This window comes from Polyangium spumosum (assembly GCF_009649845.1).
In the GTDB taxonomy this organism is placed as follows: Bacteria; Myxococcota_A; Polyangia; order Polyangiales; family Polyangiaceae; genus Polyangium; species Polyangium spumosum.
Genome location: NZ_WJIE01000001.1, coordinates 629047 through 743637, shown reverse-complemented (window position 1 = coordinate 743637; position 114591 = coordinate 629047). Strand labels below are relative to the sequence as shown.

The window sequence follows — 114591 nt, the reverse complement described above, 5'->3', positions numbered from 1 at the left end:
CGACGAGGAGGTGGCGTCGTGACACACGTCATCGTCGAGCCGAGCCCTGCGTTGCCGCTCGTCAGCGTCGTCGTCGCCTTCCGCTCGGGATCGGCGCACGACCCCGTGGGCCGCGAAGGGCTCGGGCGAGTCACGGCCCGCATGCTTCGCCGCGGGGCCGAAGGGTGGACCTCCGCGAAGATCGAGCAGACGATCGACCTGCTCGGCGGCGAGCTCGGCGTGGACGTCTCGCCGAGCTCGAGCACGGTGCACTTCGAGGTGATCCGGCGTTCGCTCGATCCCTTCGTGGATCTCGCGTCGACGCTGCTCGCGAGGCCCACGTTCGACGAGGCCGAGCTCGCTCGCCTGAAGCGCGAGGCCGAGGCCGAGCTCGTCGAGTCACGTGACAGCGACGGCTCCTTGTGCGCGCGTGGCTTCCGCCGGACGCTCTTCGCCGGTCACCCCTACGGTCGCCGCGTCGCCGGTTGCATCCCCGCGCTCCGCGGCATCGAGCGCGCCGACGTGGCGTCGTTCTACGAGGCGCACTACACGCGGGAGAACGCGATCGTCACGATCTCGGGGGACGTCGACGTGGAGGAGGGGCACGCGATCGCGGAGCGCCTGCTCGCCGGGCTCCCGGCGGGCGCGCGTGTCCCGGATCCGGTGCAGCCGCCGCCGCGGAGGCCTGGCCGGCGGCTCGTCTTCGTCGACAAGCCGGAGCGGACCCAGACGCAGATGATCGTGGGGGGCCTCGGGACACACCCGCACGACCCCGATCACGTCGCGCTGCTCGTCGCGAACACGGCGTTCGGAGGGACGTTCACGTCGCGGCTCATGCAAGAGGTGCGGGCGAAGCGCGGCTGGTCGTACGGCGCGTCCTCGCGTGTCGGCTTCGATCGGCAGAGGGACGCGTTCACGATGTGGACGGCGCCCAAGGCCTCGGACGCCGCGGCCTGCCTCGCCTTGAAGCTCGAGCTACTGCACACGCTTCGCAAGGACGGGATCACGAAGGACGAGCTCTCCTTCGTGAAGAAGTACCTCGTCCGCTCGCACGCCTTCGAGGTGGATACGGCGAGGAAACGCGCGTACCAGAAGCTCGAAGCCGCGCTGTACGACCTGCCGGAGGGGTACCACGACCAGCAGCTCGAGCAGATCGAGGCCGTCACGCTGGACGAGGCGAACACCGCGATCCGCGAGCGTCTTTCGGAGGACGACCTCGTGATCTCGGTCGTGGGGACGTTCTCGCAGATCGGCGAGGCCGTCGCGAAGTCCATCCCGCGGCTCCTGGAGACCCAGGTCGATCCGTTCGACCTCGAATGAACGCAGGCGCGCGGGCTCTCGCTCCGCGCGCCTCTCGCCTCACGGCGGGAAGATGAACATGGGGGAGGGCCACGCCTTCGCGGCCTTGGAGCGCGGCGCCATGAAGCGGCGCTTGTCGAGGCGCGGGCGTCGCGGCGCGACGGCCGGGCGACGAGTGAACGCGTAGAGCACGTCGCGCACGCGGAGCAGGTCCTTCGTGAGCAGGGGGCGCGGCGTCGATACGGCGAGGCTCGACGCCGCGAGCGCGCGCCCTCGCCGGAGCGCCTCCGCGCGCGCGAGCTTCAGCCGAGCGTAAGCCGTCTTGAGCGGGATCCCCAGCTTGTCCGCGATCTCCGCCATCGGCTGCTCGTCCAGGTCGTGCATGACGAGGACCTCGCGGAGCTTCGGGCGCATGCGGCCGATGAGCTCACGAGCGAGCGCCTGCTCCTCGCCATCCAGGAGCGCGGCCTCGGCCTCGAGGGTGTCGCTGAAGGGCTCCGGCGTCGACGCGCTGGCGAGCGGCTCCATGCGGTGCCGCGCGAGCTTCCGATAGTTCGTGGCGAGCTGCATCGCGATGACGAACAGCCACGGGCGTGCCGAGCTCGCTGCGTCGTGATCCGCGATGCGCCGCAACGCGACCGCGAAGACCTCCTGCGCGATGTCATCGGCGTCGCGCGCGGGCACTCCATAACGCTCGACGGTGCGCAGCACGAACTGCCACTCGCGTGCGTAGAGCTGCTGGAACACCTCGGAGGGGGGCGGCAAGACCACGGCATTGAGCTCCTCCGCGGTGGGATAACGAACGGGAGGGCGCGAAGGATCGGCGGGGACGACCTCGTCAGACAGCGGAAGGATCGGGTCGGGACACCGCGTGGACGTCACCATCGGCGCCGCCTCGGTTTCATCCGACGAACCTACGCGTGGAGCTCGTTTTCCGCTTTCGCCGCGTGAACGCTCGTCGCCCGTTTTCATGGTTCACAGCCCCGGAGGCGCTGCCCGCGAGCGTGACGTCGCGCGCGCCGCTCGGAGGTTTGTCCTGCAGCCGGCGGGGAGCGTCAATGGTCGATCGGGCTCACGCGCCCGCGACGGGCTCTCCTTCGGCCTCGGTCGCCACCATCCACAGGACCGCCATGCGTACGGCGACGCCCGCTTCCACCTGATCGAGGATCACGCTGCGTGAGCCATCTGCCACGGCAGGATCAATTTCCACGCCCCGGTTCATCGGCCCCGGGTGCATGACGATCGCGTCGGGCGCCGCGAGCGAGAGCCGCGCTTCGTTGAGCCCGAATTTCCGGCTGTACTCGCGGGTGCTTGGCAAGAACGTGCCCGCGAGGCGCTCGCGCTGGACGCGGAGCATCATGACCACATCGGCCCCTTCGAGCGCGGGCTCGAGGCGGTCGTGGACCTCTGCGCCGAGCGCCTCGGCCGCGGGCGGCAGGAGCGTGCGAGGGCCCGCGAAGCGCACGGTGGCGCCCATCTTCCGCAACAAGAGCGCGTTCGAACGCGCGACGCGGCTGTGCAGGACGTCGCCGCAGATGGCCACGACGAGGCCTTCGAGCCGGCCCTTGCGACGTCGGATCGTGAACGCGTCGAGCAGCGCTTGCGTGGGGTGCTCGTGCGTCCCGTCTCCGGCGTTGACCACCGCGACCTTCGTGCGTGAAGCGACGTAGTGCGGAGCGCCCGACGCCTGGTGCCGGATCACGAGGACGTCCGGGCACATCGCCTCGAGGTTCTTCACCGTGTCGAGCAGCGTCTCGCCCTTCACCGCGCTCGACGTCGAGACGCTGATGTTGATCACGTCCGCCGAGAGCCTCTTGCCCGCGAGTTCGAACGAGGTCCGCGTGCGCGTGGAGGGCTCGTAGAAGAGGTTGATCACCGTCTTGCCTCGGAGCGTCGGCACCTTCCGGACGCTGCGCCGAGACACGTCGAAGAAGCTCTCGGCGGCGTCGAGGATCGAGAGGATCTCGGGCTCCTCGAGGCCCTCGATCCCGAGCAGGTGGCGGTGTGGATATCGCGCGCGGGCTGTCGTCGTCACGTTCCCCCCAGGGTGGATGCGTCCTCGATGGTGGCCCACGCGCCGTCGTCCTTCTGCGTGACCTCGATCCGCTGGCCCGGGCCGAGCTCCACGCGGCGTACGGTGTAGTCCGGGTGGATGGGGAGCTCGCGGCCGCCGCGGTCGACGAGCACGCAGAGCTCGATGCGGCGCGGGCGGCCGTAGTCGAGCACCGCGTCGAGCGCCGCGCGGATCGTGCGGCCCGTGTAGATGACGTCGTCGACGAGCACGACGCGCTTGCCGCGCACCTCGAAGGGGATGCGGCTCGGGCCGATCTTGGGGTTCGGCAAGGCCGTCGCGGCGTCGTCGCGGTAGAGGGTGATGTCGATCGAGCCCGTGGGCGGCGCTTCGCCTTCGAGCTCGCGGAGCAGCGCGGCGAGCCTCTCCGCGAGGGGCTCGCCGCCGCGCCGTATGCCGACCAGCGCGAGGTCACGGACGCCGCCGTGTTCGGCGATCTCACCAGCGACGCGGCGGAGGCCTCGGGTCACCGCGACCGGATCGAGGAGGACTTCGGACATGGCGGGGACGAGCTACCACAAGGCAGCCGCGGTGTCCCCGCGCCGCGCGCGGTGCGTCACGTCAATCGGGCTGGTGGAGAATTTTCTGTGTCGGATCGATGAAGTAGAAGCGGCCGTATCCGGCGCGCTGGAACGTGATCGCGCCGAACGCGTTGACGAGGACGGAGACGACGGCGAGGGCCCAGAACCAGCCGCCGAGCCGCCTCCTGCCGAGCGCGATCAGGGCGAACAGGAACACGGCGAAGTCGTTGGAGAAGCGGTAGCCGAACTGGATCCAGCCGCTGTTTTGATAAAGCAAGCTCGGCAGCGCGACGAGCGCGGCCGTGAGCGCCACGGCAGAGAACGCCGGCTGCGTGCGTCTCGGCCAGAGCACCCAGGCGTAGATGGGCGTCGTGATCCAGAGCGCGAGGCCATGCCCGTTGATCTGGAACGGAGCGCCACTCACGCCCGTGTAGGGCAGGGACGTCAGGATCACGCCGAGGTTTCGGCCGAGGTAGTGGAACGAGAAGAGCCCCCACTTCTCGATGCGCGCGCGCCAGGTGATCGCGAGCAGCCGATGGCCGAACTCGAAGGGATCGCCGAAGCGCGCGGCGTTGTACCAGAGCAGGACGCCGAGCAGCGCGGCTGCAGGCGCGGCGAAGAGCGCGAGCTTCCGCGCGAGCACGCGCGTGTCCACGTCGGCGAGGCGCAAGCGCGCGCCCGCGCCTGCGCGCGAGCTCGCCCGCAGCGCCTCGTACACGAAGAGGGGAAAGGCGAACCCGAGCGGCGTACGCGTGGCGAAAGCGAGGCCGATCGCGAAGCCCGCGAGCAGCGGGTGCGCGGCTCCAATCGACGCGAAGAGGTAGAGCGCCGCGAGCGCCGCGCCGACGACGTGCGCGGCGAACCAGACCGTGCCTTGCACGGCGGAGAACCAGTACACGGTGCCGAACGCGAAGAGCAGCGCGAGCAGCACGTTCTCCCGCTCGGATCGACCCGTCCTGCCAGCCCGCGAGAGCGCGTCGAGGCCGAGGTACAAGAGCGCCGGCGCGAGGCCCGCGAGGCTCGCGAAGATCTGGCCGTCCCGGACGCGCTCGGCGCTCCCCGCGATCGCGACCGCGGGGAGCAAGAGGACCGCGGGGAACGGCGGAAAGCTCACGTAGTGCTTGCCTCCCCACACGGCGAAGTCGTTGTTGCCCGTGTACGCGGGGGGTGGGCCGCCGAGGTCGAGGCGGCCGTGCAGCCATGCCTCGGCGAGCAAGGCGAAGTGGTTGTACGGGGTGTGCGTCGCGAGGCGCTCGCGTGGTGTCGTGGCGAGAAACACGACCGTGACCAGCGTGCAGATCGCAGCGGCGACGAGCCACCTTCGCGAGCGATCGTCGGGCCGTTCGTGCGGGCGCTCCATGCGTGCGGGGCGCACCCTATCATGGCCTTTGGCACGCGAAGACGCGCTGGGCGGCTTGCGAGCACCCCGACCGTGCGCTAGTTGCTCCCGCCTCGCGCGGCCTCGGTGAAACTCGACGGCTGCTCTTCCTCGCCCCAGGAGTCGACCATGCCGCTCTTCGCCATTCCTGCCGGAGACATCGACGCCGCTGGTCGCTCGATCGCGGCGGATCTGCCCGTCGCCTGGCTCGACGAGCAGCTCGGTGAATGTGACATGCGGGGCGTCGAGCCCGGGCACGTCTCGGGCCGGATCTCCCGCTCGGGCGCCGACGTTGTGGTGCGCGGCCGCGTCCACGCCGTCCTGCAGGCGCCATGCGCTCGTTGCCTCGAGCCCACGAAGATCGACATCGACACCGACATGTCCCTCCTCCTCAAGCCTGCGGCTCCTTCGGTGCTCGCGCAGAAGGCGGACGAGAAGCGGGCAGCGGCGCAAGCGAAGAAGGTCTCCGGGGGGGCCACGAAGGGCGAGACGAGCAAGCGGGCGCCGAGGGAGAAGGAGCCGCCGGAGTACGAGTTTTCCTCGGACGAGGCGGACGTCGACGTCTACGACGGCGAGACGGTCGTGCTCGACGGGTTCATCCGCGAGGCGATTCTGCTCGAGATCCCCATCTTCCCCTTGTGCTCCGAGGCGTGTCCGGGTATCCACCCCGCCTCCCCCGAGGCCGTCGAGGGTGGCGCTGCGCCGCCCGTCGACCCCAGGCTCGCGCCCCTCGGCGCTTTGCGCGCCGCGCTCTCGAAGGCGAGTGGCTCGCGCGGACCGACTGACGATCAAGGAGCCGCGTCCGGCAGCGCCGACGCGTCCCAGCAGAAGAAGACGAAGAAGGAGTAGCCCGTGGCCGTCCCGAAGAGGAAAACCACCCCGAGCAAGCGCGACATGCGGCGCGCGAACCACGACAAGGTCACCCCGGTGCAGGTCGTTGCTTGCCCGAACTGCGGCGAGGCGGCGCTCCCGCACCGCGCTTGCGGCGCGTGTGGTCACTACAAGGGCCGCAAGGCGAAGGCCGTCAAGGCCACGACCACCTGAGTCCTCCGCTGTCTCTGGCTTGCCCGCCTCGGAGCGTCGTGTGAACGCACTCCGAGGCGGGTTCGCGCCTTTGCCAGCGCATTTGTGCGTGGATCTCGGCGCTCCGTGATGAAGCTCGCGGAGGCATGCGGATAGGTCCATCGCTCGACCACGCGCCGCGTCGGCGCCCTGCTACCTTGTCATCATGAGCGCGCTCCCTACACCGAAGAGTCGCATCCTCGGGACTGGCCACTACGTCCCTGAGAAGGTCCTCGCCAACGTCGACCTCGAGAAGATCGTCGACACGTCCGACGCCTGGATCGCGGAGCGCACCGGCATCCGGCGTCGGCATATCGCGGCCGACAAAGAGAACACGAGCGACATGGCGGCGGCGGCGGCGCGCCGCGCCCTCGAGTCCGCGGGCCTCAACGCCGCCGACATCGACATGATCATCGTCGGGACGATCAGCGGCGACAGCCCGATGCCCGCGTGCGCCGTGCACGTTCAGCAAAAGCTCGGCGCCGACAACATCCCGGCTTTCGACGTGTCGGCCGCGTGCGCCGGCTTCATCTACGGCATGACGATCGCCGATCAGTTCATCGCGACGGGCGCTGCGCGGTGCGTCCTCGTGATCGGCGTCGAGCTGCTCTCCAGGCTGCTCGACTGGCAGGATCGGACGACGTGCGTGCTCTTCGGCGACGGCGCGGGCGCGGTGGTGCTCGGGCCTGCGGAGGGAGACGGCCGCGGCCTGCTCGCCACGCGGATCTTCACCGACGGCTCGCTCGCCCATGCGCTCACGATCCCGGGCGGCGGCACCGCCGAGCCGCTCACGGACGAGGGCCTCGCGAAGAAGCGCAACAAGGTCCACATGATGGGGCAGGAGATCTTCCGGACCGCCATCAAGAACCTGACGAGCGCGTCGACCGCGGTCCTCAAGGCCTCGGGGCTGACGAGCGCCGACCTCGACTGGGTCGTCGCTCATCAGGCGAACCTCCGCATCATCACGCAGGTCTCCGATCGGCTGAACTTCCCCATGGAGAAGTTCATCATCAACATCCAGGAGTACGGCAACACGTCGAGCGCCTCGATCCCCATCGCGCTCGACGAGGCCGTGCGCGACGGGCGCATCCAGAACGGGCACAACGTCCTCATGTGCGCCCTCGGCGCGGGGATCTCCTGGGGCGCCGCGCTCGTGCGGATGTGACGCTCCTCGGAGCGTCTCCGTCGATCGTTTGACCTCAAAACATTTTCTCTGCGCCCAGCACTCGGGAGTCCGCGTCGATGCAACGAAGCACGAAGGTCGCCTGGTTGTTCCCTGGTCAAGGCTCGCAGCTCGTCGGGATGGGCAAGGAGCTCGCCGCGACGTCGGAGGCGGCGCGCCGCGCATTCGAACGCGCGGACGCCGCGCTCGGCGAGCCGCTCTCCCGGCTCTGCTTCGAAGGGCCGATGGAGGAGCTCACGCTCACCGCGAACACGCAGCCCGCGATCGTGGCGGCGAGCGCGGCCATCGTGGCGGCGCTGCGCGAGCGGCATCCGGATCTCGCGCCGCCGGCCTTCGCTGCGGGGCACTCGCTCGGCGAGTACAGCGCGCTCTGCGCGGCGGGCGCGATCGAGCTCGAGGACGCCGTTCGTCTCTGCCGCCTGCGCGGCTCCGCGATGCAAGCCGCGGTGCCGCCGGGGGAGGGCGCGATGTCGGCGATCATGGGCCTCGACGCCGAGGCGGTCGCGGCGATCTGCGCGGAGGCGGCCGCGGGGGAGATCGTCTCGCCGGCGAACTACAACGCGCCGGGGCAGGTGGTGATTGCAGGTCAAAAGGATGCGGTCACGCGCGCCGGGGATCTCGTGGCGGCGCGCGGCGGCAAGGCCGTGCCGCTCAAGGTGAGCGCGCCTTTCCACTGCGCGCTCATGCGAAGCGCGCGCGAGGCGCTCGCCCCTGCGCTCGAGCGGGTCGTGATCCATCCGCTCGCCTTCCCGGTGATCGCCAACGTCGACGCGTCGCCCAACGCCGACGCAGGTAGGGTCGCCGAGCTCTTGTTGCGGCAGATCGACGGCGCGGTGCTCTGGTCCGCGTCGGTCGAGCGCATGGCGGCCGAGGGCGTGACGCACGCGCTCGAGCTCGGTCCTGGCAAGGTGCTCGCCGGGCTCGTGAAGCGAATCGCGAAATCCATCAAGGTGCTGAGCGTCTCGGATCCGGCGGGGATCGACGCGGCGGCTGCGTTCCTGGAGGCATGAGAGATGTTCGGGCTGAGCGGCAAGGTCGCGCTCGTGACGGGCGCTTCGCGGGGGATCGGTCGTGCGACGGCGGAGGCGCTGGCGGCGCAGGGCGCGCACGTCGTCGTCAACTACGTGCGCGGCGAGGAGGAGGCGCGTCGCGTCGTTTCGGCCATCGAAGAGCGCGGCGGCAAGGCCGAGGCGCTCGGCTTCGACGTGGCGGACATGCAGGGCACGGACGAGGCGATCGCGGCGCTGGCGAAGCGGCTCGGCCGGCTCGACATCCTCGTGGCGAACGCTGGCATCGCCGTCGACAACCTCGTCCTTCGCGTGAAGGAAGAGGAGATCGATCGCGTCTTCGCGGTCAACGTGAAGGGGGCGATCGGCTGCGCGCGTGCGGCGATCAAGCCCATGATGCGCGCCCGCGCGGGGCGCATCGTGCTCCTGTCGAGCATCGTCGGCGAGATGGGCAACGCCGGGCAGGCGGTCTACGCTGCGTCGAAGGCGGCCTTGCTCGGCCTCTCGAAGACGCTCGCGCGCGAGTACGCGTCGCGGAGCATCACGGTGAACGTGGTGGCGCCCGGCTTCATCGACACGGACATGACGTCGTCGCTCGGGGCCGAGGTGAAGGACGGCATGCTGAAGACGATTCCCCTCGGCCGCACGGGCAAGCCGGAAGAGGTCGCCGCTGCGGTGGTCTTCCTTTGCTCGGATGCCGCTTCTTACATCACGGGTGAGACCATCCGCGTAAACGGCGGCATGTACATGTAAAAAGCGTTTCGCACGCCACGAAGGTGGTGCAAAAGCTCGAACGATGGGTTAGGAGGGGACCGCTTTTTCCTGGAGGCAGCCATGGCGGAAGGTCGCGACATCTCGGCCGAGGTCAAGAAGATCATCAAGGAACAGCTCGACGTCGACGAGAAGGACATCAAGCCCGAGTCGACGTTCATCGACGACCTGGGCGCAGATTCGCTCGGCCTCGTGGAGCTCGTGCTCGCCTTCGAGGAGGCGTTCGAAATCGACATCCCGGACGAGGACACGGAGAAGATCCGCTCGGTCCAGGACGCGATCGACTACATCAACTCGCACGCGAAGAAGTAACGCCTACCGTAGCGCGCTGGAACGGACGCCAGCGCGCTAGCGAGGGTCTCGTCCGGTCCATCCTGGGCCAAGCGACTATGGAACGCGTCGTCATCACCGGCATCGGTCTCGTCACCCCGAACGGCATCGGCACCGCGGAGACGTGGCGCTCCGTGCTCGCGGCCGAGTCCGGGATCGGGCCCATCACCCTCTTCGATGCGTCGCAGTACACGACACGCATCGCAGGCGAGGTGAAGGGGTTCGTCGCGGAGAACTTCATCCCGAAGAAGAAGGTCCGGGAGATGGGCCGCTTCGCCCACCTCTCGGTCGCCGCTTCGGACCTCTGCATCAAGGACGCAGGGATCGAGTTCACCGACGAGGATCGCGAGACGTGCGGCACGTACATCGGCGTGGGCCTCGGCGGGCTCGAGAACCTCTACCAGTACGCGCAGACGCTGCTCGAGAAGGGGCCCTCGAAGGTCAGCCCGTACTTCATCCCGCAGGTCATCGCGAACCTCGCCGCGGGCCAGGTCGCGATGGCCTTCGACCTCAAGGGGCCGAGCTACTGCAACACGAGCGCGTGCGCGTCGAGTGGCCACTCGATCGGTGAAGCCTTCGAGTGGATCCGCCGCGGCCGCACGCACCTCATGCTCGCGGGCGGCACGGAGGCGACCATCACGGGCCTCGCGGCCGCAGGGTTCGGCGCGATGTTCGCCCTCTCGCGCCGCAACGACGAGCCCACGCGGGCGAGTCGCCCCTGGGACAAGGGCCGCGACGGCTTCGTCATGGGCGAGGGCGCGGCGACGCTGTTGCTCGAATCGCTCTCACATGCGAAGCGCCGCGGCGCGAAGATTTACGGCGAGGTCACGGGCTACGGCGCGACGTGCGACGCGTACCACCTGACGAGGCCCGCTCCCGAAGGCGAGGGCGCGCAACGCGCGATGAAACAAGCGCTCGTGGACGCGAAGCTCTCGCCGACGAACATCGACTACATCAACGCGCACGGCACCTCGACGCCAAACGGCGACATCGAGGAGGCCCGCGCCATCGTGAAAGTGTTCGGCGAGCACGCGACCGGGCACGGGCTCTGGGTGAGCTCCACGAAGTCCGTGACCGGGCACCTGCTCGGCGGCGCAGGCGCAGTCGAGGCAGCCCTCTCGGTGCTCGCGCTGCACGAAGGCAAGGTCCCTCCCACGGCAAACCTCGAGGAGCAGGATCCCGAGTGCGTGCTCGACTGCGTCCCGCTCGTCGCGCGGGAGCGCCGTCTCCGGAACGTCATGTCGAACTCGTTCGGGTTCGGGGGCACCAACGTTGCACTCGTGTTCTCCCGCTTCGAGGGCTAGTCGATGAGGTGCCCGTTCTGCGGGCATCTCGAGGACAAGGTCGTCGAGTCCCGCGCCCCCGGCTCGGGTGACGTCGTTCGGCGGCGCCGCGAGTGCGCCGCTTGCAGTCGTCGGTTCACGACATACGAGCGTGTCGAGGACGTCCTGCCGACCGTCGTGAAAAAAGACGGCCGGCGCGAACCCTTCGATCGAGCCAAGCTGATGCGTGGACTCCGGACCGCCTGCAACAAGCGGCCGGTCTCGGTGGACAGGCTGGAGGTCGTGGTGGACGCGATCGAGCGCGAGGTGCAGGAGTCGGAGAAGCGCGAGGTGACGAGCGCCGAGCTCGGCGAGCGCGTCATGAACCACCTCCGCGACCTCGACGAGGTCGCCTACGTCCGGTTCGCCAGCGTCTACCGCTCCTTCCGAGACGTGGACGAGTTCCTCCGCGAGCTTGGTAAGCTTGTGAAGGCGAAGGGCCCCTAGTAGATCCGGGCTGACCCATGACGACTGCCTCCGAATCCGATTTTGATCTCGCCACGATGCGCCTCGCGCTCGAGGAGGCGAGGAAGTCCCAGCCCTCGCCGAATCCGCCGGTCGGGGCCGTCGTCGTGAACGAAGCGGGTGAGGTGGTCGCAGCGGCCTACCACGTCCGCGCAGGGGAAGAGCACGCCGAGGTCGTCGCCCTGCGCCGCGCCGGTGACGCCGCGCGAAACGGCACGATCTTCGTCACACTCGAGCCCTGCAACCACCACGGACGCACGCCGCCCTGCGTGGACACCATCCTGCGCTCGGGCGTCCGCCGCGTGGTCATCGGTTGCCTCGATCCCAACCCGAACGTCGACGGCGGAGGCGCCGCGCGCCTCACCGAGGCAGGCCTGACTGTCGACGTGGGCGTCGCCGGCGCCGAGGCGCGCGCGCTCATCGCGCCATGGGCAAAGTTCATCACGACAGGCATGCCCTACGTGTCGCTCAAGCTCGCGCTCTCGCTCGACGGGCGCATCGCGACCCGGAGCGGCTCCTCGAAGTGGGTCACGGGCCCCGAGGCGCGAGCCAAGGTTCAGGAGCTCCGCGCGCAGCACGACGTGGTCGGCGTCGGCATCGGCACGGCCCTCGCCGACGACCCGCGCCTCACGGTGCGCACGCCCGGGCTCGCCGAGCAGGGTCGATGCCCGACCCGCGCCGTCTTCGACACCCACCTGCGCCTGCCGCTGCACAGCCGGCTCGTGCAAACAGCACGTGAGGTGCCGACCTGGGTGCTCACGGGCGAGGACGCGCCAGGCGCAAACGAGCAGGCGCTCGTCGACGCAGGTTGCGTGGTGCTCCGCGTGCCGAACTCGGCCGAGGGCCGGGTGGAGGTGTCGGCGGCGCTGCGCATCCTGGCAGCACAAGGCGTGGTCTCGATCCTCGTCGAGGGTGGCGCAGAGCTCGCGGGCAGCCTGCTCGCCGCACGCCTGGCCGACGAGCTCCACGCGTTCATCGCGCCCATCCTTCTCGGCCCGCGCGGCCGCCCCGGTGCCGTCGACTGGGCCGGCCCCGACACGCCAAGCGAGGCGCCGCGCATCGTCGATCCTCGCTGGGCCCTCTGCGGCCGCGACGCCTACGTCAGCGGTCCGCTCGCGTTCCCGCGCTGAGCGTCCGCTGGCGCCACGGGTGTGGTCTTGCCTCGTGCCCGCTGGACGAACTGCGCATCGCGCAGTTCATCCACCTTCGGTCCAGGCCGTGCCTGGTCCGGGTGCAGGGGCGGACAGCCCCTGCCGGGGCCTGGGGCAGCGCCCCAGCGCCACGCTTCAGCTTGCGGCGTGCTTCTGCATCTTGCGCTGGATGATGCGCTTCTTGAGCATGCCTACGCGGTCGATCATCAACACGCCGTCGAGGTGATCGTGCTCGTGCTGGATGGCCACGGCGAGCAGGCCGTCGGCGGCGAGTTCGAAGGTCTTGCCGTCGCGGCCTTGGGCGCGCACGCGGAGCGCTGTCGCGCGCTTGATGTCCTCGCTCACGCCCGGGAACGACAGGCAGCCTTCGGGGCCTACCTCTTCGCCTGTCTTCGACAGGATTTCCGGGTTGATGAAGACCATCAGGTTGCTTGGCTCGTCTTCGGCGGCGATGTCGATGATGAAGATCCGGTGTGCCTCGCCGATCTGCGTGGCTGCGAGGCCCACGCCCGGCGCTGCGTACATGGTCTCGGCCATGTCGTCGATGAGCCGCTCGATCTCGGGCGTGATGCGCTCGACGGGCTGGGCCTTCTGGCGGAGGCGGGGGTCGGGATAGTGCAGGATGGTGCGGATGGCCATGTTCGCTTCTTGGGTCTGCCTTCGGAACCCACGCTGCCGTGACGTCACGTCGGCAGGACAGCTTGCATCAGGATAGCTTAGTCGGACCTCTTCGTCCTGCCGAGCAACGTCGAGACGCGCTCGCCTGGGGCTGCTTTTACTTCGCGCGCCGGAAGATTGCCGGATCGACCGGCGTGCCCCGCGCTGCCAGGTCCTCCGCGATGGCCGGGATTGCGCCGGTCGCGTGCAGGCTTCCCTCGATCGCGCCGCCTGCGGCGGTCCGCTCGATGGTGAACGTGAAGATGTCTCGGGCCACGAGGGCGCCGGCTTCCACACGTAGGTCTGCGACGCGCATGAGGCGTGCTCGTCCGTCGCGGAGGCGGGCGACTTCCAGCGCCAGGTCGAAGGTGCTCGCCAGCGCCTCGCGGGCGGCTTCCACCGTCGTGCCTGGCCGGGCTGACACGAGGTCCGCTGTCAGCCGCGCGAGGGCGTGACGCAGCGTCGGCGCGCGTGCTGCTGCGAGCACGCTGCTCGCGCCTTCGCCGAGGGCGCCGATCAGCTCCGAGGCCGTGGCTCCGGCGAGCGCGCCGATCACGATCCGATCCGGGCGCATGCGCGCGGCGACACGCGTCGCGCCGGCTGCTGCGTCTGCGCTCGGGCCGAGCGGGATCAACAACACGTTCGCGTGTTGCACCGGGATCTCGTCGTCGTCTTGCAGCGAGACGACGCGCTCCTCCGGGCCGAAGCCTTGCGCGAGTGCTGCGACGAGCGAGCCGTGCCCCGAGCCCGTCGGCCCTGCCACCAGCACGTTCGCGCGGCACGCCGTTCCTTGCGACAGCAGCGTCGCCACGGCTCGCGAGAGCAGCCCCGCGCGCACGAGATCTTCCAGCGTGCTCGCCTCGATCCGCTGCGGCTTGCGCAGCACCACCACGAGACCCTTCGCGCCTGCCGCGGGCAGCGCGCCGAGCAGCCGCGAGCCGTCCGGCGCGCACAGATCCACCGCGCCGGGTGCGTCGAGCTCTGCGCCTGCGCGCTTCGCGAGTCGACGCAACACGCGCGCGCCGGCCTCCTCGCTCGTGAACGGCATCTCTCCTGTCGGCTGCTTGCGGCTCTTGCGGAACGCGACGAGGCGGCTGCTCCCTTGCGCGTGGATCTCCACCACGTCGTCGTCGGCGAGCAGCGGGCCGATCGCGCCGAGCTCGATGAGCTCGCGTCGCGCTTCTTGCACGAGCTGCTCCACGCCTACGCCTTCGGGCACGAGGCCCGCGACCTTCATCGCCGCGGCGCGCTCCTCGATCGCACCCGCGATCTTCGTCGTGAACGCCGCCTCGAGCGGCGCGCCTGCGGCGAGCGGGGCGAGGTCCAGGCTCTCGGCCACGCGCTCGACGAGGGTCGCGAGCGCTGCGCGGTGCTGCGTCGACGGACCTGGCGCGGGCTCCGAGTTCGTGCGGTTCACCGGGGACGGCGGCACGGCGGTCGGGCCGGGCGGGACCGCGTGCCTCGGCGGGAATGCTTGACCGAAGGCGGGCGGGAACGGGCTCTGCGGCGGCGCGGGGATGCTCGACGCTGCGGTGGGCCTGTGGCCTGCGCTGAGCGTCGGCGGACCGCCTGCGGTGTGCGCGTGGGGCGGCAGGGGTGAGAGGGCGGTCGGCGAGAGCATCGAGCCGCTCGGCTTCGTGCTCTGGGTCGGACGTGGTACGCGCGGCGGCGCGGGCACGGGGACGGGCGCTTCGTCGGGATCGTTCTCCAGCGGGAAGTGGCTCACCACGTCGGCTGCGTTTTCGCCGGTGAGCATGCCGTCGCGGGGTTTGGCCTGGGCGACCGAGGGCGGGCCGCCTGGGGACGAGAGGGGGCCGTCGAGCGCGCCGATGTCGGGGACGGCGTTGAACTCGCCGCTCGGCACGCGCCCGAGGGCCATCTGCGCGCCTGGGCCTGCCTCGACGCGCAGGACGAAGTCGCCGATGTAGATCTTGTCGCCTTCGCGGACGAGCGTCGGCTGCCCGATCTTGCGGCCGTTGACGTACGTGCCGTTCGTGCTCTTCAGGTCGGTGACGATGAAGCGGCCGTCGCGGAGGACGATACGCGCGTGCCGCTTCGACACGTTGCCCTTGGGCAACATGAGCTCGTTGCCTTGCACGCGGCCGATGTTGATCTCCGCGCGCTCGAAGGATTCACGGCGCTCGGCGCCGCCCTTCTCGCTGATGATGACCGAGAAAATCATTCCGCTCGGGCGGCCTTGCGGGATCGGCCCGGGCCACGCCCGGCAATACGAGCAAGCCCCGGCGAGCATGTCAACGAAGAGGGGACGATCGCGCGCGTGGGCTTTGGATCAGCGCGTCACGCGGGGCGGGGAGGGAGGCGGGATCGTGGCGGGATCGTTATTTTCGCGGCGGTCCTTCATGTCGCCCGCGACGAGGCTGAGGAGCTCGCCGGCGACCGACATCACGTCCTCTTCGGCGAGACCTCCCTGGCGCATTTCGCGGTAGATGGTCTTCGCCAGGATGCGCAGCGCCCGCGGATCGCGGGAGGCGTGTGCATAAGGGCGGGGCCGCTGCGCCGCGTCACGGATCACCTCGGGAGGGGCGCTCGTGAGCTCGGCTTTGGGGGTGGGGAACTCCATGTGGTGGCCCCTTGCGATGGTCGTGCCGAAGTCGGTCGCGCCGATTTTCGGTCATTTCCTCGTCATGATTTTTTCTGGAAGCGAACACCTCTACGCACGTGCGTCGCGCGGGGCGCGTTTTCATTTTCGCAGCGCGTGGAGGTGCGCGGTGGGGCTCGGCGTGAGGCGGCGCTCCGCTTGACGGTCGGACGAGCGGACGTCTACCTTGGCGCCGCTCGACCGGGGGCGCGTGCGCTGGAGACGCGCGAAAATCATGGGGATCGACGGCGATCGGCGAGCGAGCAGGTGAAGTGGAGGAGTTATGGCAGTAGGCAAAGTCAAGTGGTTCAACGACGAGAAGGGCTGGGGTTTCATCAAGCAGGACACGGGCCCTGACGTCTTCGTCCACTACTCGCAGATCCAGCAACCGGACGCCGGTCGGAAGCGCCTCTTCGAGGACGAGACGGTCGAGTTCGAGATCAAGGAAGGCCCCAAGGGCCTGCAGGCGATCAACGTGACGCGTATGGCCGCCGCGAGCTGAGCTGAGCGGATCGAGACGAGATCCCGGCGCCTCGGAGGGAGAACCCGTCCGCAGGCGCCGGGTTCGTTTTGTGCTCAGCCCTTCGGGATCGGCACCTCGCGGAACGTCTTCGTCGCGGGGTCGAGCTTGCGCGAGGTGATCGCCTCGATCGCCCCCGAGGTGTCGTTGATCTCGTACAGGTTGAAGCCCGCCATCCGCTCGTCGCTCTCGTGCAGCAGCGACGCGCTCGTCGCGCCGACCGCGTCGATGTGGCCTCGGGCCGTCGGCAACGTCCGGTGGATCCGGCGGTGCAGGTGGCCGTGCAGCAGCAGACCTCGCTCGACGCCGCGCAGGAGCTCCGCCTCCTCCTTTGCGTCGTAGAGCCCTTCGAGCAGCGTCTTCGCGAGCCGCGGCGGGTTGTGCCACGGGTGGTGCTGCAGCAGGATCGGCGTACGCGCGCGCACCTCGGGGTGGGAGAGCGCGCGCGAGAGCGCGTCGAGCTGCTTGGGCCGCAGCGCGCCGGCGGCGACGAGCGGGGGCCTCGGCACGGCGGTCGACAGGCCGATCAGCGCCACCGGGCCGCGCAGGCGGACGAAGGGGAAGGGGCCCGGGATCTCGGGCAGATCACTCTTCAGGTAGGGCTCGAAGTAGCGGAGGAAGCGCTTCGATCGGAAGGCGCCGCGCGTGTAGGTGTCGTGGTTGCCCGGGACCATGCTGATCTGGTCCGGCGAGAAGCCGAGGCCCTCTTCGACGAGCTTCTTCACGAGCTCGAACTCGACCTCCAGCGCGAGGTTCGTGACGTCGCCCGTGATGACCACGTGGTCCACGCCGAGCTTCCGGATCTCCGCGGCCGCGGCCTCCACGGCGAAGGGCTTGTGGATCGACTTGCGGTGGAAGCGCAGGTTCACGTAACCCGTGAGGCGCTTGTTGAAGAGGCGCATCGGCACCGCGCCCTCGAGCGAGAGCAGGTGCAGATCCGAGAGGTGGGCGATCTTCACGCGCCCACTATGCATCCCGCGCGCACCGAAAGCCACGCCACGGCCGCCGCATGGAAGGCAAGTCGTGCTGCCGCGACGCCGCCCGCAAAAACGGCCGCCCGTGCACGTAACCGCCGCCTCGCAGGACCCGCTCCTCACCTTGCGTCGGGCCCCGCGGGTTCATCACGCTGCCCTCCTGGTACCGAGGCGCGTAGTAGTCCGCCACCCACTCCTCCACGTTGCCCGCCATGTCGGCGAAGCCGTCCGGGGTCCGGCCGTCCGGGAACGAGCTCACGGGCGCGAGCTCGAGGAAGCCGTCGGTGGGATCGAGCTCGTCCCAGGAGAGCTTGCCGTGGTTCACGATCGAGCCGTTCCAGAGGTTGCCCCACGGATACCGCCGGCCCCGCGTGCCTCGCGCTGCCCGCTCCCATTCCGCCTCGGTCGGCAGCCGCCCGCCCGTCCACGCGCAGAAGGCCGCCGCGTCGTTCCACGTCACCATCACCACCGGCAGCTCCGGCCGATCGAAGCGCGCCGCGCCCGAGGCGTACGGCGGCTCCAGGCAATGGCCCGCGGCCACGCAGCGGCGATAACGCGCGACCGTCACCTCGGTCCGATCGATCCACACGTCCGAGAGGTACACCTCGTGCGGCGGGTACTCGTCGGCGAAGACCTGCTCGGGGCACTCGCGGCCCATGGGCTCGAGGGCGCAGAGGCTCTGCGCGTGGGCGACCTCCGAGGGCGACGAGCCCATGGTGAACGTGCCCTCGCGGAGCAGGAGCGCCTCGGGCGCCGGGATCTGCAGCGTGACGATGCCGCCTCTCGTGTTCACCTCCGCCGCGGGGGCGGCGGGCGCCTCCGGCCGAGGCGGAGCCCCTCGGGCCCCGGCGGAAGGGGCGAGCACGAGGAGCGCGAGGGCAACCACCGTCGCGGGGCGCATCAAAAGGAGGCGTAGCACTGGAACGGCCGAGGGGCCGCGGGACAATCAGGGCGCGAGCTTGGCCAGCACGAGCTCCGCCGGGCCGCCCCAGAGCGGGCCCAGCCCGAAATCCACCATACCACCGACCTGCGCGGCGACGAAGATCCGCCCGGCGGCGTCGGTGGAGACCGCGGTCATCGTCTGATCGTCCTTGTCGCCGTACCCCAAGGCCGAGAGGACGTTCCCGGACGTATCGAATCGCGCGAGGAACGCGTTCGACGAGGACGCTCCTCCCGGCGCGTCGAGCTGGATCGCGCCGAATTTCGCGTCCTTCACGTATCCGCCCGCGACGACGAAGCGCCCTCCGGCGCCGATCGCCACGCCGCCCGCGCTGTCGGCCTTCGAGCCGCCCATGATGCGGCTCTTCAGGTGGCCGCCGTTCGGGGAGAGCTCGAGCAGGAAGACGTCGAGGTTCTGCGCCGTGAGGGGTCCTCCGCCGAAATCCACGTTGCCCCGCACGATCCCGCTCACGACCGCGTTTCCCATGGCGTTGACGCGGACCGCGTAGCCGCGTTGTGGATCGTTGTCGCCGTATCGATTCGCGTAAACGACGCCCCCCGCGGGATCGAGGCGCGCGACGAACAGGTCGAACCCGCCCGCGCTCGTGAGCGTGGTCCCGCCGAACTCCATCTCGCCGCGGAAATCGCCGGTGATCACCGGGCTCCCGCTCGTGTCGACCGCGATGGCGCGGCCGTTTTGGTCCTCGCCGTCCCCGTATCGCTGGGCGCGGATCGTGTTGCCGCTGCCGTCGAGCGTCAGCACGAACATGTCGAAGCTGCCGGCGCTCTCCATCGTGCCCGTGCCGAAATCGACGCCGCCCGAGAAGCTCCCGATCACCAGGATCTCGCCCGTCTTCGAGACGGCGACGCCGCGGGCGACCTGGTCCTCGCTGTTGCCGTAGCGCCGGCTCCAGAGGTGCTCGCCGTCCTCGCCGTCGTATTTCGCGACGAAGATGTCGAAGCCGCCCTCGCTCTGGAGCGAGTTTCCGCCGCCGACGCTCATTTGCCCGAGGAACTCGCCGACCACGATCACGTTGCCCTGGGGGTCTTCGGCGACGCTCCAGGCGGCCTGGTCCTCGGCGCCGCCGAGCCTGCGGCTCCAGAGGTGCTCGCCCGATGCGCCGTCGAGCTTCGCGATGAACGCGTCGTAGCCGCCCGAGCTCTGCAGCGTGTTTCCCCCGAAGCTCAGGCTGCCCGGGAAACGGCCGACCACGATCGGATGCCCGCCGCTGCCCGCGACGAGCCCGAGGCCCTCGCCTGCGCCGAAGCGCCGGCTCCAGAGGTTGTCGCTCCCGCACGTCGGGGTCGCGCCGTCACAATCCTCGTCCTCGCTCGTGGCGCAGTCCTCGGGCGAGGGCACGACCGCGCCCTCGCACGGCCCGAAGCCCGTCCCCTCGGCGTTACACGTACGCGTCCCGCCCTTGCAAACCCCGACGCCCTCCGTGCCGGCGGGCCCGCCATAACAAACCTCCGTCGCGAGTGGCACACACGCAGCCGCGCCGCCGCCGCTGCCGCCGTCGCTGCTGACGCCTCCGCTCCCGCTCGCGCCGCCGCCTTCGCTTCCGCTAGCGCTGCCGCCTCCGCCGCCGGCCCCGAGCGTGGTTTCGGTGATCGATTCCTCCTCCCCGCAGCCGTACGCCGCGAGCACGCCGAAGAGGAGCGAGATGGCAGCAAGACGAGAGGTGCTCATGAAAGATCACGATAGATCGAATGAATGGCGCAATGGAATCGAGAACGATGAGGCCCGGCGGAAAGCAATAAACCGTCTCGCTGGTGCCGTACGGGCAGCAAAAGGGTGACGAGGGCGGAAGCGCGCGGTAACCTCCCCGTCATGCACGCGTCACGCCGCGCCTTCGCCTCGCTCCTGTCCGTCCTTCTGCTCGCGCTCGTGGGCCTCTCGTGCAGCAAGCCGCCTGCGGGCGGGCGCGCGCTCCGGCTCGCGACGACGACGAGCCTGAAGGACGCGGGCCTGCTCGACGAGCTCTTGCCTGCGTTCGAGGCGAAGACGGGTTATCGCGTCGAGGCTCGGGCGCTCGGTTCGGGCAAGGCGCTCCGGGCGCTCCGGGACGGCGAGGCGGACGTGGCGATCACGCACGCGCCGGCCCTGGAGGAGGCGGCGGTGGCGGCGGGCGAGGTCGGTCGCCGGAGCCCGTTCATGCACAACGAATTCGTCCTCGTGGGTCCTCTGGATCAGGTCGGCGTCGTGGCGGGCGCGGGCGACATCGTGGAGGCGATGCGCCGCATCGTGTCCTCGGGCCGCTCGTTCGTGTCGCGGGGGGACGACTCCGGGACGAACCAGCACGAAATGGCGTTATGGAAGGCCGCGGGGATCGCCACGAATGGCGCATTCCTCGTGCGTGCGAACGCGGGGATGGGCGAGACGCTGGAGCGCGCGTCGGACGAGGGGGCCTTCACGCTGAGCGACCGGGCGACGTTCCGGGCGAAGCAGGGGGATCTGAAGCTCGTGATCGTGTACCAGGGGGATCCCGCATTGCGGAACACGTACGCGGTGATCGAGCCGAAGGCGGGCGCGGCGGCGAACGCGGAGGGGGCGCGCGCGTTTGCAGAGTTTCTCCGGTCGGAGGAGGGGCGGGCGAGGATCGGGGCGTTTGGCGTGAAGGCGACGGGGGAGCCGCTGTTCACGCCGGGGGCGAGGTAGCTCATTCGTCGACGGGGGATTCTAGCGGAGACCCATTCTCGTCAGGTGCCGACGCTGCTCCTCCGTGAGATCGGCGTCGAACTGTTCGAGGTATTCGACAAATGTATTGCCATGTTCGGCAGCATGTATGAACAACAGTCCCTTGGCGGCGACCTCGAGCGCCGCACGTTCGGGCGAACCTTCATCATATTTCTCTGCAATGCGCTCCAGCGTCTTCAGTGTCTCGTCGGGCAAAAAGTTCGGATGACCACTGCTCATTGTCGTTCCTCCCACCAGCATGGGGCCAAGGTCATGCGCCCAGGCCCTTCAGTGAGCGCAGCCACGCCTCGTCACCCCCGCGGCGGTGAGCGGGCCCGCGATCTTCCTGCGGATCATTGTCCATCAGGAGGAAGGAACGGAGCAAGGGAGGACCTCGCCGCGCTGGGAACGAGCTCGAAACGTTCCCTTCCACCTCCTCCTTCGAAGAGGAAGCCGCTGGCGACCTTCCCTCCCTTCCCCTCGTTTCACTATGACGCAGCGGGGAACGTTCCCCGCTCCCTTCTAGCTTCACTATGACGCGCCGCAAAATCTTCGCGCGGGGCTCATAGGTTGCCTACGAAGCCGCCCGAGACGTCCCCCATGTCCTCCTCGCCTCGCTGGGAGACCGAGGGAGACGTTCCCCTTTTGCTTCTAGCTCGACGATGACGCATCGCAGGACGTCTCCGACGTCCTCGTCGCTCGACGATGACGCAGCCAGGGACGTTCCAACCTCGTACCTCGTCGAACTCGTGTGTTTCCTTCCCTGCGACACGTGAGGATGTTACGCTCGCTGGCAGACATGGGGGGGAGCCACGAGGAGACATGGGCGTCAGCTTGAATCAGATCCCGCGCGCCGAGAAGCGCGACATCGCCAAGAAGCTCAAGGACAACCTCACCGCGCGCGCCGTGAAAGGCCCCCCGGAGCCTGCGCTCGACGCGTATATCGACGAATGCGCGGAGGTCGTCGACGAGCTCGACGCGCACGTCACGGGGAACGTGCTCGCGGAGGCGGAGCGCACGGCGCGGCTCGCGCAGCTCGCCAGCGCGGACGACGCGGTCGATACCTGGTATCGCCATATCGAGAGTTACATCGACATCGAGGCGCGCCGCCGTACGAGCCCCTTCGCGCTCCAGGCCGCCGCCGTCCACCAGGCCGCATTCCCCGATGGCCTCGCGCACGTGGACGATCCCATCGCCGACGAGAATCGGATCTGCCGGGATGCATTGGTGATCCTCCGGTCCCCGGAGCACGCGGCGACGCTCACGGCCATCGAATTGCCTTCGGTATGGCTGGAGAAATGGGAGACGGCGCTCGACAAGAGCGACGCGTTGCTCGCCGAGGTGGAGAAGGCGCGCACGGACAAGCGTACGCACGTCGGCGGTGGCCGCGACGCGGAGACGGATTGGGTGGAGCTGATGGTGCGGCTCCGGCGGTATGTGTCGAGCCGGGCGAAGCGGTCGGAGACGGCGAAGATCCAGGAGGGGAAGGTGCTGCTCGCGCCGCTGCTCGATGCAATGGCGAAGCTGCGGGCCGAGGCGGCGGCGCGGGCGACGCGGAAGGGGAATGAGAAGCAGGAGAGCCCCGCGGAGGAGACGACGGGCTGAGCGGTAGCGGGGAGCGGGCTCGGCAGCCCCCGCCTCGCGCCCTCTGTGCTATGGGGTGAGCGTGAGGGGGGGCTGTGCCCACGATCGAGCACATCATCGAGACGCAGGGTGCCCGCATCCTCGAGCGCTGGGCCGAGGAGGCGCAGAGGGCGGCGTCTGCGCGTGGGCTCTCGCAGCCCGAGCTGATGAACATCATGCCGGCATACCTCGGGTCGCTGGCCGCGCCTTGCGGGGCGGCTCCGGATCGCCGCCGCCAGGTCGAGCTCGTGGAGAGCCACGTCGCCTCCCGGCTCCGCCACGGCTTCGACCTCGCCGAGGTCCAGAGCGAGTTCGCGCTCCTCGGGCGCTGCATCTTCCAGGTGTGGGCAGCCGCTCCGCCCGAGGAGCGCTTCGACGCACAGCAGATCGAGGGAGTCCTCGAGGTCATCCGCGCTTCGACCGTGCTCGTGTCCGACATGTTCGTCCGGCACCTCCTCGACGACGCACAATCGGAGAAACGGTTTTTCAGGCTCATACGGCAGGCCTTCATGGAGCGGAAGCCCCACGAGGGCGGCGCGCCCCCGACATTGGCCCACCGGCTCGAAGCTGCCATGCCGCTCGTCATGGAGGCGCTGGACGCGGCCACGGCGGCCATTCTGCTTTACGAGCCCACCAGCCACGAGCTCGTGATGACCGCGTCCGCGGGGCTCGCCGACGAGCGCGTCGCGCAATACGCGCGCGCCGTCACGCCCTCCTCCTTCGCCGGGATGATCGCGACCCGGGGCGAGACGACCACGATCTTCGACGCCGAGACGACCGATCTCGACGTCACCGACACCCTCCGCCGCAGCGGAATCCACTCGCTGCTCGGCGTCCGGATCCCCATCCATCATGCCCTCATCGGCGTGATGTACGTCGGCTTGCGCGCGTATCGTTCTTTCTCGGCGCGGGAAAAAGGGAGGATCGAGGCGATCGCCGAGCACCTCGGGCTCCTCATCGAGAATGTGGAGCTTTACCGCCAGCTCGAGGACCGGATCGCGGAGCTGAACGAGGAGCAGAAAATGCGGGACGTCTTCTCGTCGATCCTCGTGCACGACCTCCGTGGGCCCCTCTCTGCGGCCCGCGTGGCGGCGCAAATGCTCGAACGCTCGACGGACGAGGCCAGGGCGCGCCACTGGGCGTCGATCGCCCTTCGTAGCTTGACCCGAGCCGATCGTATGGTGAGCGACCTGCTCGACGTGCAACGTATCCGCGCCGGCGAGCGCCTGCCGCTCTCGCGCGAGCGCTGCGATATCCTCGATATCGTGAGAGAGCTCTTCGCCGAGCTCTCCCAGCAGCACGGCGACCGGCTCGTGCTCACCACGCCCGAGGGGCCCACGACGGGGAGCTGGGGCCGGGAGGAGCTCCGGCGAGCCTTCTGGAACCTCGCGTCCAACGCGCTGAAATATGGTTCGGCGGGGGGCCCGGTGCGGTTCACCGTGCGATCACTGCCGGATCACGTCGAGGTGGAGGTCCACAACGAGGGCCCGCCCATCCCCGTGGACGAACAGGCCAGGCTGTTCGAGCCCTTCACCCGCGCTCGCCACGAGCACGCGGCGCCGGGCGGCTGGGGGCTCGGGCTGGCCATCGTCCGCGGCGTCGCGGAGGCCCACGGCGGGAGCGTCGACGTGGAAAGCGCCCCCGGACGTGGGACGTCGTTCACGATGCGGCTGCCATTCGACCGCGAGGCGCCCATGAGTCCGGATGTATGATCCATTGAGGCGGCCGTGAAAGCTTGCGGTGGAGGCGCGTGTGCGTGAATCCGGAGATCACGCAGGCGCGAGCATCTTCAAGCGCTCCCGGGCGAGTCGCACGCGGGCGTAGACGGTCTTCAGCTTCAGGCCGAGCGTCTCGGCGATCTCCCGGACCGAATGCCCCTCCAGGTAGGGAACCAGCACGGCCCGAATGCGCGGCCGGCTCTTCGCGCACGGTTGAGCCCGATCACCACGAGCCACGGACGAGCATGCTCCGGCGTGACCAGGCGGCGGAGGAAGCTGCGATGTTCGAGGTAAAGGCGGCCGAGCAGGGCGTGTGATGCAGAAAAGTTTGCCGGCGGCGGGCGCAGGTGTAGCGTTGTCATTAGCTCATGACTCCGGGGACGTCGGGGTTGTGGGTCAGGCGCCGGTCGGTGTTCGTTGCACCGGCTGGCGTCGCTTGTTTTGTCTCATGGATTGGGGAGGAAAGCAACCGTGAAATGGGGGGATTGGTTCGTCGGCGGAGCGTCACCCCCCAACCCCCTCTCCGCACAGCCTGAGCATTGGTCTCATCTGGCAGGCGCAGAGCCGGGGCGCTGCCCCGGACCCCGCGGGGGCTACGCGCCCCTCGACCCGCGCCAGGGCAAGCCCTGGACCGGGGGTTGAAAAACTGCGCTCCGCGCAGTTTTTCAAACAGGCCCGCGAAGAGGCCGGGTCGCCAGCAGAACCAGCAGCGCGGCTGTCTTGGTTGGCAGGGTCGTGGGCCCGGGGCGCGGGTGAAGGCACGTGCGTCGTGGCCTCTACTCGTCGACGACCCGGATCGGGAGCCAATCGAATCCGGTGACGCCAGCGTCGCGGAAGATGCGCCAGACCTTGGGAGTGACGAGGAAGAGGGGGTACGGGAGGACGGATTCGGAGACGTCGCCTTTGAACTTCACCTCGCCGAACCATTCCCAGGTTACATTGATGTCGCGGGTATCGGCGATGTCCGCCGTGCGGTACACGAGGCGCGTGGGGAGCTTGGCCGGCGTGGTGAAGCTGCTCCGCCCGCAAGAGCATGACTTGTAGGGCTCGATCCCGGTCGAACGCGGCGATATCCGAGGCAGCGTGTGCGTCGCGCAGAGCTGCCGCCACGGGAGCTGAAAATGGCCCCGCTTTTCGAACGCCGCGAAGACACCCCGGAAGGAAATCCCCGTGGCACCGCTGTCCGCGAGCGCGCCGGCCAGCTTTTCGTCGACGAGGATGTCGTTGTAGCAAGTGTGCATTGCGCGCTTACCCTCGAGGATGTGGAGACTTTCGCCGTCGACGACCATCGCCGACGTCTGCCGAGCTCCTGCGCCGCAGAGTTTGCACGCCTCGGACATGTCGTACTTGGTCCCCACCCGCGGCCCCGCGAAAATACCATCCAGGAGGACGGTGGCGTCCATGACGATCAGGCGCGCGGCTTCGAGCTCGTCATCGGTGAAGCGGTCGTAGCGCCACTCGAACCAACCTACGATGCCGAGCTCCTCGAGGAGGCTCAAGAGTCGGGGCACGCGTTCGTCCGTCTCGTCGAGCGTGACGGTCGTGGTATCCGCGACCTCGTCGAAGACGGCCACGTCAGGACCGCAGCCAAGAGGACCGAGCATGGTCTGTGGTCCTCCTGGGACGCGGCGGTTCATGATCATGATGCGAACCTCGGTCCTCATGTCGTGCCTCGATGTCCCATGTCACTTTCCGAAGTACGGCTTGATCGCGTCGAGCCAGTGGGGATGATCCGCATATGCCTTCTCGTATAACTTCCACAAGTCGAGCTTGTCGCGGACGCTCGATCTATTCGCGGCGAAGAACTTGTTGAACCGACGGTGCTCCGCCACCGTCAAGAGCACCGACGGTATCTTGTCAAGCTCTTTCGTGATCCCCAGGTCCCGCGCCATCGCCTTCTCAAGGATGTGGTGCGCCTCGTACCTCCCCTTCATGCCATCCGTGAACTTGCTCAGCACCTCGTACGGGGCGATGGTCTGGTTTTGCGCGAGCGCACTCGTAATCTCCTCCCCGTACTGCTTCGCCAGGAGCTCCGCCGTCTCCTTGGTCAGCTCCTCGGCCCCCTCGATGATGAGCGGCGCCTTCTTCGCGCAAGCCTCCTCCAGCTTCTTGGCGAACTTCTCCGCCTGCCCGACGAGCACCCCCGAGGCGACCTGCGCAATCGCCGCCGCGGCCTGGACGATGGCGCTGTCGACGCCGTCCTCGCTGCTGCCGCCGATGATACCGAACCGCTTGCCGTCCTTGCGCGCGAGGTCGTGATTGAACTCGCCATTCAGCATCGCGGAGGCGATCGAGAGCTCGCGGACCATCCGTTCGAGGGGCGTCAGCGCCTTTTGTTTGCCTGTCCCATCGCCCGCGTCTCCGCCCTTGCAGCCCTCCTTCGTCTGCTTGCAGGAGACCACGCTCACGAGCGGTCGCCCCTGCCGATGCTGGATCTCCGGCAATGCGCCGCCGCGATCCACGAGCGCGCATTGCTCGTCCACGCATCTCGGCGGACGCACCTCGTCCCGCGAGGGCAAGACGCCTTCCTTGCTCAGGATCCCCGATTCCCGCGGCAACTGCGGCTCCTTCGACAGCACGCCCTGCGGCGGCGGTGGTCGCCTCGCCTCCTCCGGCGGTTCCTCGCTCCTGACGCGATACTTCTCGACGCGCTCCTCGATGCTGGCGGAATCGTCCCCGCTGCCGTGACCGCCACCGTCACCGCCTCCGTTTTCGTCCTCCGCTTTTTTCTTTGAAGCGGATGGCATCTCAGGCGCCGGGGCGGACGGCGGCGCTGGTTTGGGCCTGGGCGGCGGCGGCGGCTCGCAAGCCAATGCCTTGTCTTGGAACTTCATCGGCATCAAGCCCCGGTTCTTCAGGTCCGCCCGTGGATCGAACACGAAAAGCGGCAAAACGTCGTGGCAGGCGACGAGCTGCCGAGCCGCTGGGCCGAATGCGGGATGACCCGAGAAATCGTACGTCCACTCGTTGTGCATCGGGCCGTGCGGGTGCGCGCAGATGCCGATGTATCGGATGGGCGTCTTGCGCTTGCATTCTTGCCCATACGCAGGCGACGTGAGCACGACGAGAAGAAGCAGCGACAAGCACCCGGCGAAGACACGGCGAAGCATGGGCGGCCCCCTCGGTCATCGCAGCCCCTCCCTCCGCGGCGGTGAGCGAGCCTGCGGTCTTCCTGGGGATCATTGTCCATCAGGACGGAGGAACGGAGCAAGGAGGAACATCGCTTCGGTGGGAGCGCGCTCGGGACTCGCCCCTCTCCCGGGACGGGAACGGTGTGGAGAGGGAGGGTTGGGGTGGGTGAGGCCCGTGCCTGTGGAACATTCTCTGAAACGTTCCCACTGCACACTTCCGCCGCCCGCTTCCAGCCACATGAAATCACCTGGAGGTGAACGGCGATATGCAAAGGCAACACGAAAAAAGCGGCATGCTCCGGCGTGCCATGGTGGGCGCTTTCTCCCTGGCGATCCCGACAATCCCGACCGTCGTGATGGCCGGCGACGCCCAGCCCGCGGCCCAGACCTCGCGCGTGCAGGTGACGGCGAATGCTGCCCAGCCCAAACCCGCGCCCCTCGCGAATCCGCGTGCTCTCGGCGGATTCGTCTTCCAGCCGCCCACCACGCTCGAGAGCCCCTTCATCACGAACCACGTTCGTATCGAGACCGGCGCGGGTTTGCTCATGCAAAACGCGGTCAAGCCGGAGATCGCGACCCCCGGCGCGCCCGCCACGTACGACCTGCGCCTCGGCGCCCTCCAGCAGCGCGTGAACGTGGGGGTCGCCTTGACGCCCGACCTGAGCCTCGGCTTCGACGGCGGCGTCATGGGGTATGCCGGCACCAATGCGCAGAGCGCCCTCCAGGTCGGCAGCGGCGTGGGCGTCGAGGCGCGCCCGGCGCTCAAGATCGCGCTCGTCAATGACCAGGACGCCGGGTTCGCCATGAGCGTGCGCGCTTATGGCACCGCGATGCGCGCCATGGGCGTGCGCCCCGCCGCCACCGACAAACGCGTCGTCACGACACAACAGACGAGCCAGACGAGCAAGCCGCGGGCCGTGGGGGCCGCCGCGGGGTCGAACGTCGACGTGAGCGCGCTCGGCGGCGGCGTGTCGCTCAGCGCCGCCAAGAACATCGGCAGATTCGTCGGCGTGCAGATGGAGCTCGGCGGCGAGGTCTCGCGTGTCATGAGCGGACATGCCACACAGACCCGCGCCTCCGCGTATCCGCACACCGTTTATGCGGGCACGGCGGCTTCGGTGGATCTCTCGCCGATCGCGCCCGTGGGCGCCATGGTCGAATATCGCATCGACCACAGCATGATCTCCACGGATTCGACCTCGAACGCCGCAGCCTCGATGGGGGACGTGGCGCGCGCGAACATGCATCGCGTGTCGGCCGGCGTGTATTACACGGCCCGGCAGAACCTCGTGCTCGGCGCCGTGGGCACCTACGGCCTCGCGCAAGGGCACGTGCCGGGCCCGTCCGCCACGAGCGGGCAGGCGCAGTTCGCCGGCGGTCGTTTCACCGTGGGTTATTTCTTCTAGCCGCCCTCCCATCCAGCTCCCGCGTACGTTTGCGCTCGTATTGGCGTTTGCGCTTTCGCCCACGCTCTCTCCGTCTCCTCGACCCGCCTCCGCCCCCTTGAAACCCCGCGCGGACCGAGCGACCATCACCTCGGAGAAAGGGGGACCGCCGCGTGTCCACCGACGATTTCGCCTTCGCGTGCGAATCCATTCCTGGCGACGGGCCTTTCGGGGCGTGGGGGGCGCTCCGGGTCGTGCGTTTTCGCGGCCGGGAGGCGCTCTCCGAGCCGTATCGGTACGAGATCACCCTGCTCGCGAAGGCCGGCGCGCCGGACGTCGATCCACGCGATCTCGTCGGCAAACGCGCCACGTTACGCGTCGCCACCCTCTCGAATCCTCCCTTCAAGGTCGTGCACGGCATCGTCCGGGAGGCGTCCGAGCTCGCCGACCTGCCCGAGGGCGCGCTCCTCCGCGTGATCCTCGATCCCCCCTGGGCCCGCGCGTCGCACCGCACCCGCTCGCGCATCTTCCTCGACAAGAGCCTGCGCCGCATCCTCGAGGCCGTCCTCTCGGGGGATCCGCTCATGGAGCACCGGAGCGCCGCCGAGGTCGAGGAGGACGACGGCGCGCCGAGCTTCTCGCCCGCGCAGGAGCTCTTCACCTTCCGCGTGCAGGACACCTCGCGGCTCGACGATCCACGCGCGCGGCCGTTCGTCGTGCAGTACGAGGAGAGTGATTTCGTGTTCGTCTCGCGCCTGCTCGAGGAGGAGGGCATCAGCTACCACTTCGAGAACGGACGGGAGTCGTGCCTGCTCGTCTTGACGGATCACGACGGCGGCCGGCCGCGGCTCGAGCCCGCGGAGCTCGGCGCGCAGATCCCCGGCCGCGCCGTGAGCCACCTGGCGCTCGGGGCGCGGCTCCGGCCGACGCGGGTCGTGCTCGATGATCACGACTGGCGAAAGCCGACGCTCGACATCCAGGCGAAGGCCGGCAGCGGCGAGCTCGCCGAGTACCATTATCCCGCGGCGTACGCGGACGCCCCCGACAAGGGCGCGCCGCTCGCGTCCGCGCGGCTCGATCGGTATCACGTGGAGGCGCGTTACGCGGCCGGCGCGGGCTCGGCGCGGGTGCTCTCGGCCGGGTCGATCTTCGAGCTCGTCACCGAGGAGCCGGGGCACGAGGGCGAGTACGTCGTCACGCGCCTTGACGTGCGCGGTGCGCAGCAGGGCGTGCTCGCGCAGCCCTCGGCGGAGGACTCGATCCCCTGGGAGGCGCGCTTCGAGCTCGCGCGGCGGGGCGTGGGCAACGCCGTCGAGGCTTCGCGGTTCCGCCCGGCGCTTCGCACGCCGAAGCCGCGGATTCGTGGGGTGCAGACGGCGGTCGTGACGGCCGATCCCGGCGCGAGCGGGGCCGAGGTGAACGTGGGCGGCCCGGACGGGCTCGCCGTCGGTTGCGTGCGGCTGCGGTTTCACTGGGACACGGAGGCGGCGCGGCTCGCGAAGGAGCCCGCGAGTCGATGGGTGCGCGTGAGCCAGATCTTCGCCGGCGCCGGGGAAGGGGCCGTGTTCCATCCACGCGTCGGGGACGAGGTGATCGTCGACTTCGAAGAGGGCGACCCCGACAGGCCCGTCGTCGTCGGCCGCGTCTACAACGGCGCGAACCTGCCCGCGCGAGGCGGAGCACACGAGAGCTCGATCAAGTCGCTCTCGACGCCCGGCGGCGGCACGTACAACGAGATCATGTTCGGCGACGCGGCAGGCGGCGAGCTTTTGCACTACTTCGCCGGCAAGGATCAGACGACGGACGTCGCGAACTTCCGGCGCGAGAGCGTGGCGTCGAACGCGAAGATGACCGTCGGCGGCGACAACACCGAGACGATCGGCGCGAACCGCACGGAGAGCGTCGGCGCGAACGACACGCTGACGATCGGCGGCAACCAGACGATCACGATCGGCGGCGACGCGGTCACGATCATCGGCGGCAACCACACGCACACCGTGGGCGCGAACGAGCTGAACATGGTCGGCGGATCGCAGACGATCGGCGTCGGCGGGAGCGTGACCGAGGAGGTCGGCGGCGCGGTCGACGAGACGTACGGAGCTTCGCGCGACTCGACCGTGGGCGGCGCGGTGACGGAGAGCTTCGGCGCGATGATGAAGGTCACGGTGAGCGGGGACGTGACCGAGAGCGCGGCCTCGCACGCGCTGACGGTGAGCGCCGCGCGGCTGATGATGATCGGCGGCAACTACAAGACCGTGGTGACGGGCAGCGTCACGACGCAGGTGGGCGCGGTCGAGATCGAGGCGAGCGGCGGGCCGCAGACGATGGAGGTCGGGGGATCGATCACGCGAAATGGCCCGCTGCACCTCACGGCTTCGGCGTTCGAGGACGACATCAAGAGCGCGAAGCTCGACGCGCAGGGCTCGTCGATGTCCATCAACGTGATCACGCTGGAGGCCATCGGGATGACCCGCGACGTGACGGGGATCGGCAAGTCGTCGAGCGGCGCGGAGCCGAGCGCGTACGGCTTCGAGAAGCGGATGTGCGGCGGGATCCTCAAGGTCGCCGCCGTCGGGCTCGTGGCGTCGGGCGTGGACCACCAGGGCGGCGGGCCGAACGTCGAGGCCTGAGAGCAAGAGGAACCCATGCCGAGCTTGGACTACACGTTCGCTTGTGAAGAGGTCTCCGGGGCCGACCCCTGGGCCTCGCTCCGGGTCGCGCGGCTCCGCGGCGTCGAGGCGATCTCGTCGCTGTATCGGTACGAGATCCTGCTGCTCGATCCGGCCGGGACGACGGCCGTCGAGGCGCTCGTGGGCAAACGCGCGACGCTGCGGATCACGACGCTCTCGGCCCCGCTGTACAGGAGCGTGCACGGGATCGTCGTGGAGGCCGAGGAGATCGCGCGGCTGCCGGAGGGGCGCACGTTACGCGTGGTGCTCGCGCCGCCGTTCGCGCGCGCCACGCACCGGAGGCGGTGCCGGATCTTCCTCGACAAGACGCTGCGCGAGATCGTCACGGCCGTGTTGCTCGGGGATCCGCTCGTGCACGAGGCCGGCGCCGAGGCGCCCGCGCCGGATCTCGGCGACGCCGGGTATACGCCGGCGAAGGAGGCGTTCGCGTGGCGCGTGGAGGACACGTCGCGGCTCGACAGCCGGCGCGTGCGGCCCTTCGTCGTGCAGTACAACGAGAGCGACTTCGCGTTCGTCTCGCGGCTGCTCGAGGAGGAGGGGATCAGCTACCACGTCGAGAACGGCGCGGAGACGAGCCTGCTCGTGTTGACGGACAGCGACGCGGGGCGGCCGCGGCTCGCGCCGGATCTCGTGGGCATCGGGATCGACGGGCGCGAGGTGCGTGGGTTCTTCGCGGGCGGCAAGCTGCGGCCCGGGGCCGTCTCGCTCGGGGAGTACAACTGGAAGCAGCCCGGCCTCGACATGGCGGCGCGGGCGGGCGAGAAGGGCGCGGATCTCTTCGAGGTGCTGTATCCGGGCGGGTTCCCGGACGAGGCGAGCCAGGGCCAGCCGCTCGCGAAGGCGCGGCTCGAGCGGCACAGGACGGAGGCGCGGTTCGCGCGGGGCGAGGGGCACCTGCGGGTCCTCGGCGCGGGGACGATCTTCAAGCTCGAGCACAAGAAGCCGCGGCTCGAGGGCGAGTACCTCGTGACGTCGCTGGAGGTCGTGGCCGAGCAAGCGGGCGTGCTCGCGAGCGGCGGGGACGGCGGCACGAGCGAGCCGTTTTTCGTGCGGTTCGGCTGCGCGCGAAGGGGGCAGGGGACAGCGGTCGAGGCGAGCGGGTTCCGCCCGCCGCGTGTCACGCCGAGGCCGCGGATCGTCGGGACACAAACGGCCACCGTGACCGCGGAGCCCTCGTCGCCGGGCGCGGAGATCCACATCGGCGGGCCGCCGGGCGCGCAGATCGGCTGCGTGCGGCTCCGGTTCCACTGGGACACGGACGCGGCGCGGCTCGCGAAGGAGCCTTCGAGCGCCTGGGTGCGGGTGAGCGAGCCCTTCGCGGGCAGCGGCATGGGCGGCGTGTGGCACCCGCGCGTGGGCACGGAGGTGATCGTCGATTTCGAGGAGGGGGATCCCGATCGTCCGCTCGTCGTCGGCCGCGTCTACAACGGCAAGAACCGGCCCTACCACGGCGGCGCGCCCAGCATCAGCACGCTGAAGTCGAACGCGAGCCCCGGCGGGGCCGTGCACAACGAGATCACGTTCGACGACACGGCAGGCGCCGAGCGCATCTACACGAACGCCGGCAAGGACATGGAGACCGACGTCGGCAACGAGCGCCTGGAGACGGTGGGTTCGAACAGCGCGATGACGGTCGGCGCGAACGACACGGAGACGATCGGCGCGAGCTCGGCGGTGACGATCGGCGGCGACGAGACGGTCACGGTGGGCGGCAACGACACGGCCCTCGTCGGGGGCAACGTGACGACGACGATCGGCGCGAACTCGGCGACGATCATCGGGGGCAACGAGGCGCACTTCGTCGGCGCCGATCAGTCGATCTCGATCGCCGGGGCGCACACCGAGCTCGTCGGCGGCAGCGTGACCGAGGAGATCGGCGGCTCGCTCACGACGAGCGTCGCCGCGAACGAGACCGAGACCGTGGGCGGCGACCGGACGACGACGATCACCGGCGCGCACACGCAAGGCTTCGGGGCGGCGCACCTGAAGATGGTCGGGGGCAACCGCGAGCTCTCGTGCGCGAGCCTCGACACGACGGTCTCCGCGGCGTCGATCCGCATCGTGGCGGGCTCGGTCACCACGAAGATCGCGGGCAGCCACACGCTCGACACGGGCGGCGGCGCGATCTACCTCGCGCCTCGGTACAAGGCGCTCGATTCGAACCGGAGCGACGTCGACGTCGCGAAGTACACGATCACGGGCCTCGACGTGACGATCGGCGGGATCGCGCTCAGCGCGACGGGGTACTCGTCGTCGACGATGGGCGTGAGCGCCGCGGCGGCCGGGCTCAACCTGGAGCTCGTCGGCGCGGACGTGGACGCGTTTGGCCTGCTCACGCGGGTCGACGGGGGGCACATGCAGAACAACGGGGTCAAGACCCGGGTCGGGCTCATCATCAAGCTTTGAGGGCGCTCGCGCTGGCACGAGGAGACCGATGAACACCGACGATTTCGTGTTTGCGTGGGAGGACGAGGCCGAGCCCTTGCGGGTCGCGCGCTTCGAGGGCGAGGAGGGGATGAGCCGCCTCTTCCGGTACGAGCTCTTGCTCCTCGCGAAGGCGGCCGATCTCGATCCCGAAGCCATGCTGGGCAAGCGTGCGAGCCTCTGGATCACGACGCTCTCGGCGCCCGCGTGGAAGGTCGTGCACGGCGTCGTCACCGAGGCCGAGGACGTCACGAGCGTGCCCGAGGGATCGGTGTACCGCGTGGTGCTCGAGCCGCTGCTCGCGCGCGCGCGTTACCGCACGCGGAGCCGCGTCTTCGTCGACAAGACGTTGCGGCAGATCCTCGAGAGCGTGCTTCGCGACGACGCGGGGATGACGCTCACGAAGGGCGCGTTGCTCGATCCGCCGGTCGGCCCGCCCTCGTTCACGGCCGCGGCGGCGCGCTTCACCTGGCGCATCAAGGGCAGCCGGCTCGACGACCCGAGGGCACGGCCGTACGTGGTCCAGTACAACGAGAGCGACCTCGATTTCGTGGCGCGGCTGCTCGAAGAGGAGGGGATCGGCTACCACTTCGAGCACACGGACGACGCGAGCCTGCTCGTGCTCTCGGACAAGGATTTTGGCCGCCCGCGCGTGCCGGGCGACGACGTGTTTGGTCCGGGCAAACCGGGCCGCGGGATCGGCACGTTCCGCCTCGGCGCGCGGCTGCGCGAGGCGAGGGTGCACCTCGGCGCGTACAACTGGGAGAAACCCGCGCTCGACGTGGACGCGGAGGCGCTCTCCGGCGCGTCGGATCTCTCCGCGTACGCCTTCCACGGCGGCTCCTTCGAGAGCGCCGAGCTCGGGCAGCCCCTCGCGGAGGCGCGGCTCGACGAGCTGCACACCGAGGCCTCGTACGCCGTCGGCGAGGGGGTGACGCGTGTGCTCTCCGCGGGATCGATCTTCACGCTGGAGCACCCGAAGGCCCGCTACGAAGGCGAGTACCTCGTCACGCGTTTGCGCGCCGTCGGCGAGCAGCAAGGCGTGCTCTCGGTCGACGCGGGCGACGCCCAGGCGGAGCCGTTCCACGTCGAGATCGAGTGCGCTTGCCGCGGCCGCGGGAGCGACGTCGCGGAGAGCCGGTATCGCCCGGCGCGGAGGACGCAGAAGCCGCGGATCGTCGGCGCGCAGACCGCGTTCGTGACCGCGGAGCCGAGCGCGCGTGGGTCCGAGGTGAACCTCGGCGGGCCGAGCGCGCTCGGCTGCGTGCGCGTCCGGTTTCACTGGGACACCGACGAGAAGCGGCTCGCCAAGGAGCCTTCGAGCAAGTGGGTCCGCGTGAGCGAGCCTTTTGCGCGTGGTGGTCAGGGCGGCATCTGGCACCCGCGCGTCGGGTGCGAGGTGATCGTCGAGTTCGAGGACGGTGATCCCGACAGGCCCTTCGTCACGGGCCGCGTCTACAACGGCAAGAACCGCCCCGCGCAGACGAACCCGACGCACAGTACGATGTGGTCGCTCTCGACGCCCGGCGGCGGCGTGCGCAACGAGATCTCGTTCGAGGACACGGCCGGCAGCGAGCGCATCTACACGAACGCCGGCAAGGACATGGTCACGAACGTCGGCAGCGAGCGCGTGGAGAACGTCGGCGCCGACGCGCTCATGACGGTGGGGGCGAGCAACACCGAGGAGATCGGCGGCAACCAGACGATCCAGATCGGCGCGAACGACACGCTCTCCGTCGGGGCCAACCAGACGGAGACCATCGGCGCGAACCAGGTCCGCATGATCGGCGGCAGCCGGCTCATGATCATCGGCGGCAACGAGGCGCGAGAGACCGGCGCGAGCCACGCGAACATCGTCGGCGGCGCGCTGAAGGAGAACGTCGCCGGCGACGTGGGCGAGACGTACGGCGCGACGCGGACGACGAGCATCGCGGCTTCCTTCACGGAGACGTACGGCGCGACGCGGGATCAGACCGTCGGGGCGATCGTCCTGCAGGACTACGGCGGCAACCAGACGACGAACATCGGAGGCGCGCGGACGATCCACGCCGGCGCGGTGCTCGGCGCGCTCGTCGGCGGCAACCACGACACGGAGATCGGCGGCTCGGAGACGGTGAACGTCGGCGCGGCGACGATCCACGTGGCAGCGGGCCCGATCACGCACCAGGCGTCGAGCCTCGACATCAACATGCTGCTCAAGCTGCACCTCGTCGGGGTGAAGCTGAACATGTTCGTGGTCAAACTTGCGGCGACGGGCAAGTCCTCGAGTTATGGCGCGCTCACGGCCTCGGCGAAGGGCACGGCCATCTCGTTCACGGGTTTGAACCTGCGCAAGACGGGCCTCAAGTCCACGGCCGCGGGCGCGAAGCTCGACGAGGACGGGGTGAAGTTCGTGGGCATCGGCGTCCTCATCCACCCCTCGGGCGTGCATACGTTCACGTGACGGCACCTTGAAGACCATCAAGCCCATGAAGCTCGGCGTCCTCACGCGGACGTTCGAGCTCGATCACAAGCACTACTTCGTGCCGACGGTCTTCGTCTTCTGCGACCTCGGAAAGGCGCCGAGCCTGCTCTCCGAGGTCGAGATGTGGCGCCTCGCGGCCGCGGAGCTCGGCAAGGAGGCGGTGATCGACGAGTGTATGCCCAAGCAACGCGGCGAGGTGCTCGTGCACGGCCGTTGCTTCACGGCGAACCGTGTCCCGAGGCCCGCGGCGTCCGTGCGCGTGAAGGTCGGCCCCGTCGACAAGACGCTCTACGTCATCGGCGATCGGGTCTTCCGCCGCGACGGCACGCCGAGTGATCCCGAGCTCTTCACCGAGATGCCCATCCGCTACACGCACGCGTTCGGCGGCGAGGGGTTCCCGCAGAACCCCATCGGCGTGGGGTTCGCCCCGATCAAGGTCGACGGGCGCGTGCTGCACCGCTTGCCGAACATCGAGCTGCCGGACAGGCTCATCAAGAGCACGTCCGACAGGCCGCCGCCCGCGGGCTTCGGGCCCTACGATCTGCTCTGGGCCCAGCGGTGGCCGAAGATCGGCACCTACGACACGAAGTGGATGCGCGAGGATCTGCCGGGCCTGGCGAAGGACATGGACCTCTCCATGTGGAGCGCCGCGCCGAACGATCAGCAGCTCCCGGCCGGCTTCTTCGAGGGCGTCGAGGAGATCCTCGTCGAGAACATGCACCCCGACAAACCTCGGATCGAGGGGCGCTTGCCGGGCGTCGTCGGCCGATGTTTCGTCACGCAGCGGACGGCCGAGGGCGACGTGTTCCGCGAGATCCCGCTGCACCTCGACACGGTGCAGATCTTCCCGCACCACGAGCGCGTGGCGCTCTCGTTCCGCGGGCTCTGGGCCGTCGCCGAGGACGACGCGGACGACATCGTCCACCTGCTCGTCGCCGCCGACGATCAAGCGTCGAAGCGGCCCCTCGAGCATTACCGCGCCGTGCTCGAGCGCAGGCTCGATCCGAAGCGCGAGGCCTCCGAGGTCTTCCGCGACGGCGACCTCCTGCCGCCCGACGGGGGCGGCAAGGTCTCGGGGGGCGGGGACATCGACGCGATGTTCGAGCTCACGCGCTCGGAGAACCTGTTGCAGAAGAACCTCGCGGAGCGCGCGCGTCGCGAGGCCGAGCGGACACGCGCGGAGATCCTGGCGGCGGGCGGAGATCCGGACCTCGTGCCGGTCGCTCCGGGGCCGAAGCCCGTGGAGGGGCCCTCGTTCGCGGATCTGCCGGACTTCGTGGAGCGCTCGGAGCGCGAGCTCGCGGAGGCGCAACGCACGATGGACGAGGCGCAGGAGATGACGCTCGCCGATACGCGGAAGCGTTACGCCGCGGCGGGGATCAACTACGACGCCGAGGTCCGCAGGATGAAGAAGGAGGCCGCCGGGCCGCCGAAGTTCTCCGCGGACAAGGAGCTCGAGCGGCTGCGCGACATCCAGACGCTCTGCCAGAACGCGAACGTGTCGACGCCCGATCTCGACGCGACGCTCTCCGATCCGGCGACCGAGGAGAAGCTGCGCAGGGCCGAGGAGGAGGCCCGGAACGCGTATCGCGACGGCGCGCACCTCGCCGAGTTCCGCCCCGATCGCCTCGAAGAGCCCGCGCGCAGCGAGCTCCGAAAGCGCGTCGCGGCTGCGCATGCGGAGGGCCGGAGCCTCGCGCGGATCGATCTCTCGGGCGCGGATCTCTCCGAGATGGATCTCGTGGGCGTGGACCTCTCGGAGGCGTTCCTCGAGAACGGAAACCTCTCCGGGGCGAACCTGCGCGGCGCGAAGCTCTCGCGCGTGGTGCTCGCGGGCGCCGATCTCTCGGGCGCCGATTTCACGGGCGCCGATCTCGCGGAGGCGAACCTCGGCGCCTCGAACGCGAGGAGCACGAAGCTCGACGACGTCGATCTTCGCGGCGCGATCCTCGCCAAGGCCGATCTCACGGGCGCGTCGCTGCGAAACGTCGTCTTCGAGCTCGCCGACCTCTCCGACGTCCTGCTCGACGGCGCGAACCTCTCGGGGGCTCGGTTCGATAAGTGCATCCTGAAGGGGAACCTGCTGCGCGGCTGCGATCTGCGAGAGTCGACGTTCGTGCACGCGATGCTGGTCGAGGTCGACCTGCGCAACGCGAACTTCGCGAACGCGACGCTCGAGCACGCCTCGCTCGTCCGGTGCACGCTCGACGGCGCGTCGTTCCTGAAGGCGAACCTCGGCGGGATGCGGCTCGCCGAGCCGTGCTCGTTCATCGGCGCCGACTTCACGGGCGCGACGATGGCCGCGGCGACGCTGCGCGAGGCCGACTTCAGCCACGCGGATTTCAGCGGCGCGACGCTCTCCGCCTCGGACCTCTCGAAGTGCGTCTTGCGGGAAGCCAAGCTCTACCGCGCCGTCGCCAAGAACGCCCTGTTCATGCGCGCGGATCTCACGGGCGCGAGCCTCGTCGCGGCGGACCTCGAGGGCGCGATCTTCCTCAAGGCGAAGCTCGGACGCGCCGATTTCAAGGGCGCGAACCTCTTCCGCGCCGACCTCCTGCGCGCCGTCGGTGACGACAAGACGAGCTTCTTCGACGCGCTCGTCACGCAGGTCCGCGTGTCGCCGAAGGGCGTGGATCCGAGCGCGCAGAAGGCCGCGGTCAAGCCGGGAAGCAAGGAGAGCCGTGGATAAGACCGAGCTCGTGCAGAGGGTCAAGGGCGGGGAGATCCTCTCGGGGATCGACCTCTCGGGCCTCGATCTCGCCGGCGCCGATCTCTCCGGCGGCATCTTCGAAAAGGTCTCGTTCCGCGGGGCGAACCTCGGCGGCTGCCTGTTCAAGGAGAGCGTGCTCAGCGAGTGCGACTTCGACGGCGCCCGCATGAACGAGGCGAACCTGCGCCACGCCGTGTGGAACCGCTCGACGTTGCGCGGGGCCGATCTGCGCGGCGGGAACATGCCCGTCGTGAAGTTTTACCAGTGTGATCTCACGGAGGCGCGGCTGTCGGGCTCCGACCTCGTGATCTCGGGCTTCGCGCAGAGTGATCTCTCGCGCGCCGATCTCTCGGGGTGCAACCTCGATCGCGCCGGGTTCGTCGAGTGCACGGTGACGGGCATGATCCTCGCGCGGGCGTGCCTCAAGCAGACGACGCTCTACAAGGCCGATCTCACCGAGACCAACTTCAGCGAGGCGCGCTTCGACAACACGCTCTTCATCGGCGCCAGGCTCCGGGGCGTGAACTTCGCCGGGATGGACCTGACGCTCTCGCAGTTCATCGACGCCGACGTCGAGGGCGCCTCCTTCGAGCGGGCGATCGTGCGTCAGTGCAACTTCATGCGGGCGAACCTCGTGGAGGCGCGCTTCGACGGCGCGGAGGCGCAGCAGGCCGTCTTCGTGGAGGCGAAGATGGCGCGGGCGACCTTCACGAAGGCATGCCTCACGCGAGCGCTCTTCGCCGACGCGAAGTTGCCCCTCGCCGATCTCTCGGGCGCGCGCGTGGACGAGGCCATCTTCCACCGCGCCGCGTGCGAGGGGGCGCGGCTCGTGGACTGCGACCTGACCTACGCCGACTTCACGCACGCCGACGTCTCGGCGGCCGACTTCAAGGGCGCCAAGGTCTTCCGGACGCGTTTCCACCGCGTCAAAGACAAGGATACGATCTGGTGCAGCCGCGCCGCCGCCCTCGGCGACGAGGCCGACGTGAGCACGTCCGAGGACTGGAACCCGCCGTATTGACCTTCGATCAGGAGAGACGCATGCACGCTGCCGCACGGAAGTTGAATCGCGAGCTCACGACGGTCGACGAGGGGACGGTCGTCGACGTGAAGGACGGGGTCTTCACGGTGAGGGTGGGTGACTTCGATTGTTCGGCCCGACGCGCGAAGAGCTGCCTCGTCGCGCCCGCGCCGGGCGACGTCGTGCTCTGCTCGTTCGGGCCCCAGGGGCGTTGCTTCGTGCTCGCCGTGCTCGAAGGCGCCGAGGGCGAGACGAAGACGAGGCTCGAGGTCGAGGGGGATCTCGACGTCGTCGTGGGCTCGGGCAAGCTCGGCCTGCGCGGCGCCAAGGGCGTGAGCGTGGCGTCGGGCGACGAGCTCAGCCTCGTCGGTCGGGCGCTCTCGGTGAGCGCGCTCGAGGGCAAGCTCTTCGTGCAGAAGCTCGCCTACCTCGGCGATCGCCTCAAGGCCGAGGTCGAGGCGATCAAGACCGTCGGCGCCACGCGCGAGTCGATCTTCGAGCGCGTCTCCGAGCGCGTGAAGCGGTCGTTCCGCACGGTCGAGGACATCGATCAGCTCAAGGCGAACAAGGTCGACTACGCGGCCGAGACGACGCTGGCGATGCGCGCGGAGCACGCGGTCTTGCACGCCGAGGAGCTCATCAAGGTCGACGGCAAGCAGATCCAGCTCGGCTAGGAGGCACGGAGATGTTCGCGAATTCGCAGATGGGTGGGCTCAACCTGGGCTTCCCGGACGTGTGCCTCACCCCGATACCGCCCGCGCCCGCGCCGATCCCGATCCCGTACCCGAACCTCTCCATCGGCCCGCTCGGGATCCCGTTCGTGCCCGTCGTGCTTTACGGAGGCACGCCCGCGCACAACCTCGCGACGATGATCCCGATCAGCCTCGGCGACAACCCGGGCATCGCGACGGGCGTGGCGAGCGGGACCGTGATGGGCCCGACGCGTAGCCTCACGGCCGCGTTCTCGGTGCTCGTGGGTGGCCTGCCGGGCACGCGCCTGACGAGCGTGAACATCCACAACAGCACGAACGCGCCGGGCATGCGTATCGTCCCGAGCCAGGTGCGCGTCCTGCTCCTGGCGCCCTGAGGCATGGGCTCGATGGACGTCGTCTCGGCGTGCCCGCTTCGTGTCGGCTCGATCGTCTGGCAGCCGCGGGAGGGCGCGTACGTGCTCACGGTCGTCTGCAAGGCGACCTTCGCCCTCGCGCCCGAGCTCTCGGTCCTCGCCGAGGAGCAGGACGATCCGAACGAGCACGACGAATACTGGGACGACGACGAGCGGCGCAGCCTGAGCGCGGCGAGTGATCTCGCCCCGTTCAAGCGAGGCGCGGACATCCTGCTCGTCGGCCACGCGTACGCGCCCCACGCCGCGCTGAGCGGGCCTTTTTTCGCGCGGCTCGTGGTCGGCGACGTGCTCGACAAGACGATCGAGGTGCACGGCGAGCGCGCGTGGACCGCAGACGGGCGCTTGATCGAGGAGCCTCCGTCCGGCCGTATCGCGCTGCGGTGGGAGCGGGCCGCGGGTGGGCCGGGGACGACGAACCCGGTCGGCGTGCCGCCGAACACGCCGCTCGATGCGCGCAACCTCCGGCGCGTGCCCAACTTCGGGCCGCCGGGCCTCCGCCTCGCGAGGCCCTCGGACGTGATCCCGCCGGTCGGCTTCGGGCCGATCGCGCCGACGTGGCCCGATCGAAGCGACAAACTCCCGCGACACGCTTCGGGCTGGGATCACCACCGGCTCGGGGACGGACCCTTGCCTGCGGGGATCGACGCGTCGTTCTTCAACACGGCGCCGTTCGATCAGCGCGTCGCGGAGATCCGCGGGGACGAGCCCATCTCGCTGACGAACCTCCACCCGCACGCGCCGCACCTCTCGACGCGCTTGCAGCTCGTGAAGCCACGCGCGCTCGTGCAGAAGAGCGGCGCGCCCGCGGAGCTGAGCTTCCGGTGCGATACGCTCCTCCTCGACACGAACCGGGGCATCGGCTCGCTCACGTGGCGGGGCACGCTGGCGCTCGCGTCGCCGATGGAGGACGTGTGCGTCGTGGTGACGACGGAGGAGAGCGATCGGCGGCTCTCGGGCGCCGGCCAGCCGGGGACGGTCCAGCTCGACTGGCGTTCGAGCCAGCAAGCCGCGGGGTCTCCTGCTTTGCCGTTCACGCCCGGGGAGCTCGCGGGTGACCTCTCGATCGAGGAGACCACGAGCCTGTCGGCCGAGCCTCCGCGGGTCGATCCCGGGGCGGCGTTGCCCTTCATCAAGCCCAAGCTGTCCTTCGAGCCGCCGCCCGCGCCGCCGCCCGCGCCGCCGCCGCGGCCCCCGTCCTCCGTGCCGCCGCCCCCGCCCGACCTGGCCTCGCCGGGCCTGCCGGCGGCTCCGCCCATGATCGGGCCCCTCGCCGCGCTCCGCGCCCCCGCGCCGCCCGACGCCGCCCCTCCCTCCGCGCCGCCGCCCTCCGCGCCTGCCGAGGCCGCGCCTGCGCCTGCGCCTTTGCCCGACGTCGACCCGGCGGCCCTCTCGATCGAGCAGTTCGCCGCCATTTCGGCCGAAATCGCCGAGCAACACGAGGCCCGCGCCGACATCCTCCGGCGGCGCGAATGGTCGGAGGGGACGTTCGCGGCGGCCGAGCGTCGATTCTCGCGCGAGCTCGCGGACGAAGCGTCCCGCGGGGAGCATGACGCGCGGGCCAGGTACGACCGCGCCTACGTCGCCGCCGTGGAGGGCTTCCGGGGGCCGATCGAGCCCGGCGAATATGCGCGGATCGTCGCGTCCCTCGTGAAGGGACAAGCCAACGCCGTGCTCGACGAGCTCCACATCCAGAGGCCGGCGCTCATGCCCATCCTGCGTTCATGGACGAAAAACGTCGCCGGCGACAAAGGCGCGGCCGGTGGGGCCCTCGCGGCGCTCGACGCATTCCGCGCGAACAAGCGTGGCTGACGTCACTTTTTATCTGCCGCTTCGCCGCCCGCGAACCGCAACACGCGCCCTCCGCGCCCCGGCGTCGCCTTCCCGCCCTCGCGCTCGACGACGCCCCCGACCACCACGAAGCGCATCCCCGCCGCCAGCCGATGCGGCGCCGTGAAGCTCGCGCGCTCGTGGATCTCCTCCGGGGCGAACACCAGGAGGTCCGCCCCGCACCCTTCGCGGAGGCACCCCCGCTCCCCTTCGAGCCCGAGCGTCCGCGCCGGCAAATCCGACATCTTCCGCACCGCCTCCTCCAGCGAGACGAGCTTTCGTTTCTCGACGAGCTCCTCGATCACCCGCGCGAACGCCCCGAACCCGCGCGGATGCCGCCCGCCGCCTCCGCCGTCGGTCCCGACCATGACGAAGGCATCCTGAAAGAGGCGCGCGACCACCGCCTCGTCCATCACGAAATACGCAGCCTCCGCGCCGTTTGGCCCCACGTCGATGAGCACGTCCTCGAAGGGCACGCGCCGCGACGCGGCGACCTCGGCGAGTGTTCGTCCTGCAAACCCACCCGTCCCGAAGAGCACCGCCCCGGGGCCATTCCGTTTCTCGACGCGGGCCCGCAAGAAGGCCGCGAGCTCCGGGCGGCGGCTCCGGAGCGCATTCGTATACGAGGACGGCGGGCGCGCGAAGTCGGGGAAGAGGACCGCGGTGGAGGTGTAACTCGCGGCGTACGGATACAGGTCGGCCGTGACGGCGAGGCCCTGGGCGCGGGCCCTCTGGATGTGCGCGAGTAATGCTTCGGCGCGCGGAGCGCCGCGGCCGAGGACGATCTTCAGGTGCGCGACGTGCGCGCGGGCTTTGGCCCTGCGGCACATCTCGAAGAGCTCGTCGAGTGACGCTTCGATGCGGTCGTCGTCCTCGCTGCGGAGGTGGCTCATCACCACGCCGCCCCGCGCGCCGACCGGCTCGGCGAGGGCGACGAGCTCGTCCATCGAGGCGCCGCGCCCCGGATCGTATTCGAGGCCGGTGCTGAGGCCAAATGCGCCGTCATGGAGGGCCTGCGCGACGAGATCACGCATTCGCTGGAGCTCGGCCGGGCGCGGCTTGGTATGAGGCGCGGCGCCGACGAGGCCGCGGACGGTGCCGTGCCCGACGAGGGCGGCGACGTGCACGCGAGGCCTGCCCGCTTCGACCTTGGCGAGCCAGGGGCCGATTCGCGTGGCGGGGCTGCGCCCGTCCTGGCCCACCACGAGCGTGGTGACGCCCATGGCGAGCGCGTATTCGACGTCGCCGAGCGGAGAGCCGTGAGAATGGGCGTCGATGAAGCCGGGCGTGACGACCGCGCCCGCCACGTCGATCGTGCGCTCGGCGCGCACCGAGGGGTCGACGTCGCCGACGAAGGCGATTCGATCCTTGCGAACGAGCACATCCGCGCGGCGGCGCGGGGCGCCCGAGCCGTCGATGACGTGGCCCCCGCGGACGGCGAGGCGGAAGACCTCGTCGGAGCGGAAGGGCGGGGGCGGCGGCGCAGGTGGAGGCGGCAGCGCTTGCGACGGCGGCGGCGCGAGCGGGAGCGTACGCGGCGGCGGCGGCGCGGGCGCCTCCGGGGGCGGGGGTGCTTGGGGGGATGGGGACGGCGGCGCGGGGGCGCAGGCCGCGAGCAACACGAGCAGCGGGAGGGCGGGCAGGAGGCGAGGGAGCGGGGGCGGCATCGCGGGGGGCCGGGACGGTTTTTCCAGGCCTCCCCGCGATTGTCAATGCTTCACGGCGTGCTCGTCGGGTCGGCCGGGTCGCTGCACGCGATGCGCTCGTCGCCGTCGAGGTAGCCGTCGAGGTCGCGGTCGATACCCATGCGGACGCCCGAGCCCGGAGGCGCACACGTATACGTGAGCGCGAGGTTGCCCGCCGTCATCACGGCCTCCATCAGGGCCCTCGAGATGGGCGGCGACGCGCCGATGTCGACCTTGAATTGCCCGCTGCCGACGTACACGAACCCGATCTCCTCGACGATCCGGCCCTTCGCGACGAGATCACACTCGCCCGCGTCGGCGCGCGCCACGAGCAGATCGACGCGCGGCGACGTCACGGCGCAGTTGTCCTGCGTCAGCGTCACCTGCTGGCCCACGATGGGCGCGAGGTTCGTCTCGAAGGCGAGCTGGTATTGCTCCATGTCGAGCTTGGCCTGCGTGCCCGCGGGCGTGTTCGGGATGCCGAGCGGGTTCAGCGGGACCTCGTCGAAGCCGCTGTTGAACGTGAACAGCTCCGGCACCGTGCCGTCGTGATTGAGGCCGAAGCCGCGGACCTGATCGCCGAGGAACGGATCCGGCGGCCGGTTCCCGCTCGTGAAGCCCGCGCCGAACATGCCGACCTTCTGGTACACGTTGCGCAGGTGCGGGACCTTGAGGATCTGCGTCGTCGCGTCGAAGGAGCCGAAGCCCGCGGTCCCGAAGAAGCCTGGGAAGGCATCACCGGGGTTCGCCTCCTCATCGACGCGGTGACAGGCCTCGCAGGCGCCCTGGCCGGCGACCGTGACGTTGAAGAAGAAATCACGACCGGCTTGTTGCGAGGCCGTGAGCGAGTTGTCGAGGTTCCGGATCGGGTTCGGCGGGTACATCACCTGGAGGATGAAGTCCGTGAACTTCTGCATCTGCGCCGCGGAGAGCGTCGTGTCCCGGCCGAGCAGATCCACGAACGCGCCATTGAACTTCTTGAAACCCGCGTCCTCGTCGAAGGCCCCGTCGTCCGGCTGCGACGACGCCTCGTCATTGCCGCCCGTCCGGTCGCCGCGCCAGTGCATCGGGCCGTGGTTCGCCATTCCGCGCAGGCTCTGCGTCGTCATCGGCCCCTTCATCGGGTGGAAATCGGGGTCCTGGCCGAGCAGCGGATCCGTGGTCCCGAAGGCGGCCTCGCCCTCGGGGCTGAGCGGGACGAACGGGCCGGGGTTGTTCAGCACCGTCCCGTCGGGGTTGCCGAGGTCCCAGGCCAGGCTGTCGAAATCGCCGAAGACGTGGCAGCTCCCGCAGGCCGACTCGCCGTTGCTCGCCGACAGGCGCGCGTCGTAGAGGAACGCGCGCCCCTCGATCACGCTCGTCGGCTCGGGGTTGTGCATGGCGACGTGCCCGATCTCCGCCTTCGCCGCGGTGTCGACGACGGCGATCGCATTGTCGAACCGCGTGAGCACGTACATGCGCCCGCGGGCCTCGTCGAGCACCATACCCGTCGGGCCGCCGCCCGAGAGCTCGATGTGGTTCGCCGCGCTCGGCGTGAATGTGTCGTTCTCGAGCGCCGCCGTGTCGAAGACGCCGATCTTCGAGGATCCGAACGCCGCCACGTAGAGCTTCGCGCCGTCGCTCGAGACGGCCATCCCGACCGGCTGCGAGAGCGTCTTTTCGTTCACGGACGCCGGGGCCGGGTAGGCGTCGTAATCGATGTGCTTGTTCAGGTGGCGCGGCGTGACGCCCGTCCCGAGCACCGTGATACGACTCTCGTGCAGGTGCCCGCGCAAGGTCTCGCCCGCGAACGTGCCCGGACCCTCGAAGCGCAGGTCGTTCCGGGCCTCGGTGTTGCTGACGTAGACCTTCCCGTTCACGGGATTGACGGCCATGTTGAAGAGGATGGTCCCGACGCCGGTGTAATACCCGGACGCGCCCGCGAGCTGGGCCGGGGGGTTGGCGTTTGCGTCGATGACGAACACGTCCTTGTCGGGCAGGGTGAAGGGCACCGAGCTGTCCCAGGAGCGCCCGACGACGTCCCTCCAGTGCGCGCCGTCGTGCTTGAGCATGATACCCACCTCGGGGGCGGGGATGCCTTGCCAGTTGGTATTGGGCCCGGGCACGCCGCCGGCCGCCTCGCCGCCGTCGGGCACGGCGAGCTCGCTCAGGGCCGTCGTGCGGTTGCCCGAATGGAACGCCGCCGCATACACGCGTGAACCGTCGGGCGTCACCGCGAGCGCGCGGGGCGTGTCGCTGAAGAGCGTGAGGATGTTCAGCGGCGTGCCGCCGAGCGTCGCGCCGAGGTTCCCGGCGTCGAACACCCACACGTCCGCGCGGCCCACGCCGGGCGTCGTGAGCTGGGGGTCGTACGGCACGTTCTGGCCGCGATGCGCCGTGGTGATGAAAGCGCGGTTTTTCCCCGGCCCGGCGAACACGATGTCGCGTGGCTCGTCGCCGACGAGCAACGTGCGTTTCACGACGCCGCGCCCGAGCGGGCCGACCTGGACGATGCTCACGCTGTCGGAGAGGTGGTTGACGACCCAGACCTCGTTATCGGAGCGGACCGCGACCGAGACCGGCTCGAGCCCCACGGGCACGGAGCTGCGATGGCTGAGGCCATTCGCGTCGACGTGGTAGATCTCGAGCCTGTTGTCCGGCGTATTGACGGCGAAGAGCAGGTTCTGGCTCGGCGAGAGCGCGACGGGCCGGACCTGGCCGCTCTCGAAGAGGGTGTAAGGCGTCGCGGCGGACGCCTCCGCGCTGGCCGAGAGCCCCGCGAGCAGCGGAGCGATGGCGAGGAGAGAATGGATCGAGCGGCGAAATGAACGTGACGCCGCCGAAGGGTGCATGGTCATCATGGACCTCCGGACACGGAGAAGGGGGCTCATCGCCAGGGGCGAAGAGAGAAAGAAAAAACCGAGCCCACCGTATCCGGGAATTCCAGATTTGTAAAGCCCACACACGAAGCTGGACTGCAGTTCGCGTGGTTGCGAGCACGTTTCGGACGTCGACCGGGAGATCCTCGGCGCCGCGTCGGGAGGTCCCCAAGGGGGTGGAAAGTAGAGGTACCGGTCGCGGGCCGCGGGTGGTGTCACGACGTCATCACAGGCGTCACGGCGCCGTGACATCCCGCTGTCATACCGGCGTTCCACCGTGGCGTCGGCTCTCGTCGATCGCCGCGAGATCACGTGTGCGCCGACGTGGCACGGGCATTGCGAACGGACGGGCAAAACCAAACGCCGCCGATAGAGCGGCGAAATCGCGTCACGGCAGGAGCCCGACAACCATGCAAACCACTTTCCTCATCGCGTATCGATGGCGTGCTGCGTCCCTCCTCGTTGCCTCCGCCCTCCTCGGCGGCTGCGTCGCTTCTTCCGAGGCGGGGGACGTCCCCGCGGACCTCTCCGCGCCGAGCGAGGTCGCGTCTGCGGAGGACGAGCTCGCGGCCGTCCTGCCTCTGCCCGACGGGGCCGAGGTGCGCTTTTATGCGCACGAGGACGGCAGCTTCAGCGTCGTCGAGGTGGGGGATGCGAAACACAGGACGGTCATGAAGCGCCCGGAGTTCGCCGAGGCGACCGCATTCGACCTGTTCCACGCGCTCGCGGCGCCGGAGCAAGAGGCCCCCCGCGGCCTCGTCGCGTATCACGAGGTGATGCGCGCCGAAGCGACGCGGGCGTCGAGCATCGACAGCACGCTCTTGCCGCAGGGCTGGCTCCTGAAGGACCTCCAGACGGCGGCGCCCCAGCCCCAGAGCTTGCTCTCCGCTTGTGACGAGAGCATCGAGACCTTCGTGTGTGACGACGGAGGGACTTCGTATCCCGACGGTCCGGGCTGCTTCGCTTCCGCGACGGGCGTCCTGGCGTGGTACGACAACAACGATTCGATGCGCCGTTACCGCACGGGTTTCTGCACGACCGGCACCGTCGAGGCGGACATCACCTATAGCTACTCCGGCCCTGGCGACTGCATCGTGTTCAGGCCGCTGTTCATCTTGCGAGACGGCCTCTATTCGAATACCAACTGGCAATACTGGTGGAGTGGCCCGAGCGGGGCCACGCCTCGGGGATACTCCAACCGCGTCGAGTACGTATCGGGCGCCGGTTTCGCGTGGGGCGTGCGGGAGAAAGAACACACGTCCTCGTCCTGCACGATCTGAGGCGCGGCCCCCCCCCGCGACCCCTCGCCCGGCCCGCCGGCGGTTCAACCCGCCGCGGGCGCGGGCGTGTCTTCGTTCGAGCCTTCGTTTTGCCGCTTGACGCGCCTCGAGTTGAGCGCGGGGGCGCGCTCCTCCCAGTCCTCTTCGTGGAAATAATGGGCGACCATTTGCAGGCGCGCGTGGCCCCGGACGAGCAGGGTGGCGAAGCGGTTGCGGAGGTCCACGGCATTGCTGGGGCCGGACGAGGGCTTGTTCGGGGCATCCGCGGGCCTGAGGGTCGCGACGAGCCAGGAGCCGACCGTCGCGGCCTCGTCGATTTGCGCGACCGTGAGCGGGTGCTTGCCGTCGATGGCTTGCGCGTGTTTGCGGAAGAAGGCCGCGAGGGCGACACAATCCTCGGCGCGATCGCGGAGGCCTCGCCCGGCGGCGATGACGTCGACCTCGGCTTGCGGGACGAGGCCATTCTCGGCGAGGCCCCTGGCGACGGTCAGGAGCTTTTCGCGCAGGTCACGCGCGAGGGAGAGCTTCGCCCGGATCTGCGATTCGTTCGGAATCTCCTGCTCGACGACGAGCGCCGCGTACTTCGTGGCGAGGGCGAGCTCGGGCAGGGCGAGCAAGGCGGCGAGGTTGACCTTGGGCAGGTGGGTGGGGATTGCCGCCTCGTTGTCGTGAACGACCTTCATGCAGGTCGAGACGTTCACGAGGGCGAGGTCGGGGTCGACGCGGTACGGCAGGACCTCGGAGGCAGGCAGGGCCTTCGCTGCGAGGAGGTGCTTTTCGTAGGCTTTCTGGAGATCAGGCTCGGTCATGAAGTGGGGCTCCGGCTGAAATCGAAGTTGGAGTGTGGGGGACTGTACAGGAAACTTCGGTTTTGCGACAAGAGCTTCGGGGGAGGGAAGGCCAAGTCAGAACACGATCTGAGAAGGAGGACGGTGGAGGGGAGGCAAAGGTAAGATGTTCTACGAAGGGGGACGGTGAAGGGAAGGGCAAGTCAGAACCGGTTCTGACGAGAGGTTCGGTGGAGGGAAGGCAAAGGTAAGATGTTCTACAGAGGTGGACGGGGGAGGGAAGGGCAAGTCAGAACCGGTTCTGACGAGGGGGACGGGGGAGTGAGGGGTGAAGTCAGGGGCTGTCGGGGAGACGGACCACGCTGCGCCGCGGGTTGAGGAGGTTTCCCCGCGCGACGATGGCTCCGGCTTCCGCGAGGGCGATGAGCCGGCGGGCAAAGAGGCGGACGTGGAGGCTGTCGGCCGGGTAACTGCCGAAGTCAATCGCGTCGCCGATGATGCGCGCAGCCTTCAGGTATCGATGGCTGAGCTGTTCGAGCAGCGCCGCGTCGACGGCCGCGATACCGGCCTCCCCGAGCTGCTCCGCGAGCGCGACCTCCTCTTCGTCGGGAGCGTCGGCGATGGCCGGTGACGATACGGGCGGCTCGTCCTCCTGCTCCTTGGGCGGCGGAAGGCTCTCCCCACACATCACCAGGAGGTCTGCTTTTGTTCGAATCTTGGGCCCGAAGTTGACGTAGTCATCCCGCAACTGTGAAAGGTCGGCCAGCGCCTCGGCCTTTTTGCCCAACTGAATGAATGCCTCGGCGCGCCGGAAGTGGAGTTCATCGCGCAAGTAATTCTTGTTGAGCTCGTCAGAGAGGACGAGCCCTCGGCTGAAGTCGGCCACGGCGCTCTCATGGTCGCCTGTTCGGAGCGCGTATTCGCCTCGCTTGTAGAACAGCGACAGCCCCTTGGGGTCGAGCTCTATCGCCCGCGTCATGGCTGCCATGGCGGCGGCATGATCGTCCCTCTTATCGTAGGCGTATGAAACCGTGTCCCAGACGTCCGCGTCCTCGGGATACTGCTCGGCGAGCCTGACGGCATCCTCGAACCCGCTCGGGTCTTTCTTGCGAATACGATATCTGATGTTCCTGATGATACGGTCCAGATCTTCGCTCATCAGAATCTCCTTCCGGGCCGGGATTTGCGCGCGAAGGCAAGAGGCCGCCGCGCCGGGGCGCTGCCCCGGACCCCGCGGGGGCTGTTCGCCCCTCGACCCGAACCAGGGCAAGCCCTGGACCGGGGGTTGAAAAACTGCGCTCCGCGCAGTTTTTCAAACAGGCCGACGTAGAGGCCAGGGCGCCAGCAGAACCAGCCGCGCGGCTGTCTCGGTTGGCAGGGTCGTTGTTGGTCTTGACTGCGGCTGTTCGATGAACTGCGCGGAGCGCAGTTCATCGACAAAAGGTCCAGCGCCTGCGCTGGTCCGGGTCCCGGGGCGGAGAGCCCCGGGTGGGGCCTGGGGCAACGCCCCAGCGAAGCGCCCCACAGATGAGACCAATGCTCAGCCCATGCGCCCATCCCCCCGCTTCCGGCAGGAGAGTACCCAAACCGGCAGAGGCGCGGAAGAGGGCAAACCGGCGCGAGAGGGGGCCCGGGGTCCCCGTCCGCCACCCTGACGCACCGCTTCCTCCCGCCTCGGTTTTCCCGTACCCTTCCCCTCGGAGACCAGCACGGGATGGCGCAGCCGGATCGGGACGATCAACGAGGGGCCCTCGAGCTCGTGGTGTACGCCGCGGGGGACGAGGCCGCGGCCACCGCCCTTCCGCGCAAGGGCGCCGTCACCATCGGCCGCGGCGAGGGCAACGACGTGCGCATCGACGACGCCTCCGTCTCCCGCCGCCACGCCGTCCTCCACGTCGGCGGTGTCCTCCGCATCGAGGACAAGGGCAGCGCAAACGGCACCTTCGTCCGCAAGGGCGACGACAAGGGCGCCGCCGCCGAGACACGCAGGGTCCATCGCGCCCCCGGCGAGACCTTCGACGTCGAGCTTGGCGACTGCATCGTCCTCGGCTCCGTCATCGCCGTCGTCCGCCGCGCCCGCCAGGAAGAAGGCCCCCACAAGGCCGCCGAGGACCCCCGCAGGAGCAACACGAGCCGCGTGATCGTCGAGGATCCAGGCATGCGCGCGCTCCACGAGGAGGCCCGCAGGGCCGCAGGATCGCCGTTCAACGTGCTGCTGCTCGGCGAGACGGGCGTGGGAAAGGAGATCCTCGCGCGATCCATTCACGAGGCCTCGCCGCGGCGGAACAAACCCTTCGTCGCCGTCCACTGCGCCGCGCTCAGCGAGACGCTGCTCGAGAGCGAGCTCTTCGGCCACAAGAAGGGATCGTTCACGGGCGCCACCGAGGACAAGAAGGGCCTCTTCGAGGCCGCGGACGGCGGCACGGTGTTGCTCGACGAGATCGGCGAGCTCTCGCCTTCGGTGCAGGTGAAGCTGCTGCGCGTGCTCGAGGATCGCGCCGTCCTGCGGATCGGCGCCGTCGCGCCGCGGCCCGTCGACGTGCGGTTCATCGCGGCGACGAACCGGGATCTCGAGGCCGAGGTCGAGCGTGGCGCCTTCCGGCAGGATCTCTTCTACCGGCTGAACGGCATCACCCTCGTCGTGCCGCCGCTCCGGCAGCGCACGGCCGAGATCGGCGAGCTCGCCGCGTTTTTCCTCGCGGACGCGTGGAGGAAGCTCGACCGAAAGGGCACGCCGTCGCTCGCGGCGGAGGCGCGGGCGCTGCTCGAGCGGCACCCGTTCCCCGGCAACGTGCGCGAGCTGAAGAACGCCATGGAGCGAGCCGCGGTGCTCTGCGCCGGTGATACCGTCCTGCCCGAGCATCTGCCGCCGCGGATCGCGCGGCCATCGGGGTCGCCGCCCGCGCAGGGCCCCGCGCCGGCCCCCGCGGCGCCGACGTCGACGCAGCGGATCACCGAGTCGGACGTCGGCGAGGCAGAGGAGCGGCTCGACGAGCGGCAGCGGATCCTCGACGCGCTGGAGAAGTGCGCCCACAACCAGACTCGCGCGGCCGAGATGCTGGGGATCTCGCGGCGGACCCTGGTGACGCGGCTCGAAGAGTACGATCTGCCGCGACCGAGGAAGAGGTGAGGCGGCGATGGCAGCGCAGAGCAGGTTGTCCCATCGGCTGATCGTGGGCCTCTTCTGCGCAAGCGTGCTGATGGGCGCGCGCGGGGACGGGGCCGGCGGCACGAACGAGCCGGCGGCGCTCCGGCCGGAGACACCCGCGGGTGGCGCCGGCGGCAGCGGCCCGATCTGTGAAGGCGAGTTCCGGCGCTGCAAGAACAACCCGACGCGGCTCTGCGATTGCGGGTACATCTGCCCGGACGAGGATTGCCTGCCCGCGCCGCCGAACTGCGAGAAGGACGAGGATTGCCCGAGCGGAGAATGCGCGGGGGGCAAATGCAGGTGCCAGACGGGCCCCGGGATCGACCAGTGCAACCCGCAGGTGCCGGACAAGCATACCTATACGTGCAGCGCCGAGAGCTTCTGCGTGCAGCTCCCCGATCAATGCAACGAGGAGGGGGCGGAGTGCGGCGAGGACGGGATCTGTCGGCGCTCGCAGTGTTACGAGCGTTGCTCGTCGGACCTCGATTGCCCCCTGAGCCTCGTGTGCAAGGAGGACCGGTTCTGCGGGCCCGTGATGGTGCCGGACGGCCCGCCGGCCGCGTATGCGTGCGCGGCGCGCGGCGGGGAGGGGAAGAGCGCGGCGTGGTTGTTCGTGCTCGTGGTGATCGCGGCCGGGTTCAGGGCAAGAAGCCGAAGGTGAGCTGAGGGATCCAGAGCTGCATGAGGCCGTGCGCCGTCTGCAGCCCTTGCCCCGAGACGTCGGCCAGGGTCTCCGGCGCGCAGGCGACGCCATTGTCACCGGTCGGCGGGCACGGGGCCTGGGCGTCGAAGACGCGGCCCTCGAAGACGTTGCCCTGCGCCAGGAAGAGGACGTAGCCGAGCGACAATCCCACCCGCAGGCGGCGGAACTTCGCCTCGATGCCGATCTCGGGCATGAAAAACGTAGGCGCCGAGCGGAGGACCGTGCTCGTGCCCGCGAGGTTCAGGTTCGAGGCGTGGCCACGATCGTCCCGCCCGACGCCGCTCACCGGGTCGGAGGATTGCGCGGCGACGAGGCCGAGGGAGCCGCGGAAGAGGGCCCGCCAGCGCGGCCCGAGGTCGAGCCGATAGCCGATCGCCGGCCCCATGAACGGGCCACGCAAGGAGAGGTCGTGCGAGAGGGTATACGTGACGGTCGACATGCCCGAGGGGAGCGGGACGTCACGCGTGATGGTGCGGGAGAATCGAGAGTCCACCGAGAAGAAGCCGGTGAAGAGCTCGATGGAGACGTTGTTCGCCGTGATGTATCCGCCGCGCGCGCCGGCGAGGAAGCCGAATGCGAAGGGGCAATGGTCCGTGCAGCCGCTCTCGGCGTCGCGCTCGGCGTTGCTATCCATGGAGCCGCCGAGCGCGGGGCCGCCGAAGGCCTGCGCGAACCAGCCCTCCGAGCGCTTGGGGCGCGGGGGGACGGGATCGGCGTCGACCACGATACGCAGCGATTCCCCCGGCGGCAGGTCGTGATCGAGCAGCACGGCCCTGCGGTTGACGCGGACGGTGTGGCGGCCGGGGGGCAGGTAGAGCGGGCATTCGCGCGGCAAGGAGCCGAGGTCCTTGCCGTCGACGAAGAGGGCCCCCTCGCCGTCGATGACGTGCAGCGTGGCCACGGCCTCGCGCAGGCGCCGGACGTCGTCGATCATCGCCTTTTGCTCCTCGGGCGTGAGCTCGCCGCGAAATCGATCGAGGACCTCCTCGTACAGGGGGATCGCCTCGGCGGCGCGGCCGAGCTTGTCGAGGCAAACGGCGGCGTTTTTCGTGTTCGATTTGCGCGGGAGGATCTCGCGGGAGGCGAGGTAGCGGGCGAGCGCGCGCTCGAGCTTGCCCTCGCCCTCGAGCGCGCGGCCCTCCTGGAAGAGGCGCTGGGCCTGGGAGCGGTCCTCGGGGGTATGTGCGCGGGCAGGGGGGTAGGGGCCACAGGCGAGGGCCTCGCGCGCCGGGAGGAGCGCGGCGGCGGCGGCGAGCACGAGGAGGCCGATGCCGATGGCGTGGCAGGGGGCGCGCATCCCTAGAATTCCTCGTCCGGTTTCGTCTCGGGGCCCTGCGGGGCCGCCGGCGCAGCCATGGCGGGGTCGGCGCCCGTGGAGGCCGGCGCGGCGTTCGCCGGGGGCTCGGAGGGGCTCGCCGGGGTCGTGGTCGTCGCGGGCGCAGGAGAGGCGGGCGCGGCGGGCTTCAGGCCCGGGTTCGCGCCCGGAGCGACGTTCGCGAGCACGGGCGGCGGCGCCGGCGGGGCCTGGGGCGCGGCCGTCCCGGGCGCGGGCTCGGTGGGCCCGGAGAGCGTCTTCTGGATGCGCTCCTGGAGCGCCTCGTTGAGCTGCGCGGTCGCGCGGATCTCCTCGAGGAGCTTGGCCTTCTCGCGATCGTTTCGCTCGGCCGCGGCGCGGTCCTTCTGCTCGCGCTCGAGCTTCTCCTGAGCCGCGCGCTCCTCGGCGCGCACGGCCCGCACGTACCCGAGGCCGCCGACGACGATCGACGCCGCGACGATCGCCCCCGCGATCGCCGCGAGCATCGCCGCCCGCCGCGAGACACGCGCGCTCGTCTGGATGAAGCGCTCGGCCGCCGGCGACAAACGCACGGCGCCGCTGCGGGCGAGCTCCTTCGCGAAATCGAGCCGCCGCCCGCGGAGCAGCGTGACGCTCTCCGGGTCGCGGGTGAAGCGCGCGGCGTCACGCTCGATCTCCTCGGCGAGCAAACGATCACCCTTCGCCTCGCCGATCCACGAGGCGAGCCTGCCCCAGCGCGAGAGCAGCGCCTCGTGCGCGAGCGTCACCGGCGCGCCCGGCCCCTCGGCGGGCACGACGAGCCGCGCCTCGCAGAGCGCGTCGATCACGCGCCGCGCCTCGGGCCCCGCGATCGCGGCGAGCTCGTCCCCGCTCATCACGCGCCGCGTGCCTTCGGCCGTCGTCAGCGCGAGCAGGACGGCGCGCGCCACGTCGATCGAGCCGGTGACCGCCTCCTCCATCGACGCGAGCACCGTCTCGGCGTGCCGCTCGAGCGCGCCCTCGACGCCGCCGACGGCCTCGAGCGCCGAGCGCAAGAGCTGCTTCTTCTCCGTGTCGCGCGCGCTCCAGAGCTCGGTGAGCGCGAACTCGACGAGCGGCATGGCGCCCGCGGTGGCGTCGATGCCCGCGAAGAGCTCCTCCGCGAGCGCCGCGTCCTCGAGCGCGTAGCCGTACGAGGCGAGGGCGCGCTCGACGCTCTCGCGCCAGTACGTCGGCGAGAGGGGCTCCACGCGGCAGAGGCCACGCGCCATCGTGTTGCCGAGGTCCCCCATCGCGAGGAGCAGATGCAGGAGATCCCCACGCGCCGCGACGATCACGCGCACGCCGGGCAAGGGCTGCGCGCCGATACGCACGAGCAGCGCGGCCGCTTCTTCGCGGCTCTCGCGGGAGGAGGTGGTCACGAGCTCTTCGAGCTGATCGACGAAGAGCACGATGCCCCGATCTACTTCGCTCGCGCGCCTCGCCATGGCCTCGCAGAGCGGGCCCGGCGCGAGCGCGGCGGCGCCCGGGAGGAAGGGCTCGAGCGCGGCGGCGATCGCGGCGCGAGGATCACGGCCAGGCTCGGCGATGGCTGTGTCCCAGGCCTCGGGCCAGGCCGAGAGCGCGCCCTCGGCGAGCGCCGGCAAGAGGCCCGCGCGCGCGAGGCTGGATTTGCCGCTGCCCGAGGGGCCGACGAGCGCGACGAGGCCGCGGCCGCGGCAGAGCTCGATGGCGGCGGCGATCTCGGCGGTGCGGCCAAAGAAGACGTCGCGGTCACGCGCTTCGAAGCGGCGCAGGCCGCGGAACGGGCCCTCGTCCTCGTCGGGCAGGACACGCGCGCGGCCCGCGAGATCGCGCCGGATCTGCTCGAAGTGGTGCGCGACCCACGAGGCGCGCGGGGGCCTGTCTTCGGGGCGCGGCGCGATCAGGTGGTCGATGAGCGAGGCGAGCGCGCGCGGGACACCCTCGCAACGAGCGGCGAGGGGCAGGGGCGCCGCGTAGCCGGTGAGGACGCCGGGATCGAGCGCGCCGTTGCCGCCGAGGCGCTCGGCGGGCAGCGCGCCGGAGAGGCAACGGTGGAGCGTGACGCCGAGCGCGTAGAGATCACTCGCAGCCGAGGGAGGCGCGCCTGCCCCGAAGACCGCGGGATCGATGTAGCCGTACGTGCCCGTGATGCGGCCCGAGATACGCGCGGTCGCCGCGAGCGCGCGTGGCGTCTGGCCGTCCTCCGGCCCCGCCGGCACGAGGTCCACGGAGGACGGGCTCGACGACGCCGAGGCGATCCCGAAATCGATGAGCTTGTACGCGCCGCCGGCCTCCTCGACGATGTTGCTCGGCTTCACGTCGCGGTGCACGAGGCCCGCGCCGTGCACCGCGGCGAGCGCCGAGGCGATGGCCACGCCGACACGCAGCGTCTCGTCGACGGAGAGCTTCCCCTCGGCTTCGAGCCTGTCCTCCAGCGATCGGCCGGCGACGTGTTCCATCGCGAGGCCCATGACCCCGGCGGCCTCGTCGATCGCGAGCGCGTAGAAGCGCACCACGTTCGGGTGCTCGACGCGGCAGAGCGCGCGCGCCTCTTCGAGGATGCGGCTCCGATCGGTCGCGTCGACGTCGAGCGAGAAGAGCTTGACCGCGGCGGTGCGCAGCTCGGCCTTGCCGTAGGTCTCGCGCGCGAGCCAGACGGGCGCGTAGCCCCCTGCGCCGAGCTGTTCGACGAGGACGAACGGGCCGATGCGCCTCTGCTCCGGGGGGCGCGTGATCAGGCTCGAGAGGGCCGGGTCGAGGGTCTCCAAGGGAAATTCGGGGGCGAGCGCCGTGGGGGTCACGGAGCGCGCGGCCCCGAGGATGCCCGACCCGCGTCGAGGCGTAAAGGGAAGGCCCGTGAGGGAGCCTGCAGGAGGCCTTTCCTTGCATGCTCGGCGCGCGGTAGCATCGGATCGCCGATGGCCTCGATGCTCTTCTCCACGCGCTTCCTTCGCCGCCTCGTGCCCCTCGCGGGTGCGCTCTCGCTCGCCTGTGTCGGCTGCGCCGAGACCACCTCGGGTGATCTCGCGATGATGGAGATCCAGAAGCTCCGGGCCGAGGCGCGCGCGAACGAGATGCGGCTCGCGGCGATCGAGGGGCGGCAGATGTACGTCGCGCAGCAGCTCTCCGTGCTCGCCGGCGTCATCGGCGAGGTGGGGCGGGAGGCCGGGGCGCGGGCCGAGTCGACGGCGCGGCGGCAGGACGAGCTCGCGCGGCACGTCGCGCAGGTCGAGCAGGAGACGATCGCCGAGCGGGAGCGCGCGCGCGCGGCGGCAGAGGCGCCGCAGTCGATCGCGGCGCGGGCGCAGGCGATGATCGACGGGGGGCAGATCAAGGCGACGGTGAAGAACGGGAAGACGAAGCTCGAGGTGGTGGGGGGAGCGTCGGCCTCGGCGCCGACCGCGCCGTCGCCTCCGTCGCGGCGCCTGGAGCTCGAGGACCCGTGGGCCGCGCAACGCAAGCCGACCGCGCCTGCGTCGCCGCCGGTCAAGCCCCCGGGGCGGCGGATGTCGGACGATCTAGGTTTCTAGGCGCTGCCGCCGGACGACGTCCACATCGTCGGCGTCGTGGCCGCCTCCGGCGCGTCGGTGAGCCCGCGCAGGACGCGGAGCGCGTGTGACAGCGTGCCCCAGAGCGCCTCGTAGGCGGCGGGCTCGAGCCGGATCGAGGTCGCGCCGAGGTGGATCGAGATCACGTTGCACTGCGGGCAGTGGTCGACGCGGGCGATGGGGCCGCGCGAGAGCGTCACGGGGGCGCAAGGGGAAGCCTTCGCGGGACAAGACATGGGCATGCTCCTGTGGGCCTGGGCTCGGTTGTCGGGCTCGTTGATAATGAAAGTGATGTTCAATATCGATACAGGGCCGAGCGCGAGCTGTCAAGCGATCTCACGCGGAGGCTTGTTGATGGACACCGGCGAGGGAGGACCCGAGGAGGATCCCGAGGAAGAGCGCGGCGAGCCAGGAGATGCGACGCTTCGGCAGGGCTTCGAACGTGAACATCGGCGCCACCGGACGGGCGACCGGGGACGGGGCGGCCGGGGCTTGCTCGGGGCAGGTCGGACAGATAGGGTCGAGTGTGCAGCAACACCGCCTCCCCGACGTCGCCGCGGCCACCTTGCTCTCCCTCGCGAGCCGTTGCCACGCGAGGGGCTGGGCCCAGGCGACGAGCGGTAATTTTTCGGTGCGGCTCGACGCTCGTCGCTTCGTCATCACGAAGAGCGGGCTCGACAAGGGCGCGCTCCGCGCCGAGGACCTGCTCGTCGTCGATCTCGACGGCAACCCCCTCACCGACGGCCGTCCCTCGGCCGAGACGCCGCTCCACGCGCAGGTCTACCGGCGAAGGCCGGGCATCACCGCCGTCGCGCACACCCACTCCGTCGCCGCCACGGTCCTGTCCCGCGCCCTGCTCGCCGAGGGGTACGTCGTGCTCTCCGGCTTCGAGATGCTCAAGGCGCTCGTGGGCATCGACACGCACGAGACCGCGATCCGCCTGCCCATCTTCCCGAACGAGCAGGACGTCCAGCGCCTCGCCACGCAGGTCGACGCGGAGCTCGGCGGCGACGACTGCGTGTACGGCTACCTCCTCGCGGGACACGGCCTCTACACGTGGGGCACGAGCGCCGGCGAAGCCGCGCGGCACGTCGAGGCGATCGAGTTCCTCCTCGAATGCGTCCTCCACGGGCGAAGGTGAAATGGATTGCGATCTTCCCGACGATTCGCGGCTTCCTGACACGGAATCTTCGCCGTTCTGTAATAAAACCGAACGAATTGGTAACGACTCCGCGACCGAGCCGTAACATGTTCGTCACGCGAGGCGCCTAGGGTCTGCGCACCCATGTCGCTCGCCCATTTCGCCGCGCGCGCGGCCCTCGCCGCGGCCTCTTGCCTCACGCTCTTCGCCGCGCGTCCTGCGCTGGCGGACGTCCCCGCGGCGCCCCGATCCGACGTCGCGATGGCGACGCTGCCCGAGAAGCCCGCGAAGGCAAAGTCGCCGCCGCCGGACGTGATCGCCCCCCAGGTGACGGTCCCCGCGGCCATACCCGCGGCGCCGAAGCCCGGCGAGGCGGCCGGCCAGGCCACGAAGAACTGGTACGACAGGATCAAGATCCGCGGCTACACGCAGGTCCGCTACAACCAGCTCGGCGCGACGAACGAGCGGCTCGTCAACCTCCAGGGCGATCGTTCGATCGGCAAGGACGGCGGCTTCCTCATCCGCCGCGCCCGCGTCATCCTGTACGGCGACGTGCACGAGCGCGTCTCCGTCTACCTGCAGCCCGATTTCGCGAGTGTCGTCTCCGACCAGTATCACTCCCTCGTGCTCCGGGACTGGTATGCGGACATCTTCCTCGACAAGAAAAAGGAGTTTCGTTTCCGCGTCGGTCAGTCGAAGGTCCCGTACGGGTTCGAGAACATGCAATCGAGCTCGAACCGCGCGCCGCTCGATCGCTCGGACGCATTGAACAGCGCCGTCAAGGACGAGCGGGATCTCGGCGTCTTCTTTTACTGGGCGCCGGATCGTATCCGCAAGCGATTCAAGTCGCTCGTCGACCAGGGGCTCAAGGGCTCGGGGGATTACGGCGTCGTCGCGCTCGGCGCGTACAATGGCCAGACGGCGAACCAGAAGGAGCGCAACTCGACGCCCCACGTCGTCGGGCGCGTCACCTGGCCCTTCCAGATCGGCCGCCAGATCGTGGAGCTCGGCGCCGGCGGGTATGCGGGCAAGTTCGTCGTGAAGACCGCGGGCGACGTGGAGGCGCCCGGCGAGATGCGCGACGTCCGCGCGCACGCCTCGTTCATCCTGTATCCGCAGCCGATCGGCCTGCAGGCCGAGTACAACATCGGCCGCGGGCCCGAGCTCGTGGACGGCCGCGTCGTCGAGCGGCCGCTCCACGGCGGCTACGCCATGGCCATGGTCAAGCTCGGAGACTTCCTGCCCTACGTGCGCGGCGTGCTCTACGAGGGCGGGCGCAAGTTCGAGACGAACGCGCCGCGGTACAGCGTCCGCGAGCTCGAGATGGGCCTCGAGTGGCAGCCCATCTCGGCCCTCGAGCTCGTCGCGGCCTACGTGTTCGCCGAGCGCACGCACCCCGAGGCGCCCTACCCGCAGGAGAGCGGGCGCCTCGTCCGCCTGCAGGCCCAGTTCAATTATTGAGCGACGGCCCCGTCATCGAGGCGGAGCGAGCTTGCGGACGAGCCAGTCCGCCACCTCGCGCATCACCTCGTCCCGGTTCGTCTCGTTGAACAGCTCGTGACGCGCGCCCGGGTAGACGCGGTAGGTCACGTCGCGCAGGCCCGCCTTCGCGTACACGTCGAGCAGGCCGCGCAGGTTCTTCGTCCGCTCGTGGACCGGGTCCTCGGCGCCGGCGAGCACGTAAAACGGCAGGTCCTTCGGGATGCGGGCGAGGGCGTCCGGCCCCGCGAGCGTGGGCATCGCGGAGAGGAGCTGCACCCATAACGCGGTCGTGACGGAGAAGCCGCAGCGGGGGTCGTTCACGTACTTGTCGACCTCGGCCGCGTCGCGCGTGAGCCAGTCGTAGGACGTGCGGTTCGGGCCGAAGGAGCGGTTCCACGCGTCGAACGACATCCCCTGCAGCACCTGGCTCTTGCCGTGCTCGCCGAGCCGCGCGCGTTCGGCCTTCGCCACGAGCACGCCCGCGCGCGCCATCAAGCTGGGCGGGCCGTTCGTCCCCGAGAGGAGGACGGCGGCGAGCTTCGTGCCCTCCTCGGGCAGGACGGCCTGCGCGATGAGCGACCCCATCGAATGGGCGACGAGGGCCTGCGGCAGGCCCGGGTGCGCGGCGCGGGCGCGGGCGAGCAGGCCGCGGAGATCGGCCTTGACGCGGCCGAAGCCGTCGCCGGGCCCGAAGTAGCCGAGCTCGTCGTCGCGCTGCGCGGTGCGCCCGTGGCCGCGGTGGTCGTGGGCCTCGACGAGGAAGCCGCGCGCCGTGAGCACCTCGGCGAGGCGCGTGTAGCGGCCGCCGTGCTCGCTCATGCCGTGCGAGATGTGGACGAGCCCCACGGGCTTCGTGGCTTCGTCGGGGGAGAAGGCGTGCACGAAGATCGGCTTGCCGTCGTCGGCGATCCATTCGAACGAGGAGGTACGCATGCGGGCGGCGGCCGTTCTACACATGGTCCCGGGCGGATGGGAAGGCCGAGTGTGTCCGGGGCGAGATGCGTGCGTCCGTGAAAGAACACTTGCGGTGCACCGGATTTCCCGGTAGAGGCACGCCCGCCCGATCTTCCGAGCTCGCCCCCGTGTGGCGCTCTCGCCCCGTTCCCCGGGGGGCTCGGATCGTGCAGAGGAGCAGGTAGACCCCGCGATGCGATCCAAAACAGCCGATCCGACCGATGCGCAACGCAGGCCCCGCCGTGGTCGTGAGAAGTGGGTACGGCGGTGGGGCCGGATCGAGCGGGACGATCTCGAGGCACTCGTGGCAGAGCTCGAAGGCGGCGACGAAGTCGAAGAGACGGTGGCCGCTTCGGCGGCGTGGCTCGACGCCATCTCCAGGGTGGCGGGGGCGATCCTCTGTGGCGCGAACCTCGTCACGGAGACCTACCTCGTGGGGCCTCTGCCGACAGGCGAGGATCCTGCGAAGTTCGGATGCAAGAGCGTCCGTGACGGGCGGATGATCGAGGTGTTCCAGGCGTTCGACGAGGGCGGGCTCGACGAGAGGGGCCCGTACGCCGTGACGCATCGGGAGCGCGATTGGTCGGCGTTCGGCGCGGCGCGCGCATTCGTGGATTCGGTCGGGCCGAAAAACGCGCTGCTCGCGCTCCAGGCCTGGACCGAGGCGAAGACGGGTCAACGCACGGCGCCGCGCGCGCGGCCGCCCTTCGTCATCGAGGTTGTCCGAGCCTGACAATCCGGGACGAACCTCTCCCTCTCAGAGAGCGTAGTCGAACAGGCACCGCGTGATCGGGACGCCCACGTCTGCCCAGACGTAGAGGTAATACTTCGTGCCCGGGACGAGGTTCGCCGGGGCTCCGCTCGCCGGATACCCTTGTTTCGCATCCGGCAAAATCTCTCCGTAAGTGATACCACTTTTCACAGGCGCCGCGCTCGCGGCGACGTCGAGGCGCCAGATCGTCCCCTGGGGCAGGTCAAGGTTGGGCGGCGCGCCGGGGTTCTTGGCGTCCGCCGATAAGACGTAAACGTAACGGGCTTCGCCGCCGCTCCACGTGATTTTGCCTGCGGCGTCCACGCCCTCCCCGCCCGTGCAATCGCTCGGCACGTAAAGGCTCTGCTCGTAGAGCGGGCCGCCGAACGGGGTCTCGTTCGCGAAATCTTCCTTCTTGAAGCCGCGGCGCAGGAGCTCTCCCTCGAAGAAGGCGACCATACGCGCGGGATCGGTGGTGGGCAGGCCGGCGACGTCGCGCGAAAAACCATTGTTCTCTTCCGCCGGGTAAGCGCCGAGCGCGTCCGAGGGGACCCAGCCGGCGGCGAGGGCGAGGCCCGTCGGATAAAAGCTGTCGGTCCAGATGGGCCCGGCCTCGATGTACCAGTTCGACGGACCCTCGGCGGGCGCGGCCTTCTCCGAGTGACAGCACACGCAGCCGCACGCCTCGACCTCTTTCGTGACCCAGGCGAGCTCGTCCAGCCATTGCGGGTCGGACAGGCGCGGGTCGCCCTCGGGGGTCTTGAAATCGGAGGGCGGCGCGGACCAGTACGGGCGCTGCGTGAGGACAGGCTCGCACGACGCGTAATCGGTGAACTTGCGCCCGGGCTCGGTGCAGCCTGCGATCGAGCCAAACGTGCAGACCTTGCCGCCGCTCTGTCCAGCCGGCTCGCCGGCCTTCGGGTCGACACACGCCAGGGTGGGCCACTGAAAGACGCTGCCCTCCGTGCCAATGCCGCCGCCCGTCTCGTCGGTCACGCCCTCGCAGGCGTCGGGCTCGAACGTGCCGCCGCCGAAGAGCTCGCAGCCGCGTTTCGTCGAGGCGCACTGGCTCGTGTCGTCGCCGGGCATGACGATGGCGTATTCGTCCTCGGTCCCGCCCTCGAGCACGCATCGGCCGAGCGTCGTCTCGTACGTGCAGCGCTCGTCGTTCGTGAAGGTGGACGCCTGCAGGGCCTTGCAATCGGCCTCCGCGGCCTCCGCGGACCAGCCCTCGCCGGTGTAATCGCGGCACTCCTCGGCCTGGGTGAAGGGGCTCGTGTACACGCAACGACCGGGCTGCACGAAGGCCGGCGGCGGCGCCTCGGGGGCCTTCTCCTCGGCCTTCTCACAGGCGGCGAGCCCCCCGAGGGACGAAACGAGGAGCGCAGCGCCCAGCATCACGTGAGGTGAACGGAGGAGCTCTTGCTTCACGGTCGATACTCCTGAACGTGGTGTTCGAAGGGTTGTTGTTGAAAGTTTGTTCGCTCACCGTTTTGTCCGGCGAACGTTCTAGGTAATATCGTTTGTTCATGTATTGTGCAAGCTTCGTCCAATCTTTTGTGTAGAACATGTGGCACAACGTACGTGTTGTCCAGGTTCGGCACACGCGTGAGGGCTGGAGCAAATGTGATCCAACACGCGCACCGCGCGTCGAGCGGCGACGGGAGCTAGGCGGGGAGATGTGAGGGGAGCGGGAGCGGGGCGGGGGGTGTGGTCAGCGCGAATCGAGGCGGCGGACGCGCGCCCAGACGCCGCCTTTGGGCCGGAGCGTGGCGAAGGTCTCGGGCTCGACGTCCCGGGGCTCGACCTCGAACGACAAACCACGCATCAACGTGGCGAGCACGACGGGCCCCTCCATCAACGCGAAATGGTTGCCGATACACACGCGAGGCCCCACGCCGAAGGGGATCCACGCCGACTTCGGGCGCCTCGCCTCGTTCTCCGGGGTGAAGCGAGCCGGATCGAACCGATCCGGCTCGGGATGGCAATCGCGGCGCAGGTGCATGCCATAGACGTTGACGAAAAAGATGGTGCGATCCGGGAAGGCATGGCCGCCGATCTGCACGGGCTCGAGCGCGCGCCGCGGGAGCACGATGACGGGCGGATAGAGGCGCAGCGCCTCCTTGAAGACCCGCGTCGTGTAGGCGAGTTTTTCCGGGTCGTAGGACGTGGGGCCGTCGGGGCCGAAGGCGTCGGCCTCGGCCTGCACCTTCGCGCGCGCCGCAGGATCCCGCGCGAGCAAATAAAACGACCAGGCGAGCGCCGTCGCCGTGGTCTCGTGCCCCGCGATGAAGAGCGTATTGGCCTCGTCGCGGACCTGCTTGTCGCTCATGCCCTCGCCGCCGAGATCGGCGTCGCGCGCCTGGAGCAGCCGCGTGAGCAGATCCTTTCGATCGGCCGGATGCGCGCGGCGCTCGTCGATCATGGCATGAATACGTCCGTCCAGGACCTCGAGCGCGCGCCGGACGGTGGGATCGTGCCGGCCGGGTATCAAGACCGGCCCGTCGAGCGCGGCGCGGACGCGGGCGCGGACGTCGTCGAGGAAAGGGGGGAGCTTGCCGTCGAGGGATTCGGTCATCTCCAGCGCCGCGAGCTGGATGGCCATGAACGGCGTCGCCAGGCGATCGTTGACCCAGCCGAGCGCGATCGTGAGCGCCTCGCCGAGCTCGTCGGCCTCGTCGAAGGTGCGCGCGTCGAAGAGGGCGCGGCCGACGACGCTCATCGCGATCCGCGTCGTCTCGGCCGCGAGGTCGACCCGATCGCCGTCCCGGAGCCGCTCGCGGGCGCGCAAGGCCTCGCCGTTCATGGCGCTCACGTAGGTCTGGAGCTGCGTCGGGTGAAAAAGCGGCGAGAGCAAGCGGCGCTGGCGCTTCCAGAGATCCCCCTCGCTCGTGAAGAGGCCCTGGCCCGCGAGATCGTGGAGCAGGATCCGGATCCCCGGCGACTTCTCGAAGCTCCGCGCCTTCTCCACCAGCATCTCGTGCGCGGCCGCGGGCGCGTTCACGAAATAAATGGGCCGGTGGAGCATCCGGGTCGCGACGACGTCGCCGAGCTCGGCGACGCGCCGAAAAAAGGGCAATCGATCGTACTGGAGCTGGTGGCCGTGGCCGAGGAAGTTCTCGCCGGGGGCCGTGGGGATCACCGTCGCGCTCATGAAAACCTCTCGCCTCCCGCCCCCGTGAGGGGGATCCTGCGGATACAGGTCAATCGGGCATCGATTCTTCCGGCCGCGGCGTGGCCCATCCGAGGTGTTGCCCCCCGTCGACCGCGATCATCTGCCCCGTCACGGCGCGCGCCGAGAGCAAAAATCGCACGGCGTCACAGACGTCCTCGGGCGTGGCGCCGCGGCCGAGCGGCATCCTCGCGCATTGCGCGGCGAACTGCTCCGGGGTCTGCCGCGTGCTCGGCAAGGTCGGCCCGGGGCCGACGGCGTTCACGCGGATGCGCGGAGCGAGCGCGAGCGCGAGCGACTGCGTGAGCGCCCAGAGCCCGGCCTTGCTCACGGTATACGTCGTGTAATGGGGGCTCAGGTTCCAGACGCGTTGATCGAGCACGTTCACCACCGCGCCCTCGTCCCCCTCGGGCAGGCCCCGCGCGAATTGCTGCGTGAGCACGAACGGCGCCCGCAGGTTCGCCTCCATGTGCAGATCCCAGCTCGCGCGCGTGGCCGTCTCCGGCGTGTCGTACTCGAACGTCGAGGCGTTGTTCACCAGCGCGACGATCGGCCCCACGAGGCGCGCCGCGCGCTCCACGAGCGAGCTCGTCTCCGCCTCGTCCGCGAGGTCCGCTCGGACCGCCGCCGCGCGCCCGCCGGCCGATTCGATGGCCGAGACCAGGGCCTCCGCCTCTTCACGCGAGCGGTGGTAGTGAACCGCGACGGAGAAACCGTCCCGCGCGAGGGACATCGCAATCGCGCGACCGATACGTTTTCCTGCGCCGGTGACGAGGGCCGCCTTGCTCATTGGACCACCTCAGCGCTCGTCGTAGGTCGCGACGGCCGTCTCCGTCTCGTAAAAACGCACCGCCGTGACGGGCACGCCCTGGGCGCGCAGATGATCAAAAATGAGCTTGGCGAAATTCTCGGCGCTCGGATTGACGGAGAGCGCCACGAAGGTCTCGCCCGCCTCCTTCAGGAAGGGAATGACGGGGTCGTCCTCCCGCAGGATGAGGTGGTGGTCGAACTGCGAGAGGATCCAGTCCTTGCCGGCCTTCTCGATGTCGAAGAAGTCCACGACGAACCCTTTGCGGTCGAGCGCGGGCGCGGAGATCTCGATCTCGACGCGGGCGTTGTGGCCGTGGATGCGAGCGCACGGGCCCTCGTAGTCCAGCAGGCGGTGGCCATAACAAAACCGCACTACTTCGGTCACGCGGAACATGAGAAGGGCGAGATACCGCGCCCACCGTCCCCCGTCAACCTCGGGTCCCGAGGGGGACGCCTCGCGTCCGTGGTTTCCGCTCGGGGCTTCGCATGGACAAGCCATGCTTCGCCCCGAACCCCTCTCGGCCAGGCGGAGCCCGGCCGATTCACCCCCTAGAGGCGATCTCGCTGCGCGATCTCGCGCGCTCCGCGGGACAACATGAGCCTGGCGTTCCGCTCGTCCCGGATCTATAGCGCTCCCGGGATGCGCCCTTGACCGATCTCGTGACGTTTTTCTTCGTCGCCCTTTCGGCGGTCTTCTTCGTGGTCGACCCGATCGGCGTCGTGCCGATTTTCCTCGCCATCACCGCCAACGATCCGCCCGAAAAGACGCGCCAGATGGCGCGCCGCGCCTGCCTCACGGGCTTCCTGATCCTCACGACGTTCGCGATCTTCGGCGGCGTCATTTTCAAGATCTTCGGCATCAGCCTGGGCGCCTTCCGCGTGGCGGGCGGGCTCCTGCTCATGCTCACCGCGCTCGACATGCTCCGCGCCAAGCGTCCAGGGACCCGCACCTCGCCCGAGGAGACCGAGGAGAGCGCGCGCAAGGAGGACGTCGCGCTCGTGCCCCTCGCCATGCCCCTGCTCGCCGGGCCAGGCGCGATCGCCAGCGCCATGGTCCTCATGTCCCAGGGCAACACGAGGAGCCTCGTCTACGCGCTCCCCGTCCTCCTCGCCATCACGATCACGTTTGTCGCGGCTTATTTCATCCTGCGCGCGGCCCCGCTCGTGCAACGCGCGCTCGGCAAGAGCGGCGTGGCGATCCTCGAGCGCGTGATGGGCCTCATCCTGGCCGCCATCGCCGTGCAATTCGTCGCCGACGGCGCGCGTGATCTGCTGCGCCCTTGACGCTCGCCTCGCCTCCATGTCTCCTCGATGGATCCTTTCTTGGGAGGAGGCATGACATGATCGGTCGGCGTGGGACGATTCTCGGATTGGGCCTCTCGGCGCTCTTCGCGCTCGCGGGGTGCCCCGATCAGGTGGCCGGCGGCGGCACGGGCGGCAGCGGAAACAGCGGCGGCAGCGGCGCGGGTGGCAGCGGCGCGCAAGGCGGAGGCGGGCCCGCGGCGTGCGTCGCGGCGACGAAGCTCGACCTGCTGCTCGCGATCGACAATTCGCGCAGCATGGCCGACAAGCAGAACATCCTCGCCCTGGCGATCCCGGACATCGTGCAGGGGGTCGTGAACCCGCCCTGCATCGGCCCGTCGGGCGCGCCCTCGGCGACGCAGCCGAGCGGGCCCGACGAGGCCTGCCCCACGGGGTCCTCCCGCGCCTTCGAGCCGATCTCGGACATCCACATCGGCGTCATCAGCTCGAGCATCGGCGGACACGGCTCGGATTCGTGCCCGAACGTGGATCCGAACAGCAAGGAGTGCGCGCCGAACCCGAACACGACGAACAACGACCGTGGTCACCTGCTCGCGCGTACGAATGCATGTGGCGGCGCGCAGGCGCCGACGTACACGAACAAGGGCTTCCTCGCCTGGGATCCCGAGCAGAAGCTCGATCCGCCGGGCGAGGACCAGATCGACGACGGTATGGGCGGCGGCCTCGTGCCCACGCTGCGCGACATGGTCCTCGGCGTCGGGCAGATCGGCTGCGGCTACGAGTCGCAGCTCGAGAGCATCTACCGATTCCTCGTGGATCCAGAGCCCTACGAGACCATCTCGGTCGTCAACAACAGGGCGATGCCGGAGGGCATCGACACGGTGTTGCTCCAGCAACGCGCGGAGTTCTTGCGGCCAGACTCGCTCGTCACCGTGCTCATGTTGACCGACGAGAACGATTGCTCGACGAAGGAGTACGGGCAGTTCTATTACGTGAACCAGCTCCGCATCGGGGCGACGAACGTGCGTATGCCACGCGCGCGGAAGGAATGCGTGCTCCACCCGGACGATCCGTGCTGCAAATCATGTGCACAAGATCCGGGGGAGTGCGCGCCCGATCCGTCGTGCCAGACCCCGGACGGCGAGCTTTCGCTCTACGACGCCGAGGAGGACGGCGTCAACCTGCGCTGCTGGGATCAAAAGCGCCGCTTCGGCATCGATTTCCTCTATCCGATCGACCGGTACACGCAGGCCTTCACCGAGCACCTGATCCCGAATCGCGCCGGCGATCTCGTCCCGAACCCGCTCTTCTCCGACCTCGACCCGACCGACGACCTCACGGACGTCCGCGGGCCCGCGAAGGTCCTCGTCACCGGCCTCGTCGGCGTGCCCTGGCAGGACGTGGCGCGAGACACGACCGACGCGTCAAAAGGCTTCAAGTCCGCGGCCGAGCTCACGGCGCCGATAGATGAGACCGGCTTCTCGACCTGGGACGTCATCATCGGCAGCAACCTGACGAACCACAAGTTCAAGCCGCTCGATCCGCTCATGATCGAGTCGGTCCAGAAGCGCGTCGGCACGAACCCGATCACCGGCGACGTCCTCGTCGACGCGACGACGCCGCACGCGAACCCGATCAACGGGCACGAGAGGACCATCTCCAACGACGACCTCCAGTACGCGTGTATCCTGCCGCTCTTGCCGGGCGAGCAGCGTGATTGCTCGATCCCGGACCTCACGGTCTGCGATTGCCGCGAGAGCGACAACGACAACCCGCTCTGCGCGCCCGATCCCGCGAACGGCGGGCAACACACGCTGCAGGTCCGGGCGAAGGCGTACCCGGGCCTCCGGCCCCTGGCGCTGCTCCAGTCGCTCGGCGATCAGGCGGTCGTCGGCTCGGTTTGTCCGGCGAACCTCGACGACACCACGTCGCCGGCCTACGGCTACCGGCCGATGGTGCGGTCCGTGCTCGAATGGCTCACGCGGCGGAGCTGCCAGAACGAAAAACCGTGATGGATGAAGGGAGGGAGCGCCCCGCGCGTCGGGGGCGCTCCCTTTCTCGTCAGGAGACGAGGATCTGCATCGGGCGCTCGATCAGCGCCCGCAGCGCCTTCAGGAAGGTCGCGCCGACGGCGCCGTCGATGACGCGGTGATCGCAGGAGAGCGTCATCGCGAGGCGGCGGCCGGGGACCACGGCGTCGCCCTTCACGACGGGCTCGCGCCGGACCTGACCGACGGCGAGGATCGCGCCCTCGGGCGGGTTGATGACCGCGGAGAACTCGTCGATCCCGTACATGCCGAGGTTCGAGATGGAGAACGTGCCGTTCGCCATCTCCTCGGGCTTGAGCTTCTTCGCCTTGGCGCGGCCCGCCAGCTCGCGGATCTCCGCGGCGATCGTGGTGATGCTCTTCCTGTCGGCGTCGCGCACGACGGGCGTGACGAGGCCCTCGGGGACCGCGACGGCGACCGAGATGTCGACGCGGCGGTGCACGAGGATCGCGTCGGGCGAATATTGCGCGTTGCACTCGGGGACGCGGCGCAATGCAATGGCGCAGGCCTTGACCAGCAGATCGTTGATCGAGATCTTGGTCGCGTCCTTGCCGGGCTCCGCGGCGGCGGCGAGCTCCGCGTTGATCTGCTCGCGCAGGGCATTGAGCGGATCCGCGTCGACGTCGATCGTCAGATAAAAATGCGGGACGGTCTGCTTCGACTCGACGAGCCTGCGCGCGATGGCCTTGCGCATCATGCTGAGCGGACGCACCTCGGGCGCGGCGAGCTCGCCCGGGGCAGGCGCAGGGGCGGCCGGGGCCTGCGTGGCCGCGGGCTGGGCAGGCGCGGCCGTGAGGCCGTCGAGGTCCCGCGCGACGATACGACCGCCGGGCCCCGACCCCGTGACCCCGGCGAGGCTCAGGTCCCGCTCGCGAGCGAGCTTCCGGACGTACGGAGACGCTTTGACGCGCCCGGGTTCGCCCGCGGGAGCGGGAGCAGGCGCGGGAGCAGGCGCGGGAGCGGCCGCAGGCGCCGGAGCGGGCTCGGCTTTGGGTGCCGGCTCGGCTTTGGGCGCGGGCGCGGCCTCGGCCTTTGGAGCGGGCGCGGGAGCCGGAGCACCACCACCACCGCCCACCTTCGCCAGGAGCGCGGAGACGTCCTCGCCGGGCGCGCCGATGATCGCCACCGGTTGTCCGAGGCGCACCATGCTGCCTGCGGGCGTGAGGATCTTGAGGATCGTGCCCTTGTCGAAGGACCGATACTCCATCGTCGCCTTGTCGGTCTCGACCTCGGCGAGCAGATCGTCGACGCCGATCGTGTCCCCTTCCTTCTTGTGCCAGACGCTGATCTGTCCCTCCTCCATCGTGGGGGACAGCTTCGGCATATCGAGAACCTTGGCCATGGAATCGGCTCCCCTCAGCCCTTTCGGTAGAGCACCTCGCGGACCGCGTCGGCGATCCGATCGGGTTGCGGCAGGACGTACTGCTCGAGCTTCGCGTTGTACGGCATGGGTACGTCGCGGAACGTGACGCGCAGGATCGGCGCGTCGAGCTCGTCGAAGGCGAGCCGCTGGATACGATCCACGATCTCGCCGCCCACGCCGCCGTACGGCCAGCCCTCGTACGTGAGCACCGCGCGGTGGGTCTTCTGCACGGTCCGCACGAGCGCTTGCTCGTCGAGCGGGCGGAGCGAGCGCAGGTCCACGACCTCCGCGTCGATGCCCTCTTTCTCGAGCTGCGCCGCCGCCTCGAGCGCCACGTGCACCGGGCGCCCGTAGGCGATGATCGAGACGTCCTTGCCCTCACGCGCGACACGCGCCTGGCCCATCGGCACGACGAAGTCCGGATCGTCCGGGACCTCGCCCTTCATGTTGTAGAGCGTCTCGCTCTCCATGAAGAGCACCGGATCGTCGTCGCGGATCGCCGCCTTGAGCAGGCCCTTTGCGTCCGCAGGTGTCGCGGGCGCGAGCACCTTGAGCCCGGGCACGTGTGCATAAAAATGCTCCATCGCGTGCGAGTGCTGCGAGCCCACCTGACGCGCCGATCCGTTCGGCGCGCGCAGCACGATCGGCACGTGGAGCTGGCCGCCCGACATCTGCCGGATCTTCGCCGCGTTGTTCAGGATCTGATCAAACGCGACGGCCGAGAAGTTCCAAGTCATGTACTCGACGATCGGCCGGAGGCCGACCATCGCCGCGCCGATCGAGATGCCCGTGAAGCCGCTCTCCGTGATCGGAGCGTCGATCACGCGCTTCGGCCCGAAGCGCTCGAGCATGCCCTCGCTCACCTTGTACGCACCCTGGTACGCGCCGACCTCCTCGCCGATGAGGTAGACGCGCTCGTCGCGCTCCATTTCCTCGATCATGGCGGCGCGAACGGCCTCTCTGTAGCGCATGACGCTCATCGCGCGAATGCTCCCTTGTAGGTGGTCGCCTCGAGCAGCTCGGGCCCCGGCTCGGGGCTCTCGTCGGCGAAACGCACGCAGTCCTCGATCTCGACCTCGATCTCGGCCTCGATCTTCTCCAGCGCTTCCTTGTGCCCTTTGCCCTCGAGCTCCGCGCGCGAGACCATCAGCGGATCTTTCTGCTTGCGCTCCTCGAGCTCGGCAGGCGTGCGGTACTTGCCGGGATCACTCATCGAGTGGCCGCGGAAGCGGTAGGTGCGCACCTCGATCAGCGTGGGCTCGCTCGTCTTGCGCGCGCGCTCGATCGCCTCGCCGATGCGGTCGTGGACCTCGAGCACGTGGTTCGCGAAGAACCGATCCCGCGCCATGCCGTAACCCACGGCCTTGAGCGAGACGTCCTCGACCGAGAGCGTGCGCGAGAGCGAGGTGCCCATCGCGTACTCGTTGTTCTCCACCACGATGACGATCGGCAACTTCCAGAGCGCCGCGAGCGACATGCCCTCGTGGAAGTCGCCGATGCTCACCGCGCCCTCGCCGAGGAAGACGATCGCCACGCGGCCGTCTTCGCGGTACTTCGAGGCGAACGCCGTGCCGACCGCGAGCGGGACGTGGCCGCCGACGATGCCGTAACCGCCGAGCATGTTGTGCTCGGCGTCGAAGAAATGCATCGACCCGCCGAGGCCCTTCGAACACCCCGTCACCTTGCCGAAGAGCTCCGACATCGCCGCGCGCGAGGTCATCCCGCGCGCGAGGGCGAGGCCGTGATCACGGTACGTGGTGATCGCGTAGTCCGTCGGCTCGAGGGCCGCGACCGCGCCGACCGCGACCGCCTCCTGGCCGATGTAGAGGTGGAGGAAGCCACCGATCTTGCCCTGCGCATAGGCGCGCGCCGCCTCCTCTTCGAAGCGGCGGATCTGGAACATCTTTCGATACAGCGCGAGATGTAGCTCGTCGGAATGTTGGCGCGTCGTGGTCATGAGGGTACCGCGGCCTCCCGGCCCGTGTGCGTGTCCTCCGCGGGCGTGCTTCTGTCAAGTCCCGGCTTTTCGCCGTAGTGCGTCAATTGCAGTCTTTCCCGCAGCTCGTGCGGATGCAGCCTGCCAGGGATTCGAGCGCGGCGACCGCGTCGGTCGTCGCCTCCATCGGGCAAGCCATGACGGCGCAGCCATCGAAGTCGCTCTGCGAAGGCGAGAGACAACCCGCGTCGCGCGCGCAGCCCCACAGCGCATCACAGGGCGTCCCTTCCTCGCACGCGAGCGCAGCGGCGCAACACTGGTCGTACACGCAGGCGTCACACGCGGTCGTGCCCATGTTCGGCGCGCACGTCGTCGCGCCACCACCCTGGCCGCCCGCTCCGCCCTGACCACCTTCGCCGCCCTCGCCGCCATCACCGCCCGCTCCGCCGTTGCCCCCGCTGCCGCCTTCACCCCCGGCGCCGCTCGCGCCGGGGAACAGCGGGCCTTCCTCCTCGGAGCCGCATCCGTAGGGAAGGGCGATCAGGAGGGCAATACCGACGAAGCGCCACGCTGCCGCGCCGCGCCCGCGGGCGATCGTCTGGGGCCTCATCACGACGTCTTCGCCCTTCGAGCGAGCCGAGCCGCGAGCGCGGCGAAGAGCCCGAGGCCCACGAGCGACAAGCCGCGCTGCTCCGCAGGCGCGAGCGAGCAGCCGCCGCGGTACTCGACCGTCTCGGGCGCCGCAGGGGCGACGCCGCCGTCGGTCGTGCCCGCGTCCGGGTCCGACGTCGAGACGCAGTCGCCCGCCTGGCAAATGAGGCCCTCGGCGCAGTCCGTCGGGCCCTCGTTGATCTGGCCGTCGCAGTTGTCGTCGGCGTCGTTGCACAGCTCGGGCTGGCCCGGCGCGGCCTCCGCGTTCGTGTCGTCGCAGTCGGTCCCGTTGCAGAGGATCGACGGATGGCCGTCATTGTCGAAGTCGGGGCACACGACGTTCTGATCGTCGAACTCGTTCGTCCCCTGATCGCCGCTACCTGTCGAGCAGCCCATCGGCGACGGACCGCCGTTCACCTCGATGACGCCCACCGGCGGCGCCGAGACGGTGCTCGCGTGGATCCGCACGATGCCGCCGCCGCCCGAGCCGCCGACGCCCATCGTGCCGATCCCGCCGGCGCCGCCGTTCGCCGTGATCTTCGCCTTCGGCAGCCATTCGATGACGAAGGCGTCGAGGATCACGTGGCCGCCCGCGCCGCCGCCCGCGCCGATGCCGCTGAGCACGTTGCCGTTCGCGCCGTTCGCTACGATATGGCCGTTGAGCGCGATGCGCGCGGCCTCGAGCCAGATCCCGCCGCCGCCGTTGCCGCCGACCGCGCCCGAGTTGGGCGTCGAGCTGCTCGAGCCGCCCGCGCTGCCGATGCCGAGGATCGTGGGCGTGCCGTAGGGCGCGCCGCCGAGGCCGAAGGGGCCGCCGCAGTCGGGCGCCTGGGTCGTGCCATCACCGCCGCCACCGAAGTACGCGCCGCCGCCGCCCGGGCTCGTGCCGTTCACCTGACCGCCGCCCATGCCTTCGCCGGGCATGCCCATCTTGCCGGGGTGACCCGAGCCCGTGCCGTCGATCATCCCGTCCGACTCGACGATGATGCGGTTGGCGCGGATGTGGAGCATCCCCGTCCCCGTGGGCGCGTTCGGGGAGAGCACGCGAAGCACGCCGCCGCTCTTGATGGTCAGGATGTTCAAGTTGTTCACCTTGTCGCCGGGCAGCGTCGCGGTCGCGCCGGGCTCCACGGTGAGCGACGGCGACGTCTCGGCCTCGGAGGCGCTCGTGGTGAGCAGGATGAGCGCGGCGGGGACGAGGGCAGGGGCGAACGAAGCAAGAGTGCGGCTTGGGCGCATGTTCATGGAGAAGGCCTCGGCGGTTTTTTGGCCGGCGCGGCGGAAGAGACGGCCGGCGCCGGGGAAGAGGGGAGGGCGGAGGGCGCGCTCGTGGCGCTCGCCGACGGGAGGGCCGAAGGCGACGCGTCGGGCGCAGAAGAGCCAGCAGGAGCCGCGTCCGCGTCGGGCTCCTCGAGCCCCGCGTCGGTCACGGGAGGCTCCTCGTTCGCCGTCGACGCAGGCTCGATACGCGGGCGCGAGGTGCGCGGCGGCGCGGACACGGTGACGCGAGGTTTGTCGGCGGACGGCAACGAAGACGCGTCGGCCGACGCGCTCGCCGAAGGGAGCGCGCTCGGGGCGCGCGGGTCGCCGCCGTCGTAAAGCGCGAGGCGCACGAGCAGCGCGACCGTCACCGCGACGACGGCCATGCCGAGGATCACTTGCCCGCGCTTGCGTTCGGCCGGCAACGACTCCTGGGCGGGCGGCGTCTCGTGGTGGATCGACGAAGCCGAGGCGCGGCCCGGCGCGCTCGGCGCGGTGGCGCGAGGTGGCTCGATCGCGGGCGCGAGCGCCTCGGCGAGGGCCTCGCCGAACGCCGCGCAGCTCTCGAAGCGATCACGCGGCGCCTTGGCCATCGCCATGGCGAAGACGTCGTCCACGGCGGCGGGCAGGCCGCGGCGCGCGGCGATCCGGTTCGGCGGATCCCGGGCGATCCGCGCGGCGACCTCGACGGCGTCGTCACCGGGGAAGGCGCGCTCGCCGCAGAGGCCCTCGTAGAGCGACGCCGCGAGGGAGAACTGATCACTCGCGGACGAGAAGTTCTTCCCGCCGAACGTCTCGGGCGCGCTGTAGGCGGGGGTGCCCATGAGGCCGCCTGCGTGCGTGAGCGTCGAGTCGGGGATGCGGGCGATGCCGAAGTCGGCGATCTTTCCGCCGGTGCGCGAGAGGATGATGTTCTCGGGCTTGATGTCGCGGTGGAGGATGCTCTCGCCGTGGGCGAACGTGAGCGCGCTCCCGAGCTCGCGCGCGAGCCGCGCGGCCTCGCCGGCGGACATCGGGCCGGCCTTGAGGCGTTGCTTGAGCGTCGGGCCTTCGACGTACTCGAACACGAGGTAGAGCCCGAGCCGCGGGTCCTCGCCCATGTCGTGCAGCGTGACGAGGTTCGGGTGGGCCACGCGCGCCGCGGCGCGGGCCTCGTGGCGCATGCGGGCGAGCAGCCCCTCGCGCACGTCGCGCGGGATCAGGAGATCGTCGCGCAGGAGCTTCACGGCCACGTCGCGGCCGAGCACGGGATCGTGGGCGCAGAGCACGCGCCCCATGGCACCTTCACCGACGAGGCGCAAGACCTCGTAGCGCCCGATGATCCTGGGCAGCTCGAGATCGGGCTGGGAGGGATGGGGCTCGGGCACGCGTTCGTCGGTTTTAGCTGCCATGCGGGGGTGAGGGAAGGGCGGATACGCTTCGAGCGACGAACAGATCGAGGCTCGCGCCGAGCGTCCAGTGAAGCAGGAAGGGCCCGAGCATCGAGCGACTTCGGAGGGCGAGGGCGCCGAAGAGCAGGCCACCCGGGAGGGTCAGGAGGACCTCCAGGGCGGGCTTGCCGACGTGCACGAGGGTGAAGGGTACGAGGTGCAGCACCACAGCGGCCGGACCTCCGAGATCCCGCGCGAGGCCCACGACGAGCAGGCCCCGAAAGAAGAACTCCCAGGCGAAAAACGCGGCGCCCCACATGCCGATCCACCCGATCCACCCGAAGACCCCGGAGATCCCCGCGGTGTGGGTCCTGTAGTGCGCGGCGACCCCGGGCGCGCGGGAGAGGACGGCGGCGCCGATCACCACGAGGGGCAAGAGCGCGAGCGTGGGCGCCGCCCAGCGCCGCAGCTCGCCGATCCCGAGCCCGAGGTCCGCGGGCCGCTGCCCGAGCCCGAGCCGGGCGAGGACGAGGGGGAAGACGAGCAGGAGGATCACGTGGGCCAGGACCCAGCCGGCTTGCCGCTGGATCCGCGGGTCGAGGAGCGTCCCGAGCGGTCGGACGAGCGCGCCGCCGAGGGCCGAACCTTCGAAGCGCAGGAGGGCGAGCAGCGCGCACGCGACGGCGAAGGCGAGCACCCCGCGCGAGAGCGACGACGGTCGCGAGGTCGTGCCGGCGCCCTGCATCCCGTGGCATCGTAGCAGGTCCTCGTGATTCCTTGGTTCACGTTTCCGACACTTCCGTTTGGGCTCCAAGCATTTGGTCTCCTGCTCACGCTCTCGGTGATCGTGAACCACCTCGTGATGGTGCGTCGCGCCCGCCTGCTCGGGCTCGGCTCGAAGGGGGCGATCGAGGCGCTGGCGATCGGCACGGTGATCGCTGCGATCGTCGGCGCGTACGGCGTGGGTCGGCTCGTGGGTGGGGGCGGGACGCTCTCGTCGGCGGGTGGTTGCCTCGGCGGGCTCGTGGGCCTCGTGCTGCTCGCGCGGGCGCTCCGCATGCCCGTGCTCGGCGCGTCCGACGCGATCGCGTTCGCCTTTCCGTTTGGGTGGTTCTTCGCCCGCGCGGCCTGCGCGTTCGCGCACGATCATCCCGGCCGGCTCTCCACGTCCTTTTTCGCCGTGCGATACCCGGGCGGCGCGCGCTTCGATCTCGGCTTGCTCGAGTGGATGGCGACGCCGCTGCTCGTCGGGCTCGTGGTCGTCGTGTCGCGCCGCGCGGCGAGGCCGGGCGTGGTGACGGGTGTGCTCGCGCTGGCGTACGGAGCGCTCCGTTTCGGGCTGGATTTCCTGCGCGCCGAGGACTTCGGCCGCGGGCCGGATCCGAGGTGGCTCGGGCTCACGGCGGCGCAGGGGGTTTGCCTCGGGGTGTTGATCCCGGCGGGGCTTGTCTTGCTCGTGTCGGAGAGTGCGCGGAGGGAGCCGGTCACCCGTCGAGCCAGCTCTTGATTTCTGGGTACGCGACGAGGGCTGCGCGGCACTCGGGGGAGAGGTAGATGGAGAGGAAATCCTCCGCGACCCTGCTCTCCGCGACGCGGAGGATCGCAGCGAAGACGCTCACCTGGGGGTACTCGCACAGCGCTCGTTGCGTCTCCAGCGCCGACGCAAAATCGCCTCTCTTGCAAGCGTTCGCGTAGCGCACGATCAAGCCATCGACAGCGGCCCAGGCGATGACGCGGCTTCGTTCCAGAGGGCCGCGGTCGAGCCCGAACACGGGGATGCTGTTCTCTCCTTTGTCCGTGAGGGGAACGAACTTGCCGATCGGCGTCAGGACGAGGTGGTCCAGCGGATCGTCCTCCGTCGGGTTGATCAGGAGCGGCTGTCCGTGCTTGCGCGGAAAACGATCTCGCTTGTGGTTGCTGTTGCAGGCGCTGCACGCGAGCAGGAGGTTGCTCCAGTCGAAGGCGCGGCAGGGAGCCTGCTTCTGCGGCCAGAAGTGCTCGATGTCCGTGCCCTCGTTGCTCTCGCAGTACATGCAGCGCTCGACGCCGGGCGCCATCTCCTTCAGCGCCGCTCGGATTTCGTTGAACGTCGCTCCGGCCTTCTGTCTCCAGAGCCGCCTGGCCTCGTCCTTTCGAGCCTTCGCGAGCTTGCTGCGCGAGGGCGCCGAGCGACCTGCCTCCACGATCTTGACGGTTTGTTTCCACAGGATCCGCGTCGCGTGTTCGCTCAGCGGCTCCCTTCGCAACTTTCTCACCCCGACTCTCCCAGCTTGCGCAGCGTCTGCTGGACGAGGAAGCTCCCCGTCTTCGGCAGCAGCGCCGACAAGCGGTACATCTCCTCCTTCTCGTCGGGAGTTGCGTGACCACGCATCATTTTCGCCTGGAGCTTCGCCACGCGGCTGCGTAGCGCCTCGGCCTCATCCGAGTGGGCACGCTCGAGCCCGAACAACGCCGTCATGACGGCGTCGTCGACATCGCCGTAGACAACCGTGTTGTACAGGTCTTCGGAGACGTGCTCGACGCGCTCTCCCGAGCCGGGCACGGGCAAGCGGATGAGGCCCTTCGGATCGGCCGCCTGGCAGACGAAGGGGCTGTGCGTCGTGACGATGAACTGAACGTTCGGGAAGTGCTCCTTGAGCCAGAACCCGATCCGCTGTTGCCAGGAGACGTGGAGGTGAGCGTCGACCTCGTCGATGAGGACGATTCCTTGGTGGGCGACCTGAACCACGTGTTTGCCGTCGACCTCGCGGCGCGAGATGTCGAGCCTTTCGCCGAAGCGACGATACATCTGCCGGACGATGTCGAAGACAAGGGCGATCGCCGCTCGGTAACCATCGCTGAGGCTGCGGAGCGTGAGGGTGACGCCGTCTCGTTTCACCAGCAGCCCGCGCTGCATGTCGAGGGAGATCACGGAGGAGCCAGGAGGGAGAAGACCGTCATCGAGCAGCGAAAGGACGTTCTCGTAAACCAAAGCATGCTTGCGCGCGTCATCGAGCAACGTTTTGGCCTCTGCTTCGCTCGTCCTGCTTGCGCGATCTTGCAGATCGAGCCGGATCGCGTGGATGTCCTTCAGCCAGTGGATCGACTCTGCCAGCGTGACGTCCTCGTCGAAGAGACTCGCAAGCCCTGCCTGCATCTGGGGCCCTGGCTGCTTGTAGTCGTCGCGAAAACCAAGTCGGCGGAGGGGGCCGTATGCCGCAATGAACCATCCAGAGGGATTATTGTCCCAGGGACCGCGGTATCGATGTGGCTCGGGTGGGTACTCGGACAGGGATGGGACGAGGAGGACGACGTCTTGTGGCGTCCAGAGGAAAGGCTCGCCGTCTCCTGAAGACATCTCCCACGAGAGCCCGGTCCAGAAATGCGTGCGTTCGTCGCGGTAGGCCTCGTCGTCACCGATCCAATCGCCAACGCTGCACTCCAGCTCCGTCGTGATCTGCGCCTTGCGTTGGCTGGTCCGGACCCAATCGACAAAGCTCTTCTGCAAGCTCCTCGCGACGTCCGGCCCCGCCACGGCCAGCGCGATCGCCTTCAGCAGCGTCGACTTTCCCGTCCCATTCCGCCCGGCGAGCACCGTCCAGCCGGCCAGCGACCCATCCGGCCGCGTCAGGTCGAGCTCGACCCGGTCGAAGCAGCGGATGTTCTCGATGAGGATCTTGCGGATGTACATCTGCTTCCGTCACTTCATGGGCTCAGCCAGGCTCGTTCGCTAGCAACATCGCGCCCCCGGGCAGGTGTCAACCCATCTTCGCCCGGGCGAGCACCCTCAAGGCCACCCCGTCCCCGCCCGCAACGCTTGCCCCAGGAGCGAGCTCACCGCGTTCGCCACGAGCGCCCAGCCGAACGCCCTCTTCGCCGTGATGCCCGCTCTCCAGAAGTACGCCGCCTCCACGGCGACGGCGAACCCCTCCGCGAGCACCCCGTAGCCGAGGTAGTACCCGAGCTCGCCCAGCACGAAACGCCGATCCATCTGGATCGCCGCCACGTACATCCACCGCCACACGGCGGGCAGGACGAACCACACGATCGGGTGCGTGATCGCGCTTGCGCCGAACGCCACGCGTGGTCGCACGCCGAGGGCGCGTTGGTAGATCGGCACCTCGATCACCTGCGTCAGGACGAACGCGACGCCGTACCGGGCGAGCGCCTCCCCGGTCGACATCGTCGTCAGGTCGAGGCCTGGGCCGCGGACGCCGGGCGGAAGCCTTCGGCCCAGAGAAGCGCGCCCGCGGCGAGCTCGAGGTGGCCGTGGAAGAAGGCCAGGCGCAGGTAGCCGTCACGCGCCGCGCCGGGGCCGAAGAACGCCCAGCCGATGAGCCCGATCGCGCCGATCACCGAGAGCCACAGGACGAGCCCGCCGAGGTCCCCCGCGAGCGCACGGAAGCTCTGCCGGTACGAGCGCGGCGTCTTGCTCGGACGATCGTCCTCGGGCATGAGCCGCAACCACACGATGTAGTGCGTCGCCTGCGCGAAGGCGTAGAGCAGCACGAGCCGCGTGGCGAGCGGGCTCGTCGGATCGGGGCTCAAGCTCCACGCGAGGTAACGCATCCCGAGCCCCGTCCACGCCGCCTCCGCGCCCCCGCTCCACGCGAGCAGCGGCCCTGCGGCGCCGAGCAACATCGCCGCCGTCCCCGCCGCGAACAGCACGATCGGCGCGACGTGTTGCCGCGACTGCCGGGGCCGCCACGCCCACCAGATCACGACCGCGACGAGGTTGTGCAGGTGCGCGAAGGCGAGGTCGGCGAGCCAGCCCGCGTGTTGCGCCATCACGAAGAGCGCGCCCACGACGCCGAGACCGACGAGCCGCCGCGGCCACGACGTACGCGCCACGCAGAGCGCGAGGGCCGCGCCGACGAGGCCGCCGCGCACGCCGTAGCCGAGGCCCGCGGCGAGGATGCCCGCGCCGATCGCCGCGAGCACGAGTGGCCTTCGATGCAAGCCCGGCCGCGCCACGAGGTAACGCACGTCGGCGAGCACGTGCGGGATGCCCCAGACGAGCGGCCCGAGCACGAGCATCACCACGGGCAGCGTCGAGGCCAGGAAAAACGCGCAGACGATGAGGACCGAGCCGAGGACGGCGACGCGGCGCTCGCGATCGACGAGCAACGAGCGCGAGAGGAACGGGCCGAGCAGGCGCAGGCCGAGGCGGCGCAGGTGGTCGAGGCCCGCGAGCGGGGCGTCGAGCGGCGGCGCCGGGATCGCGCCGACCGAGCCGACCAGCCTGTGAAGCCGCCCTTGCCCTTGCATCGCCGGGTGTGTCTTCAGGTGGCGTGGACGTCGTGGTCGGCGGGGAGCGCGGGCCGCTCGCTCATGGCGCCGTCTTCGCCCGCGTCGGCGGGCGCCGGCGGCGGGGGAGGCGGCGGGCCGTCGTTGCCGAGGCACATGTCACGCGCGCCGAACCCGACGCCGATGACTGCGAAGAAACTCAAGCGCGACGCCATTCGCAGGAGAGAGGCCTTCATCGAGGAACCTTTCCACGGGCCAAAGGAAGCGCGGGTGCGCGGGCCCAGGCTGCACCCCCTCCGCTTATAGATGATTTCTGCCGACTCATGGAGTCCTCCACCGACGAACCGGTGCTCCGGGCTGGTTGTTCTAGGCTGGCGCGCACGGGGAGCGTAACCTTTGGCCGCGAGCCAACCCCGACCATGAAAGCCGGCACCAGGATCGGTGGAAAGTACCGCCTCGTGCGCCCCCTCGGGGAGGGCGGGATGGGCGTCGTATGGGCTGCGCAAAACGAGCTCACGGAGCGCGAGGTCGCGCTGAAGCTCATCCGCGGGGCCGACACCTCCGAGGACGCGCGCCTCAGGCTCCTCCGCGAAGCACGCGCCTGCGGCCGCATCGTCCACAGGAACGTGGTCGAGATCTACGACGTCGGACAGACCGACGCGGGTGATCCGTTCCTCGTGATGGAGATGCTGAGCGGCGAGACCGTGGCCGAGAAGCTCACGCGTGAGCGCAAGATCGCCCCCGCGGTCGCGCTGCGGATCGCCGCCGAGACGGCGCGTGGCCTCAAGGCGGCGCACGCGGCGCGTGTCATGCACCGCGACCTCAAGCCCTCGAACCTCTTCCTGCACGAGGAGCCCGGCGCCGAGGCCCCCGTGCTCAAGATCCTCGACTTCGGCGTCAGCAAGACCCTCCAGCAAGGCTCGGACTTCACGGCCACCGGCAAGACCATGGGCTCGCCCGCGTACATGAGCCCCGAGCAGGTCCGCGGGCTCAAGACCGTCGATCACCGCACCGACCTCTGGTCCGTCGGCGTGGTCCTCGCCGAGATGCTGAGCGGCCGCCGCGTCTTCCAGGGCCTCACCCCGTACGGCGCCGCCGCCGAGGTCCTCTCCGGCCGGATCCGCGGCCTCGCGGACCTCATGCCCGACGCGGATCCGAAGATCGCCGCCGTCGTCGACAGGTGCTTGCAGCGCGACGTGGACAAGCGGTTCGCCACCGCCGACGCGCTGCTCGAGGCCCTCACGCCGCTGCTCGGCGACGACCGGCCGGGCCTGCCGCCCGCGGCCGCGATCAAGGCAAAACCCGCGTCCATCGCGCCGGCGCCTCCGCCCTTGCCGGTGATCACCTCGACGGACGGCGGCGCCGATCTCGACGAAGCGACGCCGACGGACTTCGCGCCGCCGCCCATGATCGACGACAGCTCGGCGTACGCGGTGCCGCTCGACATGCGCGACACCGTGCGCCCTGCGCCGCTCAGCATGCCGCCGTCGGGCGCGCATGGCCTCCCGGTGCTCGGGCGTGACTCGGCCCCGCCGGACGACGCGGACCTGACACGCGCCGATCCGCTGCCGGCCGGGCTCGCCGCGGCCGCCGACGAGGCGTCGCCGCCGCCGTCCTCGGTCGCCTCGCAGGTCGTGCTCTGGGACGACTACCTGCGCAAGAAGGCCGAGAGCCCCGACGCGTCGCTCGCCACCGAGTCGTCCGAGCGTGACGCCGCCGCGTCGATCGAGGCGGCTTCCAGGGATCGGCGGGCCGTCTACGCCGCGCTGGGGTTCGTCGTCGTGGCGCTCGTGGCCTTCGCGACGGTCATGCTGGTGCGGTAGGCGTGATCAGCCCGCGCAGCCGGGGCACCTCTGGCGCACGAGCTCCTCGGCCTTGCGCAGCCGATCCTTCGCGCTCGCGCAGCGGGCGGCCTCCGCGCCCGCGAGGTCACAGAGGTGCGTGGCGGCGCGCTCCATCGAGTCGAGGGCGCGGCACGCCGTCGAACACGGGTCGGCCGAGACGGGCTTGGGCGCGGCGTCTGCCGGGCGCGCGGGCCCCTCGGCGCGTTTGGCTTCGGCCTCCGTTTTTCCCACGGCCTCGCCCGGCGGAGGCGCGTACGCCGTGGGCGCGGTCGGCGGCGTTGCGTAGGTCGGCTCCTCGACTGCTTGTTGCGCGACGGCGCCGCCTTGTGCTTCGTCGATCGGACCTGCCGTCATCCGCGTCGGGGCCACGCCGAGCGCGAGGTGCACCTCCTGTTCGGCTTGATCCAGCGCGGCCCAGGGGTCGTCTCCCGGGGCCTGCGTTCCGCTGTCTTCGGCCGGGGGCATGCTGCCTCCGCAGCCAAACGCGAGCATGGCGGCGGCGAACGAGGCCAGGGCGAGAGCGACGATCCGCGTGGCGCGGCAGGGCTTGCGTTTCATGGGAGGCTCCACGTTGGGACGTTCGGCGCGCTGGATTCGGCTCAGGGCTCTTGCGGCCTCTCGCGGGTGAACGCGCGTCTCGCCCGCGCCTTACAGACCCATCGCGCTCTTCGCGCCGGTCTCGTGTAGCTCGAGCAGCTCCTTCAGGACGGGCTTGCCGGCGACCGTCCCCTCGGACTTCACGAACCCCGTGATCGGCACGGCTGGATGGCGGAACGTCCTGGCCTTCGTGGTGACGCCGAGCGCGGCGCGCTCCACGTCCTGCACGAAGCAGCCCTTGAACGAGCCGCCGTGGACCTTCACGTCCGCGCGTTCGGCCTTGTCGAGCTCCGGCAGCTCGAGGACGCCGACGTACTCCTCGATCACGTCGCCGGCCGTGTTGATCGTCGGCCCTGCGTACTCCTGCGCGGGCGCGTCGCCGGCCTTCACGCGCAGCTTGCGCACGGCGCTCTTGTCGAGCTTCTTCCGCGCGCCCTCTTCCAGGAGGAGCTGGACGACCTTCGTGCCGCTCGGCGTGTTCGACTCGATTTCGTACCAGAACGCCGTGTCTTCCTTGCCGACGATACGCACGATCATCTGCGAAGGCGGCTCGCCTTTGGGCTCGACGGACAGGCGGATCCACTGCCCCACGGCGGGCGGCGCGAGCGTGAAGCTCTCGGGCGCGGGGTACTCTTTCACCGGCCGCGTGGGCTTCTTCGGCCTGGGCGTCGCCTCGGGGGCCGTCGCCTGCGGGGCCGGATCCTGGGCCTGGGGCTCTGCTTTGCCCTGACAGCCGAGGGCGACGAGCGCGAAGAGGAGCGAGCCGAGGCGTTTCGGGATCCGCGTCATCGGGACGAAAGGAAGCACGACGCCGAAGGAATTGGCAAGCGAGACGGGCCTCGATACGCTCGCCCGCCATGTCCTCGCTGGTGATGTCCTTGCCCGATGGGTACGCGCTGCTCGGCGCTGAAGAGAAGCTCGAAGCGCTCTGGGCGCGCGTCTCGGAAGACCCGTACGCGGAGGGCGCGCTCCCGACGCGTGTGCCGGGCCCGTGGGGTCGGCGCAAGCTCTTCAGCACGGAATGGAACCGCGGCTCGTTCGAGCTCTCGGGCGACGAGCTGCCCGCGGATCGACCGAAGCTCGTCCACACGTACGGCGCGTGCGCGCGCGTGACGTTGAAGATCACGGCTCCGCACCCGTACACGGGCATCTTCGCGAAGGGCGGCGCCGCGCTCCTTCGATTCTCGGACGCGAAGGGGGGAGGGGCGTTTATGCCCTCGATCGCGCTGAAGTTCATGGTGAGCGGCAAGCCCTCGCAGAACTTGCTGGCGCTGCCGAACGACTATCGCGAGAAGGGCGACCTGCGATGCTTCTCGAGCGTCTATTGCAACGCGACGGTGCCGGCGAAGGAGCTCGATTCGAAGCTCGTGCAGGGCGCGTTCGAGAAGGCCGCGAAGGCGCTCGGCGGGACACGTCTCCACGCGGTGTACCTGCCGCTGCACCACCTGGCGGGCATGAGCGCGGACGGCGCGGCCGTGGAGAGCGCGGTCGTGCCCGATCGTGTCGAGTTCCACCCGACGGAAGAGGTGAAGCGCGCTTGCCCGGACGCCAGGGATTTTCGGGTCTCGCTGGGCCGGGTCCCGAGCGGGATCAAGCTCTTCGACGTGCGCGGCGCGGCGAAGATCGACACGAAGGCCGAGCCGATGGGAGAGGTCTGGCTGGAGAGCGGGTTCGTGGCGTCGCGGTATGGGGACGAGCGGCTGTTTTTTGCGCATGACGTCGGGCCGAAGGCGGCGACGCCGCATTGAGCTGCTCGGACTCCGTCGGTCGCGCGGTCGACGGCACACCCGAGCCACTCGGACTCCGTCGGCCGTGCGGTCGACCGCGCACCCGAGCCACTCGGACTCCCTCAGGTGCGAAGTCGATGATGCACTCGAGCTGCTCGGACTCCCTCAGGTGCGAAGTCGATGACGCACTTGAGCCGCTCGGACTCCGTCGAGTGCGTGGTGGATCACGCACCCGGGCAGGTCCGACTCCGTCGGGGGCCTCGTCGACCAGGCCCCCACGCGACTTTACCTCGTGCTGCGATGGGGTTCGTCACCCCGGCGGCCTCATCCCGAGCTGCCAGAACAGGAACGAATACACGTCCGTCGCCTCCTCGATCTTCTTCGAGATCGGCTTCCCCGCCCCGTGCCCGGCCTTGCCCTCGACCCGCAGCAGGATCGGCTTGTCCCCGCCCGCCTCCGCCTGCAGCAGCGCCGCCATCTTTCGCGCGTGTAGCGGATCCACCCGGCTGTCGCCCTCCGCCGTCGCGAAGAGCACCGCGGGGTAGGCCGCCCCCGGCTTCACGTTGTGGTACGGCGAATATGCGCGCAGCCACTCGAATTGCGCAGGATCCTCCGACGAGCCGTACTCCGGGATCCAGAGCTTCGCGATCAAGAACTTGTGGTAGCGCAGCATGTCGAGCAGCGGCACCGCGCACACCGCCGCCCGGAACAGCTCCGGCCGCTGCGTGATCGCCGCGCCCACGAGCAAACCCCCGTTCGAGCCGCCCATCACCGCCATTCGCTCGGACGACGTCACCCCGTCCGCCACGAGCTTCTCCGCGACCGCATACAGATCGTCGAACACGTTTTGCTTCGCGCCCAGCATCCCCGCGCGGTGCCACGCCTCGCCGTATTCGCCGCCGCCGCGCAGGTTCGCCACCGCCAGCACGCCGCCCTGCTCCAGCATCACGTACCGCGAGCCCGCGAACGCCGGCATCTGCGCGATGTTGAAGCCGCCATACCCCGTCAGCACCGCCGGCGCCTTGCCGTCCCGCGCCACGCCCTTTTTGTGCACCAGGAAGTACGGCACCATCGTCCCGTCCTTCGAACGCGCCTTCTCCTGCGTCACCACGAACTCGGACGCGTCCACGGGCGGCTGGATCTCGGCCCAGGTGTTCACCTTCTCGGTCGCGAGATCAAATCGCAAGATCGTGCCCGGCACGGCGAACGAGGTGAAACCGACAAACGCCTCGTGACCGTCCCACGCGCCGCTCACCCCGCCCGTCGTGCCCATCGTCGGCAGCGGGATCTCGCCCTTCGGCTCACCCGTCGCCGAGAACCGCCGCACCACCGAGCGCGCGTCGACGATGTACGTCGCGAAGATCTGCCCGCCGATCGAGGTCGCCGTCTGCAAGACGTCGCTCGTCGCCGGCAGGATCTTCTTCCAGTGCTCGCGCGCGGGCTTCTGCGGATCGACGCGGTAGAGCTCGTACGTCGGCGCGCCGTCGTTCGTACGGACGAGGAGGAAATCGTCGTACACGTCGACGTCGTAGATCGCGTTCTCCTTCGGCACCACGAGCGGGACGAACTTCGCCTTCGGCCCGGCCTTGTGATCGAGGAGGTACGCCTCGACCCGGCTCCAGCCCATGTGCACGCTGGCCACGAGCCAGCGGCCGTTCGGGGAGATGCTCACGCTCGGCGAGTCCGTCATCGCGCGGCCCTCGCCGAAGACGAGCGCGTCCTTCGCCCAGGGCTCTCCGATCCGATGCAGGTAGACCTTGCGGTGGTAGTGCTCTTCCCCGTCGGGCACGTCGCCCTTCTGCGGGAATCGCGTGTAATAAAATGATTTCCCGTCCGGCAGCCAGGCGACGGAGGCGTAACGCGCGCGCGGGATCACCTCGGTCTCGGGCAGGTCTTTGCCGGTCTCGACGTCCATCACGTGCAACGTGCTCTGCTCGTCGCCGCCCGAGGAGATCCCGTACGCGAGCTTCTTGCCGTCCCACGACGGCGCCCAGAAATCGAGCGAGACGAGCCCGTCTTTGCCGAGCGTGTTCGGGTCGACGAGCTTGTGATCCGCGCCGGTGACGCCGTCGCGCACGTAGAGCACGGGCTGATCCTCGGAGGGCGCCTGGCGCGTGGAGAAGTAGCGGCCTTTGCCCTTCTTCGCGCCGTAGACCGCAGGGCTGCCGACATGGCCGATCCGCAGGAGCGACTCGATGCGGCGCGTGAGCGCGGCGCGACCGGGCAGCGCGGAGAGGGCCTTCCCCGTGCGCTCGTTCTGCGCGGCTTGCCAGGCCTTCACCTCGGCGCTCTCGCCGTCCTCGAGCCAGCGATACGGGTCGTGGATCTCCTCGCCGTGCAGCGTCTCGACGACATCCTCGCGCCGCGTGGGCACGGGCGGCTCGCGGCGAGCGGGCGCGGACGCGGGCGCGGAGGAGGCCTCGCTCGGATGGGGATCGGCGGGCGGAGAAAGGGGAGGGGGAGGGTTGGTTCCAGAGCAGGCCATGGCGACGAGCAAGAGGGGCAGGAGCCAGCGGCTCGCGGGACGTTCGAGGGGGCGCACGGCAGCGCGCATCTTGGACCGCTCGCGCGCCGTCAGCACTTCAATTCCGCCGCCGGATCACGTAACCAGGAGACCATGCATCGCACCCTCGACGTCGTGACCTCGCTCGCCGCCTCCGTGGCGCGCCTCGGCGGAGGTTTACGTTCCGGGCACCGCGGCGAGCGTCCGGACAAGTTGCTCGAGCTCTACGAATTCGAGGCCTGCCCGTATTGCCGCAAGGTCCGCGAGGCCCTCAGCATCCTCGACCTCGAGGCGATCATCTACCCGTGCCCGCGCGGCGGGAGCCGCTTTCGCAAGGTCGTCGAGGCGCGCGGCGGAAAGCTCCTGTTCCCCTACCTCGTCGATCCGAACACCGACGTCGCGATGTACGAGTCGAACGACATCGTCGCGTACCTCTTCCGCGTCTACGGCGACGGCGAGGTGCCGCTGCACCTGCGTCTCGGGCCGCTCACGAACGCGACGGCGATGATGGCGTCGGCGCTGCGCCCGGGGTTCGGCGCGTTCGCGCGGCCGTCGCGCGCGCCCGAGCAGCCGCTCGAGCTCTGGAGCTTCGAGGCCTCGCCGTTCTGCCGCATCGTGCGGGAGGTCCTCTCCAGCCTGGAGATCCCGTACCGGCTGCACAACGTGGCGAAGGGCAGCCCGAGCCGTCAGGCGTTCCTCGCGCGCTCGGGCAAGATGCAGGTGCCCTTCCTCCACGACCCGAACACGGGCGCGGACATGTTCGAGTCGGCGGACATCGCGGACTACCTGCGGAGGACGTACGAAATCCGCTGACGACACGGACAAACCGCCGCCGCTCGGCCCTGCGATCGGGCCGAAATCGACGCTTTACCTGGTGGTCTCGTTCCGCCACCCGGACGGGCTCGTGGGGACGTTCGACCTCGAGGGCTACGAGAAGAAGCTGCTCGCGCGCGGCGACTTCAAGCCGAAGAAGATCGACGATCCGGCGCTCCTGCCGCACCTCAACATCCACGTGCGCGACGGGCGCCTCCTGCGCGCCTACGAGCCCACGGGCAAGCTCGCGAACCTCTTCGATCCCCGCGCGACGTGGCTCTTCGAGCGCGCGCCGAAGAGGGCGAAGGCCGAGGCCGAGCCGGGCAAGAGCGACGCGGACAGAGGCGACAAGGAGCCCCGCAAGGAGAAGACCGGCGGGATGCCCTGCAAGATCACCACGCCGCCGCGGCTCTTCGTGATCGAGACGGGGTACGTGTTCGTGGTGCTCGGCATCAAGCCGACGACGCCCACGATGACGGCGTTCCAGGACCTCTACGCGGCCGTCGTGCGCCGCGGCATGACGCACCTCCTGCCGGAGAACATGCCTCGCAAGAAGGCGGGCAAGGACGGCGAGATGAAGCCGCACCCGCTCGTCGTGATGGGCGAGGAGGGCGGGATCGAGGACACGACGATCCGGCACTGGCTCAAGCTCTTCATCCCGGAGGTGATGCTCGACGCGCCGATCGGGAGCTGGCCGAACCCGATGAGCGTGAACGTGCTCTTCACGGAGGGCTTGCCCGACGCGGGGGCGCGGCATCGGCTCCGGCTCGCGCACGGCAGCGATCAGCCGATCGATCCCTCGGCGGCCGACTGCCGGATCGAGAACCACCCCGCGATGTGGGAGCCGTCGGCGCGCGAGCTCTGCGTGTTCTCGCCGGTCGGCGTGACCTGGATGATCTGGCCGATCGAAGCGAGGGGCCTGCTCTCGCAGTTCGACTCGATGATGCTCGAGCGGTACCTCTACAAGTGGATCATGGTCGAGCACGAGCGCCTCTTCTTGCTCGAGCTCTCCTCGGCGTGCGCGAGCATGTCGAACCGCCCCGACGGCCGCATCTTCGGGCGCCTGCGCCTCGCGTTGCTCCAGTACACGGCGAAGTTCAGCTTCGGCCACATCAGCTCGGAGGAGCGCCACGACCGCTTCTACTGCGGCCTGCGCGGCGCGCTCGACATCACCGGGCTCTTCGAGGAGGTGAAGGGCGAGATCACCGAGATCGACGAGTACCTCTCGGACAAACGCGCCGATCTCCTGAACCAGGTCCTCGCCTTCTTGACCCTCGTGCTCACGCCGGTCGGCCTCGTGATCGGCATCTTCGAGCGCGAGACGCTGCCCGCCTTCGATTTCGCCCTGAAAGACCTCGTCTCCGCCGAGACGGCGTGGGCGACGTGGAGCAAGCTCGTCTTGCACGTCCCCTTGTGGCTGACCGCGCTCTCGGCCGTCGTCGGCTTCGTCCTGTTCACGCGCCTGCTCGGCATGAACACGGTGCGTGGCCTGGTCCGGCGGATCAAGAACCCGGACGACGAGGACGCGTAGGGCGCTTCAGCGCGTGTTCAATGCGGCGAAGAAGGCGTCGAGTTTGTTCGCGTCGAGGTCGCCGCCCGTGCGAACGCCGTTGCAGAGGTCCACGCCGAAGGGGCGCACGGTGCGGATCGCGGCGGCGAGGTTCTCCGGCTTGAGCCCGCCGGCGAGGTAGACCGGCAGGCGCACGCGCTCGCAGAGGCGCGCGCTGATCTGCCAATCGTGCGTGCGGCCCGTCCCGCCGAGCTCCTTCACCGGCAGGTTCGGGTTGCCCGAGTCGAGCAGGACCGCGTCGACCTTGCCTTCGAGCCCGATCGCCTCGTCGATCGCCTCCTCGCCCATCACGTGTACGGCCTGCACGATCCCGATGCCGGGCATCGCCGCGCGGAGCTCTTCGTACGTGCCGGACTCGAGCCGATCGAGGATCTGCACCACGCTCGTGCGTACGCGCCGCTGCTGCTCGATGATGGCGCCCGCGTCCTGGTGGCTCGTGAGGAGGAAGGTGGCGACGCCGGGCGGGACCTTCGCCGCGATGGCCGCGATCTGCGCCTCGTCGATCGCGCCCGGCCCGCTCGGGACCGGGCCCACGAGGCCGAGGGCGGAGGCGCCCGCGCGAATGGCCATCCACGCCTCTTCCTCGGAGGCGATGCAGCAAATCTTTACGCGCGGGAATGGTAAGGGCAGGGGGCGCATCGCGACATTGCGGGCCTTCCTTGCCCGCCGGCTCACCTCTACGCGGAAGCTTTGCCGATGTGAAGTTTTTTTCCGCTCGGCGCTCACGCCCCCGCGATTGCGTCGCCGCGGAGACGAGGGGCCCGCGGCCCCGCGCGTGGATCGTTTTTCCACCTGGTGCGCCGATGATCCACCGCATTTCGAGAGCATTCCGGATGGTTTACCGACCAGAGACCCGCGAAAGGGCTCGGCACGCCGCGTGCTGGAGAGGCTGGCATGGACGCTCGCCCGACCCAATTCCGTGTTCTCGCTCTCGCCGCTGCCCTCGCCGCCACGCCCATGTTCGCGGGCTGTATTGCCGAAGCGCCTCCCGAGGAGCTCGCCGGTGAGGCCGAGGCCGTGGAATCCCCCGAGCCCACCGATACGGTGGACGAAGCCGTGGCCGGCAGCACCGTCGCGCAAGCCGCGGCGTCGAGCTGCTCGACGACGAGCGTCAAGAAGCTCTCGCTCCAGATCATCGCGGAGGCGCGGTGCCTCAATCCGGACGCGTACGTGCCCATCACGAAGACGTCGAACGTGACGTTCGGCAGCGCGACGTTCGCGTACATCCAGAAGCCCGCGCGTGATCGGCTCGTCTCGGCGCTCAAGGCGAACCCGAGCAAGTCGCTGACGCTCAACTCGGCGCTCCGGACGGTCGCGCAGCAATACATGCTGTACAACTGGTACCAGAATGGCCGCTGCGGCATCAGCCTCGCCGCCAAGCCGGGCAACAGCAATCACCAGACGGGCCTCGCCCTCGACGTGAGCCAGTACAGCTCGTGGAAGACCATTCTGCAGAACAAGGGCTTCAAGTGGCTCGGGTCGAACGACCCGGTGCATTTCGATTACGCGGGCTCGGGCGCGGTGAACTACAAGGGCCTCGACGTGAAGGCATTCCAGCGGCTGTGGAACCGCAACAACCCGGGCGACACGATCTCGGTCGACGGCGTGTGGGGTCCGCAGACGGAGGCGCGCATGAAGAAGTCGCCCGCGGGCGGCTTCGCGAAGGGCGCGACGTGCGGGACGGCGATCGTGTACGACGGGCCGGAAGGCCACATCGACGGCGTGGACGAGGCATTCGATCGTGATCCGAACGACGCGGAGTTCTTCGTGCCGCTGCCGATCGACGCCGCCGAGGCGCAGCCGGAGCTCGAGCACGAGTCCTGCTCGGAGCACGCGCACTGAGGTTCGTGGGTCGCGAATGAAAAAAGGGCGCGGGATCCGATCCCCGCGCCCTTTTTTCATCTCAATCGCTCAGTACGGCAGATCGAGCGGATCCTCGCCCGGCGGCGTCTGGACCGGCGGCGACTGGACCGGCGGCGACTGGACCGGGGGCAATTGCGCCGGCGGCACGTCGAGCGGGCAATCGTCCTTCGGCGGCGGCGGCGGCGGCAGAGGCGCCTGCTGCACGGGCCCCTGCTGCGGAGGTCCCTGCACGGGCCCCTGCTGCGGAGGCCCCGGCGGCGGCGGCGGCGGCGGGGCCGGCGGCGGGGCCGGCGGAGGCGGGAGCGGCGCGCAGATTTCGATACAACCGCCGCCGTACGTCGAGCCCCCACATTCGAGACAGCGCTGCCCGCCCCCGCAGGTCGGATCGGGAATACATTGGTCGTTCTCGAGGCAATACCCCATGCACAGCTCGTCGGCCCCCGGGACACACGCGCCCGCGGGGAACACGCACGAGCCCGCGCAATCCCTGGCGAACGCGCAGCGCCCCGGCGGGAGCTCGGATTCGCAATGGAACCCCCGACACCCCGCCCTGGGCAACAACGCGTCGCCCCCAAAAGGCGTCCCTCGGGCGTCGCCCACGGCTTCCTGGCTGCTCTGCACAAGCCCCTCGGTCGAATCGTCTGCGACGCAGCCGATCACCATGGTCGCCAAGCTGCCGAAGATGACCCCAACGACGCCCCATCGCTTCATCATGATGGACCTCCCCCCAACCCTGCTCACGGCGGACGGCGCCGCTCGAGTGGGCGCACACCTCGCCCCTCGATACCAGCACCATCCGCCGCTCGCGGCTCCGTCCCCGACCGTGCGTGCCCTTTGTGCGACGCCTCGGTGAGGACTCTTGGGACGAGTGTAGCTGGAGGTGGGATACGGGCAAGGCGGGGAGAGGCCGGGCGCGCGGAAAGAGGCGCGGCGCAGGAGGCATCATTTCCTCGAACGGACCGTTGCGCGACGAACGGCGCTCGACCGTCCATCAGGGTATGCTCGTGCGTATGCCTTCGTTCGCGTCGCGCTCCCGCGGCCCCCTTCCGTTCCTGACGCTCTGCGCCTCGGCGCTCGCCTTGTCCTCGGCGCTCGTCATGGGCTGCCGTGACTCCCGGCAGCCGACCTACGCCCAGACGCAGCCCCCGCCGACGCAGTACCCGCCGCAGCAAGGGTATCCGCAGCAGGGCTACCCGCAGCAGGGTTACCCGCAGCAAGGGTATCCGCAGCAGCCGCAGCCGAACCCGCAGCAGCCCGCGCCCCAGCCCACGACCCAGCCCACGAGCCCCTTCCCCGGTATCCCGTGGCCGTTCCCCACGGCGCCCGCGGGAGGCACGCCGACGGGCGGGCTGCCGACGACGGGAGGGCTGCCGACCTCGCCGCTCACCGATCCAATCAACCTCGTCGACATCAACTGGCTGCGCAGCCAGGCCGGCGTGGTGATGGGCGAGCTCATCGCCGCGCTCCCCGCGAACAAGCAGTCCATCGTGCGCGACATCCCGTTCGTCGCGGATCCCACGCCCGGCGAGGTGAACGCGTTCGCCGCGTGTGACGATCAAGGCCTGCCGCTCATGGCCATCACGGACGGCCTGCTCGAGATCGAGGCGCACATCGCGCAGTACAAGGCGAACGACGAGATCTTCGGCACCCGCAAGCTCGACGAGTACCTGCGCATGCTCGCGCAGCAAGGCGGGATGGTGCGACCGCCCGCGGGCTTCATCGATCCAGGCCAGCAGATCGACATGCGCAAGGTGCAGCGCCAGCACCAGCTCTTCGACGAGCAGGTCGGCTTCGTGCTCGGGCACGAGCTCGGCCACCACCACCTCGGCCACCTCGGCTGCACGGCGAACCAGGGCGGCAGCCGCGGCGTGAACCCCGCCGATCTCGGCAGGATCCTCTCGCGAACGCTGCCCGCGTTCAACCAGCCGAACGAGCTCGCCGCCGACATGGCCGGGACGAACAACGTGCTCTCCGCGGGCGCGCGTCGCCAGAGCGGCTACCGCCTCACCGAGGGCGGCGCGCTGCTCACGCTGCAGTTCTTCTCGAACCTCGATCAGCTCACGCCCGCGACGGTCGTCTTCAACTTCGAACGCACGCACCCGCACCCGCTCGTGCGTATCCCGGTCGTGCAACAGACGGCCGCCTCGTGGCGCATGACCGGCGGCCAGCCGAACCCGTTCGGCGGCTTGTTCGGCGGCCAGTAATCAACGACGACGCATCACGCGCGCCGCCTCCACCGCGGCGCGCGGCTGCACCACCCCCCAGCCCTGCCGCTCGAGCGTGATCCCCGGCGTGCCTCTCGCCGTCGTCATGAGGATACGCCTGCACTCGTGCGGGCGCAGCGCGGGGTTCGCCTCGAGCATCTGCGCCACGACGCTCGACACGATCGGCGCCGCGAAGCTCGTGCCGTCGACGTGCTTGTAGTGGCCCGAGAGGACCTTGCGATCGTGCAGCTTCGCCGCGACGAGCTGGCGCACGAGGTACGGCTCGTGGCGGCCCGCGATCGCGTCGAGCTCGGCGTCCTCACCGGCGTGCGCGGCGAGCAGCTCGAAGAGCTCGTCGTCGTCGGCGTCGTCGAGCCGCTCGAGCAGCCGCGCCTCGACCGCCGTGGGCGTGCCGGGAAGGATCGGCGCCGCGACCCACATCGCCGGCGCGATGATCTCGGGCTTCTGCAGGCCGTCGAGCGTGAGCCCGTACGACGAGTGGTAGTGCAGCGATTGCTCGCCCGAACCGCCGTCGTCGAGGCCGCCGACCGCGATCACGCTCGGCGCGCTCGCCGGCGGCAGGACCTGATGATCCACGAGGTGCCCCGCGTTGCCGGCGGCCGCGACGACGACGATGCCTCGCCGCGACGCCTCGTCGGCCGCGCGCGAGAGGGGATCGGTGAGGAACGACTCCTCGTAGTCGCCGCCGCACGAGATGTTGAGGACGCGGATGCCGTACTTCTCGCGGTTCGTGATCACCCACTCGAGCCCGCGCCGGATGTCGTCGTGCACGATGCGGTGCGCGCCGCCGACCTTCACGAGCACGACGTTCGCTTCCCAGGCGAGGCCGCGGAACTGCCCGGCGGAGAGCGCGCCGTTGCCCGCCGCGACGACGCTCGTCATCATGCCGTGCCATGACGAGGCGTCCGAGCGCTCGAGCGCCTCGAGCCCCGCGCGCGGCGCGAAGAGGTCGTGGTAGGCGCTGATGCGATTGTACGGCGTCGTAAGATCGGGGTGGGCGTAAAACCCCGAGTCGAGGAACGCGATCGTGACGCCGCGCCCGGCGTATCGCGTGTCCGCGTCGAGTCGCTCCGCGATCGGCAGCACGCGCGTGCGTGCGCTCCACGGGCCCCTCTCGGGCATCAGTCGCTTTCGATCTTGAGACCGCACTCGGTGCAGAAGGTGTTGCCGACGTAGAGCTCGTGATCACAGCGCCGGCAGCGCGCCACGCGGATCTCGTCGATCGAGCGAGGACCATCGACCTCGACGTCGCCGCCCGCCGCGAGCATCGCGAGGTCGTCCGGGCTCATGACCTCCCGCAGCGCGTCGAGGTCCGCGGCGACGACGACCTCGTCGACGGGATCTTCGGGCGGCGGCGGGCGGTACGAGCGCACGCTCGGCGCGTCCTGGATGTCGCGGTAGCGCTGCGAGAACGGGATCGAGGCGGCGACCTCCTCCACGGCGAGCTCCGGCGCGTCGACCTCCGCCGCATCGATCTGCGCCTCCGAGGGCGGCGGCGTGTCGTCGGCGCGCACGAGCAGCGCCGAGATGTTGTCGACGCCGCCTGCCTCGTTCGCCATCGCGATGAGCAGCTCGCACGCCTCCGACAGATCACTCGTCAGATCGAAGACCTCGAGGATCTGATCGTTGGAGATCATACCACTCAGACCATCGGAGCAGAGCAGGAACATGTCGCCCGGCTCGATCCGCACGGTCTGCACGTCGACCTTCACCGCGTCCTTCATGCCGAGCGCGCGTGTGATCACGTTCTTCGGCAGGCGCGAGAGCTCGTCCTCGGTGAGATCGGGCTTGAGCGCGAGCGCGTCGTTGATGAGCGAGTGATCACGCGTGAGCTGCTCGATGGCGCCGTCGCGGATGCGATAGCAACGGCTGTCGCCGACGTGCGCGATGTGCAGGTTCTGATCGCCGTCGTAGTGGATCGCGACGATCGTCGAGCCCATGCCGCGGTGCTCTTTGTGCGTCGACGAGATCTCGTAGACGTCGCGGTTCGCCTTGCGCACGGCCTGCACGAGGCGCTCGGCGGGGCGCGGCAGATCGACCTCGTCGTTCGGCGTGGGCAAGGGCAGATCGCCTTGCGCCGTGGCCTCGAAGAAGTTCTGCATCGAGGTCGCCGTGAGGGCGCTGGCGACGTGTCCCGTGGAATGTCCGCCCATTCCGTCGGCCACCACGAAGAGGTCGAGGCTCTGCGCCACGAGCACGTTGTCTTCGTTGTGCCTGCGCTGGCGGCCTACGTCGGTCATGCCCGCGGCCACGAGGCGAAGGGCGTGGCGCGGCTGGGTCTTGGACATGCGACACGCGATTATAGCGGTCGCTCCCTGGGGCTCCGCTAGTTCCTCGTGTTGGTCCCCGACACGACGCCCGTCGCGCGCCCCCCCGGGCCCCCTCCGTCGTGGGCGCGCTCATACGGGGCGGTCGAACAAGGTTCCCGAGGGCCGTGCGCTTTGCGCTTTGCGCGCGGGCCGTGGTCGTTCTAGAGCCCTGCCGTGACGCTCCCCTGCCGCCTCCGCGCGTTCGTCGTCGCCGCCCTCGTCGTGGCCCCCTTGCCCGCCCTCGCGCAGACGCCCGCGCCGGCCCCGGAAGACGCCGACGAGGTCGAGGCCCCGCTCGAGCCCGGCGCAGGGATCCCGAAGCCGTACGCCCCCGACTGGCGCAGAGGGGCCTTCCTCCTGTCCGTGGGGGGCAGCTACGTCGTGCCCCTCGGCGCCGTCGCTTCGGGCGTCGCCGCGGGGGACCTCGTCTCCGGGGGGCTTGGGGTCTCGCTCGGGCTCGGTTACGGCTTGACCCGGCACGTCTCCTTCGAGATCGACGGCAGTTACGGCATGTTCGGCGGCGGCGCGGCCTGCGCGGGCTGCTCGGGCAGCACCCTCGGCCTCGGCATGCGCCTCGTCTACCACCTCGCCCAGGGCATCGCCTTCGACCCCCATGCGAGCTTTGGTGTTGGCTTTCGTACATCGCTCATCGAAGCACCCGAGACCGGCGCCGCCCCGGAGTTCGGCGTGGGCCGCTCGCAGGGCATCGACTTCGCGCGGTTCTCGCTCGGCGGCACGTTTTACCCGCACCCGGTCTTTGGCTTCGGGCCGTTCTTGGAGGGCACGATCGGCTCGTACCGGCTGCGCCCGGATCCGGCGACTTCGCCCGACATCTACGGGTTTTTCCAGGTGGGCTTGCGCGTGACGCTCGATCCGCTGCGCGGCGCCAAGGTGCGCGCGTCGGCCACGGTCGCCTCGACGCGTTGATCTTTTTTCGCAACTGCGAGCGCGACGCGTCGATGGAGTGTTCGTGAGCAACGAACACACGCGAGACGCGACGGTGGAGATCGGCGGAGGCGACGCGGCGCTCGGCGCTGCGTGGATCTGCGTGGACGACGGCGGAGACGAGCGCGTGGCGCGGCTCGGGCCCGGCGAGGAGATCGTCCTCGGCTCGGGGGAGGGCGCGCACGTGCGGCTCGTCGATCGCACGGTGAGCGCGCAGCACGCCGCGCTCGTGCATCGAGGCAGCGTGATCGAGGCGCGTGATCTCGGATCACGCAACGGGATGCGAGTCGCGGGCACGCGGGTCGCGCGCGCGTTTTTGTCGACGGGCAGCACGCTCGAGCTCGGCCGCGCCGTGGTGCGCGTCGAGGGGAGGGCGATCGAGGCAGCGCCGCGGATCGACGCGCCGCTGCCGCACCTCGTGGGGCGGAGCGCGCCGATGCGTCGGCTCGGCGGCGCGGTGCGCAGGCTCGCGCCGCTCAAGCTGCCCGTGATGATCCGCGGCGAGTCGGGCACGGGCAAGGACCTCGTGGCGCGCGCGCTGCACGACGAGAGCCCGCGCAAGGGCAGGCCGTTCGTCGCGCTGAACGCGGCGACGATCTCGCGCGAGCTCGCCGAGTCGGAGCTCTTCGGCCATCAGCGCGGCGCGTTCACGGGCGCGCTGCGGGATCGGCGCGGGGCGTTCCGCGAGGCGCACACGGGCACGCTTTTCCTCGACGAGATCGCGGCGCTGCCGCTCGACGTGCAAGCGAAGCTCCTGCGCGTGGTCGAGGAGGGGCTCGTGCGGCCGCTCGGCGCGGAGACGTCGACGGCCGTCGACGTGCGGCTCGTGGTGGCGACGTGCGAGCCGCTCGAGCAGATGGTGGCGGCGCGGCGCTTTCGTGCCGACCTGTACGAGCGGCTCGCGGTGTGCTTCGTGCGTGTGCCGCCGCTGCGCGAGCGCACCGAGGACATCGCGGCGCTCTGCGCGCACCTCTTCGTGACGTCGGAGCTCGGCCCGCGCGCGCTCTCACCCGGCGCGATCGCGGCGCTGCGCGGGGAGAAGTGGCCTGGCAACGTGCGCGAGCTGCGGAACGTGATCGTGCAGGCGGCCGTACGCGCGCCGGGCGTGATCGAGGCCGAGCACGTGACGAGCGTGCTCGCGGAGCGCGGCGGGCGGCGCGTGCGGCTGCGGCCGGACGACGCGCGCAAGATCTTCGAGGAGGCAGGAGGGAACACGAGTGAAGCCGCGCGGCGGGCCGAGGTCCCGCGATCGACGATGCGGGACCTCTTGCGCGCGGCGGGCGTGAGGGCGAGCGCTCGTCAGAACGTGCCGACGACGCCGAGCCCTTGATACGTCGACGAGACGCTCGGCGTGACGGCGAGGACACGCGGCCCGTCGCTCGCGCCGGTCGTGGTCGTGCTCGTGTTTTTCTTCGGCAGGTACCAGTCGAGCAGCGCGTAGACGCCCGTGCCGATCGCGCCGACGCCAAAGAGCACCCAGCCGGTCGTGGCGACGGCGATGTTCGTGTCGTAGTCGGAGAGATCCTTGCGGAGCACGCTGCACGCCTGCTCGTAGTTCGGCAGGTCGCTGCCGGCTGCCTCGGTCGATCCGCAGGGCGGGTTCGCGCCGAAGTTCGTGCTCGGATCGGTCGCGGCGAACGTGCGGATCTCGGCGGCGTGCTGGTCGGCCTTGTTGCTCGCGACGCTCGCGCCGATCGAGAAGCCGATGCCGAGGCCGAGGCCGACCACCGTCACGCCCGAGCCGACCCAGGCGATGGGCTTGCGCTTGTACCAGTGGAAGAACGGCTCACGCGTGCTCGTGGTCGTGTCGGCGCCCGTGTCCGGCGGGGGCAGCGTGGTGCCGGCCGGATCGACCGGCGGATAACCCGCGCTCGCGGTCGTGGTGCCCTCGGGCGGCGTCCCCGTGCTCGGCTGCGCGCCGTACGGGGTCGACGGGCCGGTCGCGGGCGGCGTCGCTTGCGTGGGCGGCGGCGCGGCCGGAGGCGGCGGAGGAGGCGGCGGGGGCGGCGGCGGAGGAGGCGGCGTCGCTGCGCCCGCGACGCCGAGCACGAGGTTCGCTGCGCTGGCCGAGCCGAGCTTCGCGTCGACCTTCGTGGTGGCCGTCTTGCCGCCGTACGTCGCGGTGACGGTGTGCGCGCCCGGCTTCACGAAGATCACGTTGAGCAGCGGCGACTTGCCGTAGCTCGTGCCGTCGACCGCGATGTCCGCGCCGTTCGCGTCGACGATGACCACGATGTGCCCCGTCTTCCGCTTCGCATCGGCGATGCCCTTCTCGGCCGTGGCCTTTTGCTCGGGCGAGGCCGAGGGCATCTCGCGGAGGAACTGCTGCAGGTGCATGCCTGCGTCCTCGGGGTGGTTCGAGCGCAGCTCGCTCTGGCCGAGGTTGAGCAGCACGGCGGGGTGACGCTTCAGCGCGTAGGCTTGCAAGAACGCGGAGCGAGCGTCCTCGAAGCGACCGGCGTCGAACGCCTTCACGCCGTCCAGGTAGCGTTGTCGAGCGACCTCGGTCACGGCGTCCGTCTGCGCGAACGCGCGTGCTTCCATGAGGTCGGGAGCGATCCCCGCCTCGCCGAGGAGGGCGGGGACCGTGAGCGAGAGGAACAAGGCGGTGGCGCAGGCGCGTGTCTTCATCGAACCCTCGGTGCATCGCGTTGCGCCGCGATGCGGTCTTCGTGGTGGCATTCTTCGCACCTCGACGAGGGCCCGGGCAAGCGATTAGCGAGGGCTCAGAACGGCGTCTCGCGGATGATGCCGCCGCCCGTCTTCGGGGGGGTCGTCGCCGTCGGCTTGGGCGCCGCAGTTTTTGCGGTCGTTGGTGCAGGCGCAGCGGGTTTTTTCGTGGTGGCGGTAGCCGTCGCGACGGGCTTCGGCGGCTCGGGCTTCGGCGGCTCGGCCTTCGCTGGCTCGGGCTTCGTCGTCGCGGCGGCTGCGGGCTCCGTCGTGGGGGCCGTCGTCGCCGTCGCCGTGGGGGTCGTCGTCGGGGCAGGGGGCTCTGGCGCGGGAGGTGTCGCGGCGGTCTCGACCGGGCGCGCTTCCATCGTCGGCGTGGGCGTCGCGGCAGGCGCCTCCGTGGGCTTCGGCGCCTCGGTTGCTTGGGTCGTGGCCGGCGACGGCGTGGGTTTGTCCGAGCCGCCGAGCATCCCCTTCGCGGCGAACACGATCGCGCCGATCGCGACGACCGCGACTGCGACCTTCACGAAGATCCCCTTCGGAGGTCCGCTGACGGGGATCTCGGGCGGCTCGTCGGCCATCGCGGCGTCCATCCGCGCGAGCGTCGTATCGTCGACGGGAGGTGCGGCGGGGGCCCGCGCGCCCGCAGGTTCCTCCGGCTGCGCTTCGTCGGCCTCGGCGACGTGGGCGCTGGCTGCGTCGGCCTTCGGTTCGTCGGCCTTGGCTTCGTCGCTCTTCGGCTCCTCGGCCTTCGCCTCGTCGACTTTGGCTTCGTCGGCCTTGGCTTCATCGGCCTTGGCTTCGTCGACCTTGGCCTCGTCGACCTTGGCTTCATCGGCCTTGGCTTCATCGGCCTTCGGTTCTTCGACGTTGGCTTCGTCAGCCTTGGCTTCGACAACCTTCGGTTCGTCGGCCTTCGCCTCGCTCGCCTCGGCCGCGGGCTTCGCCGCACCGTTCAGCGCAGGGGCCTTCGCTTCTTCGGCCTTCGCCGCGCCGTTCTCCACCAGGGGCGTGGGCTTCTCGAGGGCGCGCGTCAGCTCGGGCGGAGGCGGTGTGCCCACGAGCGTGCGCTTCGGGGCCGCGACGACGGGCGCCGCGGGCGCGACGGCCACGGGCGGATCGTCCTGCTCCCAGGACGGCTTGTACTGCAGGGCGAGCCGATCCAGCTCGTCCGGCGTGGGGACCCGCAGCTTCGCTTGGGGGGCTTGGACAGTCATGACCAGGCGAGAACGTATCACCCGCCCGGTGCGAGCGGCAACGCAGCGACGTCGATCGTGGAGACGAGGCGCGCCGCGTCAGTCGCCGAACGCGGAGGCGGCTTTTTCGTTCGACCCGAACTCGGCGACGAGTTTGTTCTGCCACTCGTCCGCCACGTCCCCCACGGTCGTCACGATGTCCTCGAACTCCTCGTAGTCGAGCGCGGACAGGCGCCGCAAACACCGCACGACCACGTCGTCGCGCGCCGCGTCGATCGCGAACGCCGCGTCGCTCGTCCGCACGAACGAGAGCTCGAGCAGCTTCCGGTAAAAACCCTCCCGCCCCCGCGCCGGCACCGCCATGATCGGCGCGAAGATCATCAGCACGCCCTGCCGCTCGAGCACGTTGATCCCGATCGTCACCGCGCCGCGTTGCACGTGGGCATATCCGCCGTCGTCGAGCACGTGCCCCTCGTGACCCGCGTCGCTCGCCGGCAGGTATTTCGCGACGTAGCGGCCGAGATACGCGTTGACCATCGTGGTCGCGTCGGCAAAGTTCTGGCCCGAGAGCCGGTCGGCGTAGATCGGGATCGAGGTGGGCGTGGAGTCGGACACGGGGATCCTCCGGAAGATGTGCTCGGGCCCCGCGACGCGTGGGGTCGCCGCGGGCGCTGCCCCGTCGTTCGCGGTCCACCGGCGTACCGCGGTGCAGCGCCGCCATCGTATCCCCGCCCTCCCCGCGGCGGTGATCCTTTTTGCGTTCGGGTCGCTCCTCCTCGGCTGTCGCTCGGGTGCGTCGAGCCCACCCGCGCCGCCCCCGAGCGACGAACAACGCGCCCAGGCCCTGCTCGATCCGGCCGCGCCGCTCCCCCCGCGGGCCGAGGTCGTCGCCCTCGCCGATGCCGTCGCCATCGCCTCCTCCCGCGCGGGCCGCAACGAACGCGGCGCCGCCCTCGCCCGGCTCGCGGCCGACCTCCGCGCCCGCGCCTATCGCCTCGACCAGGCCGAGGCCGACGCCCGCGAGGCCCTCGAGCTCTACGCCGCCTCCGCGAGCGCCGCCGCCGGCACCCTCCAGGGTTGCGAGGCCGATCGCCGCCGCGCCCTGCTCGCCGGCGAGCTCGCCCGCGACGCCGCCGTCTCCTACCGCGAGACCTACCTCGCCTCGCGCCGCCAGGCCGTCCTCGCCCCGCGCACGCCTTGCCACGCGGCCCTCGAGCGCACCCTCGCCGTCGCGTTCGCCTACCGCCCCCGCGGCGACGCGCTCCGCGCCCTCGAACACGAAGGCGACCTCGCCTCCGAGGCCGCCTCGCGTGGCGTGACGGCCCCCTCGGCCTTCGTGGCCTCCCCGCCGCCCTCGGGTGAGGTCTCGCCCGAATCCGCGCCTCCGTCGCCCGCGGCCCGGAGCGCCGCGGCCGAGGGCCAGGTCGTCGTGACCCCGAAGGACACGACCGCGGCCAAGGAGCCGGTGAAGATCACGGCGATCGAGCCCTTCGGCTCCGAGAAGGGGGGCCGCGTGGTCATCCACCTGAGCGGCCCGACCACCTTCCAGGTCGGCACCCTCGCCGCCGACGCCGCCGCGGGCAAGGACGCGCGTGTCTTCGTCGACGTCGCCCGCGCGAGCTTCAAGGGCGTCCCGCGCGAGACCGAGGTCTCCGGCGTCGTGCGCCGCGTCCGCCTCGGCGCCCAGGAGAACGGCGGCACCCGCGTCGTCCTCGACCTCGCCGCCTCCCTCTATCGCCGCGTCTTTTACCTACCCGACCCCTTCCGCATCGTCGTCGACGTGAGCACGCGCCCGCCGGTCCGGAAGGACGAACAGGACGCCTCGGGCAAACGCGAGGTCCGTCGCGTCGTCCTCGATCCCGGCCACGGCGGCAACGACACCGGCGCCGTCGGGCCCACGGGCCTCAAGGAGAAGGACGTCACGCTCGACATCGCGCACCGCGCCGCGACCATCGTCTCGCGCGAGCTCGGCGTCGAGACGATGCTCACGCGCGACGACGACACGTTCGTCCCCCTGGATCTCCGCACCGCGCGCGCCAATGCGTTCCACGCGGACCTCTTCGTCTCGATCCACTGCAACGCGTCCGAGAACGGACAGGCGCGTGGACCCATGACGTTCTCGCTCGATCGCGTGCGCGATCCCGAGGGCCTTGCCATGCGCGTCGCCGCCCGGGAGAATGCCTCCCGCCCGCGCAAGAGCGGCGAAGCGGGCGACGCGCGCTCCATCGACGAGGAGATGGCCCTCATCGCGTCGAACCTCGACGTCGGGGATCTCATGGCGCGATCGCGCCACGTCGCCGATCTGGTCCAGCGCGCCGCGCTCGCGTCGCTCGGCGTGCGCTGGCCCGACACGAAGGATCAAGGCACGAAGACCGCGGGGTTCTTCGTGCTCGTCGGCGCGGACATGCCCGCCGTCCTGTTCGAGACCTCGTTCATCTCGAACCCGGACGACGAGGCGCGTCTCGCCACGGCCGACTATCGGCAGAAGCTGGCCGACGCCGTGGCGAACGCGATCCGCGCCTACCGCGAAGGGAAGTGACGCGCCCGCATCACTCCCGCTCGAGGCCCATGAGCCGCTCGAGCGAGTCGCGCAGCTCCGCGGCCTCGCCCTTCTTGATGAAGTCGTAGGCCCCGGCCTCCGTCGCGTTTTTCTTCATCTCCTCGGCGTCCGAGTAGACGATGCAGCGGATGTGGCTCGTCGTGTCGATCGAGCGCAGCCGCTCGAGGCACTTCACGCCGTCGAGGCCGGGCATGCGCACGTCGAAGATCATCGCGTCCGGCTGGATGCTCCCGACGGCCACGAGCGCGTCGAAGGGATCCTGGAACGTGGTCAGCTCGAACCGCTTGCTCAGCGCCTTGCGCAGCGAGGCGAGCACGACCGGATCGTCGTCGACGGCCACGACCTTGGGTTTGCCGAGGCGCAGGACCTCGGGGATCGGGTAGCCGTACTTCCGCAGGAAATCGAGGACGTCGAGCCTCCGGAAGCGCAGGTGCCTGCCCGGCGTCCGGAAATGCCGGATTTCCCCCTTGTCCGCCCAGTTGTGGATCGTCTTCAGATCCACCTGGCAAAACCGCGCCACGTCGCTCGCGGTGAACAGCTCCGGCTGGTTCGTCGTGGTCGTGGTCGGCGTCGGCGTCGTATTTTCTTTGGCTTCCATGACTTCCGGCCTCCTCGGGCCAGTCCTCTCTCGCGGGGCTTCACTCCGACAAAAAGGGAGCTAAGTCCCCGAACCCCCATCGTCCACCGAAGTCGCAACGTCCCGCTCGTCGAGGCTCGCTTCGACCCCCGGCACATCGGGAGAAGCGAATCCTTTGCCGAACTCGGGCGCGTCCTCGGACGCAAAGCGCCCGTCACGCAGGACGTACCGGCTGGGCCCGTCGATCCGCCGCTCGCGCACCGAGTGTGCAGGATCACCGGGCAAAGCGAGGAACGGGGGAACCTCGCCCTCGCCCGGGACGAACTGGGGGCAGATAGGCTGGAGAGTCTGGCGTTTGGCGAGGGTGATCGCACCGTGCACGTCTCGCTCGCCCGCGAGGAGCTCCAGGGTGCGCGACGTGGGCGGCGCGAGAAAGAAACGCCCTTCCGCCGCGGCGTCGAGGACATCCGCGGGGCGGGCCCAGAGGCTCATCGTGGTCTCGTGATCGTCGTGCCGCCCCTCCTGTCCCTCCGGTAAAGGCAGCAAGAAGAACCGCGCATCGAACCGACGTGACTCCGCCTCGGGCGTGACCCACCGCGCGAACGGGGCGAGGCTGGAGAGCGCGAGGCGCAGTCCGCGCCGGACGAGCGCGTCGAAGAGCCGCGCCCCCGCGGCGAGCTCCGCCGCCATCACGTCGAGCTCCGCGCCGCCGAGCCCGGGCAGGACCGGCAAGATCCGCCCCTCCTCGAGCGTCTCCCGGCAGGCCGCCACGCAGAGCCCGAGGGCGCTCGCCCGCTCGCTGGCCATTTCGAGGACCCGCCCGTCCGCCGGCGTCGCCGACGTTTCCCAGGCGGGATCCAGATCAGACGGATCGACCTTTCCGCCGGGGAAGACGAGCGCCCCGCCCATGAACGCGGACTTCGCGTGGCGACGCACACAGAAGACCTCGAGTCCCTGGGCTCCGTCGCGGACAACGACGACGGTGGCGGCGTCACGGGGTTCGCTCGTTTTTCGGTTGATGTCGAATTCCAGCAAGGTGGAAGGTTTTGTCCCACGTCGCGAAGAGGTCGTCAAACACGCATCTCGGCCGGTCTCGACCGTGGTTGACGTCAGGGAATCCGTCGCCTAGCCTTCCGCGCCCTCCTTCACAGGAGGGCCGGAAATGGACGGCATCCGTCCGTCTGAGGCCGTACTTCGTCGAGGTGCCCGGATTGCATGAGGCGGGGGGCACCGAGAGGGCAGGACGTCGAGGGAATTGCACAATGAACAAGGCCCAGCTCAAGAAGTTCAAGGCTTTGCTCGAGGCGAAGCGGGACGAGATCGTCAAGAAAGCAAAGCAGACGCTGAGTGAGGACATGGCCCTCGACGCGAGTGATCTCCCCGATGAGATGGACCTCGCCTCGAGCGAGTATCTGCAATCCTTCACGTTCCGCCTGCGCGGCCGGGAGAAGTCGTTCCTCGACAAGATCGAGAAGGCGCTGATCAAGATCGAAGACGGGACGTTCGGTCAGTGCGAGGAGTGCGAGGAAGAGATCGCGCAGAAGCGCCTCGAAGCCCGCCCCGAGACGAGCCTCTGCATCCGCTGCAAAGAGGATCAAGAGCGCGCCGAGAAGGACTACGGCTGATCAGGGCAAGGAGGGTTCGGTTCCGCCGAACCCCCCGTTCGTCCCGGCTGTCTTCTACTTCGAGCGCTTCGTCGGCCGCTTGCGCCCGGACTCCAGGACCTCGCGCAGGTAACGCCCGGTATGTGACTCCGGCACCGCGGCCACGTGCTCCGGCGGCCCACACGCCACGACCGACCCGCCGCGCTCGCCGCCCTCCGGCCCCATGTCGATCACCCAGTCGCTGCACGCGACCACGTCGAGGTTGTGCTCGATCACCACGACCGTGTTCCCCGCGTCGCGCAAGCTCGAGAGCGCGCCGATGAGGACCTCGATGTCCGAAAAATGGAGGCCCGTCGTGGGTTCGTCGAGGACATACAGCGTGCGCCCCGTGGCCTTCCGCGCGAGCTCTCGCGCGAGCTTGACGCGTTGCGCTTCGCCGCCGGAGATCGTGGTCGCCGGTTGTCCGAGGTGGATGTAGCCGAGGCCCACGCGCGAGAGCGCCAGGAGCCGCTCGCGCACGCGCGGGATCGCCTCGAACTGCTCGATCGCCTGATCCACCGTCAGCTCGAGCGCGTCGGCGATCGACATGCCGCGGTAGAGGACCTCGAGCGTCTCGCGGTTGTACCGCTTGCCGCCGCAGGTCTCGCACGTGACGAACACGTCCGGCAAGAAGTGCATCTCGACGCGGAGCACGCCGTCGCCCTGGCAAGCCTCGCATCTCCCGCCCTTCACGTTGAACGAGAAGCGCCCGGCCTTGTAGCCACGCGCGCGTGACTCGGGCAGGCCGGCGTAGATCTCGCGCAGCAAGCTGAAGACGCCGGTGTACGTGGCCGGGTTCGAACGCGGCGTGCGCCCGATGGGCGCCTGATCGATGGAGATGACCTTGTCGATGTGCGTGAGGCCCTCGATGCCGTCGCACTCGCCGATCGGCGCGCTCGTGCGGTAGAGCGCGGCGCGCGCCGCGGGCAGGAGCGTGTCCACGATGAGGCTCGACTTGCCCGAGCCAGAGACGCCCGTGATCGCGCAAAGAACGCCGACGGGGATCTCCACGTTCACGCCGTCGAGGTTGTGCGCGCGCGCGCCCACGAGCTTGATCACGCGCCCGTCGCCCTTGCGACGTTTCGTCGGGATCGGCAGGTGTTTCTCGCCGGAGAGCCAGGGCCCGGTGACCGAGAGCGGGTTCTTCGCGATCTCCGCCGGCGTCCCTTCGGCCACGACCTTGCCGCCGTGCACGCCGGCCCCCGGCCCCATGTCGACCACGTGATCGGCCGCGAGGATCGCGTCCCTGTCGTGCTCGACCACGACCACGCTGTTGCCGAGATCCACGAGCCTGCGCAGCGCCTCGAGCAGCCGCGCGTTGTCGCGCGCGTGCAGGCCTACGCTCGGCTCGTCGAGCACGTACAAGACGCCCACGAGCGCCGCGCCGATCTGCGTCGCCAGCCGGATGCGTTGCCCCTCGCCGCCGGATAGCGTCTGCGCCGATCGATCGAGCGTGAGGTAGTCGATGCCCACGTCGATGAGGAAGCCGAGCCGCGCGATCACCGCGCGGAGCAAGGGCTCGGCGATCGCCCGCTCGCGCGGCTGGAGCGGCCCGTCCTTGTGCGCGATCCCCTCGAGGAACGAGCGCACCGTGCGCAGCGCCATCGTGCCGATGTCGGCGATGTTCTTGTCCGCGATCTTCACGGCGAGCGCCTCCGCCCGCAAGCGCTTGCCCTTGCAGACGTCACACACGCGCGTCACCGCGTACCGGCCGATGTCCTCCGAGCCCGCGACGTCGTCGTCGAGCTCGTCGTCGTCCTCGCCGGAGACCACGCCCTCGCCCTGCTGGAGCTGCCGCTCGAGCCGCGACACGATCCCCTCGTAACCCTCCTTCGCCTTGCGACGGCCCTTCGCCGCGGTCGCCTCCGTCCCGAAGAGCAACGCGTTGCGATCGGCCTCCGAGAGGTCGCGGAACGGCACGTCCGGGTTCACGCCGAGCGCGGTCACCGCGCGCTCGGTCTCCGTCGACAACGCGAGCGATCCACGCCGGCCCCACGCGACGATCGCGCCCTCGCGCAGCGTGCGCTTCGGGTCCGGCACCACGCGCTCCGGATCGATCCGCGTGCGGAACCCGATGCCGTCACACGCAGGGCAAGCGCCGTGCGGGCCGTTGAACGAGAACATCCGCGGCTCGATCGGCGGCAGCGAGATGCCGCAGGCGATGCACGCGAAGCGCTCGCTCATCCAGATCGGCTCCGCGCGCGACCGCTCGGTCGAAGGATCCGCGAGCAGCCGCCCCTCGCCGAGCTTGAGCGCGAGCTCGACCGAGTCCGTGACCCGACCCTTGACGCCCTCCTTCACCACGATGCGGTCGATCACCACGTCGAGGTCGTGCGCCTTCGTCCGATCGAGGACGATCTCGTCGCCCAGATCGACGACCTCTCCATCGATCCGCGCGCGAACGAAACCTTCGCGGCGGAGGCGATCGAGCTCCAGCTTGAGCTCGCCGCGGCGGGCGCGGGCGATCGGGGCGAGCACCGTCACGCGCGCGCCCTCGCCGAGGCCGAGGATCCGGTCGACGATCTGCTGCACCGTCTGCGCCTCGATCCGCGCGCCGCAGCTCGGGCAGTGCGGCGTGCCCACGCGCGCGAAGAGCAGGCGCAGGTAGTCCGAAATTTCCGTCACGGTCCCGACCGTGGAGCGCGGGCTCTTCGCGAGCGCGCGTTGCTCGATCGCGATCGCGGGCGAGAGGCCCTCGATCGACTCCACGTCGGGCTTGGCGAGCTGCTCGAGGAACTGCCGCGCGTACGCCGAAAGCGACTCTACGTAACGTCGTTGTCCTTCGGCGTAGATCGTGTCGAACGCGAGCGACGACTTCCCCGAGCCGCTCGGGCCGGTGATGACGACGAGCCGATCACGCGGGAGCGAGAGGCTGACGTCCTTGAGGTTGTGCTGGCGAGCGCCGCGAATGACCAGGCGATCCATGGAGCCGCGACACCTAGCACGCTCACCGTTCTGCGGCTCCCGTGTTGTCCGCGCCCTCCCGGCTCTCCGTTTGCTGGCCTCGCCCGCGCTTGCTCGCTCGAAATTTTTCCCCGTCGCGGTTCCTCGGTTCTACTTGCACGACGGGCCACGATCGAGAAGCCCTGCAGAGCTCGTGGGTACGACGACGAGGAGCGTGATGATCTCGGTGGGCGTTGGCCTCCTGGCCGGCGGGCTCGCTTTGTTCGCGCGCCTCGTGCCCGCCTCCTTCCGTGCGGCGCCTCGCGCCGGATCCGCGCCCGCGCCGAAGGCCACCGAAGCCCCGAGCTCGCGAGCGCCCGACGCGCGTGAAGCTCTGGAGCCAGCGACGTCGCCGCTCTCCTCGCTGGACGATCGTTTCTCCGAGGACCCCGCGGCCCGCGCCGCTTGTCCGCCCGACATGACGCTCGTCGACGGCGAGTTCTGCCCCGAGCTCGCCTACCGCTGCGGCCGCCGTTCGAGCGAGCTCGGGCATGGCTGCGCCGCGTACGTCCGCGGCGAGCCGTGCCAGGGCGAGCTCGATCGACGCCGGTACTGCATCGATCGCCACGAGTGGCCGAACCGCGTCGGCGAGATGCCACGCGTCTACGTCAACTGGTTCGAGGCCAAAGAGCTTTGCCAGTCGGTCGGCAAGCGCCTCTGCCGTCGCTCCGAGTGGACGCTCGCCTGCGAGGGGCCGAAGCGGCTGCCGTACCCGTGGGGCTTCGTGCGCCAGCCGAGCCCGTGCAACGTCGATCGCGCCAGCATCCCCGCCGACGCGAACGCGCTCGTCGACGAGCGCACGCGCGAGGCGGAGATCGCGCGGCTCTGGCAGGCCGATCCGATCGGCTCGCACCCCGCGTGCATCAGCGCGTTCGGCGCGTACGACATGTCCGGCAACGTCGACGAGTGGACCGACAACCTCGCCGACGATCCCGAGACGAACCAGCCTTCGACGTTGAACGGCGGCTACTGGGGCCCGGTGCGCAACACCTGTCGCCTCTCGACGAAGACCCACGGGCCGAAGTTCGCGTTTTACCAGGCCGGCTTTCGTTGCTGCGCGGACACGGTGGACGGCGTCCCGGTCCCGAAGCCGTCGCCCTGGATCGATCGCGTGAAGCACGAGGACGGGTGAAGGCACGCGAGGCCGTCGTGTTTCCGGTCGTGGCCGCGCTGTCGCTCGGGCTCGCGGCGCTCCTCCTCGCGCCACGCGCGGCCGAGCGTCGCGAGGCGCCTGCGTCCGCGTCCGCGTCCGCCTCGATCGAAGCGCCGCCACCACCGCCCCTGCCGCCTGCGCCCGCGCCGAAGGAGAAACCTCCGCCGCCTTCGTACGTGCAGGTCAGCCCCGAGAGCCCTGTCGCGTGTGGACCGGGCATGGTCCTCGTCGACGGCGTCTACTGCCCGTTCGTCGGGCATCGTTGCTTGAAGTATCGCGAAGACGTGAAGGACGTCTGCGAGCGCTTCGGCCCCGAGGTGCTCTGCGAGGGCAGGCTCGAGCGGCGGCGCTACTGCATCGACGTCTACGAGTACCCCAACATGGAAGGCGTCAAGCCCGCGGTCATGGCCGACTGGAACGAGGCCAAGCGCGCCTGCGAGGTCGAGGGCAAGCGGCTCTGCACGGTCGAGGAGTGGGAGTTCGCCTGCGAAGGCCCGGGCATGTGGCCCTACCCGTACGGCGCCGAGCGTGACGCCGAGGCCTGCAACATCGATCGCTCCGTCGAGCCGCCGGACTTCGACGCCTTCTCGGATCCGCTCCGCGTCTCGGACGAGGTCGCGCGGCTCGATCGACGCGCGCCTTCGGGCGAGATGCACCGCTGCGTGAGCCCCTTCGGCGTGCACGACATGACGGGCAACGTCGACGAGTGGGTCGACAACACCCAGGGCAAGCGCGTCGAACCGCCGTACCGCTCGAGCTTGAAGGGCGGCTACTGGGGGCCGATCCGCGGGCGGTGCCGGCCGATCACCTCGACGCACAACGAGTGGTTCAGCTTCTACCAGGTCGGCTTCCGCTGCTGCAGCGACCCGAAGGACGGGGGGCGGGCGGGCCCGGCGCCCGTGGGCAAGCGGCCGAGGCTCGGCCGGATGCTCCTCCCGCCGCGGAACCCGGGTCGCCCGAAACCTGCGCCGGAAAGTCCTTGAATGTTCGATGGTTCGTGGATTTGCGCCGCCGCGCGCGGGAGAGGCCCGCACGGCTCATCCCGGGGAGCAAGCGCAAAGTGAACGATGACGCGGCGCTCCCCTTCCAACGGTGGCGATGTTGGACTAGCTTGTCCCCCCGGGTGGCCCAAGGGCGACCCAGCGAACACGGGCCCATAGCTCAATCGGTCAGAGCCCCCGGCTCATAACCGGGCTGTTCCTGGTTCGAGTCCAGGTGGGCCTATCCCTTTTCGCAAGGAGCAGAGCATCCACGTGAGTATCCGCGACCAGATCGCACCCCTCGAAGAGCTCGCGACCATCGACGACGATTTGCGGAGGCTGGAGGAGCAGATCGGCAAGCAGCGGGGAAGTTTGGAGGGGATGCGGGCGGAGGCGAAGGTTCTCGAGGAACGCCTCCGGGCGGACCGAGAGATGCTCTCGCAGATGGAGAAGACGCGGAGCGAGCTCCAGATCGAGCTGCGCCAGATGACGCAGCAGATCGAGCGCTCGCGCGAGAAACTCCAGCGCTCGAGGAACGAACGCGAGAGCAACGCGGCGCAACGCGAGATCGAGGAGCTGCGCAAGCTGCACCGAGACCGCGAGGAAGAGATCGAGCGCCTCTCCACGGCGACGGAAGCGGCGAAGAAGTCGATCGACGCGACCGACGCGAAGCACCGCAACATCGTGCAGCAGATCGAGGGCACGGTGGAGGGCACGACGCGGCAGCTCGAGGACGCCGAGGCCCAGCGCGCGGTGCGGGTGAAGGAGCGCGAGCTCGCCGTGAAGAAGCTCCCGACCACGCTCTACCGGCGTTACGAGTCGGTGCGGACGCGTCGACCGCACCCGATCGCGGCCACGCACGACGGCACCTGCCTCGGCTGCCACATGACCATCCCGCCGATGATGTTCCAGAAGATGCTGCGGCAGGCCGAGTTCGAGCAGTGCCCGCACTGCAGGCGCATCCTCTACTACACGCCCGCGCCGGTGAGGTCCCCGGAGGGCGACGCCGCCGAGGGCACCACGTCGTCACGGGCCTGATCCTCCGGCTCGTCGCTACGATCGATCCCCCGCGCGGCGCGTGAAAGCCTGCCCGACCTGCCATCGCCTCTACGAAGACGACGCGGACGTCTGTCCGCTCGAAGGGCAGACGCTCGCGGGGACCGACGAGGCCTCGCCGGAGCCGGATCCCAGCGATCCGCGCGTCGGCGGGGCGGTGTGCGGCGGTCGTTACCAGATCTTCCGCGTCATCGCCGAGGGCGGCATGGGCCGCGTGTATCAGGCGCTCGATCGCGAGGAGAGGCGCTCGGTCGCGCTGAAGATCCTGCACGAGGAGGTCGCGCAGGATCCGGTCTCGATCGAGCGCTTCAAGCGTGAGTTCGAGGTGAGCGCGGTCCTGCCGCACGAGCACGTCGTGCGCGTGCACGCGTTCGAGCACGACGCCGAGGGCAACTACGTGACCGTGATGGAGTACCTCGAAGGCGAGGAGCTCCGCGTGCTCATGCGACGCGAAGGCGTGCTGCCGCCCGAGCGCGTCGTGCGCTTCGTCGCGCAGGTCGCGCTCGGCCTCGAAGGCGCGCACGAGCGCAAGATCGTCCACCGCGATCTCAAGCCCGACAACATCTTCCTTTGCGGCGGCGACGAGGTGAAGCTGCTCGACTTCGGCAGCGTCCGCGACAACTCCGTGGGCGCCAAGAAGCTCACCGCGGTCGGCACGACGATCGGCTCGCCCTTCTACATGTCGCCCGAGCAAGCGCAGGGGCTCGCCACGCTCGATCATCGCGCCGACGTCTGGTCGCTCGCGGCGATCACCTACGAGTGCCTCACGGGCAAGGTCCCGTACGAGGGCAAGTCCGGCCCGCAGATCCTGCTCAGCATCATGACGCGACCGCACCGGCCGCCGAGCGAAGTGGGCCGCGCGCACGGCGTGCCGCGCACGCTCGACGTGGTGATGGAGGAGGCGTTCGAGAAGGAGCCGGACAAACGCATCCCCACGGTCGGCGCGCTCGCGGATCGGCTCGGCCACGCGTACGGGCTCAAGGGCAGCCACGCGCAGTGGGCTCGGATGACACAAGCCGAGCTCGCCGAGCGGATCCGCGCGGGGTTGCCGGGAGTGCTCGCGCGGCTCGAAGAGGAGCAAGGCTCGGCCGCTGATCTGAGCGCGATGGACGCCGCCTTCGCCGGCGCGCCCGCGCCCGCACCCTCCGCGGGAGGCGTGTTCCCGAAGGACGACGCTGCCCTGGCCTCGACCACACGACCACGCTGGCTTTTTCCCGCCATCGTGTTCTTCGTCGTGGCGCTCGGGGCCGTCGCGGCGTTTGCGGCGCGCTGAACACCGAGCTCGAGCATGCCTTGGGCCGAGGCGTCGTCGAACCCGCGCCGTACGCACGTTCGAGTCGACCTTCCGCACGTGGTCAGGAGCAAACCGCCGTGGTATCCCGAGCCCTCATGAACAAGCCTTCGATGCGCCGTCCCGCCTCCACCCTCGCGTGCCTCGTGGCCCTCTCGGGTCTCACGTTCGTGCTGGCCTCCGGATGTGGTCGGAGCGAAGCCGCCACGCAGCGTGGCGAAGAGACGAACGCCGCGGCCGTCGCGAAGGGCCCCAAGGCCGAGAGCGACACGTACTCGGTGGAGATGAAGGCGACGGGCCCGTACGCGGCGGGCAAGGAAGGGACGCTCGAGATCTCGATCGTGCCGAAGGGCGCGTATCACATGAAC

At 69.8% G+C, this 114591-nt stretch carries 100 protein-coding genes and 1 tRNA gene (2 of these 101 cut by a window edge); 50 read left to right on the top strand and 51 right to left on the bottom strand.

Annotation, left to right across the window (positions count from 1 at the left end):
- Together GF068_RS03180 and GF068_RS03175 are read left to right on the top strand one after the other, a co-directional pair.
- Positions 1–22, top strand: the final stretch of a protein-coding gene (locus GF068_RS03180) for a M16 family metallopeptidase (protein ID WP_153817785.1). It extends 1418 nt beyond the left edge of the window; the window shows 22 of its 1440 coding nt (coding positions 1419–1440); the start codon falls outside the window, past its left edge; its stop codon occupies positions 20–22.
- On the top strand, positions 19–1299 hold the full coding sequence (locus tag GF068_RS03175; protein ID WP_338046191.1) for a M16 family metallopeptidase: 1281 nt from the start codon (positions 19–21) through the stop codon (positions 1297–1299). Before GF068_RS03180 ends, GF068_RS03175 begins: the two co-directional genes overlap by 4 nt.
- Before the next feature lie 39 nt (positions 1300–1338).
- Here GF068_RS03175 and GF068_RS03170 read toward each other — a convergent pair whose 3' ends face one another.
- The 4 genes from GF068_RS03170 to GF068_RS03155 all read right to left on the bottom strand — a co-directional run bounded on the left by GF068_RS03170 (position 1339) and on the right by GF068_RS03155 (position 5230).
- Entirely contained in the window at positions 1339–2163 is an 825-nt protein-coding gene (locus GF068_RS03170; protein WP_170319277.1) for an RNA polymerase sigma factor, read from the bottom strand.
- Positions 2164–2350: 187 nt separating this feature from the next.
- A complete protein-coding gene (locus GF068_RS03165; protein ID WP_338046190.1) occupies positions 2351–3313 on the bottom strand; it encodes an aspartate carbamoyltransferase catalytic subunit in 963 nt (320 codons plus the stop codon).
- Complete coding sequence (gene pyrR / locus GF068_RS03160; RefSeq protein ID WP_153817783.1) at positions 3310–3849, bottom strand: bifunctional pyr operon transcriptional regulator/uracil phosphoribosyltransferase PyrR; 540 nt, start codon at positions 3847–3849, stop codon at positions 3310–3312. The genes GF068_RS03165 and pyrR overlap by 4 nt, the downstream gene beginning before the upstream one ends.
- 61 nt (positions 3850–3910) lie before the next feature.
- Positions 3911–5230 carry a hypothetical protein gene (locus GF068_RS03155; protein ID WP_153817782.1) on the bottom strand — a complete coding sequence of 440 codons (1320 nt, stop codon included), beginning with the start codon at positions 5228–5230 and terminating at the stop codon, positions 3911–3913.
- Positions 5231–5377: 147 nt separating this feature from the next.
- Here GF068_RS03155 and GF068_RS03150 point away from each other — a divergent pair, with 147 nt between their 5' ends.
- From GF068_RS03150 to ribD, 9 genes are all read left to right on the top strand, one after another.
- The gene (locus GF068_RS03150; RefSeq protein WP_153817781.1) at positions 5378–6097 is read left to right on the top strand and encodes a YceD family protein; all 720 of its coding nucleotides are present in this window, start codon (positions 5378–5380) and stop codon (positions 6095–6097) included.
- Positions 6098–6100: 3 nt separating this feature from the next.
- On the top strand, positions 6101–6292 hold the full coding sequence (gene rpmF / locus GF068_RS03145) for a 50S ribosomal protein L32 (protein ID WP_338046189.1): 192 nt from the start codon (positions 6101–6103) through the stop codon (positions 6290–6292).
- Between the two features lie 184 nt (positions 6293–6476).
- The gene (locus GF068_RS03140) at positions 6477–7475 is read left to right on the top strand and encodes a beta-ketoacyl-ACP synthase III (protein WP_153817780.1); all 999 of its coding nucleotides are present in this window, start codon (positions 6477–6479) and stop codon (positions 7473–7475) included.
- A 77-nt stretch (positions 7476–7552) separates the two neighbouring features.
- Complete coding sequence (gene fabD, locus GF068_RS03135; RefSeq protein WP_153817779.1) at positions 7553–8503, top strand: ACP S-malonyltransferase; 951 nt, start codon at positions 7553–7555, stop codon at positions 8501–8503.
- Positions 8504–8506: 3 nt separating this feature from the next.
- Positions 8507–9253 (top strand): 3-oxoacyl-[acyl-carrier-protein] reductase, encoded by a 747-nt coding sequence (fabG, locus tag GF068_RS03130; protein WP_153817778.1) that lies wholly within the window; start codon positions 8507–8509, stop codon positions 9251–9253.
- Between the two features lie 81 nt (positions 9254–9334).
- Complete coding sequence (acpP, locus tag GF068_RS03125) at positions 9335–9583, top strand: acyl carrier protein (RefSeq protein ID WP_153817777.1); 249 nt, start codon at positions 9335–9337, stop codon at positions 9581–9583.
- Between the two features lie 77 nt (positions 9584–9660).
- Positions 9661–10905, top strand: coding sequence for a beta-ketoacyl-ACP synthase II (gene fabF, locus GF068_RS03120; protein ID WP_153817776.1), 1245 nt, complete (start codon positions 9661–9663; stop codon positions 10903–10905).
- 3 nt (positions 10906–10908) lie between these two features.
- The gene (gene nrdR / locus GF068_RS03115) at positions 10909–11370 is read left to right on the top strand and encodes a transcriptional regulator NrdR (RefSeq protein ID WP_153817775.1); all 462 of its coding nucleotides are present in this window, start codon (positions 10909–10911) and stop codon (positions 11368–11370) included.
- Between the two features lie 17 nt (positions 11371–11387).
- Complete coding sequence (ribD, locus tag GF068_RS03110; protein WP_153817774.1) at positions 11388–12518, top strand: bifunctional diaminohydroxyphosphoribosylaminopyrimidine deaminase/5-amino-6-(5-phosphoribosylamino)uracil reductase RibD; 1131 nt, start codon at positions 11388–11390, stop codon at positions 12516–12518.
- A 156-nt stretch (positions 12519–12674) separates the two neighbouring features.
- Here ribD and def read toward each other — a convergent pair whose 3' ends face one another.
- From def to GF068_RS03095, 3 genes are all read right to left on the bottom strand, one after another.
- Positions 12675–13178: a peptide deformylase gene (gene def / locus GF068_RS03105; protein ID WP_153817773.1), complete on the bottom strand. Its 504-nt coding sequence runs from the start codon at positions 13176–13178 to the stop codon at positions 12675–12677.
- A gap of 136 nt (positions 13179–13314) precedes the next feature.
- Complete coding sequence (locus GF068_RS03100; RefSeq protein WP_153817772.1) at positions 13315–15447, bottom strand: ATPase, T2SS/T4P/T4SS family; 2133 nt, start codon at positions 15445–15447, stop codon at positions 13315–13317.
- A gap of 39 nt (positions 15448–15486) precedes the next feature.
- Positions 15487–15777 (bottom strand): hypothetical protein, encoded by a 291-nt coding sequence (locus GF068_RS03095; protein WP_153817771.1) that lies wholly within the window; start codon positions 15775–15777, stop codon positions 15487–15489.
- A gap of 301 nt (positions 15778–16078) precedes the next feature.
- Here GF068_RS03095 and GF068_RS03090 point away from each other — a divergent pair, with 301 nt between their 5' ends.
- Positions 16079–16297 (top strand): cold-shock protein, encoded by a 219-nt coding sequence (locus GF068_RS03090; protein ID WP_153817770.1) that lies wholly within the window; start codon positions 16079–16081, stop codon positions 16295–16297.
- A 74-nt stretch (positions 16298–16371) separates the two neighbouring features.
- Here the strand turns inward: GF068_RS03090 and GF068_RS03085 are convergent, their stop codons facing one another.
- Genes GF068_RS03085 through GF068_RS03075 form a run of 3 tightly spaced genes read right to left on the bottom strand, consistent with a single transcriptional unit; the run spans position 16372 to position 19918 of the window.
- Complete coding sequence (locus GF068_RS03085) at positions 16372–17274, bottom strand: metallophosphoesterase family protein (protein ID WP_338046188.1); 903 nt, start codon at positions 17272–17274, stop codon at positions 16372–16374.
- Positions 17275–17281: 7 nt separating this feature from the next.
- Positions 17282–18190, bottom strand: coding sequence for a formylglycine-generating enzyme family protein (locus GF068_RS03080; protein ID WP_153817768.1), 909 nt, complete (start codon positions 18188–18190; stop codon positions 17282–17284).
- Positions 18191–18235: 45 nt separating this feature from the next.
- Positions 18236–19918 (bottom strand): PQQ-binding-like beta-propeller repeat protein, encoded by a 1683-nt coding sequence (locus GF068_RS03075; RefSeq protein WP_153817767.1) that lies wholly within the window; start codon positions 19916–19918, stop codon positions 18236–18238.
- Between the two features lie 141 nt (positions 19919–20059).
- On the opposite strand from GF068_RS03075, the gene GF068_RS03070 reads away from it, so the two are divergent.
- Entirely contained in the window at positions 20060–20887 is an 828-nt protein-coding gene (locus GF068_RS03070; protein WP_153817766.1) for an ABC transporter substrate-binding protein, read from the top strand.
- 21 nt (positions 20888–20908) lie between these two features.
- On the opposite strand, the gene GF068_RS03065 is transcribed toward GF068_RS03070, so the two are convergent.
- Positions 20909–21145, bottom strand: a complete 237-nt coding sequence (locus GF068_RS03065) for a hypothetical protein (protein ID WP_153817765.1) — start codon at positions 21143–21145, stop codon at positions 20909–20911.
- A gap of 582 nt (positions 21146–21727) precedes the next feature.
- Between GF068_RS03065 and GF068_RS03060 the strand changes: the two genes are divergently transcribed.
- Positions 21728–22510 carry a hypothetical protein gene (locus tag GF068_RS03060; protein WP_153817764.1) on the top strand — a complete coding sequence of 261 codons (783 nt, stop codon included), beginning with the start codon at positions 21728–21730 and terminating at the stop codon, positions 22508–22510.
- A gap of 74 nt (positions 22511–22584) precedes the next feature.
- Positions 22585–24240, top strand: a complete 1656-nt coding sequence (locus GF068_RS46850) for an ATP-binding protein (RefSeq protein ID WP_153817763.1) — start codon at positions 22585–22587, stop codon at positions 24238–24240.
- A gap of 57 nt (positions 24241–24297) precedes the next feature.
- Here GF068_RS46850 and GF068_RS03050 read toward each other — a convergent pair whose 3' ends face one another.
- The 3 genes from GF068_RS03050 to GF068_RS03040 form a co-directional block, all read right to left on the bottom strand.
- The gene (locus GF068_RS03050; protein ID WP_153817762.1) at positions 24298–24426 is read right to left on the bottom strand and encodes a sigma factor-like helix-turn-helix DNA-binding protein; all 129 of its coding nucleotides are present in this window, start codon (positions 24424–24426) and stop codon (positions 24298–24300) included.
- Between the two features lie 596 nt (positions 24427–25022).
- Positions 25023–25850, bottom strand: coding sequence for a hypothetical protein (locus tag GF068_RS03045; protein WP_153817761.1), 828 nt, complete (start codon positions 25848–25850; stop codon positions 25023–25025).
- A gap of 81 nt (positions 25851–25931) precedes the next feature.
- On the bottom strand, positions 25932–27356 hold the full coding sequence (locus GF068_RS03040; RefSeq protein WP_153817760.1) for a hypothetical protein: 1425 nt from the start codon (positions 27354–27356) through the stop codon (positions 25932–25934).
- 314 nt (positions 27357–27670) lie between these two features.
- Between GF068_RS03040 and GF068_RS03035 the strand changes: the two genes are divergently transcribed.
- The 9 genes from GF068_RS03035 to GF068_RS02995 all read left to right on the top strand — a co-directional run bounded on the left by GF068_RS03035 (position 27671) and on the right by GF068_RS02995 (position 43006).
- Positions 27671–28783 carry a hypothetical protein gene (locus GF068_RS03035; RefSeq protein ID WP_153817759.1) on the top strand — a complete coding sequence of 371 codons (1113 nt, stop codon included), beginning with the start codon at positions 27671–27673 and terminating at the stop codon, positions 28781–28783.
- A gap of 152 nt (positions 28784–28935) precedes the next feature.
- Positions 28936–31392 (top strand): type VI secretion system Vgr family protein, encoded by a 2457-nt coding sequence (locus GF068_RS46845; RefSeq protein ID WP_338046187.1) that lies wholly within the window; start codon positions 28936–28938, stop codon positions 31390–31392.
- Between the two features lie 15 nt (positions 31393–31407).
- A complete protein-coding gene (locus GF068_RS03025) occupies positions 31408–33858 on the top strand; it encodes a type VI secretion system Vgr family protein (RefSeq protein ID WP_153817758.1) in 2451 nt (816 codons plus the stop codon).
- 28 nt (positions 33859–33886) lie between these two features.
- Complete coding sequence (locus tag GF068_RS03020) at positions 33887–36319, top strand: type VI secretion system Vgr family protein (protein ID WP_153817757.1); 2433 nt, start codon at positions 33887–33889, stop codon at positions 36317–36319.
- Between the two features lie 7 nt (positions 36320–36326).
- Positions 36327–39029: a DUF2169 family type VI secretion system accessory protein gene (locus GF068_RS03015; RefSeq protein ID WP_170319276.1), complete on the top strand. Its 2703-nt coding sequence runs from the start codon at positions 36327–36329 to the stop codon at positions 39027–39029.
- The gene (locus tag GF068_RS03010; protein ID WP_153817755.1) at positions 39022–40071 is read left to right on the top strand and encodes a pentapeptide repeat-containing protein; all 1050 of its coding nucleotides are present in this window, start codon (positions 39022–39024) and stop codon (positions 40069–40071) included. Before GF068_RS03015 ends, GF068_RS03010 begins: the two co-directional genes overlap by 8 nt.
- A 20-nt stretch (positions 40072–40091) precedes the next feature.
- Positions 40092–40745, top strand: coding sequence for a DUF3540 domain-containing protein (locus GF068_RS03005; protein WP_153817754.1), 654 nt, complete (start codon positions 40092–40094; stop codon positions 40743–40745).
- A gap of 11 nt (positions 40746–40756) precedes the next feature.
- Positions 40757–41158 (top strand): DUF4150 domain-containing protein, encoded by a 402-nt coding sequence (locus tag GF068_RS03000; RefSeq protein ID WP_153817753.1) that lies wholly within the window; start codon positions 40757–40759, stop codon positions 41156–41158.
- 12 nt (positions 41159–41170) lie between these two features.
- Complete coding sequence (locus tag GF068_RS02995) at positions 41171–43006, top strand: DUF2169 family type VI secretion system accessory protein (protein WP_170319275.1); 1836 nt, start codon at positions 41171–41173, stop codon at positions 43004–43006.
- Between the two features lie 2 nt (positions 43007–43008).
- On the opposite strand, the gene GF068_RS02990 is transcribed toward GF068_RS02995, so the two are convergent.
- The gene (locus tag GF068_RS02990) at positions 43009–44691 is read right to left on the bottom strand and encodes an N-acyl-D-amino-acid deacylase family protein (protein ID WP_153817751.1); all 1683 of its coding nucleotides are present in this window, start codon (positions 44689–44691) and stop codon (positions 43009–43011) included.
- 50 nt (positions 44692–44741) lie between these two features.
- The gene (locus GF068_RS02985; RefSeq protein ID WP_153817750.1) at positions 44742–47540 is read right to left on the bottom strand and encodes a YncE family protein; all 2799 of its coding nucleotides are present in this window, start codon (positions 47538–47540) and stop codon (positions 44742–44744) included.
- Between the two features lie 437 nt (positions 47541–47977).
- On the opposite strand from GF068_RS02985, the gene GF068_RS02980 reads away from it, so the two are divergent.
- Complete coding sequence (locus tag GF068_RS02980) at positions 47978–48847, top strand: hypothetical protein (protein WP_153817749.1); 870 nt, start codon at positions 47978–47980, stop codon at positions 48845–48847.
- Positions 48848–48891: 44 nt separating this feature from the next.
- Here GF068_RS02980 and GF068_RS02975 read toward each other — a convergent pair whose 3' ends face one another.
- Both GF068_RS02975 and GF068_RS02970 read right to left on the bottom strand, forming a co-directional pair.
- Complete coding sequence (locus GF068_RS02975; RefSeq protein WP_153817748.1) at positions 48892–49656, bottom strand: hypothetical protein; 765 nt, start codon at positions 49654–49656, stop codon at positions 48892–48894.
- A 313-nt stretch (positions 49657–49969) separates the two neighbouring features.
- A complete protein-coding gene (locus GF068_RS02970; protein WP_153817747.1) occupies positions 49970–50794 on the bottom strand; it encodes a tetratricopeptide repeat protein in 825 nt (274 codons plus the stop codon).
- 555 nt (positions 50795–51349) lie between these two features.
- Here GF068_RS02970 and GF068_RS02965 point away from each other — a divergent pair.
- A complete protein-coding gene (locus GF068_RS02965; protein WP_153817746.1) occupies positions 51350–52765 on the top strand; it encodes a sigma 54-interacting transcriptional regulator in 1416 nt (471 codons plus the stop codon).
- Positions 52766–52772: 7 nt separating this feature from the next.
- Entirely contained in the window at positions 52773–53444 is a 672-nt protein-coding gene (locus GF068_RS02960; RefSeq protein ID WP_153817745.1) for a hypothetical protein, read from the top strand.
- Here GF068_RS02960 and GF068_RS02955 read toward each other — a convergent pair.
- Together GF068_RS02955 and GF068_RS02950 are read right to left on the bottom strand one after the other, a co-directional pair.
- A complete protein-coding gene (locus tag GF068_RS02955) occupies positions 53422–54783 on the bottom strand; it encodes a tetratricopeptide repeat protein (protein WP_153817744.1) in 1362 nt (453 codons plus the stop codon). The two genes, GF068_RS02960 and GF068_RS02955, sit on opposite strands and share 23 nt — an antisense overlap.
- A gap of 2 nt (positions 54784–54785) precedes the next feature.
- On the bottom strand, positions 54786–57551 hold the full coding sequence (locus GF068_RS02950) for a serine/threonine-protein kinase (protein WP_170319274.1): 2766 nt from the start codon (positions 57549–57551) through the stop codon (positions 54786–54788).
- Between the two features lie 150 nt (positions 57552–57701).
- Here GF068_RS02950 and GF068_RS43315 point away from each other — a divergent pair, with 150 nt between their 5' ends.
- On the top strand, positions 57702–58313 hold the full coding sequence (locus tag GF068_RS43315) for a hypothetical protein (RefSeq protein ID WP_170319273.1): 612 nt from the start codon (positions 57702–57704) through the stop codon (positions 58311–58313).
- Here the strand turns inward: GF068_RS43315 and GF068_RS02945 are convergent.
- Positions 58310–58531, bottom strand: coding sequence for a hypothetical protein (locus GF068_RS02945; protein ID WP_153817742.1), 222 nt, complete (start codon positions 58529–58531; stop codon positions 58310–58312). The two genes, GF068_RS43315 and GF068_RS02945, sit on opposite strands and share 4 nt — an antisense overlap.
- A gap of 326 nt (positions 58532–58857) precedes the next feature.
- On the opposite strand from GF068_RS02945, the gene GF068_RS02940 reads away from it, so the two are divergent.
- Together GF068_RS02940 and GF068_RS02935 are read left to right on the top strand one after the other, a co-directional pair.
- Positions 58858–59472 carry a methylthioribulose 1-phosphate dehydratase gene (locus GF068_RS02940; protein WP_338046186.1) on the top strand — a complete coding sequence of 205 codons (615 nt, stop codon included), beginning with the start codon at positions 58858–58860 and terminating at the stop codon, positions 59470–59472.
- A gap of 144 nt (positions 59473–59616) precedes the next feature.
- The gene (locus GF068_RS02935) at positions 59617–60933 is read left to right on the top strand and encodes a porin (RefSeq protein ID WP_153817740.1); all 1317 of its coding nucleotides are present in this window, start codon (positions 59617–59619) and stop codon (positions 60931–60933) included.
- A 12-nt stretch (positions 60934–60945) separates the two neighbouring features.
- On the opposite strand, the gene GF068_RS02930 is transcribed toward GF068_RS02935, so the two are convergent.
- Positions 60946–61887: an alpha/beta fold hydrolase gene (locus GF068_RS02930; RefSeq protein WP_153817739.1), complete on the bottom strand. Its 942-nt coding sequence runs from the start codon at positions 61885–61887 to the stop codon at positions 60946–60948.
- A 325-nt stretch (positions 61888–62212) separates the two neighbouring features.
- Here GF068_RS02930 and GF068_RS02925 point away from each other — a divergent pair, with 325 nt between their 5' ends.
- Positions 62213–62641, top strand: coding sequence for a hypothetical protein (locus tag GF068_RS02925; protein ID WP_153817738.1), 429 nt, complete (start codon positions 62213–62215; stop codon positions 62639–62641).
- 24 nt (positions 62642–62665) lie between these two features.
- Here GF068_RS02925 and GF068_RS02920 read toward each other — a convergent pair whose 3' ends face one another.
- From GF068_RS02920 to GF068_RS02905, 4 genes are all read right to left on the bottom strand, one after another.
- Positions 62666–64090 (bottom strand): proteinase inhibitor, encoded by a 1425-nt coding sequence (locus GF068_RS02920; protein ID WP_338046185.1) that lies wholly within the window; start codon positions 64088–64090, stop codon positions 62666–62668.
- 283 nt (positions 64091–64373) lie between these two features.
- Complete coding sequence (locus tag GF068_RS02915) at positions 64374–65813, bottom strand: cytochrome P450 (RefSeq protein WP_153817737.1); 1440 nt, start codon at positions 65811–65813, stop codon at positions 64374–64376.
- A gap of 49 nt (positions 65814–65862) precedes the next feature.
- Positions 65863–66621: an SDR family oxidoreductase gene (locus tag GF068_RS02910; RefSeq protein ID WP_153817736.1), complete on the bottom strand. Its 759-nt coding sequence runs from the start codon at positions 66619–66621 to the stop codon at positions 65863–65865.
- A 9-nt stretch (positions 66622–66630) separates the two neighbouring features.
- On the bottom strand, positions 66631–67035 hold the full coding sequence (locus GF068_RS02905; RefSeq protein ID WP_170319272.1) for a 6-pyruvoyl trahydropterin synthase family protein: 405 nt from the start codon (positions 67033–67035) through the stop codon (positions 66631–66633).
- 254 nt (positions 67036–67289) lie between these two features.
- On the opposite strand from GF068_RS02905, the gene GF068_RS02900 reads away from it, so the two are divergent.
- Both GF068_RS02900 and GF068_RS02890 read left to right on the top strand, forming a co-directional pair.
- A complete protein-coding gene (locus GF068_RS02900) occupies positions 67290–67925 on the top strand; it encodes a MarC family protein (protein ID WP_153817734.1) in 636 nt (211 codons plus the stop codon).
- Positions 67926–67981: 56 nt separating this feature from the next.
- Positions 67982–69916, top strand: coding sequence for a hypothetical protein (locus GF068_RS02890; RefSeq protein WP_170319217.1), 1935 nt, complete (start codon positions 67982–67984; stop codon positions 69914–69916).
- A 49-nt stretch (positions 69917–69965) separates the two neighbouring features.
- Here GF068_RS02890 and GF068_RS02885 read toward each other — a convergent pair whose 3' ends face one another.
- From GF068_RS02885 to GF068_RS02855, 7 genes are all read right to left on the bottom strand, one after another.
- A complete protein-coding gene (locus GF068_RS02885) occupies positions 69966–71294 on the bottom strand; it encodes a pyruvate dehydrogenase complex dihydrolipoamide acetyltransferase (protein ID WP_153817731.1) in 1329 nt (442 codons plus the stop codon).
- Positions 71295–71308: 14 nt separating this feature from the next.
- Entirely contained in the window at positions 71309–72295 is a 987-nt protein-coding gene (locus GF068_RS02880; protein ID WP_153817730.1) for a pyruvate dehydrogenase complex E1 component subunit beta, read from the bottom strand.
- The gene (gene pdhA / locus GF068_RS02875) at positions 72292–73272 is read right to left on the bottom strand and encodes a pyruvate dehydrogenase (acetyl-transferring) E1 component subunit alpha (RefSeq protein ID WP_153817729.1); all 981 of its coding nucleotides are present in this window, start codon (positions 73270–73272) and stop codon (positions 72292–72294) included. The genes GF068_RS02880 and pdhA overlap by 4 nt, the downstream gene beginning before the upstream one ends.
- A gap of 82 nt (positions 73273–73354) precedes the next feature.
- Complete coding sequence (locus GF068_RS44120; RefSeq protein ID WP_206079387.1) at positions 73355–73864, bottom strand: hypothetical protein; 510 nt, start codon at positions 73862–73864, stop codon at positions 73355–73357.
- On the bottom strand, positions 73861–75147 hold the full coding sequence (locus GF068_RS02865) for a putative metal-binding motif-containing protein (protein WP_153817728.1): 1287 nt from the start codon (positions 75145–75147) through the stop codon (positions 73861–73863). Before GF068_RS02865 ends, GF068_RS44120 begins: the two co-directional genes overlap by 4 nt.
- A complete protein-coding gene (locus GF068_RS02860) occupies positions 75144–76529 on the bottom strand; it encodes a serine/threonine-protein kinase (protein WP_338046184.1) in 1386 nt (461 codons plus the stop codon). The genes GF068_RS02865 and GF068_RS02860 overlap by 4 nt, the downstream gene beginning before the upstream one ends.
- 13 nt (positions 76530–76542) lie before the next feature.
- Positions 76543–77277 (bottom strand): CPBP family intramembrane glutamic endopeptidase, encoded by a 735-nt coding sequence (locus GF068_RS02855; protein WP_153817726.1) that lies wholly within the window; start codon positions 77275–77277, stop codon positions 76543–76545.
- Positions 77278–77301: 24 nt separating this feature from the next.
- On the opposite strand from GF068_RS02855, the gene GF068_RS02850 reads away from it, so the two are divergent.
- Positions 77302–78039, top strand: a complete 738-nt coding sequence (locus GF068_RS02850) for a prolipoprotein diacylglyceryl transferase family protein (RefSeq protein WP_153817725.1) — start codon at positions 77302–77304, stop codon at positions 78037–78039.
- On the opposite strand, the gene GF068_RS02845 is transcribed toward GF068_RS02850, so the two are convergent.
- The 5 genes from GF068_RS02845 to GF068_RS02825 all read right to left on the bottom strand — a co-directional run bounded on the left by GF068_RS02845 (position 78017) and on the right by GF068_RS02825 (position 81994).
- Entirely contained in the window at positions 78017–78787 is a 771-nt protein-coding gene (locus tag GF068_RS02845) for an HNH endonuclease (protein ID WP_153817724.1), read from the bottom strand. The genes GF068_RS02850 and GF068_RS02845 overlap by 23 nt on opposite strands.
- Positions 78784–80202 carry an AAA family ATPase gene (locus GF068_RS02840; RefSeq protein WP_153817723.1) on the bottom strand — a complete coding sequence of 473 codons (1419 nt, stop codon included), beginning with the start codon at positions 80200–80202 and terminating at the stop codon, positions 78784–78786. The genes GF068_RS02845 and GF068_RS02840 overlap by 4 nt, the downstream gene beginning before the upstream one ends.
- 96 nt (positions 80203–80298) lie before the next feature.
- On the bottom strand, positions 80299–80694 hold the full coding sequence (locus GF068_RS02835) for a hypothetical protein (protein WP_153817722.1): 396 nt from the start codon (positions 80692–80694) through the stop codon (positions 80299–80301).
- 5 nt (positions 80695–80699) lie between these two features.
- Complete coding sequence (locus GF068_RS02830) at positions 80700–81779, bottom strand: hypothetical protein (protein WP_153817721.1); 1080 nt, start codon at positions 81777–81779, stop codon at positions 80700–80702.
- A gap of 14 nt (positions 81780–81793) precedes the next feature.
- A complete protein-coding gene (locus tag GF068_RS02825) occupies positions 81794–81994 on the bottom strand; it encodes a hypothetical protein (protein WP_153817720.1) in 201 nt (66 codons plus the stop codon).
- A 183-nt stretch (positions 81995–82177) separates the two neighbouring features.
- Between GF068_RS02825 and GF068_RS46040 the strand changes: the two genes are divergently transcribed.
- Entirely contained in the window at positions 82178–83581 is a 1404-nt protein-coding gene (locus GF068_RS46040; protein WP_275939056.1) for a serine/threonine-protein kinase, read from the top strand.
- A 6-nt stretch (positions 83582–83587) separates the two neighbouring features.
- Here the strand turns inward: GF068_RS46040 and GF068_RS02815 are convergent, their stop codons facing one another.
- A complete protein-coding gene (locus GF068_RS02815) occupies positions 83588–84160 on the bottom strand; it encodes a hypothetical protein (RefSeq protein ID WP_153817719.1) in 573 nt (190 codons plus the stop codon).
- A 90-nt stretch (positions 84161–84250) separates the two neighbouring features.
- Positions 84251–84988 (bottom strand): hypothetical protein, encoded by a 738-nt coding sequence (locus GF068_RS02810; protein ID WP_153817718.1) that lies wholly within the window; start codon positions 84986–84988, stop codon positions 84251–84253.
- A 68-nt stretch (positions 84989–85056) separates the two neighbouring features.
- On the opposite strand from GF068_RS02810, the gene GF068_RS02805 reads away from it, so the two are divergent.
- On the top strand, positions 85057–85947 hold the full coding sequence (locus GF068_RS02805; RefSeq protein WP_153817717.1) for a hypothetical protein: 891 nt from the start codon (positions 85057–85059) through the stop codon (positions 85945–85947).
- 289 nt (positions 85948–86236) lie between these two features.
- On the opposite strand, the gene GF068_RS02800 is transcribed toward GF068_RS02805, so the two are convergent.
- The gene (locus GF068_RS02800; protein ID WP_206079386.1) at positions 86237–88468 is read right to left on the bottom strand and encodes a prolyl oligopeptidase family serine peptidase; all 2232 of its coding nucleotides are present in this window, start codon (positions 88466–88468) and stop codon (positions 86237–86239) included.
- Positions 88469–88543: 75 nt separating this feature from the next.
- Here GF068_RS02800 and GF068_RS02795 point away from each other — a divergent pair, with 75 nt between their 5' ends.
- A complete protein-coding gene (locus GF068_RS02795) occupies positions 88544–89242 on the top strand; it encodes a glutathione S-transferase N-terminal domain-containing protein (protein WP_153817716.1) in 699 nt (232 codons plus the stop codon).
- A gap of 61 nt (positions 89243–89303) precedes the next feature.
- Positions 89304–90773 (top strand): hypothetical protein, encoded by a 1470-nt coding sequence (locus GF068_RS02790; RefSeq protein ID WP_153817715.1) that lies wholly within the window; start codon positions 89304–89306, stop codon positions 90771–90773.
- A gap of 6 nt (positions 90774–90779) precedes the next feature.
- Here GF068_RS02790 and GF068_RS02785 read toward each other — a convergent pair whose 3' ends face one another.
- The gene (locus GF068_RS02785; RefSeq protein ID WP_153817714.1) at positions 90780–91451 is read right to left on the bottom strand and encodes a phosphoribosylanthranilate isomerase; all 672 of its coding nucleotides are present in this window, start codon (positions 91449–91451) and stop codon (positions 90780–90782) included.
- Positions 91452–91706: 255 nt separating this feature from the next.
- Here GF068_RS02785 and GF068_RS02780 point away from each other — a divergent pair, with 255 nt between their 5' ends.
- Positions 91707–92654 (top strand): M15 family metallopeptidase, encoded by a 948-nt coding sequence (locus GF068_RS02780; protein ID WP_153817713.1) that lies wholly within the window; start codon positions 91707–91709, stop codon positions 92652–92654.
- 69 nt (positions 92655–92723) lie between these two features.
- Here GF068_RS02780 and GF068_RS44115 read toward each other — a convergent pair whose 3' ends face one another.
- A complete protein-coding gene (locus tag GF068_RS44115) occupies positions 92724–93389 on the bottom strand; it encodes a hypothetical protein (RefSeq protein ID WP_206079385.1) in 666 nt (221 codons plus the stop codon).
- A 296-nt stretch (positions 93390–93685) separates the two neighbouring features.
- Here GF068_RS44115 and GF068_RS02770 point away from each other — a divergent pair, with 296 nt between their 5' ends.
- Positions 93686–94879 carry a M48 family metalloprotease gene (locus GF068_RS02770; RefSeq protein WP_153817712.1) on the top strand — a complete coding sequence of 398 codons (1194 nt, stop codon included), beginning with the start codon at positions 93686–93688 and terminating at the stop codon, positions 94877–94879.
- Here the strand turns inward: GF068_RS02770 and GF068_RS02765 are convergent, their stop codons facing one another.
- Positions 94880–96022: a S8 family serine peptidase gene (locus GF068_RS02765; RefSeq protein WP_153817711.1), complete on the bottom strand. Its 1143-nt coding sequence runs from the start codon at positions 96020–96022 to the stop codon at positions 94880–94882.
- Positions 96022–97188 carry a Stp1/IreP family PP2C-type Ser/Thr phosphatase gene (locus GF068_RS02760; RefSeq protein ID WP_240806581.1) on the bottom strand — a complete coding sequence of 389 codons (1167 nt, stop codon included), beginning with the start codon at positions 97186–97188 and terminating at the stop codon, positions 96022–96024. The genes GF068_RS02765 and GF068_RS02760 overlap by 1 nt, the downstream gene beginning before the upstream one ends.
- Before the next feature lie 195 nt (positions 97189–97383).
- On the opposite strand from GF068_RS02760, the gene GF068_RS02755 reads away from it, so the two are divergent.
- The gene (locus GF068_RS02755; protein WP_153817710.1) at positions 97384–98136 is read left to right on the top strand and encodes a hypothetical protein; all 753 of its coding nucleotides are present in this window, start codon (positions 97384–97386) and stop codon (positions 98134–98136) included.
- Between the two features lie 43 nt (positions 98137–98179).
- Positions 98180–99484 (top strand): sigma 54-interacting transcriptional regulator, encoded by a 1305-nt coding sequence (locus tag GF068_RS02750; protein ID WP_338046183.1) that lies wholly within the window; start codon positions 98180–98182, stop codon positions 99482–99484.
- Here the strand turns inward: GF068_RS02750 and GF068_RS44110 are convergent.
- The 3 genes from GF068_RS44110 to GF068_RS02725 all read right to left on the bottom strand — a co-directional run bounded on the left by GF068_RS44110 (position 99454) and on the right by GF068_RS02725 (position 102635).
- Positions 99454–100785, bottom strand: a complete 1332-nt coding sequence (locus tag GF068_RS44110) for a tetratricopeptide repeat protein (protein WP_206079384.1) — start codon at positions 100783–100785, stop codon at positions 99454–99456. The genes GF068_RS02750 and GF068_RS44110 overlap by 31 nt on opposite strands.
- Positions 100786–100880: 95 nt before the next feature.
- A complete protein-coding gene (locus GF068_RS02730) occupies positions 100881–102041 on the bottom strand; it encodes a hypothetical protein (RefSeq protein WP_153817705.1) in 1161 nt (386 codons plus the stop codon).
- Between the two features lie 78 nt (positions 102042–102119).
- Complete coding sequence (locus GF068_RS02725; protein ID WP_338046182.1) at positions 102120–102635, bottom strand: YbjN domain-containing protein; 516 nt, start codon at positions 102633–102635, stop codon at positions 102120–102122.
- On the opposite strand from GF068_RS02725, the gene GF068_RS02720 reads away from it, so the two are divergent.
- Positions 102622–104559: an N-acetylmuramoyl-L-alanine amidase gene (locus GF068_RS02720; RefSeq protein ID WP_338046181.1), complete on the top strand. Its 1938-nt coding sequence runs from the start codon at positions 102622–102624 to the stop codon at positions 104557–104559. The two genes, GF068_RS02725 and GF068_RS02720, sit on opposite strands and share 14 nt — an antisense overlap.
- 10 nt (positions 104560–104569) lie before the next feature.
- Here GF068_RS02720 and GF068_RS02715 read toward each other — a convergent pair whose 3' ends face one another.
- Complete coding sequence (locus GF068_RS02715; RefSeq protein WP_153817704.1) at positions 104570–105178, bottom strand: response regulator; 609 nt, start codon at positions 105176–105178, stop codon at positions 104570–104572.
- Positions 105179–105238: 60 nt separating this feature from the next.
- Complete coding sequence (locus GF068_RS02710) at positions 105239–106093, bottom strand: NUDIX hydrolase (RefSeq protein WP_153817703.1); 855 nt, start codon at positions 106091–106093, stop codon at positions 105239–105241.
- Positions 106094–106419: 326 nt separating this feature from the next.
- Between GF068_RS02710 and GF068_RS02705 the strand changes: the two genes are divergently transcribed.
- Complete coding sequence (locus GF068_RS02705; RefSeq protein ID WP_153817702.1) at positions 106420–106782, top strand: TraR/DksA family transcriptional regulator; 363 nt, start codon at positions 106420–106422, stop codon at positions 106780–106782.
- Positions 106783–106836: 54 nt separating this feature from the next.
- On the opposite strand, the gene uvrA is transcribed toward GF068_RS02705, so the two are convergent.
- Entirely contained in the window at positions 106837–109725 is a 2889-nt protein-coding gene (uvrA, locus tag GF068_RS02700) for an excinuclease ABC subunit UvrA (protein WP_153817701.1), read from the bottom strand.
- Between the two features lie 172 nt (positions 109726–109897).
- On the opposite strand from uvrA, the gene GF068_RS46840 reads away from it, so the two are divergent.
- From GF068_RS46840 to GF068_RS02670, 6 genes are all read left to right on the top strand, one after another.
- On the top strand, positions 109898–110875 hold the full coding sequence (locus GF068_RS46840; RefSeq protein WP_170319271.1) for an SUMF1/EgtB/PvdO family nonheme iron enzyme: 978 nt from the start codon (positions 109898–109900) through the stop codon (positions 110873–110875).
- Positions 110872–111879 (top strand): SUMF1/EgtB/PvdO family nonheme iron enzyme, encoded by a 1008-nt coding sequence (locus GF068_RS46835; protein WP_153817699.1) that lies wholly within the window; start codon positions 110872–110874, stop codon positions 111877–111879. The genes GF068_RS46840 and GF068_RS46835 overlap by 4 nt, the downstream gene beginning before the upstream one ends.
- 167 nt (positions 111880–112046) lie before the next feature.
- A tRNA-Ile gene (locus GF068_RS02685) sits at positions 112047–112120 on the top strand.
- Positions 112121–112149: 29 nt separating this feature from the next.
- Positions 112150–112914 (top strand): zinc ribbon domain-containing protein, encoded by a 765-nt coding sequence (locus GF068_RS02680; RefSeq protein ID WP_338046180.1) that lies wholly within the window; start codon positions 112150–112152, stop codon positions 112912–112914.
- A 40-nt stretch (positions 112915–112954) separates the two neighbouring features.
- On the top strand, positions 112955–114205 hold the full coding sequence (locus tag GF068_RS02675; protein ID WP_338046179.1) for a serine/threonine-protein kinase: 1251 nt from the start codon (positions 112955–112957) through the stop codon (positions 114203–114205).
- A gap of 116 nt (positions 114206–114321) precedes the next feature.
- Positions 114322–114591, top strand: partial view of a hypothetical protein gene (locus GF068_RS02670; protein WP_240806580.1) — the 5' portion only. The gene runs 243 nt beyond the window's last position; the window shows 270 of its 513 coding nt (coding positions 1–270); the start codon lies at positions 114322–114324; the stop codon falls past the right edge of the window.

Excerpts from the sequence above, each read along its gene's own strand:
- GF068_RS03045 (WP_153817761.1), bottom strand. The coding sequence starts at position 25,850 with ATGCTCGGTCCTCTTGGCTGCGGTCCTGACGTGGCCGTCTTCGACGAG.
- GF068_RS03000 (WP_153817753.1), top strand. The coding sequence starts at position 40,757 with ATGTTCGCGAATTCGCAGATGGGTGGGCTCAACCTGGGCTTCCCGGAC.
- GF068_RS02990 (WP_153817751.1), bottom strand. The coding sequence starts at position 44,691 with ATGCCGCCCCCGCTCCCTCGCCTCCTGCCCGCCCTCCCGCTGCTCGTG.
- GF068_RS03070 (WP_153817766.1), top strand. The coding sequence starts at position 20,060 with ATGCACGCGTCACGCCGCGCCTTCGCCTCGCTCCTGTCCGTCCTTCTG.
- GF068_RS44110 (WP_206079384.1), bottom strand. The coding sequence starts at position 100,785 with ATGAAGACACGCGCCTGCGCCACCGCCTTGTTCCTCTCGCTCACGGTC.
- GF068_RS02975 (WP_153817748.1), bottom strand. The coding sequence starts at position 49,656 with ATGACCGAGCCTGATCTCCAGAAAGCCTACGAAAAGCACCTCCTCGCA.
- GF068_RS02910 (WP_153817736.1), bottom strand. The coding sequence starts at position 66,621 with ATGAGCAAGGCGGCCCTCGTCACCGGCGCAGGAAAACGTATCGGTCGC.
- ribD (WP_153817774.1), top strand. The coding sequence starts at position 11,388 with ATGACGACTGCCTCCGAATCCGATTTTGATCTCGCCACGATGCGCCTC.
- fabF (WP_153817776.1), top strand. The coding sequence starts at position 9,661 with ATGGAACGCGTCGTCATCACCGGCATCGGTCTCGTCACCCCGAACGGC.
- GF068_RS03005 (WP_153817754.1), top strand. The coding sequence starts at position 40,092 with ATGCACGCTGCCGCACGGAAGTTGAATCGCGAGCTCACGACGGTCGAC.
- GF068_RS03035 (WP_153817759.1), top strand. The coding sequence starts at position 27,671 with ATGCTCCGGCGTGCCATGGTGGGCGCTTTCTCCCTGGCGATCCCGACA.
- pdhA (WP_153817729.1), bottom strand. The coding sequence starts at position 73,272 with ATGACCACGACGCGCCAACATTCCGACGAGCTACATCTCGCGCTGTAT.
- fabD (WP_153817779.1), top strand. The coding sequence starts at position 7,553 with ATGCAACGAAGCACGAAGGTCGCCTGGTTGTTCCCTGGTCAAGGCTCG.
- uvrA (WP_153817701.1), bottom strand. The coding sequence starts at position 109,725 with ATGGATCGCCTGGTCATTCGCGGCGCTCGCCAGCACAACCTCAAGGAC.
- nrdR (WP_153817775.1), top strand. The coding sequence starts at position 10,909 with ATGAGGTGCCCGTTCTGCGGGCATCTCGAGGACAAGGTCGTCGAGTCC.
- GF068_RS02840 (WP_153817723.1), bottom strand. The coding sequence starts at position 80,202 with ATGTACATCCGCAAGATCCTCATCGAGAACATCCGCTGCTTCGACCGG.
- GF068_RS02880 (WP_153817730.1), bottom strand. The coding sequence starts at position 72,295 with ATGAGCGTCATGCGCTACAGAGAGGCCGTTCGCGCCGCCATGATCGAG.
- GF068_RS03095 (WP_153817771.1), bottom strand. The coding sequence starts at position 15,777 with ATGGAGTTCCCCACCCCCAAAGCCGAGCTCACGAGCGCCCCTCCCGAG.
- GF068_RS02785 (WP_153817714.1), bottom strand. The coding sequence starts at position 91,451 with ATGCGCCCCCTGCCCTTACCATTCCCGCGCGTAAAGATTTGCTGCATC.
- GF068_RS03155 (WP_153817782.1), bottom strand. The coding sequence starts at position 5,230 with ATGGAGCGCCCGCACGAACGGCCCGACGATCGCTCGCGAAGGTGGCTC.
- GF068_RS02810 (WP_153817718.1), bottom strand. The coding sequence starts at position 84,988 with ATGACGCGGATCCCGAAACGCCTCGGCTCGCTCCTCTTCGCGCTCGTC.
- GF068_RS02930 (WP_153817739.1), bottom strand. The coding sequence starts at position 61,887 with ATGCGTACCTCCTCGTTCGAATGGATCGCCGACGACGGCAAGCCGATC.
- GF068_RS02805 (WP_153817717.1), top strand. The coding sequence starts at position 85,057 with ATGTCCTCGCTGGTGATGTCCTTGCCCGATGGGTACGCGCTGCTCGGC.
- GF068_RS02760 (WP_240806581.1), bottom strand. The coding sequence starts at position 97,188 with ATGTCCAAGACCCAGCCGCGCCACGCCCTTCGCCTCGTGGCCGCGGGC.
- GF068_RS02955 (WP_153817744.1), bottom strand. The coding sequence starts at position 54,783 with ATGCGCGCCCCCTGCCACGCCATCGGCATCGGCCTCCTCGTGCTCGCC.
- GF068_RS02890 (WP_170319217.1), top strand. The coding sequence starts at position 67,982 with ATGATCGGTCGGCGTGGGACGATTCTCGGATTGGGCCTCTCGGCGCTC.
- GF068_RS02770 (WP_153817712.1), top strand. The coding sequence starts at position 93,686 with ATGCCTTCGTTCGCGTCGCGCTCCCGCGGCCCCCTTCCGTTCCTGACG.
- def (WP_153817773.1), bottom strand. The coding sequence starts at position 13,178 with ATGGCCATCCGCACCATCCTGCACTATCCCGACCCCCGCCTCCGCCAG.
- GF068_RS03140 (WP_153817780.1), top strand. The coding sequence starts at position 6,477 with ATGAGCGCGCTCCCTACACCGAAGAGTCGCATCCTCGGGACTGGCCAC.
- acpP (WP_153817777.1), top strand. The coding sequence starts at position 9,335 with ATGGCGGAAGGTCGCGACATCTCGGCCGAGGTCAAGAAGATCATCAAG.
- GF068_RS03080 (WP_153817768.1), bottom strand. The coding sequence starts at position 18,190 with ATGCGCCCCGCGACGGTGGTTGCCCTCGCGCTCCTCGTGCTCGCCCCT.
- GF068_RS02905 (WP_170319272.1), bottom strand. The coding sequence starts at position 67,035 with ATGTTCCGCGTGACCGAAGTAGTGCGGTTTTGTTATGGCCACCGCCTG.
- GF068_RS02865 (WP_153817728.1), bottom strand. The coding sequence starts at position 75,147 with ATGAACATGCGCCCAAGCCGCACTCTTGCTTCGTTCGCCCCTGCCCTC.
- GF068_RS02985 (WP_153817750.1), bottom strand. The coding sequence starts at position 47,540 with ATGCACCCTTCGGCGGCGTCACGTTCATTTCGCCGCTCGATCCATTCT.
- GF068_RS44115 (WP_206079385.1), bottom strand. The coding sequence starts at position 93,389 with ATGATGAAGCGATGGGGCGTCGTTGGGGTCATCTTCGGCAGCTTGGCG.
- GF068_RS03040 (WP_153817760.1), bottom strand. The coding sequence starts at position 27,356 with ATGCTTCGCCGTGTCTTCGCCGGGTGCTTGTCGCTGCTTCTTCTCGTC.
- GF068_RS03025 (WP_153817758.1), top strand. The coding sequence starts at position 31,408 with ATGCCGAGCTTGGACTACACGTTCGCTTGTGAAGAGGTCTCCGGGGCC.
- GF068_RS02825 (WP_153817720.1), bottom strand. The coding sequence starts at position 81,994 with ATGAAGGCCTCTCTCCTGCGAATGGCGTCGCGCTTGAGTTTCTTCGCA.
- GF068_RS02965 (WP_153817746.1), top strand. The coding sequence starts at position 51,350 with ATGGCGCAGCCGGATCGGGACGATCAACGAGGGGCCCTCGAGCTCGTG.
- GF068_RS02915 (WP_153817737.1), bottom strand. The coding sequence starts at position 65,813 with ATGAGCGCGACGGTGATCCCCACGGCCCCCGGCGAGAACTTCCTCGGC.
- GF068_RS03090 (WP_153817770.1), top strand. The coding sequence starts at position 16,079 with ATGGCAGTAGGCAAAGTCAAGTGGTTCAACGACGAGAAGGGCTGGGGT.
- GF068_RS02960 (WP_153817745.1), top strand. The coding sequence starts at position 52,773 with ATGGCAGCGCAGAGCAGGTTGTCCCATCGGCTGATCGTGGGCCTCTTC.
- GF068_RS02980 (WP_153817749.1), top strand. The coding sequence starts at position 47,978 with ATGCAAACCACTTTCCTCATCGCGTATCGATGGCGTGCTGCGTCCCTC.
- GF068_RS02935 (WP_153817740.1), top strand. The coding sequence starts at position 59,617 with ATGTCGCTCGCCCATTTCGCCGCGCGCGCGGCCCTCGCCGCGGCCTCT.
- GF068_RS02885 (WP_153817731.1), bottom strand. The coding sequence starts at position 71,294 with ATGGCCAAGGTTCTCGATATGCCGAAGCTGTCCCCCACGATGGAGGAG.
- GF068_RS02780 (WP_153817713.1), top strand. The coding sequence starts at position 91,707 with ATGGACGCTCGCCCGACCCAATTCCGTGTTCTCGCTCTCGCCGCTGCC.
- pyrR (WP_153817783.1), bottom strand. The coding sequence starts at position 3,849 with ATGTCCGAAGTCCTCCTCGATCCGGTCGCGGTGACCCGAGGCCTCCGC.
- GF068_RS02995 (WP_170319275.1), top strand. The coding sequence starts at position 41,171 with ATGGACGTCGTCTCGGCGTGCCCGCTTCGTGTCGGCTCGATCGTCTGG.
- GF068_RS02705 (WP_153817702.1), top strand. The coding sequence starts at position 106,420 with ATGAACAAGGCCCAGCTCAAGAAGTTCAAGGCTTTGCTCGAGGCGAAG.
- GF068_RS46040 (WP_275939056.1), top strand. The coding sequence starts at position 82,178 with ATGAAAGCCGGCACCAGGATCGGTGGAAAGTACCGCCTCGTGCGCCCC.
- GF068_RS03170 (WP_170319277.1), bottom strand. The coding sequence starts at position 2,163 with ATGGTGACGTCCACGCGGTGTCCCGACCCGATCCTTCCGCTGTCTGAC.
- GF068_RS03060 (WP_153817764.1), top strand. The coding sequence starts at position 21,728 with ATGGGCGTCAGCTTGAATCAGATCCCGCGCGCCGAGAAGCGCGACATC.
- GF068_RS02715 (WP_153817704.1), bottom strand. The coding sequence starts at position 105,178 with ATGGAAGCCAAAGAAAATACGACGCCGACGCCGACCACGACCACGACG.
- GF068_RS43315 (WP_170319273.1), top strand. The coding sequence starts at position 57,702 with ATGGCCTCGATGCTCTTCTCCACGCGCTTCCTTCGCCGCCTCGTGCCC.
- GF068_RS02835 (WP_153817722.1), bottom strand. The coding sequence starts at position 80,694 with ATGTCGACCGGGGAGGCGCTCGCCCGGTACGGCGTCGCGTTCGTCCTG.
- fabG (WP_153817778.1), top strand. The coding sequence starts at position 8,507 with ATGTTCGGGCTGAGCGGCAAGGTCGCGCTCGTGACGGGCGCTTCGCGG.
- GF068_RS02815 (WP_153817719.1), bottom strand. The coding sequence starts at position 84,160 with ATGAAACGCAAGCCCTGCCGCGCCACGCGGATCGTCGCTCTCGCCCTG.
- GF068_RS02970 (WP_153817747.1), bottom strand. The coding sequence starts at position 50,794 with ATGAGCGAAGATCTGGACCGTATCATCAGGAACATCAGATATCGTATT.
- GF068_RS02765 (WP_153817711.1), bottom strand. The coding sequence starts at position 96,022 with ATGCCCGAGAGGGGCCCGTGGAGCGCACGCACGCGCGTGCTGCCGATC.
- GF068_RS03150 (WP_153817781.1), top strand. The coding sequence starts at position 5,378 with ATGCCGCTCTTCGCCATTCCTGCCGGAGACATCGACGCCGCTGGTCGC.
- GF068_RS03020 (WP_153817757.1), top strand. The coding sequence starts at position 33,887 with ATGAACACCGACGATTTCGTGTTTGCGTGGGAGGACGAGGCCGAGCCC.
- GF068_RS02730 (WP_153817705.1), bottom strand. The coding sequence starts at position 102,041 with ATGACTGTCCAAGCCCCCCAAGCGAAGCTGCGGGTCCCCACGCCGGAC.
- GF068_RS02855 (WP_153817726.1), bottom strand. The coding sequence starts at position 77,277 with ATGCAGGGCGCCGGCACGACCTCGCGACCGTCGTCGCTCTCGCGCGGG.
- GF068_RS02830 (WP_153817721.1), bottom strand. The coding sequence starts at position 81,779 with ATGCAAGGGCAAGGGCGGCTTCACAGGCTGGTCGGCTCGGTCGGCGCG.
- GF068_RS03065 (WP_153817765.1), bottom strand. The coding sequence starts at position 21,145 with ATGAGCAGTGGTCATCCGAACTTTTTGCCCGACGAGACACTGAAGACG.
- GF068_RS02795 (WP_153817716.1), top strand. The coding sequence starts at position 88,544 with ATGCATCGCACCCTCGACGTCGTGACCTCGCTCGCCGCCTCCGTGGCG.
- GF068_RS03100 (WP_153817772.1), bottom strand. The coding sequence starts at position 15,447 with ATGCTCGCCGGGGCTTGCTCGTATTGCCGGGCGTGGCCCGGGCCGATC.
- GF068_RS03075 (WP_153817767.1), bottom strand. The coding sequence starts at position 19,918 with ATGAGCACCTCTCGTCTTGCTGCCATCTCGCTCCTCTTCGGCGTGCTC.